General features: G+C 70.6%; 103 protein-coding genes (2 of these 103 only partly in view). 40 read left to right on the top strand and 63 right to left on the bottom strand.

Features of this window, described 5'->3' with window-relative positions; translation table 11 throughout:
• The 14 genes from ACZ3I4_RS03705 to eno form a co-directional block, all read right to left on the bottom strand.
• On the bottom strand, positions 1–890 hold the 5' portion of the coding sequence (locus ACZ3I4_RS03705; RefSeq protein ID WP_465380458.1) for a DUF58 domain-containing protein. 427 nt of this gene lie to the left of the window's left edge; only the first 890 of its 1,317 coding nucleotides appear in the window; the start codon lies at positions 888–890; its stop codon lies off the left edge, out of view.
• A gap of 29 nt (positions 891–919) precedes the next feature.
• Positions 920–1,930 carry an AAA family ATPase gene (locus tag ACZ3I4_RS03700; protein WP_465380266.1) on the bottom strand — a complete coding sequence of 337 codons (1,011 nt, stop codon included), beginning with the start codon at positions 1,928–1,930 and terminating at the stop codon, positions 920–922.
• Positions 1,931–1,943: 13 nt separating this feature from the next.
• On the bottom strand, positions 1,944–2,522 hold the full coding sequence (locus ACZ3I4_RS03695; RefSeq protein ID WP_465380265.1) for a hypothetical protein: 579 nt from the start codon (positions 2,520–2,522) through the stop codon (positions 1,944–1,946).
• Entirely contained in the window at positions 2,519–3,211 is a 693-nt protein-coding gene (locus tag ACZ3I4_RS03690) for a DUF4129 domain-containing protein (protein WP_465380264.1), read from the bottom strand. The genes ACZ3I4_RS03695 and ACZ3I4_RS03690 overlap by 4 nt, the downstream gene beginning before the upstream one ends.
• A 20-nt stretch (positions 3,212–3,231) precedes the next feature.
• A complete protein-coding gene (locus ACZ3I4_RS03685) occupies positions 3,232–3,906 on the bottom strand; it encodes a uracil-DNA glycosylase (RefSeq protein WP_465380457.1) in 675 nt (224 codons plus the stop codon).
• A 73-nt stretch (positions 3,907–3,979) separates the two neighbouring features.
• Positions 3,980–4,393 carry an LppU/SCO3897 family protein gene (locus ACZ3I4_RS03680; protein ID WP_465380263.1) on the bottom strand — a complete coding sequence of 138 codons (414 nt, stop codon included), beginning with the start codon at positions 4,391–4,393 and terminating at the stop codon, positions 3,980–3,982.
• A gap of 94 nt (positions 4,394–4,487) precedes the next feature.
• Positions 4,488–4,955, bottom strand: a complete 468-nt coding sequence (locus tag ACZ3I4_RS03675) for an LppU/SCO3897 family protein (protein ID WP_465380262.1) — start codon at positions 4,953–4,955, stop codon at positions 4,488–4,490.
• Between the two features lie 369 nt (positions 4,956–5,324).
• Positions 5,325–6,356 (bottom strand): HAAS signaling domain-containing protein, encoded by a 1,032-nt coding sequence (locus ACZ3I4_RS03670; protein WP_465380261.1) that lies wholly within the window; start codon positions 6,354–6,356, stop codon positions 5,325–5,327.
• Entirely contained in the window at positions 6,353–6,682 is a 330-nt protein-coding gene (locus tag ACZ3I4_RS03665) for a PadR family transcriptional regulator (RefSeq protein ID WP_465380260.1), read from the bottom strand. Before ACZ3I4_RS03665 ends, ACZ3I4_RS03670 begins: the two co-directional genes overlap by 4 nt.
• A gap of 70 nt (positions 6,683–6,752) precedes the next feature.
• The gene (locus tag ACZ3I4_RS03660) at positions 6,753–7,652 is read right to left on the bottom strand and encodes a Ppx/GppA phosphatase family protein (RefSeq protein ID WP_465380456.1); all 900 of its coding nucleotides are present in this window, start codon (positions 7,650–7,652) and stop codon (positions 6,753–6,755) included.
• Positions 7,653–7,654: 2 nt separating this feature from the next.
• Entirely contained in the window at positions 7,655–8,155 is a 501-nt protein-coding gene (locus ACZ3I4_RS03655; RefSeq protein WP_465380259.1) for an amino-acid N-acetyltransferase, read from the bottom strand.
• Complete coding sequence (locus ACZ3I4_RS03650) at positions 8,152–8,649, bottom strand: DUF501 domain-containing protein (RefSeq protein WP_465380258.1); 498 nt, start codon at positions 8,647–8,649, stop codon at positions 8,152–8,154. The genes ACZ3I4_RS03655 and ACZ3I4_RS03650 overlap by 4 nt, the downstream gene beginning before the upstream one ends.
• Position 8,650: 1 nt before the next feature.
• The gene (locus ACZ3I4_RS03645) at positions 8,651–9,007 is read right to left on the bottom strand and encodes an FtsB family cell division protein (protein ID WP_465380257.1); all 357 of its coding nucleotides are present in this window, start codon (positions 9,005–9,007) and stop codon (positions 8,651–8,653) included.
• Between the two features lie 485 nt (positions 9,008–9,492).
• Positions 9,493–10,776 (bottom strand): phosphopyruvate hydratase, encoded by a 1,284-nt coding sequence (eno, locus tag ACZ3I4_RS03640; protein WP_465380256.1) that lies wholly within the window; start codon positions 10,774–10,776, stop codon positions 9,493–9,495.
• 199 nt (positions 10,777–10,975) lie between these two features.
• On the opposite strand from eno, the gene ACZ3I4_RS03635 reads away from it, so the two are divergent.
• Genes ACZ3I4_RS03635 through ACZ3I4_RS03620 form a run of 4 tightly spaced genes read left to right on the top strand, consistent with a single transcriptional unit; the run spans position 10,976 to position 13,313 of the window.
• A complete protein-coding gene (locus tag ACZ3I4_RS03635; protein ID WP_465380255.1) occupies positions 10,976–11,605 on the top strand; it encodes a hypothetical protein in 630 nt (209 codons plus the stop codon).
• Positions 11,606–11,647: 42 nt separating this feature from the next.
• Complete coding sequence (locus ACZ3I4_RS03630; RefSeq protein ID WP_465380254.1) at positions 11,648–12,316, top strand: hypothetical protein; 669 nt, start codon at positions 11,648–11,650, stop codon at positions 12,314–12,316.
• 47 nt (positions 12,317–12,363) lie between these two features.
• Positions 12,364–12,876 carry an RNA polymerase sigma factor gene (locus ACZ3I4_RS03625; RefSeq protein ID WP_465380253.1) on the top strand — a complete coding sequence of 171 codons (513 nt, stop codon included), beginning with the start codon at positions 12,364–12,366 and terminating at the stop codon, positions 12,874–12,876.
• Entirely contained in the window at positions 12,873–13,313 is a 441-nt protein-coding gene (locus ACZ3I4_RS03620; protein WP_465380252.1) for a hypothetical protein, read from the top strand. Before ACZ3I4_RS03625 ends, ACZ3I4_RS03620 begins: the two co-directional genes overlap by 4 nt.
• Positions 13,314–13,336: 23 nt before the next feature.
• Here the strand turns inward: ACZ3I4_RS03620 and ACZ3I4_RS03615 are convergent, their stop codons facing one another.
• From ACZ3I4_RS03615 to mfd, 4 genes are all read right to left on the bottom strand, one after another.
• Complete coding sequence (locus ACZ3I4_RS03615) at positions 13,337–14,953, bottom strand: DUF885 domain-containing protein (RefSeq protein ID WP_465380251.1); 1,617 nt, start codon at positions 14,951–14,953, stop codon at positions 13,337–13,339.
• Positions 14,954–14,963: 10 nt separating this feature from the next.
• On the bottom strand, positions 14,964–15,956 hold the full coding sequence (locus ACZ3I4_RS03610) for a nucleoside triphosphate pyrophosphohydrolase (protein WP_465380250.1): 993 nt from the start codon (positions 15,954–15,956) through the stop codon (positions 14,964–14,966).
• 556 nt (positions 15,957–16,512) lie between these two features.
• Complete coding sequence (locus ACZ3I4_RS03605) at positions 16,513–17,259, bottom strand: hypothetical protein (protein ID WP_465380249.1); 747 nt, start codon at positions 17,257–17,259, stop codon at positions 16,513–16,515.
• Positions 17,260–17,315: 56 nt separating this feature from the next.
• Entirely contained in the window at positions 17,316–20,933 is a 3,618-nt protein-coding gene (mfd, locus tag ACZ3I4_RS03600) for a transcription-repair coupling factor (protein ID WP_465380248.1), read from the bottom strand.
• A 184-nt stretch (positions 20,934–21,117) separates the two neighbouring features.
• Between mfd and ACZ3I4_RS03595 the strand changes: the two genes are divergently transcribed.
• From ACZ3I4_RS03595 to ACZ3I4_RS03570, 6 genes are all read left to right on the top strand, one after another.
• On the top strand, positions 21,118–22,887 hold the full coding sequence (locus ACZ3I4_RS03595) for an enoyl-CoA hydratase-related protein (RefSeq protein ID WP_465380247.1): 1,770 nt from the start codon (positions 21,118–21,120) through the stop codon (positions 22,885–22,887).
• Positions 22,887–24,641 carry a glycosyltransferase family 2 protein gene (locus ACZ3I4_RS03590; RefSeq protein WP_465380246.1) on the top strand — a complete coding sequence of 585 codons (1,755 nt, stop codon included), beginning with the start codon at positions 22,887–22,889 and terminating at the stop codon, positions 24,639–24,641. The genes ACZ3I4_RS03595 and ACZ3I4_RS03590 overlap by 1 nt, the downstream gene beginning before the upstream one ends.
• Positions 24,638–26,590 carry a radical copper oxidase GlxA gene (gene glxA, locus ACZ3I4_RS03585; protein WP_465380245.1) on the top strand — a complete coding sequence of 651 codons (1,953 nt, stop codon included), beginning with the start codon at positions 24,638–24,640 and terminating at the stop codon, positions 26,588–26,590. The genes ACZ3I4_RS03590 and glxA overlap by 4 nt, the downstream gene beginning before the upstream one ends.
• Positions 26,590–27,594: a glycoside hydrolase family 6 protein gene (locus tag ACZ3I4_RS03580; RefSeq protein ID WP_465380244.1), complete on the top strand. Its 1,005-nt coding sequence runs from the start codon at positions 26,590–26,592 to the stop codon at positions 27,592–27,594. Before glxA ends, ACZ3I4_RS03580 begins: the two co-directional genes overlap by 1 nt.
• A gap of 122 nt (positions 27,595–27,716) precedes the next feature.
• On the top strand, positions 27,717–30,512 hold the full coding sequence (ppc, locus tag ACZ3I4_RS03575) for a phosphoenolpyruvate carboxylase (protein ID WP_465380455.1): 2,796 nt from the start codon (positions 27,717–27,719) through the stop codon (positions 30,510–30,512).
• Positions 30,513–30,646: 134 nt separating this feature from the next.
• Entirely contained in the window at positions 30,647–32,041 is a 1,395-nt protein-coding gene (locus ACZ3I4_RS03570) for a cellulase family glycosylhydrolase (RefSeq protein WP_465380243.1), read from the top strand.
• Between the two features lie 65 nt (positions 32,042–32,106).
• Here ACZ3I4_RS03570 and ACZ3I4_RS03565 read toward each other — a convergent pair whose 3' ends face one another.
• Positions 32,107–33,825: an ATP-binding protein gene (locus tag ACZ3I4_RS03565; protein WP_465380242.1), complete on the bottom strand. Its 1,719-nt coding sequence runs from the start codon at positions 33,823–33,825 to the stop codon at positions 32,107–32,109.
• Positions 33,826–33,917: 92 nt separating this feature from the next.
• A complete protein-coding gene (locus ACZ3I4_RS03560; RefSeq protein ID WP_465380241.1) occupies positions 33,918–34,673 on the bottom strand; it encodes a hypothetical protein in 756 nt (251 codons plus the stop codon).
• Positions 34,674–34,816: 143 nt separating this feature from the next.
• On the opposite strand from ACZ3I4_RS03560, the gene ACZ3I4_RS03555 reads away from it, so the two are divergent.
• The 4 genes from ACZ3I4_RS03555 to ACZ3I4_RS03540 are packed head-to-tail and all read left to right on the top strand — an operon-like array spanning position 34,817 to position 38,205.
• Positions 34,817–35,731 carry an ABC transporter ATP-binding protein gene (locus ACZ3I4_RS03555; protein ID WP_465380240.1) on the top strand — a complete coding sequence of 305 codons (915 nt, stop codon included), beginning with the start codon at positions 34,817–34,819 and terminating at the stop codon, positions 35,729–35,731.
• Positions 35,724–36,587, top strand: a complete 864-nt coding sequence (locus ACZ3I4_RS03550) for an ABC transporter permease (protein ID WP_465380239.1) — start codon at positions 35,724–35,726, stop codon at positions 36,585–36,587. Before ACZ3I4_RS03555 ends, ACZ3I4_RS03550 begins: the two co-directional genes overlap by 8 nt.
• Complete coding sequence (locus ACZ3I4_RS03545; protein ID WP_465380238.1) at positions 36,584–37,495, top strand: ABC transporter ATP-binding protein; 912 nt, start codon at positions 36,584–36,586, stop codon at positions 37,493–37,495. Before ACZ3I4_RS03550 ends, ACZ3I4_RS03545 begins: the two co-directional genes overlap by 4 nt.
• Positions 37,495–38,205, top strand: coding sequence for an ABC transporter permease (locus ACZ3I4_RS03540; RefSeq protein WP_465380237.1), 711 nt, complete (start codon positions 37,495–37,497; stop codon positions 38,203–38,205). Before ACZ3I4_RS03545 ends, ACZ3I4_RS03540 begins: the two co-directional genes overlap by 1 nt.
• Before the next feature lie 57 nt (positions 38,206–38,262).
• Here the strand turns inward: ACZ3I4_RS03540 and ACZ3I4_RS03535 are convergent, their stop codons facing one another.
• The gene (locus tag ACZ3I4_RS03535) at positions 38,263–39,627 is read right to left on the bottom strand and encodes a glycoside hydrolase family 26 protein (protein ID WP_465380236.1); all 1,365 of its coding nucleotides are present in this window, start codon (positions 39,625–39,627) and stop codon (positions 38,263–38,265) included.
• A gap of 141 nt (positions 39,628–39,768) precedes the next feature.
• Here ACZ3I4_RS03535 and cysC point away from each other — a divergent pair, with 141 nt between their 5' ends.
• From cysC to ACZ3I4_RS03495, 8 genes are all read left to right on the top strand, one after another.
• On the top strand, positions 39,769–41,289 hold the full coding sequence (gene cysC / locus ACZ3I4_RS03530; RefSeq protein ID WP_465380235.1) for an adenylyl-sulfate kinase: 1,521 nt from the start codon (positions 39,769–39,771) through the stop codon (positions 41,287–41,289).
• 137 nt (positions 41,290–41,426) lie between these two features.
• On the top strand, positions 41,427–43,157 hold the full coding sequence (locus ACZ3I4_RS03525) for a Wzz/FepE/Etk N-terminal domain-containing protein (RefSeq protein WP_465380234.1): 1,731 nt from the start codon (positions 41,427–41,429) through the stop codon (positions 43,155–43,157).
• Positions 43,158–43,162: 5 nt separating this feature from the next.
• Complete coding sequence (locus ACZ3I4_RS03520) at positions 43,163–44,524, top strand: O-antigen ligase family protein (protein ID WP_465380233.1); 1,362 nt, start codon at positions 43,163–43,165, stop codon at positions 44,522–44,524.
• The gene (locus ACZ3I4_RS03515) at positions 44,521–45,750 is read left to right on the top strand and encodes a hypothetical protein (protein WP_465380232.1); all 1,230 of its coding nucleotides are present in this window, start codon (positions 44,521–44,523) and stop codon (positions 45,748–45,750) included. The genes ACZ3I4_RS03520 and ACZ3I4_RS03515 overlap by 4 nt, the downstream gene beginning before the upstream one ends.
• 11 nt (positions 45,751–45,761) lie before the next feature.
• Positions 45,762–46,637, top strand: a complete 876-nt coding sequence (locus ACZ3I4_RS03510) for a sulfotransferase (protein WP_465380231.1) — start codon at positions 45,762–45,764, stop codon at positions 46,635–46,637.
• Positions 46,625–48,169: an MATE family efflux transporter gene (locus tag ACZ3I4_RS03505; RefSeq protein WP_465380230.1), complete on the top strand. Its 1,545-nt coding sequence runs from the start codon at positions 46,625–46,627 to the stop codon at positions 48,167–48,169. Before ACZ3I4_RS03510 ends, ACZ3I4_RS03505 begins: the two co-directional genes overlap by 13 nt.
• Positions 48,166–48,900, top strand: coding sequence for an SAM-dependent methyltransferase (locus ACZ3I4_RS03500; protein ID WP_465380229.1), 735 nt, complete (start codon positions 48,166–48,168; stop codon positions 48,898–48,900). Before ACZ3I4_RS03505 ends, ACZ3I4_RS03500 begins: the two co-directional genes overlap by 4 nt.
• A complete protein-coding gene (locus tag ACZ3I4_RS03495) occupies positions 48,893–49,891 on the top strand; it encodes a glycosyl hydrolase (protein ID WP_465380228.1) in 999 nt (332 codons plus the stop codon). Before ACZ3I4_RS03500 ends, ACZ3I4_RS03495 begins: the two co-directional genes overlap by 8 nt.
• Here ACZ3I4_RS03495 and ACZ3I4_RS03490 read toward each other — a convergent pair.
• The 4 genes from ACZ3I4_RS03490 to ACZ3I4_RS03475 form a co-directional block, all read right to left on the bottom strand.
• Positions 49,881–50,255 carry a VOC family protein gene (locus tag ACZ3I4_RS03490; protein WP_465380227.1) on the bottom strand — a complete coding sequence of 125 codons (375 nt, stop codon included), beginning with the start codon at positions 50,253–50,255 and terminating at the stop codon, positions 49,881–49,883. The two genes, ACZ3I4_RS03495 and ACZ3I4_RS03490, sit on opposite strands and share 11 nt — an antisense overlap.
• Positions 50,256–50,301: 46 nt before the next feature.
• Positions 50,302–50,634 (bottom strand): type II toxin-antitoxin system VapC family toxin, encoded by a 333-nt coding sequence (locus tag ACZ3I4_RS03485; RefSeq protein WP_465380454.1) that lies wholly within the window; start codon positions 50,632–50,634, stop codon positions 50,302–50,304.
• A gap of 35 nt (positions 50,635–50,669) precedes the next feature.
• Positions 50,670–51,170 carry a hypothetical protein gene (locus tag ACZ3I4_RS03480; RefSeq protein WP_465380226.1) on the bottom strand — a complete coding sequence of 167 codons (501 nt, stop codon included), beginning with the start codon at positions 51,168–51,170 and terminating at the stop codon, positions 50,670–50,672.
• A 79-nt stretch (positions 51,171–51,249) separates the two neighbouring features.
• Entirely contained in the window at positions 51,250–52,047 is a 798-nt protein-coding gene (locus tag ACZ3I4_RS03475; RefSeq protein WP_465380225.1) for a WecB/TagA/CpsF family glycosyltransferase, read from the bottom strand.
• A 62-nt stretch (positions 52,048–52,109) separates the two neighbouring features.
• On the opposite strand from ACZ3I4_RS03475, the gene ACZ3I4_RS03470 reads away from it, so the two are divergent.
• The 5 genes from ACZ3I4_RS03470 (at position 52,110) to ACZ3I4_RS03450 (ending at position 56,252) form a co-directional block, all read left to right on the top strand.
• Entirely contained in the window at positions 52,110–53,048 is a 939-nt protein-coding gene (locus ACZ3I4_RS03470; protein ID WP_465380224.1) for a sulfotransferase, read from the top strand.
• Positions 53,045–53,959, top strand: coding sequence for a glycosyltransferase family A protein (locus ACZ3I4_RS03465; protein ID WP_465380223.1), 915 nt, complete (start codon positions 53,045–53,047; stop codon positions 53,957–53,959). Before ACZ3I4_RS03470 ends, ACZ3I4_RS03465 begins: the two co-directional genes overlap by 4 nt.
• Positions 53,960–54,052: 93 nt before the next feature.
• On the top strand, positions 54,053–54,829 hold the full coding sequence (locus tag ACZ3I4_RS03460) for a DeoR/GlpR family DNA-binding transcription regulator (protein ID WP_465380222.1): 777 nt from the start codon (positions 54,053–54,055) through the stop codon (positions 54,827–54,829).
• Positions 54,826–55,917 carry a galactose-1-phosphate uridylyltransferase gene (gene galT, locus ACZ3I4_RS03455; RefSeq protein WP_465380221.1) on the top strand — a complete coding sequence of 364 codons (1,092 nt, stop codon included), beginning with the start codon at positions 54,826–54,828 and terminating at the stop codon, positions 55,915–55,917. Before ACZ3I4_RS03460 ends, galT begins: the two co-directional genes overlap by 4 nt.
• A complete protein-coding gene (locus tag ACZ3I4_RS03450; protein ID WP_465380220.1) occupies positions 55,914–56,252 on the top strand; it encodes a TraR/DksA family transcriptional regulator in 339 nt (112 codons plus the stop codon). Before galT ends, ACZ3I4_RS03450 begins: the two co-directional genes overlap by 4 nt.
• Here ACZ3I4_RS03450 and ACZ3I4_RS03445 read toward each other — a convergent pair.
• From ACZ3I4_RS03445 to ACZ3I4_RS03425, 5 genes are all read right to left on the bottom strand, one after another.
• Positions 56,249–56,515 carry a Txe/YoeB family addiction module toxin gene (locus tag ACZ3I4_RS03445; protein WP_465380219.1) on the bottom strand — a complete coding sequence of 89 codons (267 nt, stop codon included), beginning with the start codon at positions 56,513–56,515 and terminating at the stop codon, positions 56,249–56,251. The two genes, ACZ3I4_RS03450 and ACZ3I4_RS03445, sit on opposite strands and share 4 nt — an antisense overlap.
• Positions 56,512–56,802 carry a type II toxin-antitoxin system Phd/YefM family antitoxin gene (locus ACZ3I4_RS03440; protein ID WP_465380218.1) on the bottom strand — a complete coding sequence of 97 codons (291 nt, stop codon included), beginning with the start codon at positions 56,800–56,802 and terminating at the stop codon, positions 56,512–56,514. Before ACZ3I4_RS03440 ends, ACZ3I4_RS03445 begins: the two co-directional genes overlap by 4 nt.
• Before the next feature lie 347 nt (positions 56,803–57,149).
• Positions 57,150–57,782: a DJ-1/PfpI family protein gene (locus tag ACZ3I4_RS03435; RefSeq protein WP_465380217.1), complete on the bottom strand. Its 633-nt coding sequence runs from the start codon at positions 57,780–57,782 to the stop codon at positions 57,150–57,152.
• Positions 57,783–57,792: 10 nt separating this feature from the next.
• Positions 57,793–58,710, bottom strand: a complete 918-nt coding sequence (locus ACZ3I4_RS03430) for a GlxA family transcriptional regulator (protein ID WP_465380216.1) — start codon at positions 58,708–58,710, stop codon at positions 57,793–57,795.
• A 107-nt stretch (positions 58,711–58,817) separates the two neighbouring features.
• Positions 58,818–60,035 carry an NADP-dependent isocitrate dehydrogenase gene (locus ACZ3I4_RS03425; protein ID WP_465380215.1) on the bottom strand — a complete coding sequence of 406 codons (1,218 nt, stop codon included), beginning with the start codon at positions 60,033–60,035 and terminating at the stop codon, positions 58,818–58,820.
• Between the two features lie 346 nt (positions 60,036–60,381).
• Between ACZ3I4_RS03425 and ACZ3I4_RS03420 the strand changes: the two genes are divergently transcribed.
• Positions 60,382–61,188, top strand: a complete 807-nt coding sequence (locus tag ACZ3I4_RS03420; protein WP_465380214.1) for an MBL fold metallo-hydrolase — start codon at positions 60,382–60,384, stop codon at positions 61,186–61,188.
• A 137-nt stretch (positions 61,189–61,325) separates the two neighbouring features.
• Here the strand turns inward: ACZ3I4_RS03420 and mdh are convergent, their stop codons facing one another.
• The 4 genes from mdh to purN form a co-directional block, all read right to left on the bottom strand.
• On the bottom strand, positions 61,326–62,276 hold the full coding sequence (gene mdh, locus ACZ3I4_RS03415; RefSeq protein ID WP_465380213.1) for a malate dehydrogenase: 951 nt from the start codon (positions 62,274–62,276) through the stop codon (positions 61,326–61,328).
• A gap of 89 nt (positions 62,277–62,365) precedes the next feature.
• Complete coding sequence (locus ACZ3I4_RS03410) at positions 62,366–62,959, bottom strand: pentapeptide repeat-containing protein (protein WP_465380212.1); 594 nt, start codon at positions 62,957–62,959, stop codon at positions 62,366–62,368.
• 4 nt (positions 62,960–62,963) lie between these two features.
• Entirely contained in the window at positions 62,964–64,532 is a 1,569-nt protein-coding gene (purH, locus tag ACZ3I4_RS03405) for a bifunctional phosphoribosylaminoimidazolecarboxamide formyltransferase/IMP cyclohydrolase (RefSeq protein WP_465380211.1), read from the bottom strand.
• Positions 64,529–65,146, bottom strand: a complete 618-nt coding sequence (gene purN / locus ACZ3I4_RS03400) for a phosphoribosylglycinamide formyltransferase (protein ID WP_465380210.1) — start codon at positions 65,144–65,146, stop codon at positions 64,529–64,531. Before purN ends, purH begins: the two co-directional genes overlap by 4 nt.
• A gap of 141 nt (positions 65,147–65,287) precedes the next feature.
• Here purN and ACZ3I4_RS03395 point away from each other — a divergent pair, with 141 nt between their 5' ends.
• Positions 65,288–65,641 carry a DUF4190 domain-containing protein gene (locus ACZ3I4_RS03395; RefSeq protein ID WP_465380209.1) on the top strand — a complete coding sequence of 118 codons (354 nt, stop codon included), beginning with the start codon at positions 65,288–65,290 and terminating at the stop codon, positions 65,639–65,641.
• 48 nt (positions 65,642–65,689) lie between these two features.
• Here the strand turns inward: ACZ3I4_RS03395 and ACZ3I4_RS03390 are convergent, their stop codons facing one another.
• From ACZ3I4_RS03390 to ACZ3I4_RS03375, 4 genes are all read right to left on the bottom strand, one after another.
• Positions 65,690–67,123: a cell division protein PerM gene (locus ACZ3I4_RS03390; protein WP_465380208.1), complete on the bottom strand. Its 1,434-nt coding sequence runs from the start codon at positions 67,121–67,123 to the stop codon at positions 65,690–65,692.
• A 113-nt stretch (positions 67,124–67,236) separates the two neighbouring features.
• Positions 67,237–68,118, bottom strand: a complete 882-nt coding sequence (gene sucD, locus ACZ3I4_RS03385; protein ID WP_465380207.1) for a succinate--CoA ligase subunit alpha — start codon at positions 68,116–68,118, stop codon at positions 67,237–67,239.
• A gap of 4 nt (positions 68,119–68,122) precedes the next feature.
• Positions 68,123–69,301: an ADP-forming succinate--CoA ligase subunit beta gene (gene sucC / locus ACZ3I4_RS03380; RefSeq protein ID WP_465380206.1), complete on the bottom strand. Its 1,179-nt coding sequence runs from the start codon at positions 69,299–69,301 to the stop codon at positions 68,123–68,125.
• Between the two features lie 452 nt (positions 69,302–69,753).
• Complete coding sequence (locus tag ACZ3I4_RS03375) at positions 69,754–70,158, bottom strand: cobalamin B12-binding domain-containing protein (protein WP_465380205.1); 405 nt, start codon at positions 70,156–70,158, stop codon at positions 69,754–69,756.
• Between the two features lie 388 nt (positions 70,159–70,546).
• Here ACZ3I4_RS03375 and ACZ3I4_RS03370 point away from each other — a divergent pair, with 388 nt between their 5' ends.
• Positions 70,547–71,284 carry a M23 family metallopeptidase gene (locus tag ACZ3I4_RS03370; RefSeq protein WP_465380204.1) on the top strand — a complete coding sequence of 246 codons (738 nt, stop codon included), beginning with the start codon at positions 70,547–70,549 and terminating at the stop codon, positions 71,282–71,284.
• 155 nt (positions 71,285–71,439) lie between these two features.
• Complete coding sequence (locus ACZ3I4_RS03365) at positions 71,440–72,237, top strand: M23 family metallopeptidase (RefSeq protein WP_465380203.1); 798 nt, start codon at positions 71,440–71,442, stop codon at positions 72,235–72,237.
• On the opposite strand, the gene pcrA is transcribed toward ACZ3I4_RS03365, so the two are convergent.
• Positions 72,234–74,606, bottom strand: a complete 2,373-nt coding sequence (gene pcrA, locus ACZ3I4_RS03360; protein ID WP_465380453.1) for a DNA helicase PcrA — start codon at positions 74,604–74,606, stop codon at positions 72,234–72,236. The genes ACZ3I4_RS03365 and pcrA overlap by 4 nt on opposite strands.
• Before the next feature lie 176 nt (positions 74,607–74,782).
• Here pcrA and ACZ3I4_RS03355 point away from each other — a divergent pair, with 176 nt between their 5' ends.
• Positions 74,783–76,639: a bifunctional metallophosphatase/5'-nucleotidase gene (locus ACZ3I4_RS03355; RefSeq protein WP_465380202.1), complete on the top strand. Its 1,857-nt coding sequence runs from the start codon at positions 74,783–74,785 to the stop codon at positions 76,637–76,639.
• Between the two features lie 226 nt (positions 76,640–76,865).
• Positions 76,866–77,156 carry a chorismate mutase gene (locus ACZ3I4_RS03350; protein ID WP_133873139.1) on the top strand — a complete coding sequence of 97 codons (291 nt, stop codon included), beginning with the start codon at positions 76,866–76,868 and terminating at the stop codon, positions 77,154–77,156.
• Here the strand turns inward: ACZ3I4_RS03350 and ACZ3I4_RS03345 are convergent.
• The 8 genes from ACZ3I4_RS03345 to ACZ3I4_RS03310 all read right to left on the bottom strand — a co-directional run bounded on the left by ACZ3I4_RS03345 (position 77,153) and on the right by ACZ3I4_RS03310 (position 88,135).
• Entirely contained in the window at positions 77,153–80,338 is a 3,186-nt protein-coding gene (locus ACZ3I4_RS03345) for an NACHT domain-containing protein (RefSeq protein WP_465380201.1), read from the bottom strand. The genes ACZ3I4_RS03350 and ACZ3I4_RS03345 overlap by 4 nt on opposite strands.
• Before the next feature lie 17 nt (positions 80,339–80,355).
• Positions 80,356–81,348, bottom strand: a complete 993-nt coding sequence (locus ACZ3I4_RS03340) for an ABC transporter ATP-binding protein (protein WP_465380200.1) — start codon at positions 81,346–81,348, stop codon at positions 80,356–80,358.
• Positions 81,341–82,369 (bottom strand): ABC transporter ATP-binding protein, encoded by a 1,029-nt coding sequence (locus ACZ3I4_RS03335; protein WP_465380199.1) that lies wholly within the window; start codon positions 82,367–82,369, stop codon positions 81,341–81,343. The genes ACZ3I4_RS03340 and ACZ3I4_RS03335 overlap by 8 nt, the downstream gene beginning before the upstream one ends.
• 7 nt (positions 82,370–82,376) lie before the next feature.
• The gene (locus ACZ3I4_RS03330) at positions 82,377–83,309 is read right to left on the bottom strand and encodes an ABC transporter permease (RefSeq protein WP_465380198.1); all 933 of its coding nucleotides are present in this window, start codon (positions 83,307–83,309) and stop codon (positions 82,377–82,379) included.
• Positions 83,302–84,228, bottom strand: a complete 927-nt coding sequence (locus ACZ3I4_RS03325; RefSeq protein WP_465380197.1) for an ABC transporter permease — start codon at positions 84,226–84,228, stop codon at positions 83,302–83,304. Before ACZ3I4_RS03325 ends, ACZ3I4_RS03330 begins: the two co-directional genes overlap by 8 nt.
• A 101-nt stretch (positions 84,229–84,329) precedes the next feature.
• Positions 84,330–85,964, bottom strand: a complete 1,635-nt coding sequence (locus ACZ3I4_RS03320) for a peptide ABC transporter substrate-binding protein (RefSeq protein WP_465380196.1) — start codon at positions 85,962–85,964, stop codon at positions 84,330–84,332.
• 216 nt (positions 85,965–86,180) lie between these two features.
• Positions 86,181–86,849 (bottom strand): response regulator, encoded by a 669-nt coding sequence (locus ACZ3I4_RS03315; protein ID WP_465380195.1) that lies wholly within the window; start codon positions 86,847–86,849, stop codon positions 86,181–86,183.
• Positions 86,846–88,135 carry a PspC domain-containing protein gene (locus tag ACZ3I4_RS03310; protein ID WP_465380194.1) on the bottom strand — a complete coding sequence of 430 codons (1,290 nt, stop codon included), beginning with the start codon at positions 88,133–88,135 and terminating at the stop codon, positions 86,846–86,848. The genes ACZ3I4_RS03315 and ACZ3I4_RS03310 overlap by 4 nt, the downstream gene beginning before the upstream one ends.
• Positions 88,136–88,255: 120 nt before the next feature.
• On the opposite strand from ACZ3I4_RS03310, the gene ACZ3I4_RS03305 reads away from it, so the two are divergent.
• The 3 genes from ACZ3I4_RS03305 to ACZ3I4_RS03295 are packed head-to-tail and all read left to right on the top strand — an operon-like array spanning position 88,256 to position 91,503.
• Complete coding sequence (locus tag ACZ3I4_RS03305) at positions 88,256–89,872, top strand: PspC domain-containing protein (RefSeq protein WP_465380193.1); 1,617 nt, start codon at positions 88,256–88,258, stop codon at positions 89,870–89,872.
• Positions 89,869–90,231: a hypothetical protein gene (locus ACZ3I4_RS03300; RefSeq protein WP_465380192.1), complete on the top strand. Its 363-nt coding sequence runs from the start codon at positions 89,869–89,871 to the stop codon at positions 90,229–90,231. The genes ACZ3I4_RS03305 and ACZ3I4_RS03300 overlap by 4 nt, the downstream gene beginning before the upstream one ends.
• Positions 90,232–90,258: 27 nt before the next feature.
• Positions 90,259–91,503 (top strand): phosphatidylserine decarboxylase, encoded by a 1,245-nt coding sequence (locus tag ACZ3I4_RS03295; RefSeq protein WP_465380191.1) that lies wholly within the window; start codon positions 90,259–90,261, stop codon positions 91,501–91,503.
• Between the two features lie 159 nt (positions 91,504–91,662).
• Here the strand turns inward: ACZ3I4_RS03295 and ACZ3I4_RS03290 are convergent, their stop codons facing one another.
• The 3 genes from ACZ3I4_RS03290 to ACZ3I4_RS03280 form a co-directional block, all read right to left on the bottom strand.
• Complete coding sequence (locus tag ACZ3I4_RS03290; protein ID WP_465380190.1) at positions 91,663–92,532, bottom strand: CDP-alcohol phosphatidyltransferase family protein; 870 nt, start codon at positions 92,530–92,532, stop codon at positions 91,663–91,665.
• 265 nt (positions 92,533–92,797) lie between these two features.
• Positions 92,798–93,700, bottom strand: a complete 903-nt coding sequence (locus tag ACZ3I4_RS03285; RefSeq protein ID WP_465380189.1) for an NUDIX hydrolase — start codon at positions 93,698–93,700, stop codon at positions 92,798–92,800.
• Between the two features lie 5 nt (positions 93,701–93,705).
• Positions 93,706–94,656, bottom strand: a complete 951-nt coding sequence (locus tag ACZ3I4_RS03280) for an NUDIX hydrolase (protein ID WP_465380188.1) — start codon at positions 94,654–94,656, stop codon at positions 93,706–93,708.
• A gap of 204 nt (positions 94,657–94,860) precedes the next feature.
• On the opposite strand from ACZ3I4_RS03280, the gene ACZ3I4_RS03275 reads away from it, so the two are divergent.
• Complete coding sequence (locus ACZ3I4_RS03275) at positions 94,861–95,094, top strand: PspC domain-containing protein (protein WP_465380187.1); 234 nt, start codon at positions 94,861–94,863, stop codon at positions 95,092–95,094.
• Between the two features lie 47 nt (positions 95,095–95,141).
• Here ACZ3I4_RS03275 and guaA read toward each other — a convergent pair whose 3' ends face one another.
• From guaA to ACZ3I4_RS03260, 3 genes are all read right to left on the bottom strand, one after another.
• Positions 95,142–96,689, bottom strand: coding sequence for a glutamine-hydrolyzing GMP synthase (gene guaA / locus ACZ3I4_RS03270; RefSeq protein WP_465380186.1), 1,548 nt, complete (start codon positions 96,687–96,689; stop codon positions 95,142–95,144).
• Positions 96,686–98,080, bottom strand: coding sequence for a S8 family serine peptidase (locus ACZ3I4_RS03265; protein WP_465380185.1), 1,395 nt, complete (start codon positions 98,078–98,080; stop codon positions 96,686–96,688). Before ACZ3I4_RS03265 ends, guaA begins: the two co-directional genes overlap by 4 nt.
• A gap of 105 nt (positions 98,081–98,185) precedes the next feature.
• The gene (locus tag ACZ3I4_RS03260) at positions 98,186–99,988 is read right to left on the bottom strand and encodes a S8 family serine peptidase (RefSeq protein ID WP_465380184.1); all 1,803 of its coding nucleotides are present in this window, start codon (positions 99,986–99,988) and stop codon (positions 98,186–98,188) included.
• 131 nt (positions 99,989–100,119) lie between these two features.
• On the opposite strand from ACZ3I4_RS03260, the gene ACZ3I4_RS03255 reads away from it, so the two are divergent.
• Positions 100,120–101,187, top strand: coding sequence for an LCP family protein (locus ACZ3I4_RS03255; RefSeq protein WP_465380183.1), 1,068 nt, complete (start codon positions 100,120–100,122; stop codon positions 101,185–101,187).
• Between the two features lie 7 nt (positions 101,188–101,194).
• Here the strand turns inward: ACZ3I4_RS03255 and ACZ3I4_RS03250 are convergent, their stop codons facing one another.
• Genes ACZ3I4_RS03250 through guaB form a run of 3 tightly spaced genes read right to left on the bottom strand, consistent with a single transcriptional unit; the run spans position 101,195 to position 105,281 of the window.
• Positions 101,195–102,616: a M1 family metallopeptidase gene (locus ACZ3I4_RS03250; protein ID WP_465380182.1), complete on the bottom strand. Its 1,422-nt coding sequence runs from the start codon at positions 102,614–102,616 to the stop codon at positions 101,195–101,197.
• 44 nt (positions 102,617–102,660) lie between these two features.
• Positions 102,661–103,779 carry a GuaB3 family IMP dehydrogenase-related protein gene (locus tag ACZ3I4_RS03245; RefSeq protein WP_465380181.1) on the bottom strand — a complete coding sequence of 373 codons (1,119 nt, stop codon included), beginning with the start codon at positions 103,777–103,779 and terminating at the stop codon, positions 102,661–102,663.
• 14 nt (positions 103,780–103,793) lie between these two features.
• Positions 103,794–105,281 carry an IMP dehydrogenase gene (gene guaB / locus ACZ3I4_RS03240; RefSeq protein WP_465380180.1) on the bottom strand — a complete coding sequence of 496 codons (1,488 nt, stop codon included), beginning with the start codon at positions 105,279–105,281 and terminating at the stop codon, positions 103,794–103,796.
• Between the two features lie 121 nt (positions 105,282–105,402).
• On the opposite strand from guaB, the gene ACZ3I4_RS03235 reads away from it, so the two are divergent.
• On the top strand, positions 105,403–105,804 hold the full coding sequence (locus tag ACZ3I4_RS03235) for a DUF5319 domain-containing protein (RefSeq protein WP_465380179.1): 402 nt from the start codon (positions 105,403–105,405) through the stop codon (positions 105,802–105,804).
• Between the two features lie 43 nt (positions 105,805–105,847).
• On the opposite strand, the gene ACZ3I4_RS03230 is transcribed toward ACZ3I4_RS03235, so the two are convergent.
• A complete protein-coding gene (locus ACZ3I4_RS03230) occupies positions 105,848–106,699 on the bottom strand; it encodes a response regulator transcription factor (RefSeq protein WP_465380178.1) in 852 nt (283 codons plus the stop codon).
• A gap of 231 nt (positions 106,700–106,930) precedes the next feature.
• Here ACZ3I4_RS03230 and ACZ3I4_RS03225 point away from each other — a divergent pair, with 231 nt between their 5' ends.
• The gene (locus tag ACZ3I4_RS03225; RefSeq protein ID WP_203782312.1) at positions 106,931–107,320 is read left to right on the top strand and encodes a WhiB family transcriptional regulator; all 390 of its coding nucleotides are present in this window, start codon (positions 106,931–106,933) and stop codon (positions 107,318–107,320) included.
• A gap of 169 nt (positions 107,321–107,489) precedes the next feature.
• On the opposite strand, the gene ACZ3I4_RS03220 is transcribed toward ACZ3I4_RS03225, so the two are convergent.
• From ACZ3I4_RS03220 to ybaK, 6 genes are all read right to left on the bottom strand, one after another.
• A complete protein-coding gene (locus ACZ3I4_RS03220) occupies positions 107,490–109,028 on the bottom strand; it encodes a molybdopterin-dependent oxidoreductase (RefSeq protein WP_465380452.1) in 1,539 nt (512 codons plus the stop codon).
• A gap of 250 nt (positions 109,029–109,278) precedes the next feature.
• The gene (locus ACZ3I4_RS03215; protein ID WP_465380177.1) at positions 109,279–110,457 is read right to left on the bottom strand and encodes an ROK family transcriptional regulator; all 1,179 of its coding nucleotides are present in this window, start codon (positions 110,455–110,457) and stop codon (positions 109,279–109,281) included.
• A gap of 34 nt (positions 110,458–110,491) precedes the next feature.
• Positions 110,492–111,748 (bottom strand): sugar ABC transporter permease, encoded by a 1,257-nt coding sequence (locus ACZ3I4_RS03210; protein WP_465380176.1) that lies wholly within the window; start codon positions 111,746–111,748, stop codon positions 110,492–110,494.
• Positions 111,745–112,560, bottom strand: coding sequence for an ATP-binding cassette domain-containing protein (locus ACZ3I4_RS03205; protein WP_465380175.1), 816 nt, complete (start codon positions 112,558–112,560; stop codon positions 111,745–111,747). The genes ACZ3I4_RS03210 and ACZ3I4_RS03205 overlap by 4 nt, the downstream gene beginning before the upstream one ends.
• 165 nt (positions 112,561–112,725) lie before the next feature.
• The gene (locus ACZ3I4_RS03200) at positions 112,726–113,832 is read right to left on the bottom strand and encodes a sugar ABC transporter substrate-binding protein (RefSeq protein WP_465380174.1); all 1,107 of its coding nucleotides are present in this window, start codon (positions 113,830–113,832) and stop codon (positions 112,726–112,728) included.
• 385 nt (positions 113,833–114,217) lie between these two features.
• On the bottom strand, positions 114,218–114,529 hold the 3' portion of the coding sequence (ybaK, locus tag ACZ3I4_RS03195) for a Cys-tRNA(Pro) deacylase (RefSeq protein WP_465380173.1). The gene runs 174 nt beyond the window's last position; only the last 312 of its 486 coding nucleotides appear in the window; its start codon lies beyond the right edge, outside the window; it ends in the stop codon at positions 114,218–114,220.

Here is a 114,529-nt window from a genome sequence, read left to right as displayed (position 1 = left end):
GCGCCGTATTCGAGCAGCGAGACCCGGTCGCCGCGCTGCAGATAGTGCTCGGCGATGGCGGCCGAGGCCCGGACCGTGGTGTCGAGCACCGACGCCGCGCGGCCGACCCCGCCCGAGAGGCCGACCTCGCCCAGTACGTCGAGCAGCAGCACCACCTCGGCGTCGCGGTCCGAGAGCGTGGAAGCGACGTGCAGATCCCGGGTGCGCAAGGAGACCCGCCAGTCGATGCGCCGGAGCCGGTCGCCCGGCGCGAACGGGCGGACGCCGGCCAGTTCGCCGCCCTCACCCATGCGCCGTGACCGGTGCGCGCCGACCAGGCCGGCGGCCGCGGGCATCGCCTCGATCGCGTTGAACGGGTCGGTCACCGGATAGACCCGGACGCCGTGCGCCGGGGTGACGACCGGGCGGCAGGCCAGCAGGCCACCGCAGGCGGCGACCCGGGCCGCGGCCGGACCGACGTCCTGCCGGCCCCAGCGCAACGCGTCGCCGGGCAGGTCGACCGCGGCCCACCCGTCGGAGGCCACGGTGAGGGCGAACGGGCGGTCGGCGTGCTCCAGCTTGAGCCAGCGCGACGTGCGGGTGCGCACGACCACCAGGTCGTACGGGATGACATCGGGGTTGGTCACGGTCACCGAGGCCTGCACCTGGCCGCCCTCGACCAGCAGCTCCTCGTCGGCGGTGACCGAGAGCTCGGGCGTCGCGCGGGGCATCCGGCGCAGGTGGATCGCCGCGCCGATCGCGAACGGCGCGGCCAGCAGCACCAGGTCGACGCGGCCGAGGGCGACGCCGAGCACGAGCAGCAGGCCGGTGAGCAGCACGGCCCGGCCGAGCGCGCGGGTCGGCGCCCAGGCGGGCCCGTTACCCGGATCGCCCGGCGCGGCCGACGGCACGGCTCGGCGCAGCAGCGGCTCGGGAACCGTCACGTCGCGGTGTACCCCGTCGCGTAGGTGGGCAGGGCGCCGCTGGCCGGGGCCGGGGTGTTCTGCAGGACCTCGTCGACCACGAAGGCCGGGTCGACCCGGCGCAGCCACATCTCGGGGCGCAGCGTGATGCGGTGGGCCAGGGCGGGCACGGCGACGTCCTTCACGTCCTCCGGCACCACGAAGTCACGCCCGGCCATCGCGGCACGCGCCCGGGCCAGCAGCAGCAGCGCCAGCGAGCCACGCGGGGACGAGCCGACCAGCACCGACGCGTGCTCGCGGGTAGCCGCGGCGAGCGACACGCAGTAACGGCCGATGGAATCCTCGACGGCGATCGTCTCGAGCGCCGCCTGCATCGCCTGGAGCCGGCCGGAGTCGACCACCGGTTGCAGGAACGCCTCCTCCTGGCGGCGGGACATGCGGCGCTGCAGCACTTCCCACTCCTCCTCGGCGGTCGGATAGCCGAACGACACGCGCAGCAGGAACCGGTCGAGCTGGGCCTCGGGCAGCGGGTAGGTGCCCTCGTATTCGATCGGGTTGGCCGTGGCGAGAACGTGGAACGGCGGGTCGAGGCGATACGTCACGCCCTCGACCGACACCTGCTTCTCCTGCATGGCCTCGAGCAGCGCGGCCTGGGTCTTCGGCGGCGTCCGGTTGATCTCGTCGGCCAGCAGCATGTTGGTGAAGACCGGACCGGCCCGGAACGCGAAGTCACCCTTGCGCTGGTCGTAGAGGAACGAGCCGGTCACGTCGGCCGGCAGCAGGTCGGGGGTGAACTGCAGCCGGCGGAAGTCGAGACCGAGCGCCTGCGCGAAACAGCGGGCGGTCAGCGTCTTGCCGAGACCGGGCAGATCTTCCAGCAGCACGTGGCCACCGGCCAGGATCCCGGCCAGCACCAGCTCGAGCGAGTCGCGCTTGCCCACCACGACGCTGCCGACCGAGTCGAGGACGGCACCGGCCAGCCTTCCCACCTCGTACGGGGGGAGGGGCTGCACGCCTGTCTCCGTCACCACGGCACCTTTCTCACAATCGCTCCAACACGTCCACGTAGGACTCGAGATCACGCGCCTTCGGCATGCGCCGGCCGCGGTCGTGCAGCGTCGCCCAGAGCGGGTCGCCGAGCAGCTCACGGGCGCGCCGCGGGTCGGACGCCCGGGTGATTCCGTGACGCAGCCGCAGGCGCTCGTCGGTGAGCTCGGCCAGCACCGGCAGAACGTTACGCGAATACAGATCGTCGTCGGCGGCGGCCCGCTCCAGATTTCGCTCCCAGCGGCGCACGGCGGCCCGCAGCGAATCGGTGCCGCTGCCGCCGTCGGAACCGCCGCGCCGGTCGGAGCGCTTGGGCATCGGCGGCGGCCGCACCTCGGCCACCGCCAGCAGGATCAGCCGGAGCCCGGCCAGCGCGAACACCACGAAGACGATCGAGATGTCGAGATCGGCCGAGCGCATGGCGGCCACCACGACCACGGTGGCCAGACCGACCAGCAGCAGGTTGCCCAGGGTCCAGGCGACCCACGAGCGTTTGCGCTCCGGGGCCGGCTCGTCGGCGACCGGTGGCTCGTCGCGCTGCCCGAAAAGCTCGTCGAGCCCGCCCGTGCTCACGCCGGCACCCCCGAGCCCAGGTCGGCGCGCAGCCGCTCGAGCGCCGAGCGGGCCTGGCGGCGCATCTGGTCGTCGACCGTGTGCGTCGCATAGCGGGCCTGGCGATAGACGTCGAGCAGCGCGGCCAGCACCTGCGCGTCGACCTGCTGCTCGCTGAGGAGGCGGCCGACCAGGTCGGTGGGGCTGTCGCCCGGATGCCTCGGCGTGCCCGCGGCCGCGGCGGCCTGTTCGAGCCGGACCCAGCAGGCGATGACGGCCCGGCGCGGGTCGCGGTCGGTGTCGGAGAGCTCCTCGAGGCCGGCGTCGAGGGCGGCGACCAGTTCCTCGGCCGTACGCGGCTGGTCGCGGGGCCGCTTGCGGTCGCGCTTGTTCTTGCCGGAGCGGCGGCGGCGATCGCGCAGCAGCGAATAGATCAGCAGGCCGAGGACGACCGCGACGATCACCCCGAGCACGACGAGGGCGGCCGTGTTGATCCAGTCGGGCAGGCCGCGGGCCGGCTCGGGCGGCGGCGGGGTGGAGCGCTCGGCCGACGGGACGGTGGTGGGCAGAAGCGGCGCCTCGGCCGTCGGCTCGTCGCGCACGATCTGCTCGAGACGGGGCTCGGACCTGGTCGCGGCCAGGGCGGTGCCGAAGAGCAGCACGAGGACGGCGGCCAGGGGCCACCAGCGTCGCAGAGCCGCGAGGGTCATCGGTCCTTCTCTATGCCCGATCAGATCTGAGCCAGCCGCTTCGCCTCCGTGAAGACGTCGTCGAGCATGGCCGGGGTGAGCTTACCGGTGAAGGTGTTCTGCTGGCTGACGTGGAAGCAGCCGAGGAGATCCGGAACCCCCGGCTGGCTGACCCGCGCGCCGTGACCGAACTTGGGCCGGGGCACCGGCGGCCTCGTCCCGTACACCGAAGTCATCGCCGGCCACCACGCCTGCCAGGCGAAAGCCCCCAGCGCGACCACCACCTTGAGGGTCGGGCGGATCAGCTCCAGCTCGCGGTGCAGCCAGGGGGCACAGGTGTCGCGTTCCTCGGGCAGCGGCTTGTTGTCGGGCGGGGCGCAGCGGACGGCGGCGAAGATCCGCAGGTTCGTCAGCGTCAGGCCGTCGTCGGCGGAGACGCTGGTCGGCTGGTTGACCAGACCGGCCCGGTGCAGCGCGGCGAACAGGACGTCGCCCGAGCGGTCACCGGTGAAGATGCGGCCGGTGCGGTTGCCGCCGTGCGCGGCCGGGGCCAGTCCGAGAATGGCGATCTCGGGGTCGGCGACGCCGTAACCGGGGACCGGGCGGCCCCAGTAGTGCTGGTCGCGGAACGACGCGCGCTTGGTCGCGGCGACCTCCTCACGCCAGGCGACCAGGCGCGGGCAGGCGAAGCAATCCGCGACCTCGGCGTCCAGCATGCTGAGGGAGGCGGCCGCGGCCGCGGTGGCTTTCACTTCTCCGGGCGTACGGGTGGGACTCACGCGGTTCTTTCTACGCCTTCGGTTTCAGGCACAGCAGGTAGCCCTGGTCATCGCCGTTGGCGTAGACGTAGAACTCCTCCTTTTCCCGGAAGAACTTGTTGCAGGAGTCGCTCTGGGTCGAGCTCTCGCCGTCAACCCGGGCCACGACGCTGAACCGGGCGTCGGCCGACGAGCAGTCGACGAGGTCGGCGCCGGTCCGGGTGGTGCCCTCGTCCTCGACCTTCTCGTCGGAGGCGATGCAGTCACCGGCCTTGGCGTCGCGGGCGCCGTCGCCGCCGCCGCTGAGGAACAGGCCGCTGATCGCATAGATGGCGGCCGCCACGACGATCCCGCCGACGATGGCCGCGAGGAGCATGCGCCGCCGGCGGGCGGAGGGCGCCTCAGCCGCGGGCCGATCGGGGGCGGCCTGAGGTGCTGTGCTCACGGGTGATCCTCCGAGGGGTCGTCCGGCCGGTCGCAGCCGCGACTTTAGCGACCGTTCCCCTCGTGTGGCGAGTTGCGCCGTCAGCCGTTCGTGGTCAGCTCCGGGGGCGCAGGCAGAGGACGTAACCGTCGCCCGACGTGCTGCCGTAGACGTAGTAGGGCTCGCCGCCGGAAAAGAACTTGGCGCAGGCGGTGCTGTTCGGGGAGCTCTCCCCCTCGATGCGGGCCACCACCGTGTATTCGGCCTGGATCGACTCGCACTCGACGACCTCGGCCGAGGTCTCGGTGGTGCCCGCATTGGCCACCGCGCCCGTGGCGGCGAGGCAGTCACCGACCTGGGCGCCCTTGGCGGGGTCGGCGGCGGCCGAGACGATCGCGCTCACGCCGAAGACGCCGAGACCGACGATCAGGATCCCGGCCAGGCCGACGGCCAGCAGCACGATCTTGAGGGTGCTGCGCTTCTTCGGCGCCGGGCCACCCAGCGGCGGGTACGCGGGATAGCCGGGCTGGCCCGGCTGCGGATAGCCGGGGTGGGCCGGGCCCGCGGGCGGGTAGCCGGGCATCCCGGGCGGCCGCCCATAAGCGGGCTGAGTGTATGCGGGCTGACCGAAAAGCGGCTGACCAGGCGCCGGCTGACCGAAAGCAGGCTGGCCCGGCTGCGGCTGACCGAACGCAGGCTGGCCCGGCTGCGGCTGACCGAACGCAGGCTGACCGGGCTGCGGCTGACCGAAAGCAGGCTGGCCGTACGGGGGCGGCGCGGACTGCGGCTGGCCATAGGGGGGCGGCGGAAAGGCCGGCTGCGGCGCGAAGGTGGGGTCGGAGGGCGGCGGGGTCGCGTCGCTCAAGGGTGGTTCCTTTCCGCGAGCCGGCCCTGGGGCGACCGGATCAAGCGGAGAGACAGTAGCGACCGGCCCCGATCCCCGCGACCCCGGTCAGCGACCCGGCGGGGTGGGCGTCGTCACGGTGGGGGCCGCGGTCGGACCCTGGGTCGACGGCCGCGCGGAGGGGGACGACGCGGGCGGCCTGTCCGTGGCCGTGGCGGCCGGCTCGATCGGCGAAGCGGTGCGGCCCGCCGGCCCCGTGGGTGCGGGCGAGCCGAACGGCGCCGCCTCGGGGCAGTACGGGTAGCCCATCGAGCGCGAGTGGAACGACTCACCCGTGTTGGGGTTGTCGCACCAGGCGTTGCCCATCTGGATCGGCGCGCCTTCCTGGTCGAACAGGCGGGCGCCGGGCACCAGCTTGCCCGTGCTGTCGTAGACGAAGACGTCGGTGATGTAGTCGTACGGGTTGCCGCTGGAGTAGCCCGCGTCGTTGTAGCCGGGGTCGCGGACCTCGCTGTCGGCGTTGAAGAACCCGCCGATCGCGAACAGCACCAGGAACACCGAGCCGACGTTGATCACGTATCGCGGCCAGCCGTCGCGGCCCAGGCGGCGCTGCCCGACCAGGACCGAGGCGACGACGCAGCCGGCCAGCAGCACCAGCGCCACCACCGTGCTGCCGCCGACGCGGGGCAGCAGGCCGGGCTGGTTGCCGCTGGCGTCGAACAGGTAGGCCAGCGCCATCGCGCCCAGATAGCCGCGCAGCACCCACCACGCGGGACGCAGCAGCGCGAGGAAGTCGCTGGCCTTGGGATATCCGAGCAGCGGCCCGATCTTGGCGTCGGCCGGGCCGAGCACCTTCATGAGCTGCATGCGCATCTCGGCCGGGCTGACCCACTGGCTCTTGTTGGGCGGCTCGGGGAAGCCGCCGACGTAACCCGCCGCGGTGGAACGCAGCTCGGCCGCGTACGCCTCGGGGGTGCCCAGCCGGTCGGTCAGCGTGACCGTGTCCTCGGCCCGGATCTCGGCCAGATGCTCGGGCAGATCCTCGAGGAGCTCGGCGCGGGTGGCCTCGGGCAGGTCGGCCAGCGCCGCGCGGACACGCTCGACGTATTCGGTGATCTCGTCCTGTGCCGTGGAGTTCACGCCGTCTCCCGCTCGCGAAGCAGATCGTCCATGGTGGATGCGAAGCCGTGCCACACTTTGCCCGATCGCTGCAACTCGGCGCGGCCCGCGGCGTTGAGCCCGTAGTACTTGCGGTGGGGCCCCTCGACGCTGGGAACGACATAGCTGTTCAGCAGGCCGCCGGCGAACAGGCGCCGGAGTGTGCCGTAGACCGAGGCGTCGCCGACGTCTTCGAGCCCGGCGGCCCGCAGCCGGCGAAGGATGTCGTAGCCGTAACCGTCCTCGTCGCGCAGGGCGGCGAGCACGGCCAGGTCCAGGACACCCTTGAGCAGCTGGGTCGTATCCACGCGAAGGACAGTACTGCGCAATGCGAAATACCGTCAAGACGACAGTAGCGCCGCGATCGTCACGGAACGCTCAGGCGAGGCTGTAACAGATGCCGTCGAGGATGTCGTGCTCGGAGGCGATCACCGAGTCGTGGCCGGAGCGCTCCATGATCGTGCGGAGGATCAGGGCGCCGGCGCCGATCACGTCGGCCCGGCCGGGATGCATCACGGGCAGTTCGAGGCGCTTGGCGACCGGCATGGCCAGCAGCTCGGCGGTCACCCGGGACACGTCGGCCCGGCTCACCTCGGCGTGGTGGATGCGCGTGGCGTCGTACGAGGGAAGGCTCTTGGCCAGGGCGGTGACGGTGGTGACCGTGCCCGCCAGCCCGACCAGGGTCTTGGCCGCACGACCGGGCACCGCGGTCAGGGCGATGTCGACCGCCGCCGCGATGTCACGCTCCGCATTGTGGATCTCGGCCGCGCTGGGCGGATCGCCGTGGAGATGACGCTCGGTCATCCGGACGCAGCCGATGTCCATCGAGATGGCGTGGTCGACGGCATCCGAGCCGGTGACGAACTCGGTCGAGCCGCCGCCGATGTCGACAACCAGGTAGGGACGCTCGGCGCGCAGACCGGCGATCGCGCCCGTGAAGGAGAGCCGGGCCTCCTCGTCGCCGCTGATCACCTCGGGGTCGATGCCGAGCACGCCCCGGACCATGTCGCGGAACTCCTGGGCGTTCTCGGCGTCGCGCGAGGCCGACGTGGCGCACATCCGGACCCGGTTGACGCCCAGTTCGGCGATCTCGGCGGCATAACCGATCAGAGCTTTCCGCGTACGGGCCAGGGCTCCCTCGGACAGGCGCCCGGTGCGATCGACCCCCTCGCCCAGGCGCACGATCTCCATCCGGCGGGCGACGTCGGTGAGCCCGCCGTCCGCGACGTCGGCGATGAGCAGGCGGATCGAGTTCGTCCCGCAGTCGATCCCGGCCACCCTCATAGGTGCAGCAGCATTCGCTTGTTCCCCAGCGTGTTGGGCTTGACCCGTTCCAGGTCGAGGAATTCGGCCACACCCTCGTCGTACGAGCGCAGAAGTTGCTCGTAGACGGCGTGCGGGACGGGAGCGCCGTCGATCTCGGTGAACCCGAACGAACCGAAGAACCGGGTCTCGAACGTCAGGCAGAACACCCGGGCCACGCCGAGCTCGCGGGCGGCCTCGACCAGGCGCTCGACGATCTTGTGACCGATCTTCTGACCCCGGCGGGCCGGATCGACCGCGACCGTACGGATCTCGGCCAGGTCCTCCCACATCACGTGCAGGGCGCCACAGCCGAACACGCGGTCGTTGTCGTCGACGGCGACCCAGAACTCCTGCACCGACTCGTACAGGGTCACTGTCGCCTTGCTGAGCAGCCGCCGATCGGCCGTGTACTCGTCCACCAGGGCGCGAATCGCCCGGACGTCCTGGGTGCGTGCGCGCCGGATCTCCACCGTCATTCTTCCCGTTTGACGCAGGGGCCCTCGGCCCACCACGGCTCGACGGCGTCGCGGACCTCGTCCCCGAAAGGATTCACGCCCCGGCCCACGGCGAGCGCGTGCCCGAGGTGGACATGCAGACACTTCACCCGATCGGGCATGCCACCCGCGGCGACGTGCGAGATCTCCGGCACGTCCTCGATCTCCTTGCGGCGCGCCAGATAGTCCTCGCCGGCTGCCCGGTATCGCGCGGCCAGCTCGGGGTCGGTCGACAGACGCTCCTGCATGTCCCGCATGACCCCGGCCGACTCGAGACGGCTGCACGCGGCGGTGGCGTGCGGACAGGTCAGGTAGTAGAGGGTCGGGAACGGTGTGCCGTCGTCCAGGCGCGGGGCGGTCTCGACCACGTCCGGGTTTCCGCACGGGCAGCGGTGCGCGATCGCACGGGTGCCGCGGGGAGGGCGCCCGAGCTGGGCTTCGACGATTTCCAGATCGGCTTCGGTTGGCTCAGGCATTTCAGTTGGGGGACTCCGCGTCGGCGGCTCGGACGCTGCTCCACAGCGTGTCGTACCAGCGGTCGGGTGCGGCCGCCGGGGATTTCTGACCGGCCTCGGCTGCGGCGCCGGCCGGGTCGTTCAGCACCAGGAGCGGGGTCTCCCCCGGGCGCACGTAGAACAGCGTCTCGCGGGCCTGGGCCCGGAGGTATTCCGGGTCCTTCCACTTCTGCAGCTCCTGGGACTTCTGCGCGATCAGCTCCCGCTGCGCGGCCTGGTCGGCCTCGAGCTGGGCGATCTGCGACTCCTGGGCCAGATAGACGCGGAGGGGATACGTGTACGCCAGGGCGAGCGCGACGAACATGATGATCAAAACCATCGCGCGGCCGGTCAGTGCACGCGGCCGGGGGGCGACGGTGCGCTTGGTGGCGCCCCGGCCCGCGTTTCCCGTACGCCGGGAGGCCGCGGGACGGTTGAGGGCGGTGCGCTTGACGCTCCTGGTCGGGCGGCCGGGCGTCCCGCCGCGGGCGAAACTCCCCCGGGCCTCGCCGCTCCTGGTGGCGCCGCTTGCCCGGCCCGTTGCGGCGCCGTTCTTGCTGTCGCGACTGACCGGACTTTGTCCGGTTTTGCCGGTTTTGTCGCTCGGGTCGGTGTCGCCACCGTTTCCCTTACGGACATTTCCGGTATTACGGACCGGCCCGGTGGTGCGAGCACGCGACGATCCGGGGCGGCGGGACGGGCCCTGACCGCTCGGTGATCGTCGCTGTGTCGTCACCCCAACCCCTCCGTCACGTGTTGTGGCGCCCGCTGAAACCTATGCCCGTTTCCGGGGGCGCCACAACTCCATGATCTAGCGGGCGCTCGTCACGCCGTGCGGTAACGCGGGAAAGCGCCCGCACCGGCGTACCGGGCCGCGCCCTCCAGCTGCTCCTCGATGCGCAGGAGCTGGTTGTACTTCGCGACGCGGTCGGACCGGGCCGGGGCGCCGGTCTTGATCTGGCCGCTGCCGACCGCGACGGCCAGGTCGGCGATCGTGGTGTCCTCGGTCTCGCCCGACCGGTGGCTCATCATCGTCTTGAAGCCGGCCCGGTGGGCCAGGTCGACGGCGTCGAGCGTCTCGGTCAGCGAGCCGATCTGGTTCACCTTGACCAGCACGGCGTTGGCCGCGTTCTCGGCGATGCCCCGGCCGATGCGGGTCGGGTTGGTGACGAACAGGTCGTCGCCCACGATCTGGATCTTGTTGCCGAGCTGGCCGGTCATCGCGCTCCAGCCCGCCCAGTCCTCCTCGGACAGCGGGTCCTCGATCGAGACGATCGGGTACTCGTCGGCGAGCTTCGCGTAGTAGGCGATCATCTCGTCGGTCGACTTCGGGGCGCCCTCGAAGACGTACGACCCGTCCTTGTAGAACTCGGTCGCGGCGACGTCCATGGCCAGGACGATGTCGGTGCCCAGCGAGAAGCCGGCCGCCTGCACGGCCTCGGCGATCAGGTCGAGGGCCGACGCGTTGGACGGCAGGCTGGGGGCGAAGCCGCCCTCGTCGCCCAGGCCGGTCGAGAGGCCCTTCTTCTTCAGCACCGACTTGAGCGCGTGGTAGACCTCGGCGCCGGTGCGCAGGGCCTCGCGGAAGGTCGGGGCGCCGATCGGCGCGATCATGAATTCCTGCACGTCGACGTTCGAGTCGGCGTGGGCGCCACCGTTGAGGATGTTCATCATCGGCACGGGCAGGACGGCCGCGTTGGGGCCGCCGACGTAGCGGAACAGCGGCAGCTCGGCGGAGAGCGCGGCGGCCTTGGCCACCGCCAGCGAGACGCCGAGGATCGCGTTCGCGCCCAGCTCCGACTTGTCGGCCGTGCCGTCCAGGTCGAGCATCTTCTGGTCGATGAGGCGCTGCTCGCTGGCCTCGTAACCGACGAGCTCGTCGGCGATCTTGTCTTCGACGTTCGAAACCGCGTTCTCGACGCCCTTGCCGAGGTAACGGCCCTTGTCGCCGTCACGCAGCTCGATCGCCTCGAAAGCACCGGTGGAGGCGCCCGAGGGCACCGCGGCGCGGCCTACCGTGCCGTCGTCGAGCCCGACCTCGACCTCGACGGTCGGGTTGCCCCGGGAGTCCAGGATCTCGCGCGCGACGATCGCTTCGATGGTGGCCATGTGTCGTGTCGCTCCCTCTATCAAGGCAGCCGTTCCTTCAGTTGCGGGCTGCCGTTCCCTCTGTTCGAGGCTGCTGTTCACCGACCGCGACCCTGCGGCCGACCACGGCACTGAGCGTATCGAGCCGTCCCCGCGCTCGTACGGTTGCCCTTGGGTTTTATCTAAGGTCCGGCCCGGGTTCACCGATTACCCCGTCACTATGAGCACACCTACGCTTCCGGCCGACGGGTCGTTCATCGAGATGACCTCGTACGGCGAAACCCTGCCCGGTGTCCGCGTCGTGTCGGTGGCCGGCTCGGTCCTCACGCTCTCGCTGGCGCTCACCGACGTGCCCCCGGCCGATTCGACGGTGACGCTGCGCTGGGCGACCGCTCCGCGCGGCCGGTACGCCTCGCTCGCCGAGGTGACCGCGATCGACGGCAACCGGGTCGAGGTGCGGCTGGCCGGGGAGGCCTCGCTCGAACAGACCCGGGACTTCGTACGCGGGGGTGGCGGCGAGCCGATCGTGCTGCTGCGGCCCGAGGGCCCGTCCGAGGGGTTCGTCCGCGATCTGAGCGAGCGGGCCGTACGGGCGCAGTTCACCGACGTCGAGGTGCGGCCGGGCGAGGACCTGACGCTGCGCATCCAGGTCGGCGACGAGGTGGTCGAGTTCGCGGCCCAGGCCGTCAAGGTCAGCTCGATGCGCCAGCAACTCCCGCGGCGCGGCCCGATGATCGTCGAGATGGTCGCCGTCTTCACCGGCTCGGACGAGCACCAGGCCCGCGTGGTCCGGCGCTACATCATGCACGAACAGTTGATGGCCCGGGCACGCAGCGCAGCCTCGGAATAACTGGTTTGCCTGCGGTTGCATGCATGAGCCATGGTGTCAGTCGTGTCCTTCGTTTCGCGCCTTACCGCCGCCGGCCTGACCGCCGGGTGCCTGGTGCTCGGCATGACCGGTTGCGGCGACGTCGACGAGGCGAGCGCGGCCCCCCTGAGCCGCGACGATCTGATCACCGAGACGGCCGGGCAGCTGGCGGCCGGCGCGGGCCTGACCTACTCGGCGAAATACCAGGTGGCCGGGGGCGACATCGCCACGGTGAACCGCGCGCAGCGCCCGCTCCGGGCCTCGTACGTCTATCCCGGCGGCCGCCTGATCGTGACGTCGACGGTGACCATCGCGTGCGCCGCCTCGACCTGCGAATCCAAGACCGCCGACCCGGCCGCGGCGGCCGCGCTCGACGACGGCCCCCTGATCTCGGCCGAGGCCGTGCAGGCCATGCTGGCCAAGGCCGCGCTCGACCCGGTCGTCGAGACCACCCCGCACGACACGACGATCGCCGGCCACCACGCCACCTGCCTGTCGCTCGCCGGCGTCGACGACACCCCGGCCCGCGCGTTCGACCTGTGCGTCACCAACGAGGGCGCCCTGGCCAGCTTCACGGCCACCATCGACGGCGAGCGCATCGACCAGGCCCTGACGTCCTACCGCGAAGACCTCCCCGGCGACGCCTTCCAGGTGCCGGCCAACGCCAAGCTGATCGACAAGTCGGCCAACTAGCGAACCTTTCGCCCTCGTCTCCCGACTGGTCATTCAGGGAGGGATGGATGAGCGACGAACTGTTGGTGGTCCGGTGTCAGCTGGGGGAACGTGACGCCTTCGCCGAACTGGTGCGGGCCTGGCACGGCCCGGTCGAGCGATATGTGGCCCGCATGCTGGGCCGGGGCGACGACGACGTGGTGCAGGAAGTCTGGCTGGCGGTCGTCACCGGGCTCCCCCGGCTGCGGGAACCCGCGAGGTTCGCGCCCTGGCTGTTCACGATCGCCCGGCGGGCCGTGATGAACCGGCTGCGCGAGGCCTACGCGACCCCCGAGCCCGAGGCCGCCGAGAGCGGGCCGGACGAGGCCTCGACCGTGGTCGACCGCGAGCTGGTCGCGGGGGCGCTGACCGCACTGCCGGCCCGGGAGCGCGAAGTGGTGCTGCTCTTCTATCTCGAGGACCTGCCGCTGGACGCGTGCGCGCAGATCTGCGGGGTGCCGGTCGGCACGATCAAGTCGAGGCTCAACCGGGCCCGGCGACTGTTGCGGGAGGAACTGACGGAAGAGGGGTACGAGGCATGACACCGGACGACGTGCTGGCACGGCTGGAGACGCGGCTGTCGCCCGGCCGCCGGATCGCCTACGTGGTGGCCGCCCTGGCCGGTCTGGTCGCAAGCGCGCTGATCGGGCTGTTGTGGGCCACCGAGCCGGACCTTCCCACCCGTACGGGCGTGGCCTTCGCCGTCCTGATGGCAATCGGCCTGAGCTGGACAGCGGTCGGCACGTGGGCGGTCACCCGCCGGACGCCGCTGTTCGCCCGGGACCGGGTGGTCGCGGGCTGGCTCGCTCTGGCCGCGTGGGCGATCTTCACGGCCGGCGCGCTGATCGTCTCGCCCGGCGCGCCCGCATGGCTGATCGTGACGGTGGTCGCGCTGGGCCTCGTGGCCGTGGCCCACCTGGTCACGGCGCTGCGGATCCGGGCCGCCCTGCTGCGCCGCCGAGCCGAACTGGGCGGTTAGCCGTCGCCCCGACCGTTGGCGGGTCAGACGCCCAGCAGGGTGCGCAAGTGGCGCGGGGGTGGGGAGCCGTGGGCCAGCATGGCGTCGTGCCAGGCCCTGGGGGTGGCGCCGAAGGGGCGGGCCGCGGCGATGGCGGCGACCTCGGTGTAGCCGACGAAGTAGGTGGAGAGCTGGGTCGAGGTGAGCAGCGCGCGGCGCCACTTGCCGGCGGCCTCGCCCTCTTCCTGGAAGCCGGCGCCCGTCAGCAGGGCCATAGCGTCGGCCTCCTGTAGGTCTTCGCAGTGCACCAGCTGGTCGAGGGTCGCGTTGAGGCTCATGCGCAGCTGCATCTTGAGCTGCTGCAGACGCACCGGCAGACCGCCGAAGCCGAGGTCGGCCATCGCTTCCTCGGCGTAGACCGCCCAGCCCTCGACGAACGGGCCCGACCAGCCGAGCGCGCGTACGCGGGTGGCGGCCCGGAAACGCCGCGAGTGGGCGATTTGCAGGAAGTGGCCGGGCATCGCCTCGTGGACGGTCAGGTCGCGCAGCATGTGGTCGTTGTATTCGCGGTAGAACGACTCGACGCGCTCGGCCGGCCAGTCGGACGGGGCCGGCGAGATGCAGTAGAACGTCGGCACGTCGGCCGTCTCGAGCGGGCCGGGCGGGTCGCAGTAGGCCACGGCGACGCCACGGGCGAACTCCGGCATCTCCTCGATGACGCACGGGTCGTCGAGCAGCGAGACGATGTCGTGCTTGCGGACGAACTCGGTCGCCTCCTCCATCGTCACCTTGGCCAGCCCGACGATGGTGTTGTCATCCGGGTGCTGCGCTCCGAGCGAGCCGAGGGCGCGGCGGACCGTCTCGTCGGTGGCCGGGCCACCGGTCAACTCGGCCGCCGCCTCACGCAGTCGCTCGCCGACCAGTTCGAGATTGGCCCGGGCGCGCGACAGCACCTCTGCCGCGGGCAACTCGGTGTCGAGGGTGTGCCAGAGGCGCGCCTCCCACAGGGGACGGCCGAGGCGCGGGTCGCGGCCGGGCTCCCCACTGTCGACCAGGCCGCGCAGCCAGCCGTCGAACTCTTCGAGGGCTGTGAGCGCGGCCGCTGACGACGGCTCGAGCGCGCCGCGCATGCCCGGTGCCTGGTCGAGCAGGGCGGGCAGCTCGTCGCGGATGAGCGAGGCCGTGCCGGCGAACTGGCCGATCGCCGTCTCGGCGTGGATGCGCGGCACGTCACGCAGCACGGCCCGGGCCGTGGCCAGCGCGTCGGGAATCGCCGCGAGCCGGCCGCCGAGGCTGGCCAGACGCTCCTCGGCCGGGGCGAACTGGCGTGAGATCAGCGCGTGCAGCAGGGGGCCCGGGTTGTGCTCGAGAGGATTCCACTCGTGCTCCCGGACGTCGCCCAGCTCGAACAGCCCGCGCTCGACCATGGCGCTGAGCACGGCGTGGTCGACCTGATCCTCCGGGTCGAGCGCGTCGGCGTCGATGCCGGAGAGCGCGTCGGTCGCGTCGCGCAGCATGGCGACCTGGGTGTCGACCGCACCCGGGGACAGGTCGGGCAGGCGGTCGTCGAACCGGTGGTCACCCGAGTAGGTGGCCAGCCCAGGGTTGCTTTCGAGCAGGGCGTCGACGATGCGCTCGGCGAGCGGTACGAACTCGGGCATGGCGTGAAACTTACTCGGCGGGTCCGACATTTTTGGGCTCCGCCGCCCGTACGGCCTCCGCGTAGTCCAGGGCCGCACGGCGGAGCGCCTGCTCGGCGTCGCTGCCCTCGGCCCGCGCCTCGGCCACGATCCGCAGCAGCCGGGCCCCGAGGTCGGAACCGTCCGGCAGCGGCACGCCGAGCCCGGCCCGGTCCGTACGCTGAAGGATCTTGGCGGCCAAGGCGAGGGCCGGCTGACTGAGCGCAATGCCGTCGAGCACCGAGTCGCGGGTCTTCTCGGCCTTTTTGATGCTGTCCCAGTTGCGGGTGATCTCCTCGATGTCGGCCACCTCGACCCCCGCGAACACGTGCGGGTTGCGGCGCACCATCTTGTCGACCAGGCCGCCCGCGACGTCGTCGACGTTCCAGGCCTCGTCCTCCGGGAGCTCCTCGGCCAGGCGCGAGTGCAGCACCACCTGCAGCAGCACGTCGCCGAGCTCCTCGCGCAGCGCGTCGGTGTCGTCCGCTTCGATGGCGTCGTACGCCTCGTAGCTCTCCTCGAGCAGGTAGGGCGCGAGCGTGCGGTGCGTCTGGGTCCGCTTCCACGGGTCGCCCCCCGGCGAGACCAGCCGGTCCATCACCGCCACCGCGTCGAGCAGCCGCGCCCCCGGCGGATCCCACGACCCGTAGATCAGCTCCAACTCGGCCAGCCCCGGCTCCCGAGCCAGCCGCAGCCCCAGCCCGCGCGCGAACGACTCGTCCCCCGCCGGCCCGGCCAGCCAGACCACCCCGCCGTCGCCCGCGGCCCCGGGCCGCCCCTGCTCGGCCCCCAGTTCCGCGATCAGCAACTCGGGATCGCTCGCGATCACCGTGACCGGCACGCCGCTCTTACGCAGCGCCTCGGCCTGCTCGCTCTCGGCCCCCGCAAAGACCGGATGGCCCCGCACCACATCCCAGGCGGCCGCCGTAAGCAGCCCCGCAGGCAGCCGCGGCGACGTGACAAGCAGAAAGATCCGTGCGGTCATGCCCGCCACTCTGCCACTCGCTGAGCAGCCACCACCTCCCCCACCCGCCCTTGGGAGATGAGAGGACGTTACCGCCTGTCAAGCCCGCAAACCGGGTTGTCCACAGGCCGCGGAGAACCAGCACAGGAGACGTCCGTCACAGGCCGTGTGGGAGGCGAACGGCGGCAGAAATGGCTGGACGACGGAAAAGCACGGCAGCGACGAGAGCGCCCGGTGAAGAGAGGCCACCCGTTGATGAGCGCGTCCCACAAAGCGGGTCAGCACAAGCACCACGGAACGGCGGGGGGCGAAACGGTCAGCGGGATACGGCGGCTGGAGCAAAGTGCGGGACGGTCTATACGAACGCCGTCTGAATGGCGGGGCAAAGCGGACGGCACGAGCAGCACGGGAAAGACGGCCGGGGCGGCGCACGAAGCGGACGGCACGAGCAGCACGGGAAAGACGGCCGGGGGGCGGCGCACGAAGCGGACGGCACGAGCAGCGCGGGGAAGGACCGTTGAGGGGTGGAGACGAAGCGGGCCCGGCCTTGGAGGCCGGGCCCGCAACGGGAAGGGCGTCAGGGAAGGTCGGTCACCGGGCTGTCGGTGGCCTCGCCCAGCGGGACGTTGACGAGGGGCTTCAGCACGCCCTGCTGGGTCTGGAACTCCAGGACCGGGATGCTGAGGGGCTGGTAGCGCGGGTTCACCGTGATGTTCATCGTGTCGGTGAACTCGGCGACCTCTTTGCGCACGGCGGAGGCGGTCTTGACGAGGGCCAGGTTTTCGGCCGGCAGCTGGGTCTTGAACTGCTCGTACGTCGTGCCGGCGGGGACCTCGCCCGAGGTGAGCAGCACGTTGAAGACCTCGCGCAAGTCGTCCTCGGAGGCGTCGGGCGCGGAGGCCTGGACCTTGGTGCGCAGCGCGCGCAGCAGGCCGTCGGCCTCGGCGTAGAGACGCACGTATTCCGCCGTCTGCGGCAGGCGCAGCTGGCTGGAGTAGTCGGCGAGGGGCAGGTCGGCCGGGAGCGTGACGCCCTCGCGCTTGGCCACGTCGGCCAGGACGTCGTGGCCGACCAGCGTGCGGACGATGTCCGTGCGGGTGATCGGCATGGCCGGGGTGGCGGCGGCGGGGTCGGGCTGGGCGGCCGCCGCGCTGGTCAGCTCGGCGTTCGCGTTGTCCCAGACCTCCTGCACGCGGGCCTCGGTGACCTTGGCGCTGTCACCGACATAGGCGGCCACGGACGGCTCGGACCGGCAGGCCGAGAGCCCACCCACCCCGAGACACGCAACGACGACGATGGATGCCAGTCGGCGAGCACGCTGCATGACGTTGACTCTCTCACGAGGGTTGAGACTCAGGTCACCCGGCCCCGGCAGAACGATCATTTGGCGGCCACCGGAGCGGGAACCTCGCCCAGCACGTCCTTGAGGAGCTGGGCACACCATTCGAGCAGCGCCTGGTCGCGCAGCGGCTCGCCACCGACGCGGCGGGTGCTGGGCCGGGGCACGCTGACCTGGTCGGTCGCGTGCTTGTAGACCGAGTCGGGGTGGTAGCGCTTGAGCCGCAACTGCTTCGAGTCGGGCAGCGGCAGCGGCGAGAAGCGCAGGTGCTTGCCCTGCATCGACACGTCGGTCAGCCCGTACGCCCGGGCCAGCTGACGGAACCGGGCGACCGCGATCAGGTTGGCCACCTGGGCCGGCGGCTCGCCGTAGCGGTCGGTCATCTCGGCCACCACCTCGTCGAGCTTCTGGCCGTCGCGGGCCTCGGCCAGCTTGCGGTACATCTCGAGGCGCAGCCGCTCGACCGAGATGTAGTCCACCGGCAGGTGCGCGTCGACCGGCAGATCGATCTTGACCTCGGGCTCTTCCTCGGGACGCTCGCCCTTGAACGCCGACACGGCCTCGCCGACCATCCGGACGTACAGGTCGAAGCCGACGCCCTCGATGTGGCCGGACTGCTCGCCGCCGAGCAGGTTGCCGGCGCCGCGGATCTCGAGGTCCTTCATCGCGACGTACATGCCCGCGCCCAGCTCGGTGTGCTGGGCGATGGTGGCCAGCCGCTCGTGGGCCTGCTCGGTGAGCGGTTTCTCGCGGGGGTACAGGAAGTACGCGTACGCCCGTTCGCGCCCCCGGCCGACCCGGCCGCGGATCTGGTGCAGCTGGGCCAGGCCGAGCAGGTCGGCCCGCTCGACGATCAGCGTGTTGGCGTTGGGGATGTCGATGCCGGACTCGACGATCGTGGTGCAGACCAGGACGTCGAACTCCTTCTCCCAGAACCCGACCATCACCTTTTCGAGCTGTTCCTCGCTCATCTGGCCGTGCGCCACCGCGACCCGGGCCTCGGGCACCAGCTCGCGCAGCTTGCGGGCCGCCCTGTCGATCGACTCGACCCGGTTGTGTAGATAGAACACCTGGCCGTCGCGCAGCAGCTCGCGGTGGATGGACGCGGCCACCTGCTTGTCGTCCTGCGCGCCGACGAACGTCAGAACCGGGTGCCGTTCCTCGGGCGGGGTGGCGATGGTCGACATCTCGCGGATGCCGGTGATGGCCATTTCCAGCGTACGAGGAATGGGTGTGGCCGACATGGTCAGCACGTCGACCGAGGCCCGCAGCGCCTTGAGCTGTTCCTTGTGCTCGACGCCGAAGCGCTGCTCCTCGTCCACGACGATCAGGCCGAGGTTCTTGAACTTGGTCGAGTTGGCCAGCAGGCGGTGGGTGCCGATCACGATGTCGGCCGTGCCGTTGGCCGCTTCCTCGAGCGTCAGCCGCGCCTCGGCCGGCGTCTGGAACCGGGACAGCTGCTTGATGGTCACCGGGAACTGACTCATCCGCTCGGTGAACGTGTTGAAGTGCTGCTGGGCCAGCAAGGTGGTCGGCACCAGAACGGCGACCTGCTTGCCGTCCTGCACCGCCTTGAACGCCGCCCGTACGGCGATCTCGGTCTTGCCGTAACCGACGTCGCCACAGATCAGCCTGTCCATCGGGACCCGCAGTTCCATGTCGTGCTTGACCTCGATGATGGCCGACATCTGGTCGGGGGTCTCGGTGTAGGGGAAGGCGTCCTCGAGCTCGCGCTGCCACGGCGTGTCGGGGCCGAACGAATGACCCTGGGAGGCCTGGCGGGCCGCGTAGAGCTGGATGAGCTGGGCAGCGATCTCCTTGACCGCTTTCTTGGCCCGCGCCTTGCTCTTCTGCCAGTCGGCGCCGCCCATCTTGTGCAGCGTGGGCGACTCGCCACCGACGTAACGGGAGAGCTGGTCGAGCTGGTCGGTCGGCACGTAGAGCCGGTCGCCGGGCTGGCCGCGCTTGGACGCCGCGTATTCGAGCACGATGTATTCGCGGTCGGCCCCGTTGACCGTGCGCTGCACCAGCTCGACGTAGCGCCCGATGCCGTGCTGCTCGTGCACCACGAAGTCGCCCGGCTTGAGCTCGAGCGGGTCGATCGTGTTGCGCCGCCGCGACGGCAGCTTGCGCATGTCCTTCGTGGACGCTCCGCGGCCGCCGGTGATGTCGTTGCCGGTGATGATCGCGAGCCGCGAGGCCGCGTCGACGAAGCCGTGGTTGAGCCCGCCGCAGGTGACCAGCAGCTGACCGGCCTCGATCGGGGTCTCGATGGAGTCGGCCGGGGTGACGCCGAGCCCGGCGTCGCGCAGCAGCTCGGTGGCCCGCTGGGCGGTGCCGTGGCCCTCGAAGACGAGCGCGATGGCCCACCCGGCGGTGGCCCAGTCGTGCAGGTCGGCCGCGAGCTTGGCGGTGTCGCCGTGATAGAGCGGAACGGGCTGGGCGGCCAGGGCCACCGCGTCGCCGAGGTCGGGTGACACCTCGACCTCGGACTTTTCCAGCCAGGGCTGGTCGTCGGCGGCCGGCGCCTCGGACTCGGCCAGCCCGAACGGCGACACCGTCCACCACGGCTGCTTCAGGGTCGCGGCATGGGCGCGTACGTCGGCCAGCGTCTTGAAAGCGACGGCGCCGACGTCGATCGGGGCCTGACCGCCGACGGCCGCGGCCGCCCACGACGCCTCCAGGAACTCGTCGGACGTGCGGGTCAGGTCGTGGGCCCGGGTGCGGATGCGCTCGGGATCGCAGAGCAGCACGTGGGTGCCGGCCGGCATGGTGTCGATCAGCAGCTCCATGCTGCCGGTGCCGTCGAGCAGCGCGGGCGCCAGCGACTCCATGCCCTCGACCGGAATCCCCTCGGCCAGCTTGTCGAGGATCTCGGCCAGCTCGGGGTGCTCGGCGGCCAGTTCGGCGGCGCGGGCGCGGACGGCCGGGGTCAGCAGCAACTCGCGGCACGGCGGCGCCCACAGGCGGTCGACCGGGTCGATGGTGCGCTGGTCGGCCACCGCGAAGGTGCGGATCTCCTCGACCTCGTCGCCCCAGAACTCGACGCGCGACGGGTGCTCGTCGGTCGGCGGGAAGACGTCGAGGATGCCGCCGCGGACGGCGAACTCGCCGCGCTTGGTGACCAGGTCGACCCGGGCGTAGGCCATGTCGGCCAGCCGGCGGGCCACCTCTTCCAGCTCGGCCGGGCCGCCGGCGGTCAGTTCGACCGGCTCGAGGTCGCCCAGACCTTTGAGCTGGGGCTGCAGCACCGAGCGGACCGGGGCCACGACCACCTGGATCGGGTCGGAGCCGGGGTGGGCCAGACGGCGCAGCACGGCCAGCCGCCGGCCGACCGTGTCGGAGCGGGGGGACAGCCGCTCGTGCGGAAGCGTCTCCCACGACGGGAAGACCGCGACCCGGGACGGGCTGATCAGGCAGCCCAGCGCGTCGGCCAGGTCGTCGGCCTCGCGGGTGGTGGCGGTGACGGCCAGCACCGGGCGCCCCGCGCCGCCGATCTCGGCCGCCCCGGCCACGGTGGCCACGACGAACGGCCGCAGCGAGGCCGGCGCGGTCAGGTCGAGCGCGTCGGAGGAGACAAAGCCCTGGCGTGCCAGGTCGCGGGCGCGCGCGAGACCGCGGTCGCGGAGCGCGGCGGGAATGAGACCGGAGAGCTGCATCTGTGAGGACCCCAAGCACGTCGAGTAACCCCAGCGCCCGGAGAGGGCGGGGGTACGGCGACAAGTTTAGTCCGCCCCACCGACATTCACGGTGGCCCCGACAACAACGCACACCATGTCCGACATAAGTATCGATAACCGGGCAATAGTGGCGGCTGCAGAAAGCATTCCCTGGGGAGGAAACGTGCGAATCCTGCTGCTCGTTACGGCGTTCAACGGTCTCAGTCAGCGGGCCTGGTGCGCGCTGCGTGAGGCCGGGCACGACGTGGGCGTGCAGCTCGCCACCGGCGCGCCGACCATCATCGATGCGGTCCGGGCGGCCGACCCCGACCTGATTCTCTGCCCGTTCCTCAAGGACCGGGTGCCGGCCGAGGTCTGGACGAAGTGGCGAACGGTGATCATCCACCCGGGCCCGGTGGGCGACCGCGGACCGTCCTCACTGGACTGGGCGATCGCCGAGCGGGCCCCCGTGTGGGGCGTCACGGCGCTGCAGGCGGTCGAGGAGATGGACGCCGGGCCGATCTGGGCCACCCGGACGTTCGGCATGCCGGCCACTCCCCCGCGCAAGTCGTCGCTGTACAACGGCCCGGTCGCCGACGCGGCCATGGAGTGCGTGTTCGAGGTGGTGGCCAAGGCCGCCGACCCGGACTTCGAGCCGATGCCCGCCGATCAGGCCCCGGCCGGGGCGCCGGGCGCACGCCCACGGCCGTCGATGAAGCAGGCCGACCGCGCCTTCGACTGGTCGGACCCGACCGAGCGCATCCTGTGCGCCATCCGGGCCGCCGACGGTTCCCCGGGCGTCCGCACGGAACTCGCGGGCCTGCCGGTCTTCGCCTACGACGCCACGCCCGGCCTGGCCCGGCACCCACGGCCCGGCGCGCTGCTCGGCCGCCGGCAGGGCGCCGTCCTGGTCGGCACCGGCGACGGAGCTCTCTGGCTCGGCCATCTGCGCGCCGCCGAGGCCGGTCACGCCCGCGCGGGCATCAAGCTGCCGGCCACCACGCTGCTCGGATCGCGGCTGCGTGGCGTGCCCCAATCGCCGCTGCCGGTCGGCGTCGAACCCGAGTCGCCGAACGCGTACCGCCAGGTGCGCTACCGCCGTACGGGAAAGATCGGCTGGCTCGCGTTCGACTTCTACAACGGCGCGATGTCGGCCGGGCACTGCCGCCGGCTGCTGGCCGGTCTGCGCCACGCGGCCGCCCAGGACACCGAGGTGCTGGTGCTGCGGGGCGGCACCGACGCGTTCAGCAACGGCATCCACCTCAACGTGATCGAGGCCGCGCCCGACCCGGCCGGCGCCGCCTGGGCCAACATCCGGGCGATCAACGACGTGTGCCGCGAGATCGTCACCTGCACCCGGCAGGTCGTCATTTCCGCGTACGCGGGCAGCGCCGGAGCCGGTGGCGTCATGCTCGGCCTCGGCGCCGACATCGTGGCCGCCCGCGAAGGCATCGTGCTCAACCCGTACTACGAGATGGGCCTGTACGGCTCGGAGCTGCACACCTTCACCCTGCCGCGGAGGGTCGGCGCCGACCGGGCCCAGCGGCTGATCGACGACAAGCTGCCGGTCAGCGCGTCCGAGGCGGCCACCCTCGGTCTGGCCGACGAGGTCGGGCCGCGCCACCCCGAGGCGTACACGGAATGGCTGACCGACCTGGCCGAGCGCGAGAGCGACCCGCGGGCCGCCCGCCGCCGCCGTCAGGCCAAGGCGCGCGGGCTGGCCGCCGAACGGGTGCCGCTCGAGGTGTTCGAGGCGCGCGAGCTGGCCGAGATGAGCCGCGACATGTTCGGCGACCGGTCCGGTTTCGCGGCCGCCCGGCACGACTTCGTCACCAAGGCCCGGGCGACCACGACGCCCGAGCGGCTGCGGTTCGCCTCGCACGCGCCGGTGACCCGGATCGCCCCCAAGGAAAGGCAGCCGGTCGTGCGCCCGGCCGTGCCCCTGTCCGCCTGATGCGCGTTCAGGAGAAGGTCCCGGCGCCCCGGCGGCCGACCGGACGGGTCAGCGTCAGCCCGGCGCTGCAGGCGGCCACGATGCTGCTGCCCGCCCGCTACAACTACAGCGCCTACAGCGTGCTGGCCGGCCCGGCCGATCCGGCGCCCGGCGAGAGTCAGGAGCCTTATCGCGTACGCATGCGGAGGCTGGCCCGGCGACGGCCGTTGCTCACCGTTCTGATCACGCTGTTCGCGTTCACCTTCGAGAGCACGTTCTTCGGCTGGCTGATCGCGTCGATCGAGATCCCCGACCGGTCCCTGCACCCGGCGCCCTACGCGGGCGCGCTGGTGATGATCGGCGCGACCGCCACGATCGAACTGTTCCGGCTGGTCAACGTGGTGACTTTGTGCCTGTCGACGCTGTGGGCGCGCGACCCGGTGCCGGTGGTGCCGGACACGACGATGCGGGTGGCCTTCCTGACCACGATCGTGCCCGGCAAGGAGCCGGTGGCGATGGTCGAGCGGACCCTGCGCGCCGCCCGCAACGTGCGCTACGGCGGCACGTACGACGTGTGGCTGCTCGACGAGGGCGACGACCCGGGCGTCAAGGCGATGTGCGAGCGGCTGGGCGTACGCCATTTCAGCCGCAAGGGCCGGGCCGAGTTCAACACCGCGTCGGGCGCGTTCAAGGCGAAGACCAAGCACGGCAACTACAACTCGTGGGTCGAGGTGAACGGCGACGACTACGACGTGTTCGTCTCGGTCGACCCCGACCACGTGCCGCTGCCCAACTTCTGCGAGCGGCTGCTGGGCTACTTCCGCGATCCCGGTGTCGGCTTCGTGGTCGGGCCGCAGATCTACGGCAACTACGACAACCTCGTCACGCGCTGGGCCGAGTCGCAGCAGTATCTGTTCCACTCGCTGCTGCAGCGGGCCGGCAACCGGCGCGGGATCGCCATGCTGGTGGGCACCAACAACGCCGTACGCATCAAGGCCCTGAAATCGATCGGCGGGCTGCAGGACTCGATCACCGAGGACATGGCGACGAGCCTGGCCCTGCACGCGAACAAGTGGCGTTCCGTCTACACCCCGGATGTGCTGGCCGTCGGCGAGGGCCCGTCCTCGTGGACCGACTACTTCACCCAGCAGCACCGCTGGTCGCGCGGCACCGACGAGGTCGTCCTGCGCAAGTTCGCGCGGCTGGCGTTCAAGCTCGGCCCCGGCAAGGCGCTGCACTACGGCCTGCTCATGTCGTACTACCCGCTGACCGCCCTGGCCTGGCTGCTCGGCGCGCTCAACGCGTTCTGCTACCTCGCGCTCGGGGCTCAGGGCGTGCACGTGCCGCAGGAGGTGTGGCTGATGCTCTACATCGACGCCGCGCTGTTCCAGGTCGGGCTGTACGTGTTCAACCGGCGGCACAACACCAGCCCGCACGAGGAGGCGGGCTCGTCCGGGCTGACCGGCATGGTGGCGTCCACGCTGTCCACGCCGATCTACGTGTCGTCGTTCGCCGGGGCGCTGCTGCGCCGGCGGGCCGGGTTCGTGGTCACGCCCAAGGGCGACTCGACCAGCCCGGACCGGCTCGCCACCTTCGCCTCCGGGCTGCGCTGGGCCGCGTTCTTCGTCGTGCTGCTCGTCATCGCCGGGATCACCGGTCACGTCGACAACGCGATGTTCGTCTGGCCCGCGCTCAACCTGCTCATCTGCCTGACCCCACCGGCGCTCTGGTTCCTCCAGCGCCGGCGCCGGAGATCTAAGGAGTCACCTGTATGAAGCCCCGCCCCCGCCCCAGTCTCGCGCGCCGGATGGCCAGCGGAACAGTCGCGGTGGTGGTGCTCGCCGTGGTCGCGTTCGCGAACCGTCCGGTCCTCGCGGCCGGATCCGAGGCGCTGCACAACTACAACATCAACCGGCAGTCCTACAAGGAGAAGTACGGGCACTGGTCCAAGCTGCCCGTGCCATCGGACTTCCGGGTCAACGCCATCCACGCGGCCCTGCTCAGCACGGGCAAGGTGCTGATCGTGGCGGGCAGCGGCAACAACCGCGACCAGTTCGAGGCGGGCACCTTCCGGACGGTCCTGTACGACCCGGGCACCGAGAAGTTCAGCGAGGTGCCCACCCCGACCGACGTGTTCTGCGCCGGGCACAGCTTCCTGCCCAGCGGCAACCTGCTGATCGCGGGCGGCACCAAGTCGTACGAGGTGCTGGAGAAGGACGTCGAGCGGGCCGGCGGCGTGATGAAGGTGAAGAACGAGTCGGCCGACCACGGCGTGCGCCGGTTCGCCAAGGGCACCCGGTTCCGCTCGGCCGCCGGGCACGAATACGTCAGCCGTACGGCGTTCACCGTGCCGCCCGCGCGCAAGGTGGTGCACGGCCCGCACGTCATGATCACCGCCGGCGAGCGGGAGGTCTGGGTCGACGCCGTCCGCACCGGTGACGCCCCGGTCGTCCGCGACGGCGCGCAGTACTCGATCCCGGCGCTGACCGGCTCGGACAGCCGCAACCTGTACGGCGTGGCCGACAAGATCACCCGCGAGAAGCAGGAGTACGGGGGCGACAAGACCTCGTACGAGTTCGACCCGCGCACCGAGCGTTATCAGCGCACCGGCGACCTGACCGACCACCGCTGGTATCCGACCCTGGTCACGATGACCGACGGCGACGTGCTCGCGGTCTCGGGACTGGACCAGTACGGCCGGATCCTCCCGGGCCGCAACGAGGTCTACGACTCCGCCCGGCGAACCTGGTCGGCCGCGCCGCGGTTGCAGCGCTACTTCCCCACCTATCCGAGCCTGCACCAGATGGCCGACGGCCGGCTCTTCTACTCCGGCGCGAACAGCGGCTACGGCTCGGACAAGGAGGGGCGTACGCCGGGAATCTGGGATCTCGACGGCAATCACTTCAAGCCCGTGCCCGGCCTGCGGCAACCCGAACTCAACGAGACCGCCACCTCGCTGCTGCTGCCGCCCGCGCAGGACCAGCAGGTGATGATCTTCGGGGGTGGCGGGGTCGGTGACTCGCCGATCTCGACGGCCCGCACCGACATCGTCGACCTGCGCGGCAAGAAGCCGGCCTACCGTCCCGGGCCCGACCTGCCCAAGCCGGCCCGCTATCTCTCCACGGTCGTGCTGCCCGACGACACCGTGTTCACCAGCGGAGGCTCGTCCGGCTACCGCGGCGGGCCGTACCGGGGCCGGGCGCGCAGCGACCTGTTCAACGCCCAGTTCTACGTGCCGTCGTCGAACTCGTTCCGGACCGCGGCCGAGTCGACGGTCGGCCGCAACTACCACTCCGAGGGGATCCTGCTGCCCGACGGCCGGGTCATCACGATGGGCAGCGACCCGCTGTACGACCGTTCGGGCCGCGCGCCGGGCACGTTCGAGCAGCGCATTGAGGTCTACAGCCCGCCGTACCTGTTCCGCGGTGACCGGCCGGTGATCGCGCAGGCTCCGGGCGAGGTCTCGCGGGGTGGCGCGTTCTCCGTGGCCACGCCGCAGGCCGGGCGGATCACGTCGGCCCGGCTGCTGCGGCCCAGCTCGGTCACCCACGGCACCGACACCGACCAGCGCTCGGTCGCGCTCGGCCTGGCGCGCGCCGCCGACGGCCGCCTCGAGCTGAGCGTGCCCCGGCAGGCCGGGATCGCGCCGTCCGGCTGGTACATGCTGTTCCTCGTCGACGACCGGGGCCGGCCGTCGGTCGCCCGCTGGGTCCGGGTGCGGTGATGGCCCGTCGCGTCCGGCTGTCCCTGCTCCTGGCGGGCTCGCTCGTCGGCCTCGGCGCCGTGGCCGTGGCCGCCGGGGCCCGCGAGCACGATCCGGAGGTCCGGATCCCGTCACCGCCCCGGGCCGCGAGCCCGCATCTCTACGTCGACCCGGCGGGCGCGGCGGTCGCCGCCGTCCGCGCTCTCGACCAGGCCGGCCGCACGAGTGAGGCGACGATCCTCCGCCGGATCGCCGGCCAGCCCACCTCGGTCTGGTTCACCGACGACGCCCCGGGCTACGCCGAGCGGGCGCGCCGGCTGGTCGTCGCGGCCTCGGCCGCCCGGCGCACGCCGGTGCTGACGCTCTACAACATTCCGCACCGGGACTGCTCGGGCCATTCGGCGGGCGGGGCGGCGGACGCCGCCGCCTATCGGAGGTGGGTGACCGCGCTGGCCGGGGCCCTGCGCGGTCACCGCGCCATCGTCGTGCTCGAACCGGACGCGGTGGCCCAGGCCGTGCGCGGCTGCCTGCCGGCCGAGCGGGCGGCCGAGCGGTTCGGGCTGCTGCGGCACGCCGTGGCCGCCCTGCGGACCGCCCCCGGAGTGCGCGTCTATGTCGACGCGGGCAACCCGACGTGGATCCCGGCCGCGCAGATCGGCCCGGCCCTGCGCTCGGCCGGGGTGGGCACGGCGGCCGGGTTCGCGCTCAACGTGGCCAACTTCGAGACGACCGCGGACAACGTCGCGTACGGGAACGCGGTCTCCCGGATCGTCGGGGGCAAGCATTTCGTCGTCGACACCAGCCGCAACGGTAACGGGCCGGCCCAGCGCGGGGCGGGTGACCGCCACTGGTGCAATCCGGCCGGCCGGCGGCTCGGGCCCGCGCCCACGCTGCGGACCGGGCACGCGCTGGTCGATGCGTACCTCTGGGTGAAACGTCCCGGGGAGTCCGACGGCGCCTGCGGACCGGGTCAGCCCCCGGCCGGGCAGTGGTTTCCTGCGTATGCGCTCGCGCTGGCCAAGTGAACCTTATCCCAATTCCCCCCTTCCACCGGTCACGCCGATACGATCGGCGCAGTCGGGACAGCGCTGTCCTGGAGCACCTTTGAGGCGAAGGAGCGCCCCCGATAATGAGCGCGCCACAGCATGTGACCGACCAGCACGGCCACCTCGACCCCGACGGCCCCGATGCCGCGCTGCGCGCGGACATCCGCCGCATCGGCACGCTGCTCGGCCAGACCCTGGCCCGGCAGGAAGGCCGCCCGCTGCTCGACCTGGTCGAAGAGATCCGCGCCCTGGTCCGGCAGGACCCGCAGGCCGCGGCCGACCGGCTCGCGGCCATGGACGTCACGACCGGCACCAAGCTGGCCCGCGCGTTCTCGACGTACTTCCACCTGGCCAACATCACCGAGCAGGTGCACCGGTCGCGTGATCTGCGCCGGCGCCGCGCCCGCGACGGCGGCTGGCTCGACCAGGCGGCCAAGCTGATCGCTGAGAAGGGGGTGCCGTCCGACGAGATCGCCGCGGCCGCCCGCCGCCTCGCCGTACGCCCGGTCTTCACCGCGCACCCGACCGAGGCCGCCCGCCGCTCGATCCTGGGCAAGCTGCGCCAGCTGGCCGACGCGCTCGACGCCGAGGCCGCCGCCGCGGTGCTCTACGGCCAGGCCGACACCACCGCCTCGACCCGCAAGCTGGCCGAGCTGATCGACCTGCTGTGGCAGACCGACGAGCTGCGGCTCGACCGGCCGGACCCGACCGACGAGGCGCGCAACGCGGTCTATTACCTCAAGGACCTCTATGCCGAGGCGGCGCCGCAGGTGCTCGCCGACCTGGCCGAGACGCTGCGCCAGCTGGGCGTCGAGACCGCGCCGACGGCCCGGCCGCTGACTTTCGGCTCGTGGATCGGCGGCGACCGCGACGGCAACCCGTTCGTCACCCCGGCCGTCACCCGCGACGTGCTGCTCATCCAGCACGAGCACGGCATCCAGGCCACCGAGGCGGCGATGGACCAGCTCATCGACGTGCTGTCGGTGTCCCGGCGGCTGCGTGGCGTCTCGCTCGACCTGTCCGCCTCGCTGGCCAAGGATCTCGACAACCTGCCCGAGGTCGCGCCCCGGTTCCGCCGCACCAACGCCGAGGAGCCGTACCGCCTCAAGGTGCGGGCGATCAAGGCCAAGCTCGCGAACACCCGGTCCCGGCTGCGCAACCGCACCGCGCACGTGCCCGGCCGCGACTACCTGGGCAGCGACGAGCTGATCAGCGACCTCGAACTGATCCGGGCCTCGCTGGCCCGCAACTCCGGCCAGCTCACCGCGGTCGGCGTGGTCGCCACCGCGATCCGCACGGCCTCGGCCTTCGGGCTGCAGCTCGCCACCCTCGACGTCCGTGAGCACGCCGAGAAGCACCACGAGGTCCTGCAGCAGATGTACACGCAGGTCGGCGAGGTCGACGACTACGCGGCGCTCGACCGGGCCGACCGCACCAAGCTGCTCGCCACCGAGCTGACCGGGCGGCGCCCGCTGGCCAGCGCCGACACGCCGCTGACCGACTCGGCCCGCAAGACGTTCGACGTGTTCAACACGATCCGCGACGTGCAGGACAAGTTCGGCGCCGACGTCATCGAGACGTACATCATCTCGATGACCCTGGGCGTGGACGACGTGCTGGCGGCGGCCGTGCTGGCGCGCGAGGCCGGCCTGGTCGACATCCACACCGGCCGGGCCCGGGTCAACATCGTGCCGCTGCTGGAGACCCCGGCCGAGCTGGACGCGGGTGGCGACCTGCTCGACGAGATGCTGTCGCTGCCGGCGTACCGGGAGATCGTGCGGGCCCGCGGTGACGTGCAGGAGGTGATGCTCGGCTATTCCGACTCCAACAAGGAGGGCGGCATCACCACCAGCCAGTGGGGCATCCACAAGGCGCAGCGCTCGCTGCGTGACGTGGCGGCCCGGCACGGCGTACGGCTGCGGCTCTTCCACGGCCGCGGCGGCACCGTCGGCCGCGGTGGTGGCCCGACCCACGAGGCGATCCTGGCCCAGCCGTACGGCACGCTGGACGGCGCGATCAAGGTGACCGAGCAGGGTGAGGTCATCTCCGACAAGTACACGCTGCCCGCCCTGGCCCGGGAAAATCTCGAGCTGACCGTGGCCGCCGTGCTGCAGGCGACGCTGCTGCACACCAGCCCGTCGGTCGACCTCGAGCGGCTGGCCCGCTGGGACGCCACGATGGACACGGCCTCGGATGCGGCGTTCGCGCAGTACCGCTCGCTGGTCGAGGACCCGGATCTGCCCGCCTACTTCTGGGCGGCCACCCCGACCGAGCTGCTGGGCGCGCTGAACATCGGCTCCCGTCCGGCCAAGCGGCCCAACACGGACGCCGGACTGGGCGGCCTGCGGGCCATCCCGTGGGTGTTCGGCTGGACGCAGACGCGGCAGATCGTGCCCGGCTGGTTCGGCGTCGGCACCGGCCTCAAGGCGGCCCGCGAGGCCGGCCACACCGAGGTGCTGCAGGAGATGCACGGCAACTGGCAGTTCTTCCAGACGTTCCTGTCCAACGTCGAGATGATGCTGAACAAGACCGACCTGACGATCGCCCGCCGTTACGTCGAGACGCTGGTCCCGGAACACCTCCACCCGATCTTCGACAAGATCAAGGAGGAGTACGACCTGACCGTGCGCGAGGTGCTGGCCATCACCGGCACGTCCGAGCTGCTGGAGAACCAGCCCGAGCTCAAGCGCACGCTGGGCGTCCGCGACACGTACCTCGAGCCGCTGCACCACCTGCAGGTGGCGCTGCTCCGGCAGTACCGCGACGCGGCCGAGTCGGACCGTCAGGCCGTCGTGGCGCCGGGCTCCCGGCGGGCGCCGTCCGACTCGACGGCCCTGGAGAGGGCGTTGCTGACGTCGGTCAACGGCATTGCCGCCGGTATGCGCAACACGGGCTGATTCACACCGTTTTCCGGGCCGGGACAGAACTTGTCCCGGCCCTTTCCGCGTTTGCAGCCATCGACGGTTACGGCTATGGTCCGTGGGAGCGCTCCCAAATCCCCCGTCCCCTCCCCGATGGAGCCCAATCCCCCATGCGCAGATGGAGAATCATCGCCGGCGTCGCCGTCGCGGCTGCCGCCGCGACCGCGGTCACGGTCATCGCCCTGCCCGCCAGCGCCGAGACGGCCGCCTTCACGGTGACCAGCTCGTGGAACACCGGCTATCAGGGCCAGGTCGAGGTCCGGAACAACACCTCGTCCACGATCAGCACCTGGCGGGTGCAGCTCACCCTGCCCGCCGGCACGACCGTCGTCAACTCCTGGAACGCCACGCAGTCGGCCTCCGGCTCGACGTACACGTTCACGCCCGCGGGCTGGAACGGCACGCTCGCCGCCGGCGCGTCGACGTCCTTCGGTTTCGTCGCCAACGGCACCGGCCGCCCCACGTCGTGCCAGGTCAACGGCGCATCCTGTGACGGGTCGTCGACGCCGACCACGCCGCCCGGCACGCCCGGCACCACCCCGGGAACCACGCCCCCGACGACCGCTCCCCCGACCGGCACGACGCCGGTGGCGATCAACGGGCAGCTGCGCGTCTGCGGCACCAAGCTCTGCAACCAGAACGGCAAAGCCATCCAGCTGCGCGGCATGAGCACGCACGGCCTGCAGTGGTTCGCCAAGTGCTACAACAAGAACTCGCTGGACGCGCTGGCCAACGACTGGAAGGCCGACCTGCTGCGCATCTCGATGTACGTGCAGGAGGGCGGCTACGAGACCAACCCGGCCGGCTTCACCTCGCAGGTCAACGGTCTGGTCGACCAGGCCGAGAGCCGCGGGCTGTACGCCATCGTGGACTTCCACACGCTCACCCCGGGCGACCCGAACTTCAACCTGGCCCGGGCCAAGACGTTCTTCAACGAGGTCTCGGCGCGCAACGCCAACAAGAAGAACATCATCTACGAGATCGCAAACGAGCCCAACGGCGTCAGCTGGGCCGGCATCAAGAGCTACGCCGAGCAGGTCATCCCCGTGATCCGGGCCAACGACCCGGACGCCGTGGTCATCGTCGGCTCCCGTGGATGGTCGTCACTGGGCGTCTCCGAGGGCGCCAACTCGAGCGAGATCACCGCGAACCCGGTCAACGCCGCCAACATCATGTACGCGTTCCACTTCTACGCGGCGTCGCACCTGGACAACTACCGCGCCGAGGTGCAGCGGGCGGCCGCCTCGCTCCCGCTGTTCGTCACCGAGTTCGGCTCCGTGACCTACACCGGCGGCGGCCAGGTCGACCTGCAGAGCACCGGCACCTGGCTCGACCTGCTGGACCGCCTGCAGATCAGCTACGCCAACTGGACGTACTCGGACGCCGACGAGAGCAGCGCCGCCTTCCGCTCGGGCACCTGCACCGGCACCGACTACGGCACCGGCGTCCTGAGCCAGTCCGGCACCTACCTGCGCAGCCGAATCAGCACCCCGGACAACTTCTGACCGACAGAATTGTCCGCTAGATCCGCGTGTGCCCCGGGTTCCCACCAACCCGGGGCACACGTGTGTCACGGCGAGCGTGTCCACTTCGTGTTCGGAGAGCGAGCTTTACCCACCATCTGTACATGTCCGCCCTCGCGAAGACTGCGAAGAGCCCGATGCACTTGATCGATTCGCAGGCCGGAGGCAGCCTCGAGCTCGGCCCGGGATCGGGGCCCGTCCGTCAATGCCTCGAGTACCGTACGCTCGGCGTCCGTCAGACGATGCGACTCGGCATGCTCTGCCATCGCTGGTCGATCCGGCGACAACACGCGATACGTGGTCGAGCCTCGGGTGCCGGATTGGTCGACCACGCCAGAGTCGACAAGTTCCCGCAGTTCGCGAGTTGCCGTACGACTGTCTTGCACTCCGGTGAGTGAGCGATAGGTCGCGTTGGACAGGACCGTCCCATCTCGCATCATCGCCAGAGCCATCATCTGGGATCGCGACAGCGGTCCGATCGGCAGCGACGTAAGCCAGTCGATCGAGTCCTGGTCGAGAAGAGTGTGGTTCGGAAACTCGACGGTGAACGATGAGATGCTGTCGACGAAGCGAGGCGCCTCCATTGCTGCCTCGGTCAACCCCATGAGCATTCGGGCAATGCCGGTTCCACGGTTTTCGCAGACCATCCGCCCATCGCCCAGCGGCGTGTCCTCAAGGATCTTGAGGAGTACTTTGTTCCGCGAGGACGTGACCGTCGCAGTGCCTAGGGAGCTCACGTCTACGGGCCCGTACAGACCGCCAGGGTTCCGGATGATCAACCGATCTGGATACAACTCGACCTGGACTTGAGTGCCACGAGCAAACTCCGAGTAGTCCCGGTGTACGAGTGCGTTGACCAATGCCTCCCGCAGCACCTCCTCGGGATACTCCCACTCGTCGATTCGGAAGATGCCCGAGACGATGCTGCGGCGCTTCATGTTGTGCTTCAGCGCCTGGATGCACTCGGCAACCATCAACGGTATAGGGCCGTCGATCGATCGGTTATCGATGAAGCGCTCACCGAAGCGTCCGACAGCACCCGGTTCCGTCGCCGGGTAGGCGACGAAAGTGATGTCAAGCTGAGGTTCGAAGGTCTGAGGGTAGATGCCGAAAACCAGCAGCCCGGCCAGAGTGGGGACGATCCGCCCCTCGTGAGACGTCAAGACGTTCAGCATCTTCAGCGCTCGCTCATCATCCAAGCGGCGGAAGAGGTCCTTGGTGCTGCGAATACGTCTGAGAAACGCGGCCAGTAGGTCGGGGTCGAGATCTTCCCAGGTCGCATTCAATACCGGGGTGACATCGCACCGAGATTCTGATCGATTCGACAGAAGGATCGCGACTTCATAATCGGTCATCTTGCGATCGCCGTCGGCGACCCGCACGCGCGAGCCGGCGTAGGGACCCAGCGCTCGCTTATGACACGGCCGCTGATCCCGCGGTATCGGTGGCACGACACACAGGACGACATTTCGGCCTTCGAGCCGAACAGTGCGAATCTCGGCGCGCACGGGCGGCTCCATCTCTGAGCAGACCGCGCCGACCTGGGATTCCATCGCTGCGGGATCGTCGACTCCCACGACAACGAAGCCGCTCTTCTCGTCTACGCCGAGCAGGATGCAACCACCGCCTACGTTGGAGAAGGCGCTGATCGACTCCCACAGCGTGACCGGAAGACCACCCTTGGCTCTCTTGACCTCACAGTCGAGATGATCGGCCCCGTGTGCACGAAGGCTCTCGAGCAGAGACCTGAGTTCGGCCTCGTCCATGCAGCCTCATTCCAGCTTTGGCAGCTTTTTCAATTAGGGTGCCACAGCTTGCAAAAGAGTGCCAAAGATCGCCAAAGCTGACTCAGGGCCTGCTATCCGCGGCGTGCGGTCAGGCGCTCGGCGATGATCAGGGCGGGGCGGGTCCAGGCGGCGAGCAAGGCGTCGAGGTCGGGGGTCTCCGACAGGAACCAGCCCGAGTGGAACGTGCCGGTCGGCCACTGCAGCGTGTGGGAGAGCCGGTTGACCTGGGCCAGGCGGGGGTTCAGGTCCAGGCGGGCCGAGAGGAAGACGTCGGTGCCGAGCTGGCGGCCCACCGACAGGGCCGCGGGCGTGGGGGTCGAGCCCTCGGAGTGCAGGACGGCGTAGGCCGGGTCGAGGGCGGTGCAGCACGCCTCCAGGTAGTGCAGCACCACCTCCTGCCGGGCCTCGGCCGCCGCGCGCTCGGCGTCGTTCCACAGCGCACGCGGTACGGCGAAGGCGCCGGCCTCGATGGTCACCTCGACCGGGTGCCGTTCGGGCGGGGCGTCCTCGCCCGGTGTCGCCTCGAACGAGATCGCCGCCGGTCCGACGCCGGGCAGGTTCATCGCCACCCGGTAGCCGCCGCCGTCGCGCAGGCAGCGCCGCACCTCGCGGGCCGAGCGGTCGCCGGCGTAGCTGAGCGCCGACGCGCCGGGCACCCGGGAGAACGACAGGCCGGGCGGGCCGTGGAACATCGCCCCGGTGTAGGTGGCGCCGTTCCGCTCCAGGACGTTTCCGACTGCGGCCAGCGCCGGCTCGTCCAGGGGGCGGTCGAACCAGAGGCCGAAAGACAGGAAGACCCCACCCGGCCACATTGACGTCAGTCCCATGTCTGGATGAACTGACTTCGGCGGGACGGGTGACGGGGAGCCGCCGTCAAGCGGCCGAGCTGAGAGGACGCTGAGAGACCCCCGAAGGTCTCTCAGGGTTTAACCGGATCCGATCGGGTGCATGCGCTTCCTAGGCTGAGGCCGTGACCATCATCGCGACACAGTCGCTCACGAAGACGTACGGGGGCGGGGTGACCGCCCTCAGCGAGCTCACCGTCGGCGTCGAGGCGGGCGTGATCGGGCTCGTCGGCGCGAACGGCGCCGGCAAGAGCACGTTTATCAAAATCATGCTCGGGCTCACGGCACCCACCAGCGGCGACGTCCGGGTGTTCGGCCTCGATCCGGTGACCGAGACCGACAAGGTGCGGGCCCGGGTCGGCTACATGCCGGAGAACGACTGCCTGCCCCCGGACGTCTCGGCGTCCGAGTTCGTGACACATCTGGGCCGGCTCAGCGGGCTACCGAGGACGGCCGCGCGGGAACGGGCCTCCGAGGCCCTGCGGCACGTCGGCCTCTACGAGGAGCGGTACCGGCAGATCGGCGGCTACTCGACCGGCATGAAACAGCGGGTCAAGCTGGCCCAGGCCCTGGTTCACGACCCCGACCTGCTGCTGCTCGACGAGCCGACCAACGGTCTCGACCCGGCCGGCCGCGACGCCATGCTCAGCCTGGTGCACCGGATCGGCACCGAGTTCGGCATCTCGGTCGTCGTCTGCTCGCACCTGCTCGGCGAGGTGGAGCGCATCTGTGACTCGCTGATCGCGATCGAGGGTGGCCGCCTGCTGCGGGCCGACCGGATCTCGGCGATGACGGCCGCCTCCGATGTGCTGGCCGTCGAGGTCAGCGAGGGCACCGACGAACTGGCCGAGGCCCTGACCCGCCTCGACCTGCCGGTCACCCGTGAGGGCCGGCTGCTGCTCGTGCCGCTGGCCTCCGAGGCGGCGTACGACTCGATCCTGCGCGCCGTGGCCGAGCTGGACCTGCCGCTGCACCGCCTCGACCAGCGACGCCACCGCGTGGCCGAGCTCTTCACCTCGAAGGAGACCGCCGATGTCTGATGCGGGCGTCATCCACGACATCGGATACCAGCGGTACGAGGGCCCCCGCCTGGGCCGCACCGCGGTGTTCGGAGCGATCTACCAGCACGGCCTGCGCGCCGCGTTCGGTCTGGGCCGCTCGGCCAAGGCCAAGATCTTCCCCTGGCTGGTGGTGGGCATCGTCCTGCTGGTCGCGGTGATCAACGCCGCGGTCCGGGCCCAGGCCAACATCATCCTGTTCGACTACTACACGTTCGACGACTCGCTGAGCTGGCTGGTGATCTTCTTCGTCGCGATCGTGGCGCCGGAGCTGGTCTCGCGGGACATGCGCTCGGGCGTCCTGCCGCTGTACTTCAGCCGGCCGTTGCGCGCCTTCGACTACATCGGGGCGAAGTTCGCCGCGCTGGTGTCGGCCGTCTTCCTGCTGCTCGGCGTGCCGCAGCTGATCATGTTCCTGGGCGCGGCGTTCACCACCGACGACGGCGCGAGCGGGGTGTGGAAGGAATTCACCCTCCTGCTCCCCGGCTGGGCGTACAGCGTGCTCTGGGCCTTGATCTTCGCCTCGATCAGCCTGCTGGTGGCCTCGTTCACCGGCAAGCGCGCGTTCGCCGCGGGCGGCATCGTCGCCGTCTTCCTGATGACCGCGCCGGTCGTCGGCATCCTGAGCATCCTGCCCTCGGCGAACGCGCAGCACCTGGCCGGGCTGGCCAGCCCGATGTCGCTGCTGGTCGGCGTGCAGGCCTGGCTGCGCGGCCGCGACGACCTCGACCTCCAAGTGGGCGATTTCGGCGTCATCTACGGCATCGAGGCGTTCTGCCTGATCACCGCCGCGCTCCTGCTGTTGCTGGCCCGCTACCGGAAGGTGGCCTCCCTGTGAGCACCGTCGAACTGCAGAACGTCTCCCGCTGGTACGGGAACGTGGTGGCCGTCAACGACATCAGCATGAGCCTGCAGCCGGGTGTCACCGGCCTGCTGGGACCGAACGGCGCCGGCAAGACCACGGTGCTGCACATGATGGCCGGTTTCCTCGCCCCGTCGCGCGGCGCCGTGACCATCGACGGCTCGCCGACCTGGCGCAACCCGGGGATCTACCGCTCGCTGGGCCTGGTCGCCGAGCGCGAGGCGGTGCACGGCTTCCTCAGCGCGTACGAGTTCGTGCTGGCCTGCGCCAAGATGCAGAAGCTGCCCGACCCGGCCGCCGCCACCAAGCGGGCGCTGGAGCTGGTGGAGATGACGAGCGCGCAGGACCGGCGGATCGACACCTTCTCCAAGGGCATGCGGCAGCGCACCCGGGTGGCCGCCGCGCTGGTGCACGAGCCGCGGGTGCTGCTGCTCGACGAGCCGTTCAACGGCATGGACCCGCGGCAGCGCATGCACATGATGGAGTTGCTGCACACGCTGGGCGACCAGGGCCACACGATCCTGTTCAGCTCGCACATCCTGGAGGAGGTCGAGCAGCTCTCCGGCCTGGTCCAGGTGATCGTGGCAGGCCGGCTGGCCGCCTCGGGCGACTACCGGCGCATCCGCCGGCTGATGACCAACCGGCCGCACGTCTTCGCGGTGCAGAGCTCCGACGACCGGCGGCTGGCGGTGGCGCTGATCGGCGAGAAGTCGGTGAGCGGCATCGAGGTGGAGGCGACCGGCTTGACCGTACGCGCGTCCGACTACGGCAGCTTCACCCGCGCGCTGCCGCGCATCGCCCTCGGTGAGGGCATCCGGCTGCGCAAACTGCTGCCGTCCGACGAGTCGCTGGAGAGCGTCTTCTCCTACCTGCTGGAGGCATGATGTCCACGGTCGCCTACATCACCGCACGCGGTCTGTTCGGCCGCCGGCGGGTGCTTCTGCTGCTGCCGTTGCCGCTGCTTCTGGTCGGCCTGGCGCTGATCTGCCGGGCCTACGACGTGGACCCCGACCAGTGGGGTCAGGCGGTCGTCGTCGGGCTCGGGCTGGCCGTGGTGCTGCCGGTCATCTCGCTGATCGTCGGCACCGGCGTGCTCGGCTCCGAGGTCGACGACGGCACGATCGTGCACATCCTGACCAAGCCGCTGCCCCGCCGCGACATCATCCTGGCCAAGCTGCTGGTGGCGGCCGGGGTGAGCGCGCTGACCGCGGCCATCCCGCTGTTCGTGGCCGGTCTGCTGGCCGACTCGGCGAGGTTCGGGCTGGCGCTGGTGGTCGGCGCGGTGGCCGGCGCGATCGCCTACTCGGCCCTGTTCCTGCTGCTCAGCCTGGTCAGCCGGCGGCCCGTGCTGTTCGGCCTGGGCTACATCCTGGTGTGGGAGGGGCTGCTCGGGCGGTTCGTCAGCGGCACCCGGGTGCTCTCGATCGAGCAGTACGTCATCTCGATCACCGACCGGATCGCGCCGACCGGGATGCTCGACGGCCGGGTCTCGCTGCCGGTCGCGATCGTGATGAGCGTCGTGTTCGCCGTGGGCGGCACGATCTATGCGATCAACCGGCTGGGATCGTTCAGCGTGGCCGGCGAGACCAGCTAGACCGCGAACGAGCGAGACGCCGGCCCTGGGGGCCGGCGTCTCGCTGTTGTCGCTACTTCAGCGCCGGGGCGTGACGGCCACCTGGAACAGCGGGAGACTGCCGAGTTTCCGGTACGCGTTCAACGCGGCCGGGGTGCTGTCCACCGAAGAGTCCTGGCCCTTCTGGTTGCTCGGCGTCTCGAACTGGACCATCGCCTTGATCCGGGGGAACTGGCGGATCTCGTGGCCCAGCCGGCGATAGAAGTCGGCCTTGTACTGCGGGTTCCGCCGTGACGACCAGACACCCCACTCGGCCAGCATCAGCGGCTTGCCGGGGTGACGCATCCGGGCCCAGTTGTAGAAGCCGGGCCAGGCCTTCTTGCCTTCGAGCCGCCGGTTGAACACCTCGGCGAACTGGCCGTGGCCGTAGCCGGGGTCGCTGTAGGCGTACGTGTCGAGGCCGATCCAGTCGACCACGTCGTCGCCCGGATACATCGAGTTGAACCAGCTCTTCTGTGCGTGCGGCACGTAGGCCATGTGCACCAGCACGCTGACCACGTTGTCGGCGCCCTTGGCCCGCAGCCGCTTGATGACGTGCCGGTACATGGCCGCGTAGTCGCGCGCGGTGTAGCCGGAGCCGGCCTTCTCGCGTACGTCGTTCTCGCCCTCGTGGTGCACGGCGAAGAAGAACTGCTCGGGGAAGTTCTTCTTGATGTGCACCGCGAGCCGGTCGAGGAACGCGTCGGTCCGCCGGTCCCCCTTGGCGATCTTGGCCCAGGACGCGGACTCGGGCTTCCAGTTGAGGAACAGGATGCGCCGCTGGCCGGGCTGGTGCGCGATCGCGATCTCCTGCTCGGTCGGGAACAGCTGCCGGGTCCCGCCGTGGTAGGCGTGGTAGATCGCCTGGTGCCGGCCGGTCTTGCGCTCGAAGCGGGCCAGCGCCGAGGCGCCGCGGCTCTCGGTGTGCGCCCCCGGCGCCACGCCCCACAGCACGCCGCAGGTGGGCACCAGGTTGTGGCCGGTGTAGCAGCGGCCTCCGCGACGCGGCGGGGCGACGCCGACGGTGCCGGGCTGCGCCATGCGGCCCTGCGGGGCGAGCGTCGGGGAGAGGACGTCCGGTCCGGTGGCCGGGGCGAGGCCGCCGCCCGCGGCCGCGGCCGCCGCGGCGGACGAAGCGGCGGACGAAGCGGCCGCCGACGACGCAGCCGCCGACGAGGACGGACGCCGCGCCGGAGCCAGGGCGTCCGGGATCCCCGGCTGCTGTGCCGTGGGCGAGAGGACGGGCACCGAGACGGTCGGATCGCCGAGGTTCCCCACCGGCAGTCCGATCTGGTCGACCCCGCCGGTCCAGGCCCAGGCGAGCGTGGTGGCGACGGAAAGTGCGAAGGCCGTGGGAACGGCGGCTATCTGTACGAGCCGGAAACGGCGCGGGCGACGATTCACGATCAGCCAGTATTGTTACTTTTATCCGATTTGTCTATTACCCGGCCACCGGCAGCGGAAACGCGCGGCGGGATACCCGTCTCGACCACGATCAGCGAGGCTGAGAAACTGTCTCCTAATCGGCCTCAGGGGGATACGGAAGTGAATGGTTCGGTGCTGCCCGAGGACGTGCTGCGCGACGCTCCGTCGTACACCCCGCACCCGCATGAACTGGCGGATCTGGAACTCCTGCTGTCCGGCGCGTACGCGCCGCTCACCGGGTTTCTGGGCCGCGCCGACCTGAACGCGCTGCGCCGGCGCGGACGGCTCGCGGACGGCACGCCGTGGCCGGTGGCGGTCACTTTGGAGGTTCCGCAGGAACTCGCCGAGCGGCTCGTGCTCGACGATCCGCTGCGCCGCACGATCATCCTCACCGACCCGGAGGGCGCGCCTGTCGCCGCTCTCGAGGTGAGCGACGTGTGGGCGACGAGCGAGCGCGGTTATGCCGCGGGCGGCACGGTGCGCCGGATGGGCGACGGCGGGCACGGCCCGTTCCAGCGGCTCAAACGCACGCCGGAAGAAGTGCGCGCCCTGCTGCCACCGGGGCGGGTGCTCGGCGTGATCGCCGATCGGCCGCTGCACCGGCCGCAGCTGGCCCAGATCGCGCACGCCGCCCGCACCCTGGGCGCCCACCTGCTGATCATGATTCCGGTCAACGGTCCCGGCCCCGACGGCCTGCCGCCCGAGGCACTGGTCCGCGCGGTGTTCGCCGCCCGCGACCGGATGCCCCCGGCCACGATCGTGGCCGTCCCGCTGCTCACCCGGGGCGACGAAATGCGCGACGCCCTGCTGCGCGCCCGCGTCCTGGGGTCGTACGGGGTGACCCACGCGCTCTCCACCGGCGACATGCTCTCCGGCGGCAACCTGCGGGTGCTCGTCCCGCGCGAGCTGGCCTACGACAACCGCGACGGGCAGTGGCGCTGGCGCGACGACATCCCGCTGCGCAACCGGCGCCTCGCGATGGCCCCGGCCGAGATCGACGACCTGCTCGACCGCGGCTTCCCGCTGCCCGAGTGGCACACGCCCCCGGCCGTGGCCAAGGAACTGGTCCGGGCCCGCCCGCCGCGCCGGCACCGCGGCCTGGTCGTCTTCTTCACCGGCTTCTCCGGCTCGGGCAAGTCGACGATCGCGCGCGGCCTGGCCGACTCGCTGCGGGAGTCCGGCGAACGCACGATCACGCTGCTGGACGGCGACGTGGTGCGCCGCGAGCTGTCGGCCGGGCTGGGCTTCAGCAAGGCCGACCGCGACCGCAACGTGCGCCGGATCGGCTGGGTGGCGGCCGAGGTGGGCCGGCACCGGGGCATGGCGGTCGCCTGTCCCATCGCGCCCTACGAGAACGCCCGGGCCGCCGTACGCGCGATGGCCGTCGAGGCGGGCGCCGGCTTCGTGCTCGTGCACGTCAACACGCCGCTCGAGGTCTGCGAGCAGCGCGACCGCAAGGGCCTGTACGCCCGCGCCCGGGCCGGGCAGCTGCGCGGCATGACCGGCATCGACGACCCGTACGAGGAGCCGGCCGACGCCGAACTGACCATCGACACGACGACCATCACCGTGCCCGAGGCGATCGAACTCGTGGTGGCATATCTCGTGGACAACGGCTGGGTGGAGCCGAAAATGCAATAAACCCATCACGCAGGCGGGAGTGAGACGTTTACCCCTCCGGGGGCGAAACGCCCGATTGCCACTTCTCACTCCACCCCCGAAAGGGCCGCCAGCCGATGGAAGCCTCACGCCCTGCCGATGTCACGCACTATCTCGGCGTGTTCCGCCGCCACTGGTGGCTCGCGCTGATCGCGACGGGGGCCGGGCTGGGCGCGGGCGCGGCGCTGACCTCGGCGATGCCCAAGGTCTACCAGTCCTCCACCGCCGTGCTCGTCCAGGCCGTCGACCAGGACACCAACGCCCAGGGTGGCCGCACCAAGGGCATGGTCAACCTCGACACCGAGGCCCAGCTGGTCGGCTCGGGCGCGGTCGCGGCCAAGGCCACCGCCCTGCTGCGCAGCCCGCGGACGCCGATCGAGCTCGCTCGCGACGTCTCGGTCGAGGTCCCCGCGAACACCACCGTCCTGATGGTCACCTTCAAGGCCGGCACCCCCGAGGAGGCGCAGGCCGGCTCGCACGCGTTCGCCGAGGCCTATCTGCGCAACCGCGAGGAGACCGCGCAGAACAGCCTGAATCAGCAGATCAAGACGCTCACCGTCAAGATCAGGCAGCTCACCACCACGTTGGCCGGGATCAACGCCCGGCTGTCGCGGGCGGCCCGGGGCAGTTCGGACGAGAGCAACCTGCTGAGCCTGCGGTCGAACTCGCAGAACCAGCTCAACGGCATGACCGGCAAGCTCAACGAGCTCACCACGACCACGATCGGCGCAGGCAGCATCATCAGCGACGCCCGGCTGCCGGACACGCCGACCAGCCCCAACGCGATGGTCAACCTGGCCACCGGCGGCATGATCGGCCTGCTGCTCGGGCTGGGCCTGGCCTTCGTGCGGGAACGGTACGACCGCCGCCTGCGCTCGGCCGCCGACGTGCGCGACCGGGGCCGCCTGCACGTGCTGGCCGCCCTCGACGAGCGCACCACGCCGCACTTCGACGACGTCCTGCAGCCGTACGGCGCCGGGGGCCGGGTCTTCAACCGGCTGCGCAACGAGGTGCTGGCCACCATGCCGCCGGGCGACCAGGTCATCGTGGTCACCGGCGCGAGCCGCGGTTCGGCCAGCACGCTGGTCGCCGCCAACCTGGCCGCGGCCCTGGCCCGTACGGGCAGCGACGTCGTGCTGATCGGCGCGCACCTGCCGGACAGCGTCGTGGACGCCGCCCCGCTCGCCCGCATGCTCGGCGTGTCGGCCGTACCGGGCCTGTCCGACCTGCTGGCCGGTCGGGTCAACCTGTCCCGCGCGCTGCAGCGGACCCCGCGCATCCCGTCGCTGCGGGTCATCACCACCGGCGGCGCCGCCACCGCGGCCGGGCTGATGCAGTCGCAGCGGCTCAAGGACACCCTCGAGACGCTGCGCCGCCAGGGCGGCTACATCGTGATCGAGGCGCCCTCGACGGCCAGCAGCGCCGACGCGCAGAGCCTGGCCAGCCTGGCCGACGCCGCGATCCTGGCCGTCGAGCTCCGCCGGGCCCACCGCCCGGCCCTGCTCGACGCGGCCGAGCAGCTGCAGCGGGTGGGCACCCCGCTGCTGGGCGCGGTCGTGCTGCCGCGCCTGTCCCAGCTGCGCGCGGCCGAGGAGGCCGGCCCGGCGGTCACGCTGACCCCGCCGTCGCCGTCGGCGGGCCCGCGCCCGGACGAGACCGCCGTGCTCGACCGGGACCTGATGCAGCCCCAGCGCTTCCCGACCAACACGATGTCGGCCACCGAGAAGGCCCAGCAGCAGGTGCGGCAGCGCGTCGCGGACAGCGCCGAGGAGATCACCGCGGTGATCGACATGTCCGGCCTGGACCTGAAGGGCACCGACGGGACCGCGCAGGACGGCGACAAGAAGTGACCCAGGTGTCTGCGGCCCCGGCGACCACGGCCGGCGGCCCGGCATCGGGCGTCCGCAACCGGTCCCTGCCGGCCTGGCCGGTGGCGAGCATCCTGGCGTTCTATCCGATCTGGTGGGCGCTCGGCCTGGGCGTGCTGATCTTCGCGCTGATGGCCGTGCCGATGCTGTTCCTGCTCATCCGCCGGCGTACGGCCGGGCGCCCGCTGCGGCTGCCGCCCGGCTTCGCCTGGTGGGCGATCTTCCTGATCGCGGTCGTGGTCAGCATCGGCGCGCTCGGGGCCGACCCGGCGGGCACGGTGGCCGGGCACGCCACCGGCCGCCTGCTGCCGGCCGGTTACAAGGCGCTCATGTACGTCTCCCTGACCGTCCTGCTGGTCTATGCGGGCAACCTGACCGACGCCGAACTGCCCCGCAGGCGCTTGGCCAAGCTGCTCGGCCGGCTGTTCGTGGTGACCGTCCTGGGCGGGCTGCTGGGCATGGTGGCCGGCAACTTCGAGTTCACCTCGCCGGTCGAGTGGCTGCTGCCCCCGGGGATCCGCAACAAGGGCTTCGTGCAGTCGCTCGTGCACCCGTACGCGGCCCAGATCATGGACATCGTCGGCGAGGGTCAACCGAGGCCGGCGGCGCCGTGGGGCTACACGAACACCTGGGGCAACAACTTCTGCCTGCTGGCCGGCTGGCTGGTGGTCGCCGCTTGGCAGAGCCGGAGCGGCAAGGCGAAGTTCTGGGCCGTCGTGTGCCTGGCAGTCTCGGTCGTGCCCGCCGTCGTGTCGCTCAACCGCGGCCTGTGGATCGGCATGGGCGTGCTCGTCGTCTACGTCGCCGCCCGCTACGTGCTGGCCGGCAAGCTCTGGATCATCGGGGCGGTCGCGGTGGCCGGCGCGCTGCTCGGGGTGGCGCTGGTGGCCACCCCGCTCGGCGACGTGGCCGACGCGCGGCTCGACAACGGCAAGTCCAACGGCGTGCGCTCGTTCCTCATCGACCGGGCGCTCGACGGTTTCCGGGAATCGCCGGTGATCGGCTACGGCGGCACGCGCAACACCCTGGGCGGCCGCAACTCGATCACGGTGGGCGAGAGCGCGGGCTGCGAGCGCTGCGGCAACTTCACGGTCGGCGGCAACGGGCAGCTGTGGCAGTTGCTCTACGCGCACGGCGCGGCCGGCACAGCCGGTTATCTCGGCTTCTTCGCGTACGGGCTGTGGCGGTTCCGGCGTGATCGCAGCGCCATCGGGGTGGCCGCCGGGGGTGCGATCGTCACGTCGTTCTCGGCCATGCTCTGGTACAACTCGCTGGTCACCCCCTTGGCCTTCATGGTTCTGGCCTTCGCGCTGCTCTGGCGCAATTCGATCGAGGGGGAAACCACATGAGTCCGGTGAGGACCGCGCCCGCCGAGCTGACCGCGGGGGACGCGGAGCTGCGCACCCGCTATCTGAACGAGGTGCTCGGCCTCCTCTACCCGCCGCCGTGCCGCACCGACGGCTCGCCCGGCACGCCGATCGCCGAATACTTCGTGGTGCCCGACGCCCACCGCCCCAAGCTGCTGGTGCCGGCCGGGTCACGCCGGGTCGCCGCGGCCGCCGTACGCCGCTACGCCGAACCGCAGTCGCGGGTGGCCAAGCTGAAGCGCGAGGCCGTCGTGGCCGCCGTGCGCACCGGCGCGTCGAGCGTGCTGCTGCGCGACCGGATCCGGGTCACCGGGCCGTTCTCGCACAGCATCGACGGGCACCTGAGCGAGGCGCTCGGCCGTGAGCTGTCGGTCAGCGTCCACATCGGTCCGGCCCGGGCCAACCGCAAGCCGGTGCTGCAGCTGATCGGTCCGGACGGTGACACCTTCGGTTTCGGCAAGCTCGGCACCGGCCCGCTCACCCAGACCCTCGTACGCGCCGAGACCGCGGCCCTGACCTCGCTCAACCACAGCGGCCTGACCAAGCTGACCGTGCCCCGGGTGCTGCACGCCGGGCAGTGGCGCGGCCTGGAGGTGCTGGTGCAGTCGGCGCTGCCGGTGTGGCTGCCCCGGGCGCCGCTCAGCCGCCGCCGGCTGGTCGCGGCCATGCTCGACATCGCCGGGTGCTGCGGTTACACGACCGGCGCGCTGTCCGGCAGCGCGTACTGGCACGACCTGCGTTCCCGGCTGGCCGACGTGTCCGACCGGCCCGAGGGCGTCGGGCTGGCCGCCGCGGCCGAACTGCTGGTCCAGCGGGCCGGCGACGTCGTCTTCCGCTACGGCGCGTGGCACGGCGACTGGGCGCCCTGGAACATGGCCAACGTCGCCGACGGGCTGCTGGTCTGGGACTGGGAGCGGTTCGCGTCCGGCGTGCCGCTGGGCTTCGACGCCGTGCACCACGAGCTGCAGAGCCGCATCCAGTCCACCGATGACGCCCGGGACGCCGTCGAGGCGACCGTGCGCCGCTCGGCCGAGTTGCTCGCGCCGTTCGGCGTGCCGGTGGCCGGCCGCGACGTGACCGCGCTGCTCTACCTGGTCGACCTGGCCACCCGTTACCTGACCGATCGCCAGGCCGAGGCCGGCGCCCGCCTGGGGGTGCTCGGCACCTGGCTGCTGCCGGTGCTGATCCGGCGGGTCGAGGAGCTCTGAGGAGACCAACCATGGACGTACGCAAGCTCCCGGCGCCGATGAAACGCGTCGTGCACCTGGGCTCCCGGTCCTACGGCCGGCTGACCGCGCCGGCCCGGATGACACCCACGTTCCTGATCTGCGGCGGGCAGCGCTGCGGCACGACGTCGCTCTACCGCGCGCTGGCCGGGCATCCGGTCGTGCTCAAGGCCGTGCTGCACAAGGGTGTGCACTACTTCGACACCTCGTACGACCGCGGGATGGGCTGGTACAAGGCGCACTTCCCGCTCACTCGCAGCGGCGAGAAGCTGGGCGAGCGCTACGGCGTGCAGCCGCAGACGTTCGAGTCCAGCCCGTACTACATGTACCACCCGCAGGCGGCCGCCCGGATCGCCCGCGACCTGCCCCAGGCCCGGCTGCTCGTGCTCGTCCGCGACCCGGTCGAGCGCGCCTATTCGCAGCACCACCACGAGGTGGCCCGCGGCTTCGAGACCGAACGGGACTTCGGGGCCGCGCTGGCCCTCGAACCGGCCCGCCTGCACAAGCAGGAGGAGCGGCTGGCCGAGGACCCGGAGTTCTACAGCTTCAGCCACCAGCACCACGCCTACCGGGCGCGCGGCGAGTACGCCCGCTACCTGAGCGTGATGGCCCAGCACGTGGGCCGCGAACGCATCCACGTGGTGGAGAGTGAGCGGTTCTTCAGCGAGCCCGAGCCGGTCTACGACGAGGTGTGCGAGTTCCTGGGCCTGCCCAGCTATCTCGAACGGCCCGCCTTCGAGCGGCACAACGCCCGTCCCCGGCAGAGCGACATGGACCCGGCCCTGCGCCGCGAGCTGACCGACTACTACCTGCCGCACGACGAGGCCCTGGCGCGCTGGCTGGGACGCAAGCCGGTATGGCGGTCCTAGACAAACCGGCCGCCGGGGCCCGGGGGGCGGCCCGCGGCGGGCTGGCCAACATGGCCGGCTCGGCGCTGGCCGGCGGCACCGGGGTGGTGGTCACGTGGGTGGTGGCCCGCTCGCTCGGCGCCGAGCAGGCGGGCGCGTTCTTCGCCGCCACCGCGGCCTTCGTGCTGACCGGCGGACTGGCCAAGCTGGGCACCCAGACCGGGCTGGTCTACTGGCCGGCCCGGCTGCGCGCCACCGGCCGGGCCCACCTGCTGGGCGCCTGCCTGCGCACCGGACTGGCCCCGGTCATGGTGCTGTCGGTCGTGCTCGCGGTGGCGATGTGGCTGACCGCGCCCGCGCTCGCCCGGATGACCGCGCACGAGGCCGGGCACGTGATCGACGCGCACACCGCGGGCCTGCGCGTGCTGGCCGTCTTCCTGCCGTTGCAGGCGATGACCGACGCGCTGCTCACCGCCACCCGCGGCTATCGCGCGATGCGCCCGACCGTGATGCTCGACCGGGTGCTGCGCAGCGCCATGCAGCTGGGGCTGGTCGGGGTGGCCGGCGTCGCGGCGATGTGGACGGCCGGGTCGCTGCCCGCGTTCGCGCTGGCCTGGGCCGCGCCCTATCTGCCGGTGACGATCCTTTCCGGGTACGCCCTCCGACGCGTCTATCGCCGGTCGAAGCCGCCCGGCGTGCCCACCCGGCGGGCCGAGCGGGCCGCCCTGCGCCGCGAGTTCTGGCGGTTCACCGGGCCGCGGGCGATCGCCAGCGTGGCCCAGCTGGCCCTGCAACGGATCGACGTGCTGCTCGTGGCCGCGCTCGGTGGCCTGGTCCCGGCGGCGGTCTACGCGGTCGCCGGCCGGTTCGTGGTGCTGATCCAGTTCGCCAACCAGGGCATCTCGCAGTCCGTGCAGCCCCGGCTGGCCGAGGCGCTGGCCGTCGGCGACCGGCGCACCGCCAACGACCTCTACCGGACGGCGACCGGCTGGCTCGTGCTCGTCACCTGGCCGGTCAACCTGCTGGTCATCTTCTTCGCGCCGGTGTGGCTGCGGTTGTTCGGCGACCGGTACGCCGCCGAGGGCACCGCGGTCGTCGCCGTGCTGGCGGCCGCGATGCTGGTCGCCACCGGCTGCGGCATGGTCGACATGGTGCTCGCGATGGCCGGGCGCACGTCGTGGAACCTGGCCAACGTGCTCGTCGCGCTGACCGTGACGATCGTCCTCGACGTGCTGCTCATCCCCCGGTACGGCGCTCTTGGCGCGGCGATCGGGCTGGCCTGCTCGATGGTCGCCAACAACCTGCTGCCGCTGATCCAGGTCGGGCGCTCGGCCGGGCTGCACCCGTTCGGCCCCGGCACCCGGGCCGCCGCGCTGCTCTCCGTCGTCTGCTTCGGCGTGCTGCCCTGGGCCGTCGTCGCGGTGGCCGGCCCCGGCGTCACCGGCCGGACCCTGGCCATGCTGGCCGCCGTGCCCGCGTTCCTGACCGGTTCCTGGCTTCTGCGCGTTCCTCTCGCTCTGGACGCGTTCAAACCCACGAGGAGGACGAGTTGACCACCGACTACACCAAGGTGTTCCAGGACACCGACGCTGTCGAGAAGTACGAGAACATCACGTACGCGCCGGACAGCTACGCCTCGCAGATCAACGAGCGGCAGCAGGACTACCTGCGCACGCTGGTGCGGCGCGAGTTCGGCGAGCTGGCCCCGGTGCAGCACGACTTCGCCTGCGGCACCGGCCGGGCCATCCGTACGCTGCACGGCCTGGTGCGGGAGGCGCACGGCTACGACACCTCGGCCGAGATGATGGCCAAGGCGGCCGAGGTCGGGTCGCGGGCGAGCTGGCATCAAGTGGCCGCCGACGGGCCGGTGCCGCACCCGGTGCCGGCCGGCTTCCCGGCCATCGTGACGATGTTCCGCCTGCTGCTCAACGTGGACGAGGCGGTCCGCGACCGCGCGCTGGCATTCGCGGCCAAGGCCCTGCCCAGCGCCGACGCGGGCATCCTGGTCGTCGAGAACCACGGCAACGCCGACTCCGTACGCCACCTGCGGGCCCATCGCCACAAGGGCCGGCGCTGGTTCGCCGAGCTGTCCCACGAGGAAGTGGCGACGCTGCTCGACCGGCACGGCTTCGTGATCATCGAGCGGCGCGGCTTCTCGATGATCACGCCCTCGCTGCACGGCAACCCGATCGCGCGGGCCGCCGACGCCGCCGTGCGCCGGCTTCCGGGCAGCGACGCGTACGCGGTGAACGTCCTCTACACGGCCCGTCGCGTCCATGCGTAAGTTCCTCTGGCTCATCGCCATTTCCGCCCTGCTGCTCGGCGGCTGCTCGTTCGGCAAGAAGGAAGAAAAACCGCCGCAGCCGCCGGCCCCCGACCTGACGAGCGCGCCGGCTCCGGTGGCCGTGAACAACGGACCGTTCCGGTCGGGGCCGGTCGAGGCGCCCGCCCGGGGAGCGTTGTTCGGGGCCTGGATCAAGCCGGACGCGCTGACCCACGTGGGCCGGCTGGCCGCCGTCGACAGCCTGCAGTCCGACCTCGGGCGCTCGCTGCGCATCGTCAACACATACCGGCGGTTCGAGCAGATGGTCGGCACGCCGTCGGACAAGGAGTTCCTGGCCCGCGGGGCCACGCTGATGGTCAGCTGGGCCACCGGCGACAACCGGTCCATCCTGGACGGTGAGCACGACGACCTGATCCGCAAGCAGGCCAAGGCCGTACGCAAGCTCAAGGTTCCGGTGTTGCTGCGGATGCGCTGGGAGATGGACCGGCCCAACCTGCGCGCGACGATGTGGTCGGGCGCCGACTACATCGAGGCGTGGAAGTACGTTCGGGCGATCTTCAAGGAGGAGCGCGCCACAAATGTCTCGTGGGTGTGGTGCCCGACCGCCGAGGGCTTCATGCGCGGCGACGCGCCCGCCTTCTATCCCGGCGACGACCAGGTCGACTGGACCTGCGTCGACGTCTACGCGGGCGAACGGTTCGAGCCCATCGGCGACCTGATGGCGCCGTTCCTGACCTGGGCCGCGCAGCGCCCCAAGCCCATCGTCATCGGCGAGTTCGGCGTGGCCAAGGCCTGGGGCTCGGCCGGCCGGGCCGCGTGGATCAAGGACGCGCGGCGGACCTTCAAGGCGAACCCGCAGATCAAGGCCATCGCCTATTTCGAGTCGGACCCCGAGGGCAACGGACCCACGAAACAGTTCCAGCTCACCGGCGACCCACCGGCGTTCAAGGCGTTCCACGCGATGGTGCGGGACCCGTACTTCAATCCGTGAGCGGCTGAAGAAACTCGAGCCGGTTGCCGTGGTCGTCCTGCGCATAGAACCGCCGGTGGCCCGGGAAGTGGGGATCCCACTGCACCGGGCGACCGGCGGTTTCCAGCGTCTCGGCCAGCGCGTCGAGATCGTCGACGAGAACACCCGGATGCGCCCGGGTCTGAGGCACGAACCCGGGCGCCGGGCTGACGTGCACCTCCCAGCCCCCACCCCGGAACCAGGCGCCGCCGCGGGCCTTGAGGACGGCCGGTTTCTCCAGCTCAGCCAGCCCGAGAACGCCACCGTAGAAGGCGCGCGCGGCCTCCTCACCCCCGATCGGGCAAAGCACCTGCACATGGTGAAGCCGTTCAAACGCGAATGCCATGCGCCCATTAAACCGTACGTACGTCTTGCTTGGTCGCGACCGAGTGTCAGGCGACCAGGATGTCCACGTCGTACTTCTGCACGTGGACATCCCGAGTCACCAACGTGAGTTCCTCGAGCCGAGCCTGCGCCACCAGCATGCGGTCGAAAGGATCACGGTGGTGCAACGGCAACCGCCCTGCCTCGATCCCGTGCTCCGCGGTGATGTCCGGGAACCGGAAGTCGCTGTTCCGAATCTGTTCCGGGAGATCAGGCGGCCCGAGCTTGCCCATCGCCTGCTTGATGGCGACCTCCCAGACGGTCGCCGAGCTGACGCATACGCCGGCTTCCCGATCGATACGATCCTTGATGTCGACGGCGAGGGTCGGATCATCGGACAGCTACCAGAGCACTATGTGGGTGTCCAGCAAGAGGGTCACGACGTCAGCCCGAAGTCGCCGGCAATGCTCTCGTTCACCTCGGGGGAATCCCAATTATCGGAAGCCACGAGGCGCCCGCGCAAAGAGCCGCGTCCCGACCGGACCGTGCCGGGCCGGATCGACTCCAAGGACTGGCGCGAGCCGGAGTCGTCGTCCAACTGCCAGAACTTCCAGCCGTTGCGGTTGTCATTGACACCGGGGTTGTAATAGCGGACCACGGCTCGGGCCGCGCCGGTCGGAGTCTTGAAGGACTGGCCCGCGAGCGGCCCATCGATGATCTCCACACGAGCCGGCTCGAAGTATCGAGCGCGAACTCGCCGCCCCTCGTAATCGGCGCGGATCGCAACGCCCTCACCCTGGGCCCGAGGTCGCTCCTCAGCCGCGAGGGCGCTGCTCTCGATCAAGCGGCGGATTATTGCGCTTTCTGACAAGTTGGCCATCCGAGCCGCGAACAGCACCGTGCGCTTGGTGTCCTCGTCAACCTCGATCGTTGGCATGCCATACCTCCGAGGCGAAGGTAACGCGTCTAAAGCAAGCAAAGCAAGCAAACGCAGCACTCAGAGCAGGCCGACCAACTTAACGCACCCGGGCTCGCTGGGTGGGGGCCTGGGCCAGCAGCCGCAAGGCGTACGGGGCGTCGTGGCGTAAGTAGCGGCCGGCCAGGCGGCGCGGCTCGGTGCCGAGGCGGTGAGCCCACTCCAGGCCGGTGCGCTGCATCCAGCGGGGCGCGCGCTCGATGTCGCCGGCCACGAAGTTCACCGCGGCGCCGCAGCCGATGAACCAGGTGTGCGGCAGGTCGGGGCGCAGCCGCGTGATGAAGCGCTCCTGCTTGGGGTAGCCGAGCCCGACGAACACCAGATCCGGGCGGGCGTCGACGACCTTCGCGCAGTGGTCCTCGTACGTCAGCGGGTCCTTGTCGAAGCCGAACGGCGGGCACGACGTGCCGGCCAGCCGCAGGCCGGGACATGCGGCCAGGAGCCGGTCGGCGGCCCGGGTCGCGCCGTCGGCGGTGGCGTCGTCCGTGGCCGGGCTGCCGCCCAGCACGAAGATCGAGCGGCCGTCGAGGCCCAGGCCGGCCGACAACGACCAGATCAGGCTGCTGCCCGCGACCCGCTCGGGCAGCGGCGCGCCGCTCAGTCTGCTCGCCCAGATCAGCGGCATCCCGTCGGCCACGATCAGGTCGGCGTCGTTCAGGTGGCGGCGGCACTCGTCGTCGCGTTGCGCCCGGCGCAGGATGTCGATGTTCGGGGTGACGATCCGGCCGCCGCGGCCGTGCGCGAGCGCGTCCCGCACGACGGCCACGACCTCGGCCTCGGTGATCCGATCGATGCCGGTTCCGTCCAGCTCGACCCGGTCGAAAGCCTCGACTGACACGCAACGCCTCCTTCGCGGTTGTTGCCTCGTTATACGAGCGAAACGAGCGAAGGTGGGCCAAAGTGGCACGTGTGCTATTTCTGGGTGGATTAGGACGAAGTGGGACAACCCTCGTCGAGCGCCTGCTAGGCGAACTGCCCGGAGTGTGCGCACTGGGTGAGGTCGTGCACCTCTGGCAGCGCGACATCCGCGACGACGAGCGGTGCGGCTGCGGGGCCCGGTTCTCGGCCTGCACGTTCTGGAAGCGGGTCGGCCAGCAGGCCTTCGGCGGCTGGCACAACGTCGACGTCGACCGGGTGCACGCGCTGCGCGACTCCGTCGAGCGCACCCGGCACATCCCCCGCCTGGCCACCGCCGTCGAGGCGCCCGACGAGGTGCACGAGTACGCGCATTTCTACGCCCGGATCTACAACGCGGCCGCCGAGGTCTCCGGAGCCCGGGTCGTCGTCGACTCGTCGAAGCACTCGGCGCTGGCCCATGTGCTCCGCTGGGCGCCCGAGATCGACCTGCGCGTGGTGCACGTCGTCCGGGACGCGCGCGGGGTCGCGTACTCGTGGACGAAAAAGGTCGCCCGCCCGGAAACGGACGGCGCCGAGGAGATGACCCGCTACTCCCCCGGACGCTCGGCCCTGTTGTGGAACGCTCACAACGCCGCCTTCGGACTCCTGGCCAAGCGAGGAGTGTCGATGCATCGGCTGCGCTACGAGGAGTTCCTCCAGGACCCTCGATCGCGGCTGTCGGCGATCGGCGACTTCGCGGGCCTGCGCCTGATGCCGGAGGACCTCGACTTCGTCCGGGACGGGTTCGCCGACCTGCGGGTCGGGCACAGCGCCGCCGGCAACCCGATGCGCTTCACCGTCGGGCGGCTGCCGCTGCGCCGCGACGACGCCTGGAAACGCTCGCTGCCCAGCAACCACCGGCGCCTGGTCGGCACGGTGTGCGCGCCGATGCTGCGCGCGTACGGATATCCGCTGTCTGTCTCGTCTGAGGAGAACCGATGAACTGGCCGTCCGTCGGGGTCGTCATCCCCACCCGCAACCGGCCCGAGCTGGTGCGCAAGGCGATCGGCTCGGTCCGCGACCAGCGCTATCCGGGCGAGGTCAAGGTGCTCGTCGTCTACGACCAGACCGAGCCCGACTACCTGCTCGCGTCGACCGAGGGCGTACAGGTGCTGGTGCTGACCAACTGGCGGACGTCGGGACTGGCCGGGGCGCGCAACACCGGGATTCTCGCGCTGGACACCGAGTTCGTGGCGTTCTGCGACGACGACGACGTGTGGCAGCCCGACAAGCTGCGGCGCCAGGTCGCGGCCGTGCTGGCCGAGCCCGAGGCCGAGTTCGCCACGTGTGCGATCGAGGTCGAGTACGAGGGGAAGTGCACACCCCGGCTAGCCGGGCGCAGCCGCGTGACGGTCGACGAGCTGGCCCGCTCCCGGATGGCGATGCTGCACTCGTCGTCGTTCCTGATCCGCCGGTCGGCGCTCGCCCCCGAGGCGATCGGGCTGGTCGCCGAGGACGCGCCGGGCAGCCAGAACGAGGACTGGGACCTGCTGCTGCGGGCCGCCCGCCGGGCGCCGATCGTGCATCTCGACGAGCCGCTCGTACGGGTTCTGTGGGGTCGCACCTCGCACTACGCCTACGAATACGCCACCAAGATCAGCTCACTGCGCTGGATGATGCAACGGCACCCGGAGATCAGCGGCTGCCGGCCCGGCGCGGCCCGCGTCTACGGGCAGCTGGCCTGCTGGTCGGCGGCCACCGGCAATCGCAGCCAGGCGTGGCAGTTCAGCAAGGAGGCCGTACGGGCGAACTGGAAGGAACCTCGCACGGCGATCGCTCTGGCCGCGATGACCGGCGCGGTGAAAGTTGAGAACGTTCTCTCCGCCTTGCACAAGCGCGGGCGAGGGATCTAGCACAGCTATAGACTCACCCTTTCGCTCATGCCCATACGCCAGGTAGTGTTCGGGCGTGTTCGATTTAGTGCGGTTCCCGGCGGTGGTCCACTGATGCTGGCTCAGCAGCGACAGGCAGCCATACTCGACCGGGTCCGGGCCGCCGGAGGCGTCCGGGTCAGCGAACTCGCCGCGGAATACGGCGTCTCCGACATGACCATCCGCCGCGACCTCGAGTCGCTGGCCGACCGCGGCCTGCTGGCGAAGGTACACGGTGGAGCGACCACGGTCAGCCCGGGTTCGGCCCACGAACCCGGCTTCGCGGCCAAGAGCGTGCGCCAGCGCACCGAGAAGGCGGCCATGGCCATGCGCGCCGCCGCGCTGGTCTCGCCGGGCGACGCGATCGCGCTCTCCGCCGGCACCACCACCGCCGGTCTGGCCCAGCGCCTGGTCGACGTGCCCTCGCTGACCGTGGTGACCAACTCGATCCCGGTCGCCGACATCTTCTACCGGGCCGGCCGTCCCGATCAGACCGTCGTGCTGACCGGCGGCACCCGTACGCCCTCGGACGCCCTCGTCGGCCCGGTGGCGGTGGCCGCGATCGGCACGCTCCACCTCGACATGCTGTTCCTCGGCGTGCACGGGATGAGCGAGCGGGCCGGTTACACGACGCCCAACCTGATGGAGGCCGACGTCAACCGGGCCCTGGTCGAGGCGGCCGAACGGCTGGTGGTGCTGGCCGACCACACCAAGTGGGGCACGGTGGGCATCTCCTCGATCGTCCCGCTCGAGCGGGCCGACGTGCTGATCACCGACGACGGGTTGGAGGAGTCCGCCCGCAACCTGCTGGCCGAGACGGTTCCCGACCTCGTGGTGGTGAGCGCGCAGTGACCTTCAAGAGCCGCACGGCGATCCGCCTCTCCGACGGTCGCGAGCTGATCTACTTCAACGAGGAGGCGGAGACCGACCGGGCCGGCTATCCGGACACCCGGCCGCTGCCGCCCCCGCCGCCGACCTCGCAGCTGCGGTACGACCCTCTGGTCGACGAGTGGGTGGCCGTCGCCGCGCACCGGCAGACCCGCACGTTCCTGCCGCCCAGCAACGCCTGCCCGCTGTGCCCGACCACGGCGACGTTCGCGAGCGAGATCCCGGCGCCCGACTACGACGTGGCCGTCTTCGAAAATCAGTTCCCGTCGTTCAGCGACCGCGTTTCGGCCAATGAGATCACCGAGGTGACCGGGATGGTTCCGGTGCGTCCCGGCATCGGGCGGTGCGAGGTCGTGTGCTTCACCAGCGACCACAACAGCTCGTTCGGGGCGCTGACCCCTTCCCGCGTACGCATGGTGGTCGACGCCCTGGCCGACCGGACCGCCGAGCTGTCCACCCTGGACGGCGTCGCGCAGGTCTTCCCGTTCGAGAACCGCGGCGTCGAGATCGGCGTGACCCTGCACCACCCGCACGGCCAGATCTACGCCTTCCCGACCGTGCCCGCGCGCACCCGTTCCATGCTGGCCGCCGCCGGGTCCTATCGGGACCGCACCGGCCGCGACCTCTACACCGACGTGCTGGCGGCCGAACGCGCCGACGGCGCCCGGGTGGTCGCGTCGAACGAGCACTGGACCGCGTACGTGCCGGCCGCCGCTCGCTGGCCGTTCGAGGTGCAGCTCGCCCCGCACCGCAAGGTGGCCGACATCCCGGCCCTGTCCGACGCCGAACGGGACGCGTTCGGGCCGCTCTACCTGGACCTGCTGCGCCGCTTCGACGGGCTGTTCGGCCGGCCGATGCCCTACATCTCGGCGTGGCACCAGGCGGTCGTCGGCGAGGGCCGCGACCTCGGCTATCTGCACCTGCAGCTGTTCAGCATCCGCCGGGCCCCCGACAAGCTGAAGTATCTGGCCGGCTCCGAGTCGGCGATGGGCTTCTTCGTCAACGACATCGTGCCCGAGAAGGCCGCCCAGCTGCTGCGCGAGATCCCGTGAGTCACCGCTCCGCCCTGGAACGCCTGCGTGCCCGGGCGGAGCTCGAGATCGCCACCCTCGACGCCGATCTGCACGCCCTGTTCGAGGCTTCCCGCGACGACAACGCCGACGACGAGCACGACCCCGAGGGCACCACCATCGCGTACGAACGGGCGCAGCTCACCGCCGTGCTGGCCGCCGCCCGCGCCCAGCTCGCGGCCGTCGACGAGGCCCTCGCCCGGCTGGACGCCGGCACCTACGGCATCTGCGAAACCTGCGGCCTGGCGATCGCCCCCGAACGCCTGGAGATCCGCCCCTTCGCCACGAAGTGCATCACCTGCGCCGCCCGCCGCTAGTAATGGCCGCGACAGGAGGCGATCTCCAGATCGCCGCCGCGCACCCGGTAGACCAGCCGATGTTCCTCGTTGATGCGACGAGAGCACCAACCGGACAGCGGCCCTCTGAGCAGCTCGGGTTTGCCGATTCCGGCTGCACCTTCCGGATCGCGCTGGATGTCGACAACCAATTTGCTGATGCGGCGCGCCATCCGCATGTCATGACTGAGCCAGGTGTCGTATTCGTGCCAGGCATTCGGCGTGAAGACGATGCGCAGGTTCACGCCGCTTCCCGGCTCCCGGGAGTCGTCGGGGAGTCCGGGTCGGCGAGCGTGTGCTCCTCCAGAAGCCCGGCATCGGCTTGGGCGATGCTCTCGAGCAGTCGTCGGGCATTCGCCGGCGAGCCCAGGACGTGAAGCGTTTCCTTCATCGCGTTCCACTCGTCCAGCGACACGAGGACCACGGCTTTCCCGCCGCCTCGGGGAATGACGCATTCCTCGGCATCGTCAATCACCGCGTCGACCACCGCGGCGAAGTTCTTGCGTACGTCAGAGATCGTGAGGACCTTCACGGCGCCTCCCATGTCGTACAACATTCCGTACCCCGCATCGTACTCGTGGGCGCCGATCGCCCAGGAGAAGCCGATCCTAGGGCCGCCAGACAGGGGAAACGGGAGTTGTCCACAGGCTGTGGACAGAGGGGCGGGGGGCCCGGGACAGGGCCCCCCGCAGGGAAGGGACGGCAGGCGCGCGGGGCGCGCCCACGCCGGTCGCGGTTCGAGGGAACCGGTCGGCGCCCGGGACAAGGCGGCCGGACCGGTGGGCGACCCCTCAGCGTCGCGACCGTCATCCGTTCTGCCATGAAGAACGAGGCACATAACCACTGGTTACGGATCCAAACATGCATCTCCCTGGATGCTCAGTCGGCCATCAGCATGGCCCGGTTGGTCTTCAGGAAAGACACGGCGGCGGCCGGAGCGGTCTCGGGGGAACCGGCGGCGAAGGGCGGTTGCGGGTCGTATTCGAGTGCCAGCTGCACGATCTGCGCGAACTCGGGGCCGGCCAGCCGGGCGGCCAGCGTGAACGCCAGGTCGAGCCCGGCGGAGACGCCCGCGGCGGTGGCGTACTTGCCGTCGATGACGACCCGGGACGACGTCGCGACGGCGCCCAGCGCGGCCAGGCGGTCCATCACGAGCCAGTGCGAGGTCGCGCGGCGGCCGTCGAGCAGGCCGGCCGCGGCCAGCAGCAGGGAGCCGTTGCAGACGCTGGTCGTCCAGGTCGACCGGGCGTCGGTGGCGCGCAGCCAGTCGAGCACAGCAGCGTCGGTGACGGGCGGGGCGTAGCCGCCGGGCACGAGCACCACGTCGGCGGGCGGGGCATCGGCCAGGGAGGAGTCGGCCATCAGGGCCAGCCTGCCCGTGTCGGCGCGGACCGGGCCCGGCGAAGCGGCCACGAACAGGACCGAGGCGCCGGGGATCCGGCTGAGGACCTCGTAGGGGCCGACCGCGTCGAGGGCGGTCATCCGGTCGTACAGGAGGATGTTGATCTGCATGGGAAGCTCCTCAGAAGCGGCGGCGGTATTCGGCCGGACCCACGCCCAGTGCCTGCAGGAAGGCCCGGCGCATGGTCTCGGGGTTGCCGTAACCGGCGGCGCGGGCCACCTCGGCCACACCGTCCGCGGTGTCCTCGAGCAGGCGCCGCGCGGTCTCCAGACGTACGCGATCGACGTAGCGGCCCGGCGAGGTGCCGGTCTCCGCGGCGAACGCGCGGGTGAACTGGCGCGGTGAGAGGTTGGCCTTCGCGGCCAGGGCGGGCACGGAAAGGTCGGCCCCGGGATGTTCGACGATCATGCGCTGCACCTCGCGCAGCGGTTCCCGGTGGGCCAGCTGGGCCGTCAGCGGGGCGCTGAACTGGGCCTGGCCGCCCGGTCGGCGCAGGAACATGACGAGGCCCCGGGCGATGGCCAGGGCGGTGTCACGCCCGTGGTCCTCCTCGACCAGGGCCAGCGCGAGGTCGATGCCCGCGGTCACCCCGGCCGACGTGTAGACGGCGTCATCCCGGACGAAGATCGGGTCGGGTTCGACCTCGATCTCGGGATGCCGCCGGGCCAGGGTCGCGCAGTACTGCCAGTGGGTGGTCGCCCGGCGGCCGTCGAGCAGACCGGCCGAGGCCAGCAGGAAAGCGCCGGTGCAGACCGACATGATCCGGCCGGTCGCCGGACCGTGCTCACGCAGCCACGACACCACGGCGGGCGGCGGCTCGCGGGTTCCGGCGCCGCCGGGCACGACCAGGGTGTCCGGCGCGACGTCGCCCAGCGCCCCATCGGGCACGATCGTGAGGCCGCTGGCCGTACGGATGGGCGCCCCCGACGGCGAGGCCGTGGTGACGCGATAGAGACCGGCCGCGGCGAAGACCTCGAGCGGGCCGGTGACGTCGAGGCTCTGCACGCCGTCGAAGAGCACGATCAGCACGTGATGCACTCGTCGATCGTCGCGGCGGGCAGGCTACGACGGCAACGCCGAATCTCCCACCTTTTACGCCAAAGGCCGCCGGCGCGGAAAGCACCGGCGGCCTGGGAAGGCGAGGATCAGGCGGCGAGCTTGCGCGCCAGGTTCTCGTCGAGCGCGTTCATGAACTCGTCGGTCGACAGCCACGGGGCGTCGCGCGAGATGAGCAGCGCGAGGTCCTTGGTCATCTGACCGCCCTCGACCGTCTCGATGCAGACCTTCTCGAGCGTCTCGGCGAACTCGGTCACCGCCGGGGTGCCGTCGAGGACGCCGCGGTGCTTGAGGCCGCCGGTCCAGGCGAAGATCGACGCGATCGGGTTGGTCGACGTCTTCTCGCCCTTTTGCCACTGGCGGTAGTGCCGGGTGACCGTGCCGTGCGCGGCCTCGGCCTCGACGGTCTTGCCGTCCGGCGTCATCAGCACCGAGGTCATCAGGCCGAGCGAGCCGAAGCCCTGGGCCACGGTGTCGGACTGCACGTCACCGTCGTAGTTCTTGCAGGCCCAGACGTAGCCGCCCTCCCACTTCATCGCGGCGGCGACCATGTCGTCGATCAGCCGGTGCTCGTAGGTGAGGCCGGCCGCCTTGAACTGCTCGGCGAACTCGCTCTCGAACACCTCGGCGAACAGATCCTTGAACCGGCCGTCGTACGCCTTGAGGATCGTGTTCTTCGTCGACAGGTAGACCGGGTAGTTGCGGGCCAGGCCGTACCGGAACGAGGCGCGGGCGAAATCGCGGATCGACTCGTCGTAGTTGTACATCGCCATCGCGACGCCGCCGCCCGGGTAGTCGGCGACGTGGAACTCCATCGGCGCCGAGCCGTCCTCGGGGGTGAACGTGACGGTCAGCTTGCCGGCGCTGGGCACCACGAAGTCGGTGGCCTTGTACTGGTCGCCGTGGGCGTGGCGGCCGATGATGATCGGCTTGGTCCAGCCCGGCACGAGCCGCGGCACGTTCTGCATGATGATCGGCTCGCGGAAGACGACGCCGCCGAGAATGTTGCGGATGGTGCCGTTGGGCGACCGCCACATCTTCTTGAGGCCGAACTCCTCGACGCGGGCCTCGTCCGGCGTGATCGTGGCGCACTTGACGCCGACGCCGTGCTGCTTGATGGCGTTGGCCGCGTCGATCGTCACCTGGTCGTCGGTCTCGTCGCGGTACTGAATCGACAGGTCGTAGTACTCGAGCGGGACGTCCAGGTAGGGCAGGATCAGCTGCTCCCGGATCTGCTTCCAGATGATCCGGGTCATCTCGTCGCCGTCGAGCTCCACGACCGGGTTGTTGACCTTGATTTTCGCCATGCGGCCGGCGCTCCTCTCCCGAAAACCGTGCTTAGCAGTACGAGCGTACTGCAGGACTCTTCGCGTTCGCCGGGCGACCCCGAGCCGGCCCCTGACCACCGGGCCCGGATCACCTCGCCGGATGCTCGGCGTGGACGGCGGGTCGGATCGCCGATTTCCAGTCTGGCCCCTTGTCGGCGCGCTGTGACCGAAACAGCCCCGCATCGAAGGATGTCGGCCCGCTCAGGGTTCCGGCAGCACTTATCCACAGCCCCACCACGCCCCGCTTGACAAGGGCTAGTGTCCTCACCAATCCCCAGGGCGGGTGGGGGCTTGGGATGGCCGTACAGCGCTTGAAAAGAGACAAATGCCGCTTACGCGTGACGTTGGGGCGATCACGGTTGTCGCTGTCGAAGACGCCGCCGGGCCGTTCTTTGCACCGCGCACCGAGGCGTTTCCGACCGCCACGCCCGAGCAGTGGGCGGCGGCCGACGCGCTCGATCCGGCCGCACGCACGCCCAACGGCGAGTGGCTGCTGAGATTCCGGAGCTATGCCGTACGGGTCGGGACCGGGCCGGTGATCCTGGTCGACGCGGGCATCGGGCCGGCCGGGTCGCTCGCCGCCGACTGGGCCCCGGTTCCCGGCCGCCTCCCCGACGCGCTGGCCGAGGCGGGCATCGCCCCGGGCGAGGTGTCGGCCATCGTGCTGACGCACCTGCACAACGACCATATGGGCTGGGCCGTGCCGCGCGACTCGCCGTTCACCGAGGCCCGCGTCGTGGTGCAGCAGGCCGACATCGACGCGTACGCCGCCAACCGCGACCACGCGGGCCAGTACGACCTGCTCGTCGAGCCGCTTCGCGCGGCCGGGCGACTGGAGTCGATCAACGGTGAGCGGGTGCTGGCGCCGGGCGTACGGGTGGTGCCGACGCCGGGGCACACTCCTGGGCACCAGTCGGTGTGGGTCGAGTCGGGTGGGGCCAGTCTGCTCGTCACCGGCGATCTGCTGGTCCACGCGATCCAGCTGCTGGAGCCGGAGCTGCCCTACGCCAGTGACATGGACCCGGAAGAGGCGCGCCGCAGCCGGCTGGCGGCTCTGCGGGAGGCGACGGAACGGCGGGCGACCGTGGCGGTCTCGCACCTGGGCCCGGCCTTCCACAGCGCGGCCGGCTGAGGCTCTTGCGATCTCATGAGCGTGAGCGGACCGGCGCGGGAGGCCCGGAACGGTCCTGGTGCTCTTGAGGGTGGCCACGTCGCGTACGAGAAAAAGGCCGGAACCAAGAGTCCCGGCCTTTCCTCGGTCAGCGAAGATCAGAGGTTGGCGACGTCCGCCTGCTTGGCCCGGACGGCCTCGGCGGCCTCCTTGAGACCGGCGATCTCGGTGTCGGTGAGCTTGTCCTCGACGACCTTCTTGATGCCCTCGGCGCCGATCTGGGCCTCGACGCCCAGGTAGACGCCGGAGATGCCGTACTCGCCGTCGACCCAGGCGCAGACCGGCAGGACGTCGCCGGAGTCCTCGACGACGGCCTTGGCCATGCGGGCGGCCGCGGCCGACGGGGCGTAGTAGGCCGAGCCGGTCTTGAGCAGCGCGACGACCTCGGCGCCACCGTTGCGGGTGCGGACGACGAGCTCCTCGATCTTGTCGGCCGGGAGCAGGTCGGACAGCGGCTTGCCGTCGACCGTGCAGCGCGACGGGACCGGGACCATGGTGTCGCCGTGCGAGCCCAGGGTGAGCGCCTTGACGCTCTTGACCGGCACGCCCAGCGTCTCGGCGATCGAGTTGGTGAAGCGGGCCGTGTCGAGCACACCGGCCTGGCCGAAGACCCGGTTCTTGGGGAACTGGGTGGCCAGCTGGGCCAGCGCGGTCATCTCGTCGACCGGGTTCGACACCACGATGACGACGGCGTTGGGCGCGTACTTGGCGATGTTCTCGGCCACCTGGCGCACGATCTTGGCGTTGACCTCGAGCAGGTCCATGCGGCTCATGCCGGGCTTGCGCGGCAGGCCGGCGGTCACGACGACGACGTCCGAGCCCTCGATGGCCTCGTAACCCTCGCCGTTGGGGCCGGTGGTCGCGCCGACAATCTTGGTCTCGAAGCCCTCGATCGGCCGAGACTGGTTCATGTCGAGCGCCAGGCCGGCGGGCTTGCCTTCGATGATGTCGGTGAGCACAACGGTTTCGAAGATGTCGTACTCGGCCAGACGCTGCGCGGTCGTCGAGCCGTAGAAACCGGCACCTACGACGGTTACCTTCTTGCCCATAGCTCTTCCACTCCCAGTCTCTGCCGACATTTTTTCGGACCGTATCAGTCGGTTAACGGCGTATTACCGGCCGGTCGCCTCAACGCGAGTTAAGCCACTGTCGCACCGTAGGCCGTGGCGAACCGCACCGCTTGACTCAGATCGATCGTCGCGCCGCTGATGTCGACGCCCCGCAGCTCCACGCCGTCGAGGTCGGAGCCGCGCAGATCCGCGCCCTTGAGGATCACGTCGGTGAGCCGGGCGTTGGACAGGTCGGCCCCGCGCAGGTCGGCCCGGGTCAGGTCGGCGCCCGCCAGGTCGGCCTCCCGCAACCGTAGTCCGCTCAGCCCGGCGCCGGTCAGGTTCTGCCCGCTCAGCGAGACGAAGCCCCAGTCACCGCCGGAGATTTTGATCGGCCGCAGCCCGCACTCGGCGAACTGCGAACCGGTCAGCTTGCAGTCGATCAGCTCGGCGTCGAAGAACGAGCAGCGTTGCAGCGTGGACTGCATGATCGCCACCCGTTCCAGCACGGCCGCGTTGAACCGGACGTTGCCGAACGTGCAGTTGGTGAAGACGCAGCCGGTCAGCCGCGCCTCCGACCAGTCGACGTCGTGGAACGCGCAGTCCTCGTACCGGACACCAGCAACCTCTTCCAGCGCCCAGTCGCGGCCGCGGAAGGTGGTGTCCTGCACGAGGTCGGACATCTTTTCAGCCGTGGTAGAAGTGCCGCGTGCCGGTCAGGTAGACGGTGACGCCGGCCTTGGTCGCGGCCTCGATGACCTGGTCGTCCCGGATCGAGCCGCCGGGCTGGACGACGGCCTTGACGCCGGCCGCGATCAGCACCTCGAGCCCGTCGGGGAACGGGAAGAACGCGTCGGACGCGGCCACGCTGCCCTTGGCCCGGTCGGAACCGGCCCGGTTGACCGCGAGGTGCGCCGCGTCGACCCGGTTGACCTGGCCCATGCCGACGCCGACGGTGGCGCCGCCCGAGGCCAGCAGGATCGCGTTGCTCTTCACGCTGCGGATGGCCCGCCAGGCGAAGGCCAGGTCGGCCAGGTCGTCGGCCGAGGCCGCCTCGCCGGTCGCCAGCGTCCAGTTGGCCGGGTTGTCGCCGTGGGCGTCGACCCGGTCGGCCGTCTGCACCAGCACGCCCCCGCCGACCTGCTTGATCTCGGCCGGGGCCGGGTCCCACGCGGGGGCGATGAGCACGCGCAGCTTCTTCTTGGCCCGGAAGATCTCGAGCGCGGCCTCCTCGTAGGCCGGGGCCACGATCACCTCGGTGAAGATGCCGTCGAGCTGCTTGGCCATCGCCTCGGTGACGACGCGGTTGGCCGCGATGACGCCGCCGAACGCCGAGACCGGGTCGCAGTCGTTGGCCTTGCGGTGCGCCTCGGCGATGTCGGCGCCGATCGCGATGCCGCACGGGTTGGCGTGCTTGATGATGGCCACGCAGGGCTCGCGGAAGTCGTTGGCGCTGCGCCAGGCGGCGTCCGCGTCGACGTAGTTGTTGAACGACAGCTCGCCGCCGTGCACCAGCTCGGCCTGGGCCAGCCCGGCCGGCGCGTTCGGGTCGACGTAGAGCGCGGCGTGCTGGTGCGGGTTCTCGCCGTAGCGCAGGGTGCTGTGCTTCTCGAGCGCGATGCCGGTGAACCCGGCGAACCCGGCCTCCTGGACCAGCGTGGTCGCCGTCCAGTTGGCCACGGCCACGTCGTACTCCGCGATGTCGGCGAAGGCCCGGGCCGCGAGCACCTTGCGCTGCCCGAGCGTGAAGCCGCCGTTCTGCAGAGCTTCCGAGATCAGCCCGTACGCCTCCACGGCCGTGACCACGGCGACCGAGGGGTGGTTCTTGGCGGCCGCGCGCACCATGGCCGGGCCGCCGATGTCGATCTGCTCGACGCACTCGTCGACGCTCGCGCCCGACGCCACCGTCTGCGTGAACGGGTAGAGGTTGCTGACGAGCAGGTCGAACGGCGCGATGCCGAGCTCGTCGAGCTGCGCGGCGTGGGTGTCGAGCCGCAGGTCGGCCAGCAGACCGACGTGCACGCGGGGGTGCAGCGTCTTGACCCGGCCGTCGAGGGTCTCGGGGAAGCCGGTGAGCTGCTCGACCCGGGTGACGGGGACACCGGCGGCCTCGACTGTGGAGGCGGTGGAGCCGGTGGAGACGATCTCGACACCGGCCGCGGCGAGCGCCTGGGCCAGCTCGACGAGGCCGGTCTTGTCGTACACGCTCAGCAGTGCCCGCTTGATCGGGCGGCGGCCCTCGTCGGAGGCGCTCATGGAATACGTACCTTCCTGTTCTCGATGGTCCAGCCCTCGCGCACCAGGCGGCCGACGAAGTCGACCAGCTGGGCCCGCTCGGCCACCTTGATCCGCTCGGTGAGCGTGTCCTCCGTGTCGTCGTCGAGCACGGGCACAGCGACCTGGGCGATGATCGGGCCGGTGTCGACGCCGGCGTCGACGAAGAAGAGGGTGGCCCCGGCCAGCTTGACGCCGTAGGCGAGCGCGTCGCGCGGCCCGTGGATGCCGGGGAACGCCGGGAGCAGCGCGTTGTGGGTGTTGATGTAGCGGTCGCCGAACGCGGCCAGAAAGTGCGGCCCGACCAGCTTGAGGAAGCCGGCCGAGACGACCAGGTCGGGTTTGAACTCGGCGACGTGGGCGGCGAGGGCGGCGTCCCAGTCGTCGCGCGTCTCGTAGGCCTTCACCGGGTCGACGAAGGTCGGCACACCCGCGGCGGCGGCACGGTCGAGACCGGCGATGCCGTCACGGTCGGCGCCGACGGCCACGACCTGCGCGCCGTAGGCGGGATCGGCGGAGGCGTCGAGCAGCGCCTGCAGGTTGCTGCCCGAACCGGAGACGAGGACGACCAGGCGGGCGGGCGCGGGGTCGGTCACCCGAGCACCCTATCGCCGGGAACCCGGTCGGCCGACATCGGGTGGGCCGCGGGGCAGGCGAAACCGCTGATCATCGGTTACGCTGCCGGTCCTTCAACATCTGATCGAAGACTCTCCGTACGCCGTAAAGGAAGAAATCCAGTGACTACACCACCGCCCCCTTACTACGGTCCGCCCGGCGGAGACCCGGCCGCCGTTCCTCCGCAGGGCAACCAGAACACGTTCGGCCTCGTCGGCATGATCGTCGGCATCATCTCGATCCCGCTCGGCTGCTGCGCCTGGATCGGCATGATCGTCGGCATCGTCGGCGGCGTCTTCAGCTGGCTCGGCCTGCAGAAGGCGAAGCAGGGTCTGGCCAGCAACGGCAGCCAGGCCAAGGCCGGCCTGATCTGCTCGGCCGTGGGCGTCGCCCTGGGCCTGGTCTTCCTGATCCTGGGGATCGTGGCGCAGAACTTCGACTGGCAGACCTGGATCGACCAGAACAGCACCAACTGATCCTGGAGGATCAGGCTTGTCGCGGGCCGGCGCTTCGGCGCCGGCCCGTCACGCTTTCCGGCCGGGGCGGAACAGCTTGGCGCCGGCCGCGCCGAGCGCCACCGAGACGCCGAGCACCACCGTCGCGACCAGGCCGACCGTCCACGGGTCGGGGCCGATGGTCGCCATCCGGCCGTCGCCGAGCGGCCCGCCGGAGAACTGCGCGAGAAGTCCCAGCACCACCCCCGCCACCGGCCCGGCGAGCACCCCGGCGCCCAGCACCAGGGGCCAGGCCGGGGCGCCGCCCGCTTCGCGCGCCTCGCGGCTCAGGCGGAGCAGGAGCAGCCAGCCGGCGGCCAAGCCGGCCAGCACGGGCAGGACCAGCAGCAGGGTGCCGGCCGCGCCCACCGGCCCGTTGGGCAGCCCGGCCAGCAACGGCACGGTGGGCAGCGGGCCGACGGTCACCTCGGTCAGCCGGATCACCGAGCCGGTGCCGAGGGCGAAGCCGGGGCCGAGCAGGTAGGCCGCGGCCCAGATCACCCCGTTCATCCCGTAGGCCAGGCTGACCAGGGTGATGCCGGCCTGACCGGCCACGCCGGTGCGGTACGCCGAGATCATGTCGCCCGCCTGCCCGCCGCCGATCGCCACCGAGAGCCCGGCGACACCGGCCCCGGCGGCCACCACGAACAGGGCCGCGATGACGCCCGTACGCAGGCCGTGGCGCAGCGACCGGGGCAGCCGCCCGGCCCACACGCTGAGCGCGTCGGTGCCGCGCAGCGCGCCGACGAGCGCCCCGGCCCCGCCGATCACGAAGAAGTTGAGGGCCGCGCGGCCCGCGGTGACCTCGGTGCCGCGGCCGTCGACCAGCAGCGCGCAGATCGAGCCGAGCAGCGAATAGGCCAGGGCGATCGCGAACGCCACGGACAGCGCCCGCCCGGTCGATCCGGAACGGCGGGCGCCGACGGCCCGGGTGACGTGCAGGCCGGCCCGGTTGAGCCGCCAGGCGATCAGCATGCTGAGCAGCAGCGGGGCCAGGCCGAGGGAGCCGATCGAGGTGCCGATGGGCACCCCGTGGCCGAGCAGCCAGCCGGCCAGTCCTGCGTGGGCGGCGCCGAGCAGGCCGCCGCTGCCCTCGAGGGTCCGGGCCAGGCCGATGACCGCGGCGACCGGAAGATAGGACAGCAGGGCGGCCCACAGCGTGGCGAAGGCGGCCGCCACGGGGAGCGGGGCCCGGCGCTGCGGGCGTTGCGGCGGGCGGCGCCGGCCGGGCAGCTTGACCGTCTCGCGGCCGCCCAGCACCTTTTCGTCGACCAGAACGGTGCGTTGTTCCCGGGCCGCGCCGGCGTCCATGGCCTCGGTCGGATAGCCGGCGTCCTGGGTCAGGTCGATGCCCTCGGTCGGGCGCTGGACGTCGACCGGCACGGTGTCGTGGGCGACCTTCGTCGCCTCGGCGACCGCGTACGGGTCGTCCGAGTCGTCGGGACGGTCGGGTGTGGTCGGCATCGCCGACTACTTTTCCACGCCGGAGGCCAGTGAGCGACGCAGATACAGCGGCGCGCCGCCATTCGGATCAACCGGACCCGGACGACGACGCGCCGAACGCATGGCGTGCAGCGTCAGCTCATGATCTCGCGCATGAGCCGGGCGGTCTCGCTCGGCGTCTTGCCGACCTTGACGCCCGCGGCCTCGAGGGCCTCCTTCTTGGCGTCCGCGGTGCCCGCGGAGCCCGAGATGATGGCGCCGGCGTGGCCCATGGTCTTGCCGGGCGGGGCGGTGAAGCCGGCGATGTAACCGACCACCGGCTTGGTGACGTTCGCCTTGATGAACTCGGCCGCCCGCTCCTCGGCGTCGCCGCCGATCTCACCGATCATGACGATGGCGTCGGTGTCCGGGTCGTCCTGGAACGCCTTCAGCGCGTCGATGTGGGTGGTGCCGATGACCGGGTCGCCACCGATGCCGACGGCCGTCGAGAAGCCGAAGTCACGCAGCTCGTACATGAGCTGGTAGGTCAGCGTGCCGCTCTTGCTGACCAGGCCGATGCGGCCACCCGGGGTGATGTCGGCCGGGATGATGCCGGCGTTGCTGGCGCCCGGCGAGGCGATGCCGGGGCAGTTCGGGCCGATGATCCGGGTCTTCTGACCACGGTCCAGGTTGTAGGCCCAGGCGGCCGCGCTGTCCTGCACGGGCACGCCCTCGGTGATCACCACGGCCAGCGGGATCTCGGCGTCGATCGCCTCGACGATCGCGGCCTTGGTGAACGCCGGCGGCACGAAGATGACCGACACGTCGGCGCCGGTCTCCTTCATGGCCTCGGCCACCGACGCGAAGACCGGAAGCTCGGTGCCGTCGAAGTCGACGGTCGTGCCGGCCTTGCGCGGGTTCACGCCGCCGACCACGTTGGTGCCCGCGGCCAGCATGCGCCGGGTGTGCTTCGAGCCTTCGGAGCCGGTCATGCCCTGGACGATGACCTTGGAGTCCTTGGTGAGCCAGATTGCCATGTCGTCACTTCCCCGCAGCCGCGAGCTCGGCGGCCCGCGCGGCCGCTCCATCCATCGTGTCTACTCGCTCGACCAGCGGGTTGTTCGCGCCGTCGAGGATCGCCCGGCCGGCCTCGGCGTTGTTGCCGTCGAGACGCACCACGAGCGGCTTGGTGACCTGCTCGCCGCGCTCGCCGAGCAGGGCGAGGGCCTGGATGATGCCGTTGGCGACCTCGTCGCAGGCGGTGATGCCGCCGAAGACGTTGACGAAGACCGACTTCACGGCGGGGTCGCCGAGCACGATCTCGAGGCCGTTGGCCATAACCTGGGCGCTGGCGCCGCCGCCGATGTCGAGAAAGTTGGCCGGCTTGACGTTGCCGTGCTGCTCCCCCGCGTACGCCACCACGTCGAGGGTGGACATGACCAGGCCGGCGCCGTTGCCGATGATGCCGACCTCGCCGTCCAGCTTCACGTAGTTGAGGTTCTTGGCCTTGGCCGCCTGCTCCAGCGGGTCGACCGCGGACTGGTCGACCAGTGCCTCGTGGTCGGGGTGCCGGAACGACGCGTTCTCGTCCAGCGTGATCTTGGCGTCCAGCAGGAGCACCCGGCCGTCGCCCACCTTGGCCAGCGGGTTGACCTCGACCAGCGTCGCGTCCTCGGCCACGAAGGCCTGCCACAGCTTGACCGCGATGTCGACGATCTGGTCGGCGACCTCGGCCGGGTACTGCGCCGCGGCGACGATCTCGCGGGCCTTGGCCTCGTCCACGCCCTTGCTGGCGTCGATGGCGATCTTGGCGACCCGGTCCGGCTGCTCCTCGGCGACCGTCTCGATCTCCATGCCGCCGGCGACGCTGGCGATGCAGAGGAAGGTGCGGTTGGCCCGGTCGAGCAGGTAGGAGAAGTAGTACTCCTCCTTGATGTCGGCCGTCTCGGCCAGCATCACCTTGTGCACCGTGTGGCCCTTGATGTCCATGCCCAGGATGTCGGTGGCCCGAGCCTCGGCCTCGTCGGCGCCGTCGGCCAGCTTGACGCCGCCCGCCTTGCCCCGGCCGCCCACCTTGACCTGCGCCTTGACGACGACCTGGCCACCGAGCCGCTCGGCGATCTCCCGGGCCTCCTGCGGGGTCTCGGCGACGCCACCGCCCAGCACGGGCAGCCCGTGCCGTTCGAAGAGGTCGCGCCCCTGATACTCGAACAGGTCCACGTGTCTCCTTTCGCTCGCGACGCCAAGCGCCGGCAAGCCGCCCCATTGCGTCCCGACCTGTGTGCGCGGCGGCCTCTGAACGGCGTCGCCGGCGTGAAGAATGTCCGGCCCTGCGGGCCTTCATTCGCAGACTAGCGACCTGGGCACCCGTCCCGGAGGCGCGGGTGCGCGGTGTGCAAGACCGCACACCGGGTGCGGGTGGGACCGCTGGGTCGCGGGTCGTCTTGAGGGACGGCGAAAACTTCCTTGAATCGGTGCGTAACCCGGCCCTCAGGGCCTCGTTGAGTCAGGTGTCGGAGCGCTACGGCGGACCGGCACGAAGACGGCCGATGCCCTGTCGGTCGAGGGGTGGCGGCGGGGCATCGTGCATAGAGAGGCCGGACGTGTGAGGGGTGCGTCCGGCCTCTCCCCCTGCCTGCGGCTATCCTGCTCGGCGAGTAGGGAACGGCTGGTCAGGCCACCGGTGAACTCACATTGGCGCGCACCCATTCGATGATGGACGCGGTAGTGGCGCCGGGAGTGAAAATGCGGGAGACCCCGAGCCTTTCCAATTCGGCGATGTCGTCGGCCGGAATGATGCCTCCGCCGAATACCACGATGTCGGCCGCGTCACGTTCCGCCAAGAGCTCGATTACCCGGCGGAACAATGTCATGTGCGCGCCGGACAAGACGGACAAACCGATCGCGTCGGCGTCCTCCTGAATTGCCGTCTCGACAATCTGCTCGGGCGTCTGATGCAGGCCGGTGTAGACAACTTCCATGCCGGCGTCACGCAACGCCCTGGCCACTACTTTTGCCCCGCGGTCGTGCCCGTCCAGCCCCGGCTTCGCGACGACGACCCTGATCCGTGCCTGCATGCTGACCCTCCGTGCGCTGACCGCGTTGTCACCTGAACCAACGTTAACCTGCGCGCCGCCCCGGGGGTAGCAGTCGTGGCGAAGACGTGATCACCTGGGGTGACGGGAAATGTATTCTGCGTCACCTCACTATCTGTTTTTGACTCCATTACTCCGCGTACGCGAACAACTGCACGTGGAAAGCTGACCAATTCGGACATTCGCTGCACAATGCGGACTCGGAAGTGTCAGCGATTTGGCGCTTCGACTTGTGGCCCCACGGCCCTTTGGCTACCGTGGCTCCCGGCTGTCAACCAGTTAACGCTGATCTGACAGCTCGGATGGATGCGGTTCACCGGCCATTTCCGGCCCGCGGTCGCCGCCGATTGCCACTGACGGAGGGTTGTTCGTGCGCCAGCGCTTGTCGTCTGAGCCCGATCGCTATCGGGGTCGTCGCCGCGTACCCACCCCTCCCCGCAGCCGCTACGCCGTCGCCGTCACCGCGGCGTTCGCAGGCGCCGGTGTTGTCGCCATCGGAGCGGCGTCCAACTTCCCCGACCAGAAGAACGTCGACCCGCAGGCGCTTCAGGCCCACGGGGCCGTCCAGTCCGTCGACGACGCCATCGCCGACCGCGCCGACGAATCGGCCGCGTCCCGCAGCAACAACCGCGACTCGGCCGCCAAGAACAAGGTCAGCGCCGACGAGGCCGCGGCCGACGTCTGGCTGCTGCCGATGGACGACTACCACTTCACTTCGGCCTACGGGGTCCGCTGGGGCAAGCTGCACGCCGGCATCGACCTGGCCGGCCCCGAGGGCCTGCCCTACAAGGCGATCCACGCGGGCAAGGTCACCAAGGCCGGTTACTACGGCGGCTACGGCTACTCGATCACGATCGAGGACAACGACGGCAACGAGGTCATCTACGCCCACTCCCGCCGCCTGCTGGTCAAGGCGGGCGACGTGGTCAAGGCCGGTCAGGTGATCGGCCTGGTCGGCAACACGGGCGCCTCGTACGGCACCCACCTGCACCTCGAGATCCACGTCAACGGCACCCCGACCGACCCGATCCCGTTCCTGCGCGATCGCGGCGTCGACATCAAGCTTCAGGTCGAGTCGGTGTTCGCCGGCGTGGCCGCCGCTTCCTGAAATTGCTGATACCCGCCCACAGGCGGTCAAACCTCTCCGGGTGACACTGCCCCGGTTGCAACTTGGGTGAACCGGGCCGCACTCTTCTCACATACCGCTCAGGCAGGCCGACAGGCAGATGTCGGTGATCAGTTCTGCCTGGGAGGTCGTGCCGCGTGGCGCATCGAGACGAGACCCGTTCCGCCGGTCGTCACCGCCGGGGCCAGGTCCGCCGTCACCGCGCGCCGAGCGTCGTCTCCAGCGCCCTGTCCGGTGCCGTCTCTGGCGTCGTCTCCGGCGCTTTCTCCAGCGATCGGGGCCGGGCGGTGCTGCTGACCGCAACGCTGGGCAGCGCGCTCGCCTCGGGAGTGGCCGGGGGAACGGCCGCGGCCGCCGCCCACGAGCCGACCGTGCCTGTGGCCGGAGTGGCTCCCGTCGAGACGATCGCGGCGCCCGACCCGATCGTGGACGCCGGCCCCTGGAAGCCACCGGCCGAGGGCGAGGCGTCCGCCGCGCGCCGCAAGCTCAAGCCCCGCGTCGTCGTCGCCAAGGTCAAGGCGCCGGTCGGCTGGGTCAACCCGAACCCGTCGGGCCGGGTCACGTCGTGCTTCGGGCAGCGCTGGGGACGGCTGCACGCCGGGGTCGACATCGCCGGCCCGGACGGCTCGCCGATCCTGGCCGCGGGGGCGGGCGTCGTCGTGCGCGCCGGTGCGGCCCAGGGCTACGGCAACGCCGTGCTGATCGACCACGGCAACGGCTACCTCACCCACTACGGGCACATGTCGGCCATCGCCGTCCACGAGGGGCAACGGGTCGAGGCCGGCGAGCAGATCGGCGACGAGGGTTCGACCGGTCACTCCACCGGGCCGCACCTGCACTTCGAGGTGCACCTGGGCTTCTACAAGAACCCGATCGAGCCGGTGCGCTGGCTGCACGACCGCGGCGTCACCCTGGACGGTTGCGCGGTCGCCTAGATCTTCTCGATCGGGGCGTGCCGCAGGATCAGCCACATCACCTGGTCACCGAAGTCGATCTGGGCCCGCGCGCCGGGACCCTGGCCCTCGACGGTGACCACCCGGCCCAGGCCGTAGCGCTGATGGTTGACCCGGTCGCCCGCCGACACCTTGGGCGCCTGGCGCAGCTCGCTGGCCGTCGACAACTTGCTGGCGTCGATGCCGAGCCGGCTCGCCAGCTGCTGCGCTTTCGGGGTGCCGCCGGAGAAGCCGCCGCCGCGGAACCGGTCTCCCCCACCGCGACCGCCCACGCCGCCACCGGTGCCCGACCACGACGTGTACGACCCGGCGGTGCGCTCCCAGCGGACCAGCTCGGGCGGCAGCTCATCGGTGAAGCGCGACGGCGGGTTGTATTGCGGCTGCCCCCACGCGCCCCGGGTGACCGCGCGGGACAGATAGAGCCGCTGACGGGCGCGGGTGATCCCCACGTAGGCCAGGCGGCGCTCCTCCTCGAGCTCGTTGTTGTCGCCCAGGGCCCGGGTGTGCGGGAAGACGCCGTCCTCCAGGCCGGTGAGGAAGACGACCGGGAACTCCAGGCCCTTGGCCGTGTGCAGCGTCATCAGCGTGACCACACCCTGGTGGTCGGGGTCGTCGTCGGGCAGCTGGTCGGCGTCGGCCACCAGCGCGACCTGCTCGAGGAAGCCGGCCAGCGTGGCCACCGGGGCCTCTTCCTCCTCGTCGGCCTGGGCCTCGACGCGCTCGGTGTATTCGCGGGCGACGCTGACGAGCTCCTGCAGGTTTTCCACGCGGCCCTGATCCTGCGGGTCGAGGCTGTCCTCCAGTTCGGAGAGCAGACCCGAGCGCTGCAGCACGACCTCGAGCACCTCTTCGGGCGGGGCGGTGGCCGCCATCTCGCGCAGGTCGTCGAGCAGCTGCATGAAATCGGCGATGCTGTTGGCCGAGCGGGCGGCGATGCCGGGCGCGTCCTTGGCGTGACGCAGCGCCTGCCCGAACGAGATGCGGTCGCGCGAGGAGAGCGCCTCGACGCAGGCCTCGGCCCGGTCGCCGATGCCGCGCTTGGGGGTATTGAGCACCCGGCGGATGCTGACCGTGTCGTCGTCGTTGACCACGGCGCGCAGATAGGCCAGCGCGTCGCGGACCTCTTTACGCTCGTAGAACCGGACGCCGCCGACCACCTTGTAGGGCAGGCCGACGCGGATGAACACCTCTTCGAAGACACGCGACTGCGCGTTGGTGCGATAGAAGACAGCCACGTCACCGGGGCGCACACCCTCGCGGTCGCCGAGGCGGTCGATCTCGCGGGCCACCCAGTCGGCCTCGGCGTGCTCGGTGTCGGCGACGTAGCCCACGATCTGCTCGCCGGCGCCCTGATCGCTCCAGAGCCGCTTGGGCTTGCGCGAGGTGTTGCGGTCGATCACCGCGTTGGCCGCCGACAGGATCGTCTGGGTCGAGCGGTAGTTCTGCTCGAGCAGGATCGTGCGGGCGTCGGGATAGTCGCGCTCGAACTCGAGGATGTTGCGGATGGTGGCGCCGCGGAACGCGTAGATCGACTGGTCGGCGTCGCCCACCACGCACAACTCGGCCGGAGGCACCTCGCCCTCGCGGCCGCCGACCAACTCCTTGACCAGCATGTACTGCGCGTGGTTGGTGTCCTGGTATTCGTCGACCATCACGTGGCGGAACCGGCGACGATAGGCCTCGGCGACGTGGGGATGCGACTGGAACAGGTGGACCGTGGACATGATGATGTCGTCGAAGTCGAGCGCGTGCGCCTCCCGGAGGCGGCGCTGATACAACTCGTACGCCTCGGCGACCGCCCGTTCCTGCGGGCCCTTGGCCTTTTCCTTGAACTCCTCGGGCTCGACGAGCTCGTTCTTCAGGTTCGACACCTGGGCCGCCAGGCCGCGCGCCGAATACCGCTTGGGGTCCAGATCGAGCTCGCGGATCACCAGCGTCATGAGGCGGCGCGAGTCGTCGGCGTCGTAGATCGAGAACGTGCTCTTGAGGCCGGCGTGCTCGTGCTCGGCCCGCAGGATGCGCACGCAGGCCGAGTGGAACGTCGACACCCACATCAGCCGGGCCCGCGGGCCGACGAGCTGGGCCACCCGCTCCTTCATCTCGCCGGCGGCCTTGTTGGTGAACGTGATTGCGATGATCTGGCCGGGGTGGACGTCGCGCTCGGCGAGCAGATAGGCGATGCGATGCGTGAGCACACGGGTCTTGCCGGAACCGGCGCCGGCCACGATGAGCAGCGGCGAACCGGCGTGGGTCACGGCGTCACGCTGAGGCCCGTTGAGCCCCGTGAGCAGGGACTCCGGGTCGAGCCCGCGCTTGGGCCGGGGCTCGGCGGGAGGGCGCGTGGCGGGCATGGCGAACAGGGCGCCGTCGGGGGTCTCAGAAGAAGGTCGCATCGCGGGGGCAAGTCTATGCCGACCCCCCGACAAGAATTCCGCCCGTTGTTGCTCCCCGGCGGTAGCGCTCACGAGGATCGATACACCAGGCTGTCGTTGTTGAACTCCGACCCCGTACCGGGAGACCGAACACCATGGACCGTCCCCGTTCCCGCGGCTGGGCCGCGCTGCGTCACCTCGCGGCGCCCGCCCTCGCGCTCGCCGTCGTCGCGGCCCTTCCTCTGGCCCGTTCCACCAGCACCCCGGCGGCCGCCGCGCCGCCCGAGTTCCAGCCCGTCAGCGTCAGCTACGGGCTGCCGTCGGGTGCGGCCGTCAAGGGCCAGTTCCTCAGCTACAACGACTTCCACGGCGCGATCGACCCGCCCGGCGGCAGCGGCGCGGTGGTCAACGCGGCCGGCACGTCGACGCCCGCCGGCGGTGTCGAATACCTGGCCACATATCTGAAGAAGCTGCGGGCCGAGGCCAAGACCGAGGGCCGGTCCACGGTCACGGTCGGCGCGGGCGACCTGATCGGCGCGACCCCGCTGGTCAGCGCCGCGTTCCACGACGAGCCGACGATCGAGCTCATGAACCAGATCGGCCTGCAGGTCAGCTCGGTCGGCAACCACGAGTTCGACGAGGGCGTCGACGAGCTGATCCGTATGCAGCGCGGCGGGTGCCACCCGGTCGACGGCTGCCAGGACGGCGACGGCTTCGGCGGCGCCAAGTTCACCTATCTCGCGGCGAACACGATCGACAAGCGGACCCAGCTGCCGATCCTGCCGCCCATCGACATCAAGCTGATCAACGGCGTACCGGTCGGCTTCGTCGGCCTGACGCTCGAGGGCACGGCCGGCATCGTCAACCCGGCCGGCATCAAGAACGTGCGCTTCGCCGACGAGGTCCAGACGGCCAACAAGTGGGGCAGCCTGCTCAAGCTGTTCGGCGTGAAGGCCCAGGTGCTACTCGTGCACGAGGGTGGCTCGCAGGCCACGGCCACGCCGACCCCCGGCGTCTCCGACTGCAACGGCTTCAGCGGTCCGATCGTGCCGATCGTGGCCGGGCTCAACCCCGAGTTCGGGCTGGTCGTCTCCGGTCACACGCACCGGTTCTACTCGTGCAAGCTGCCCAACAAGAGCGGCACGTCGGTGGTCACCAGCGCGGGCACCAACGGCCAGCTGATCACCGACATCGACTGGTCGGTCGACCGGCGTACGGGACGCTTCGCCGAGATCACCGCGAAGAACGTCATCGTCGAGAACGGCGTCTCCGACGGCAAGGGCGGCTGGCTGAAGGACGCGAACGGGGTCTACCTCAAGAACCCGGCCACGGTCGACGCGGACGCCAAGAAGATCGCCGACAAATACCGTACGGCGGTCGCGCCGATCGCCAACCGGGTCGTGGGCCGCATCACGGCCGACATCACGCGCACCGCGACACCGGCCGGCGAGAGCCCGCTCGGCGACGTGATCGCCGACGCGCAGCTGGCCCGCACCACCGGCAGCGGCGCCCAGATCGCGCTGATGAACCCGGGCGGCATCCGGGCCGACTTCGACGCCGAGGCGTCCACCGGCGGCGAGGTCAACGGCGAGGTCACGTACGGCGAGGCGTTCACGGTGCAGCCGTTCAACAACCTGGTGGTCACCCAGACCTTCACCGGCGCGCAGCTCAAGGAGGTGCTGGAGCAGCAGTTCGCCGGCTACAACGGCCAGTCGACGACCAAGATCCTACAGGTGTCGAACGGCTTCACCTACACGTGGAGCGCCTCGGCCCCGCTCGGCTCCAAGATCTCCGCGCTGGCGCTGAACGGGACACCGATCGATCCGGCCGCCTCGTACCAGGTGACGACGAACGACTTCCTGGCCAACGGCGGCGACGGCTTCTCGGCGCTGACCGCCGGAACGGGCCGGACCACCGCGCCCGGCTTCGACGTCGACGCGCTGGTGGCGTACCTCGGGGCGGGCGCGCCGGTCGCTCCCGGCCCGGCCAACCGCATCAGCACTGTCAGTTGATTCTCCTCGTCCCACGGATCGGGCGGTTTCCTTGCGAAGCCGCTCGTGGCGGGGGCATACTCAGCCACGTGATCCAGCAGACGCGATTTTTCTATGGCACCGGATGTCCGGCTGCCGTAGCTAGCGTCTGAACGACAGACCTACATCGAGCCCCGGGCCTCACCGCCCGGGGCTTGATGCTGCCCGGGCCGGGTCGACCGGGGCGCAAGCACCCGAGGAGCACGACATGACCGCCGACGTGATGGACCAGAACACCGGCGCGGGCGAGCCGCTGGCCGCCGACGAGATCCGCGCCATGCGCGAGCGGATCGACGAGATCGACCAGGCCATCATCGACCTGTGGCTGGAACGGGCCCGCTTGTCCCAGACGGTCGGCAAGACCCGCATGGCCAGCGGCGGCACCCGCCTGGTGCTGTCCCGCGAGCGCGAGATCGTCGAGCGCTTCCGCCAGGCCCTGGGCGCCGACGGAGCCCAGGTCGCCCTGATGATCCTGCGCGCCGGCCGCGGGCCCCTCTAGGCGAAAAGCTCCTCGGGAAACGGCACACCAAGAATCTCGAACTCCTGCCGAAGCAGCTCGCGAAAGCGCTGCTCGCCGGGGTTGACGCGGGTGTGCCCGCCGATGCGGTCATAGACGGCGCGGATCAGCTCGCGGTCACCGTTGCGCTGGTGACAGATAGCCAGAATCCGCGCCGGCCCGTCGGCGTGCTCGTTCAAATACTGCCGGGTAGCGACGTGCTGCTGTTGCGCCGCCTCGAGCAGCAGGTTGAGGACTGTCCGGCTGTCGATGCGACGCGCGTCGTCCTCGAGCATCCGCAGAACCATCGCCTGTCCGGCTTCGCTCGATCGGAAGACGTGCAACGCGGCTCGGTACGCCATGTACAGGTGTCGGCTCTCGTTGTCTTCACGCGACGACAGCAGTACTTCGAGCAGGACCTGGAGGTTCGAGCCCATGGCGGCCGCATCGTTGATCACTCCGACAGGTCGGTCGATGGACCGCCAGAACGGTGCCGCGCTGTGCGCGAGTACGAGGGTCATGCGATCGTCACCACGGAACGACGCCTCGCGGAGCCATTCGCCACCCCGGTTTGCCGCGGGCAGGACAAGATCCCGAAAGAGGTGGTGTTCACCCCAAGGCTCGGAGTCCGGTTCCACCGCCGGCCACGGCATGGAATGCCGCAAGCTCACCTCCGAACCGTCCTCGATCGTGATGGTCCCTTGGTAGCTCTCGGGATCGCGGGTCATCCGCACCGCCGACCAGAGGCTTTCCCAAGCATCGTCCGACAACCGGCTCTGCCACAGACGAGCCTGCGCCCGCCAATCGACCCCCAGGGAATCAACCTCGACGGGGCCGAGCATCACCAGCAGCACAACGAGATTGGCGCTGAAGGCAGCCTCCCGCTGGGATGCCGACCGCCGAACCGGCTGATAGGCCGCCAGCGACCAGGTAGGCGGCGGGAAGGCCGCTGCTCGAAGCAGATCACGTAGCAGCGCATCGCACTCGGCCCGCAGTTCGCCGGGTAACCGTCCGAGCATCGTTCGGCAGAAGTCGACAATCGGCCCGCGCCTGGTAAGTACCGCGAAGGACAACCAGGCATACAAGTGCCCGGCGTCGACCGCACTCGGATACGGCCGTTTTGCCTGGTGGGTCCGCTCCTCGGCCAGGTCGGTCAGCGTATCGACCACGAGCCGGGCGACGAGGAATTCGCCGAAGGTCGCGTGCAGGAATTCGAAGCTTCGCTCCGGCTGGTCGACACCTTCGCGTGCGCGGGATTCGTGGAGGAAAAAGAAGCGGCCCACCAGGAGCTGCGCCGCATTCAGGGGACGGTCACGATCGGGGCGGTCCACCCGGTCGTCTCGCAATAGCTCGCGCAGATCGCTGTCCAGTTCGTGATCGGTGACGACCTGCGCGTTGCGGACGAACAGAGCGATCGCCACGAACTCCAATCGGCGGATCTCGCGCGTGATGGCGGCGTCGTCGATCGGGGCCGCCGGCTCGCGCTTGACCAATTCCCGGCGAGCAAAGTCGGCGAACAAGCGCTCGTAGAGGTCGGCGCGTTCCAGATCGTCACGACCTTCGCGCAGCGCGTTCTCCCAGGCGTCGTAGATGGCGAGCATCAGCAGCAGCAAGGGCTGCTCGGCCAGTTCCCGGTAGCGCAGCGCCACCTCGGCCGACAGCGGCACCAGCGATCTGGTACTCAGTCCCGCTGCGTTGGCGTCCTCCCAGGCAGCCAGCCACGTGCCGATCTGCTTGTCGTCGAAAGGATCCAGCCGCAGCACCACACTGCCGTCCGGCACACGCGCGCGGTCGGCCACGACGATCCGTGAAGTGACCAGCACGGCAACCGGCCGGCCGCGGTCGCCCTCGCGGCGCTGGAAGTCGCGAACAAGTTCCAGATAGTCGGCCCGATTGGCGCCCGAAGCCTGCAACAGTTCGTCGAACCCGTCCAGCAGCACCACCGGCAGCGCACCCCCGGCCGATCGGACCAGTTCCGGCCACGACACACGCTCGCCGATCGTGTCGTGGACAGCCGTCTCGATCTGGTCCTGGATCGGGGCGTCCGCGGCGACCGAGCGCAGCTCCACCCGAACCGCAAAGAACTCCTCCGGCGGCAGGGTCGCGGCCAGCACACGCGTCAGCATCGACTTGCCCGAGCCCGGCTGACCCAGCACGACCAGCGGTGCGACGGGCGCGTCCGGGCCGGTCAGATAACCGGCCAGGAACGACTGGATCTCCGGGACATCTCCCGCCTCCTCCCACCAGGACTCGGCCGCGACGGGCGATCCCGGCTCGGCTCGACGGGCCCGGGCCCGCGGGTTGACGTAGAGATCGGCGGTGGTCGGCAAAGTCACCCCGTCGGGGAGATCACCGGCGTCGACGATCGGGCGGCCGAGTTCCCGCCGATACTGATCGGCCAGATCGGCCCGGCAGGTCTCGGCGGCACCCGTCAGGCCGGCCAGCATCGTCCGGATGTCGGCGAGACCAGTAGCCAGACCCGAGGCAAGGCCGGCCACGATCTCGCCGCCCACCCGCTCGGTCGTCGCCCGGCCGGCCGCCGCATCGGTCATCGCGGCCCAGATCGCGAATTCGGGCACGTCCGCCGCCAAGGCCCGATAGCCGATCTCGTACTGCCGAATCGCCGCTCCCACCACTTCGGACTTTTCCGGAATATTCGGCAGTTCGACCGACAGCCCCTCCAGGAACCGAACCGACGCCTCAGCCAGCGCCGAGTAGTAGGTCTCAAGCTCCTCGCGCAACGCCTCGGGAGGAACGGCGGCCGACGGCATCGGCACGGTCGCCTTGGCCAGGACCTCGGCGACGCCACCAACTGTGGATTCCGATGTGGAGCCGGCACCGAGCGCGGCCTGTTCCCCGAGCGTGATGTCGCCGGAAAGGTCCCAGGATTCGAAGAATGCGCTGACCACCAGCACGGTATGGGCGGCCGTCAGCCGTTCCGTGCGGTCGAACCGGCTCAAGCCGGCGCGGCTCTCCCGCGCCTTGCGGACGGCCGACTGTCCCCATTCGACGATCTCGTTGCGAGCCGCCAGCAGGTCGACCGAGCTGAGGGTGGCCAGAGCCGCCGCGCTCGCGGGAATTCCGGCCAGGCGTCCCACGTACGAGAGGAACTGGCTCTCCCCCGCCCCGAGAAAATGGACGGCGTCTGCGTAAGTGAGACCCCGGCGGGAAGACGGTCGCAGCATCCAGCGAGTCTGACAGGTCAGAAGCGGCGCATCACGTTGCGGACCTCGGCGAAATGGCAGGCGCTCGGGTGGGGTGAGCGCTGGCGGATCTCCAGCAGCGGCTCGTGTTCGGCGCAGCCGGGCTGGGCCTTCCAGCAGCGTGTGCGGAAGCGGCAGCCGGACGGTGGATCGGCCGGTGAGGGCACGTCGCCCTCGAGCATGATGTGGTCGCGGCGGCCGCGCAGGCGGGGGTCGGGGACCGGGACGGCCGAGAGCAGCGCCTGCGTGTACGGGTGGGTCGGCTGGTCGTAGATCGCCAGGTGGTCGCCGGTCTCGACGATCTTTCCGAGGTACATGACGGCGACCCGGTCGGAGATGTGCCGCACCACCGACAGGTCGTGCGCGATGAAGATGTAGGACAGGCCGAGCTGCCGCTGCAGGCCCTCGAGCAGGTTGATCACCTGGGCCTGGATCGACACGTCGAGGGCCGACACCGGCTCGTCGCAGACGATGATCTCGGGGCGCAGGGCCAGGGCCCGGGCGATGCCGATGCGCTGGCGCTGGCCCCCGGAGAACTGGTGGGGGTAGCGGTTGAGGTGGTCGGGATTGAGCCCGACCAGGTCGAGCAGTTCCTGGACGGCTCGTTCCTTGCCGGTGTGCGGCACCGCGTCGGGGTGGATGTCGTACGGCTCGCCGATGATGTCGCCGACGGTCATCCGCGGGTTGAGCGACGTGTACGGATCCTGCATCACCATCTGGATGTTGCGGCGGGCCCGTCGCAGGCCGCCGCCGCCGAGCCGGGTCAGGTCTTCGCCGCGCACCCGGATCTCGCCGCTGGTCGGCTTCTCCAGCCCGACCAGCAGTTTGGCCAGCGTCGACTTGCCGCAGCCGGACTCGCCGACGACGCCGAGGGTTTCGCCGCGGCGCAGCTGCAGGTCGATCCCGTCGACCGCCCGGACCGCGCCCGCCTTCCTGCGCCCGGTGTGGAAATGCTTGACCAGCCCCCGGGTCTCGAGCACGACATCAGACACCGAGGACCTCCCGTACGAAGTGACAGCTGGCGACTCGCTGCGGCGCGATCTGATAGGCCGGCGGCGGTTCCAGGCGGCAGATCTCCCTCGCGTACGCGCATCGGGGGTGGAAGGCGCAGCCCTGCGGGATGTCCGTGAGCGCCGGCGGCAGTCCCCGGATCACGTTGAGCGCGCGCCCCTTGTGGTCGAGTCGCGGGATCGATTCGAGCAGGGCCTTGGTGTACGCGTGGGCCGGCCGGGCGTAGATGTCGTAGACCGGCGCCTCCTCGACGACCTTCCCGGCGTACATGACCGCGATCCGGTCGGCGACGTCGGCGACCACGCCCATGTCGTGCGTGATCAGCATCAGGCCCATGTTGCGCTGACGCTGGAGCTCGGCCAGCAGGTTCATGATCTGGGCCTGCACGGTGACGTCCAGGGCCGTGGTGGGCTCGTCGGCGATCAGCACCTCGGGGTCGAGGGCGAGCGCCATCGCGATCATGACGCGCTGCCGCATGCCGCCGGAGAACTGGTGCGGGTAGTCGTTGACGCGGCGCTTGGCGTCGGGAATGCGTACCTGGTCGAGCAGGTCGACGGCGCGCCGCTTGGCCTCGCCGCGGGACGTGCCGCGGTGCACCCGGAACAGCTCGGCCAGCTGGAATCCGACCGTGTAGACCGGGTTCAGCGCGCTCAGGGCGTCCTGGAAGATCATCGCGATGCGGTTGGCGCGCACCTTGCGGCGTTCGCTCTCGGGCAGCCGCAGCAGGTCGACGCCGCGGTAGAGCACCCGGCCGCCGGTCACGTACGCGGGCGGGGTGTCCAAAATGCCCATGATCGCCAGAGCGGTGACCGATTTGCCGCAGCCGGACTCGCCCAGCACGGCGAGCGTCTCCCCCGGGTGCAGCCGCAGGTCGACGCCGTTGACCGCGCGGGCGACGCCGTCCCGGGTGCGGAACTCGACGTGCAGGTCCCGCACGTCGAGCAGCGGCGCGTTGGGGTCGACGCCCGCGACGGCGCCCATCTGTGCCGTGATGTCGGTCATCGGCGCCTCACCGCAGTTTCGGGTCGAAGGCGTCGCGGATGGCGTCGCCGAGCAGGATGAAGGCGAGCACGGTGGCCGCCAGGAACACCGACGGCCACACCAGCGGGGCCGCCGCCGTACGGGCGTAGGGACCGTTCTCGGCGATCGCGATGCCCCAGCTCACCGCGTCGGCCTTGAGGCCCACGCCGAGGTAGGACAGGGTGGCCTCGCCGGCGATGTTGATGCCGAGCAGGACGGTCAGCACGACGATGAACGGGCTGATCGAGTTGGGCAGGATGTGCCGGAACATCAGCCGTCCGGGGCCGGCGCCGAGCATCCGGGCCGCGGCCACGTAGTCCTGGTTCTTCGCGGTCAGCACGGCCGAGCGCATCACCCGGGCGGCTGTGGTCCAGCCGAGCACCCCGAGCGTGATCGTCACCGCGAGCACACCGTTGCTCTCCGGATCCGACGACAGCCGCTTGGCCAGCACGATCGCGCCGAGCAGGAACGGAATGCCGAGCATCACGTCGATGAAGCGGGACAGCAGGGCGTCGAGCCAGCCCCCGAAGTAGCCGGCCGTGAGCCCGACGGACAGGCCGATCACGCCGGCGATCAGGGTGGCGCAGACCGCGACGAGAACGGAGTCGCGGGCGCCGTACACGGTCTTGGCGTAGACGTCGCAGCCCTGGAAGTCGAAGCCGAAGACCGCGCCGCCGCTCGCCCCGGCGTTCTTGCGCGCGAGCAGGCAGTCGCGCGGGTCGGCCGAGGTGAACAGCGAGGGCCAGATCGCCATCGTCAGCACGACGACGACCAGCACCGCGGCGATCCAGAAGACCTTGTTCGTACGCAGGTCGAGCCAGGCGTCACCGGTCAGGCTGCGCGGGCCGGTGGTGGCCCGGCGCGGACGGTCGGGTGACGGCCCCGGCGCTTCGGCCGTGGTCACGGCGTTGGGGTCACTCATAGCGGATCCTGGGGTCGAGGGCGGCGTACAGCAGATCCACGATCAGGTTGAGCACCAGGAAGACGATCACGAGGACGCTCACGAAGCCGACGACGAGCGGGCCGTCCTCCGTACGGATGGCCCGGAAGAGGTTGAAGCCGACGCCGGGAATGTTGAACACGCCCTCGGTCACGATCGCGCCCGACATCAGAACGCCGATGTCCACGCCGATCAGGGTGATCACCGGGATCAGCGAGTTGCGCAGAACGTGCACGCCGATCACCCGCCGGGGCGCGAGGCCCTTGGCCCGGGCCGTCCGCACGTAGTCGGCGCGCAGGTTCTCGGCCACCGACGTCCGGGTCACGCGCAGCTCGGTCGCGACGACCAGGCTGCCCAGCACGATCGCCGGCAGCAGCAACTCGTAGAGGTTGGCGTCGCGTCCGGCGGTCGCCGGGAACCAGCCGAGCTGGATGCCGAAGACGAGCTGAGCCAGCGGGGCCAGCACGACGATCGGCATGGCCAGCACGATCAGGGTCAGCACCAGGGCGACCGTGTCGAACGCGCCGCCGCGCCGGATGCCGGAGAGCACCCCGGCCCCGACGGCGACCACGGCCGCGATGACGATCGAGAGCAGCGCCAGCCGGGCCGTGACCGGCCAGGCCTGAGCCAGGATGTCGCCGATCGAACGGCCGGTCAATGACACGCCGAAGTCGCCGGTGAGCAGGCCCTTCATGTAGTGCCAGTACTGCTGGAAGAAGCCGTCGTCGAGGTGGTAGCGGGCGTTGAGCGACGCCCGCTGGGTGTCGGTGAGGGGACGGTCACCGACCAGCGCCTGGTAGGGGTCGTCGACGTACGCGAACATCAGCGCGTGGACGACGAACGTCGCCCCGAAGAAGGTGAGGACCATCTGGAGCAGGCGCCGCACGATATAGCGGAACATGTGGTGAAGCCTTTTGGGCGAAGGGCACGAGGACGAACACGAAGCGGTGGCGCCACGGTTTCATCTTCACCGTGGCGCCACCACTGTTCGAGCGGTCAGAATCAGCCGGCGATGTCGACCGAGTAGATGTCGACCTTCTGGAACAGGTCCATCGTCACGTCGGTGACCCGCTCGGACCAGCCGAAGACGTTCTGGCCGAACCGCAGCGGCAGCACGGGCATGTCCCGTACGAGCTGGTTCTCCGCCTCGTTCCAGAGGATCTCGGCCTGCTTGGTGCTGGTGGCGGCCGAGCCCTGGCGCACCAGGCTGTCGAACGTGCTGTTCTTGTAGCCGTAGTAGTTCGACGAGCCGTCGCTCGTGTAGAGCGGGCCGAGGTAGCTCTCCATCAGCGGGTAGTCCATCGTCCAGCCCAGACGGATCAGGCCGACGTCCTCCCCGGCCTTGACCCGGTCGAGGATGTCCTTGAGCTTGGGGAACCCGGCGCCGGTGCAGTTGATGGCCAGCGACGCCTTGATCTGGTTGCACATGGCGTCGACCCAGGCCTTGTGCCCGCCGTCCGTGTTGTAGGCGATCTTGATGTCCCGGGGGCCGTTGGCCGCGGTGTAGAGCTGCTTGGCCTTGGTCGGGTTGTATTCGCACCACTGGCCGCAGCTGTTGGACCGGGCGCCGTCGATGGCCGGCGAGACGAACGAGCTGGCCGGCTTCTCCGAGCCGAGGAAGACCTGGTCGGTCATCTCCTCGCGGTTGATCGCCATGGAGAGGGCCCGGCGGACGTCCGCGTTCTTGTACTTGTCGAGATACATCGGGAAGCCGACGAACGAGAACGCCGAGCTGTCCGTACGGCCGAGGCGTTCGCCGAGGTCACCGGAGGCGGAGGCCAGGTTCTCGATCGGGATCTTCGTCTCGATGTCGAGGTTGCCGGCGGTCAGGTCGGCGTACTGGGCGCCGAGCTCCTGATAGATCTTCCAGGTGATGCCGTTGACCTTGGGGATCGTGCCCTTGAAGTCGGCGACCTTCTCGACGGTGATCTTCTCGTCGTGCTGCCAGGTGCCCTTCATCCGGAACGGGCCGTTGCCGATCGGGGCCTCGCCGAACTCCTTGTTGAGCACCCCGTCGCCGGAGAACGCGGCCTTGGGCAGCGGGTAGAAGGCGTCGTAGCCCATCACGGACTGCCAGCCCGCGAACGGCTCGGTCAGCGTCACCGTGAAGGTCAGGTTGTTGACCTTCTTGAGCCCGCGCAGCTTGGTGGCCTTGGGCTCGGACGCCTTCTCGGGCCCGTCGTCGTCGGGGTCCTTGGCCTGCATGTCGGCGTAACCGTCGATGCGGCTGTAGAAGTACGAGGCGACCTGCGCGTTGGGCCCGTAGGCGCCGTAGTTCCAGGCGTCGAGGTAGTTGTCGGCGATGACCGGTTCGCCGTTGCTGAAGGTGAACCCCGGCTTGAGCCGTACGGTCCAGACGCGGTTCGTCTTGTCATGCGTGATCGACTGGGCGGCGACCAGGAACGGCTTGTTGGTCGGATCGAACCGCACGAGCGGGTAGAACAGCGACGCGAGCACCTGCGAACCGTTCGACTCGACCGAGTTGGACGGGATCAGGCTCGAGGGCTCGGTGATGCCGATGCTGATGCTGTTGGGCAGAACTTCGGTGTCTTCCGAGCTACTGCCGCTGCAACCGGCCGCCAGCAGGATGATGGCGGTCGCTGTGGCTGCCACCGTCCACGGGCTTTTCCCAGGCATGTGGGGGGTGCCTCCTTCAGGCGCGCTCACGGGGGTCGTGTGAGACGCCAGCAACTGTGACACAGAGCCAGCGACAGCCAAGCCCCCGTTATCAAGCCGATATTAGCGAGCCCTCCCGTACGGGCCTTTTCCTCGGCTTGATTTAAGCCCCTGAGCTGCGACGATGCCGGTGGGTGCACGCGCGGCGACCCACCGCAGCGCTCGGATTCCGGCCGTTCAGACGAGCCGTCGATCAGCCGCCCATCGTGACAATTCGTAACGGTTGCTCATTTGGAGCTTCCGCAGGACGTTCGAGACATGCGTCTCGACCGTCTTGATCGAGATGAACAGCTCCTTGGCGATTTCCTTGTACGCGTAGCCGCGCGCGAGCAGGCGCAGCACCTCGCGTTCGCGGTTGGTGAGCTGGTCGAGCTCGGGGTCGGCGACCGGCACGTCGGGACGCGAGGCGAACGCGTCGAGCACGAAGCCCGCCAGTCGCGGGCTGAACACCGCATCGCCGTCGGCTACCCGGCGGATCGCCGCGGCCAGTTCCTCGGGCGAGATCGTCTTGGTCACGTAACCCCGGGCGCCCGCCCGGATCAGGCCGATCACGTCTTCGGCGGCGTCGGAGACCGACAGCGCGAGGAACTTGACGTGCGGGTGGCTGCGGCGCATGGCGTCGAGCACCGCGCGGCCGCCGCCGTCGGGCATGTGCACGTCGAGCAGGACCACGTCGGGCTCGATCGAAGCGATCTTGCTGACCGCCTCGGCCACGGAACTCGCCTCGCCCACCACCTCGACGTGCGCGCCGAGTTCGGCGCGGACGCCGGCCCGGAACATCGCGTGGTCGTCGACCAGGAAGACGGTGAGCCGCCGGTCGGTCTCGGTGCCCTGAGCCTCGGTCATCGTGCTGCCTCCTTAGCGGCCGACACGCTCTCCCGGGACGCGGGGAGGGTCAGCCGGACTTCTGTGCCGTCGCCCGGGGCGCTGCGGATCACCGCTTTGCCTCCGTGACGCTGCATACGCCCGATGATGGAGCCTCGCACGCCGTGCCGCGACTCCTGTACCCCGCCCATGTCGAAGCCGCCGCCACGGTCGCGGACGAAGACGCTGAGTTCGCTTTCCTCGACTTCGGCGTAGAGCGACACGGTTGACACCCCGGCGTGGCGGGCCGCGTTGACCAGCGCCTCGCGGGCGGCGGCGACCAGGGCCGCGACCCGGTCGTCGCATTCGGTGTCGCCCACCACCACCGTCTCGACGCTGATCGCGTACGTGTCCTCGACCTCGGCCGCCGCCTGTTCGAGGGCGGCCGCGAAGCGCTCGGTCGGGGACGCCGACGGCTTGTAGAGCCAGTTGCGCAGGCTGCGCTCCTGACCCCGGGCCAGCCGCTGCACCTCTTTGATGTCGGCCGAGTTGCGCTGAATGAGGGCCAGCGTGTGCAGCACCTGATCGTGGATCATGGCGGCCAGCTCGGCCCGTTCCTGCTCGCGGATGCGGCCCTCGCGCTCGGCGCGCAACTGGTTGAACATGCGCCACAGCAGCGGCGCGGCCACCACGCCGACCCCCAGCAGGCCGACCAGCGCAAAGATCACGCCGTTGACCACGGCGGTCAGGCTGCCGGCCGGGGCGTAGACGGCGACCACGCCGATGACGCCGGTGGCGACCAGCACGCCGCCGCCGATGAAGCGGAACAGGAAGAAGCGGCGGTCGCTCTCGGCCACCACGGCGGCCAGCCACGGCTGCTGGGGAACCGCGCCGCCCAGGTGCCGGCGGGTCGGGTCGGACTGGTGCCAGATGATGCCGGCGCCGACCGCGACGACCGCGATGAGCCATCCGGCCGTGCCGGCGACGCTGTCGTCGAAGACCAGTGCCTGCAGCAGCACGACACCGAGGCCGATGGCGCCGAACGGCAGCAGCATGGCCAGGTCGCGGCGCTGCGGCGGGTCGGCCGTGACCACCTGCTGCGGGAGCACGGCCCAGAACGCGGCGTACAGCAGGAGGCCGAGGCCGTTGAAGCCGAGCAGCACCACCAGCGCGATGCGCACGACCAGCACGGGAACGCCCAGGTGCTGAGCCAGGCCCGACGCGACACCCGCGATGATGCGGTGGTCGCGCGGCCGGTACAGCCGGCGTGACGGCGGGTTGACGGCGGTGGTGATGGCTCCTCCTATGTCGTGTCCTCCGATCGTCACACGTTCGGGCGGCCCGGACCACGGGGAACATCCCCCGGTATCCGGGTGTCAGGATCTCAGGGTGGTCTCAGGGTCGCCGCCCGAAGCGACTCGGGTGTCCACGAGGCGAGGATCGGTGTCATGAACGACGAAGCTGCCGAATCGCGGGGCCCGTCCCGTCCGACACCGGACGTGCCGGCGTCCGCCGCCGACGCACCCACCCCGCCGGTGACTTCAGCGCCGGCCACCGAGGAGCCCCCGACCGCCGACCTGCGGACCGAGGCCGTCCCCGACGACGTGAAGCCCGAGCCCGGCCCAGCAACCGAGCCCGGCCCGGCAACTGAGCCTGGTCCGGCAACTGAGCCTGGTCCCGGCACTGAGCCCGGCCCCGGCAATCCGCCGCCATGGTTCCCGCCGGCCGGTGGTCCCGGCGCGGGTCCCTCCTTCTCGCGTGACTCCTTCTCCCGCGACAAGCTGGTGCGCCCCCGCCAGGGCCGCTACATCGCGGGTGTCTGCAGCGCCCTGGCCCGGGCCACGAACACCGACCCGGTGCTGTGGCGCGTGCTGCTTGCCGTGCTGGGCGTGCTCAGCGGGGTCGGCGTGCTGCTCTATCTGATCGGCTGGCTGGTCATGCCCGGCGAGGGCGACGCCGCCTCACCGATCGAGTCGCTGCTCGGCAAGGGCCGCTCGGCCATGTCGCCCGCCTCGGTCGTCCTGCTCGGCGGCGCGGCCGTCCTCACGTTCGCCTTCATCGTCCAGGACGGGATGCGGGCGAGTCTGCTGGCCTGCGCGGTCATCGTGGGCGCGATCCTGCTGATCAAGCGCAGCGGCCCCGGTCAGCCGTCCGCCACGTTTCCGCCCACGCAGTTCGCGGCCACGCCACCGCCTCCTCCGCCGCCGCCCGGGCCGTTCGAGCCGACCGCGTTCGACAAGACAGCCGAGTTCGGGGCGGTTCCTCCCGCGGCCGGTCCGGCGCCCACGACCGCACCGCCCACGGAGCCGGTAGCACCGCCGCCCCCGCCCTATACGCCGCCCACCGGCGGTTACCGGCCGCCGTTCGCGCCGCACGGCCCGTACGTCCGGCCCACGCCGGTCACCTATCCGCCCGCTCCCCCGGCGCCGGCCGCCGGGCCGCGCCCGCCCAAGCCGCCGAAGCGTCCGCGTGAGCGCTCCAAGCTGGGCCGGCTCACCTTCTTCGCCGCGCTCATGGTGATCGGCGTGATCGCCGCGATCGACACGGCCGGTGCGAGCATCGCCGTCTCGGTGTATTTCGCCGCCGCCCTGATCACCGTCGCGCTCGGCCTGGTCGTGGGCGCCTGGCTGGGTCGGGCCCGTGGGCTGATCGCGCTGGGCATCCTGCTCTCGATCGGCCTGCTGATCTCGACCGGCACCGAGCGCTGGGGCGGCGAGGTCGGCAACAGCGTCTACCGCCCGGCCACCCTGGCCGGAGTGGCCGACCGCTACGACTTCACCGCGGGCAGCGCCACGCTCGACCTCCGCCAGGTGACCTTCACCGGCGAGCAGAACGTGATGGTGACCATGAAGTTCGGGCAGATCCGCGTGCTGCTGCCCGAGAACGTCGACACCACCGCGCTGCTGCAGGTCCAGAACGGCCGGGCCGTGATCTTCGACAAGAAGTTCGAGGACGGCCAGATCGACGGCCAGACCCTGACCGACCTCGGGCCGGACGGCGCCGGCGGTGGCACCCTGAAACTGGACCTGCAGATGGACACGGGCAACGTGGAGGTCATCCGATGAAGCCGCACCGCATGGACGGCGTCTCCCTCAGCTTCGGCGTCGTGTTCCTGCTGGTCGCCGTCTGGTGGGCGGTGTCCCGGGTGATGACCCTGCACCTGCCCGCGGTGGGCTGGCTGGTGGCCGGCGGCCTGATCGTGTTCGGCGTGATCGGGCTGCTGGGCGCTCTGCGCTCGGCCCGCACCCCGGCCGACCCGGCGCCCGCCCCGGTGGCCGCCGAGCGCCCGGCCGAGCCGGAACTGCCCGGCGACCTGACGGCCGAGGTGCACGCCTCGATCGTCCGGGAGCTGATGGACGACACGGTGGACCGGATCACCAAGGAGCATCCGAACCTGGCATCGGAGCAGCCCCGCCGAGATTGAGGCGGGCGGCGCAATAAACTCGTCGTCATGACTCCGTTCCCCGCCGTGTCCCATGCACCGATCGTCGGAGTCGGCGCTACGGCCGCCCGCGCCCTCACCGCCGAGTTCGCCCGCCACAACGCGGCCACCACCGCGATCGTGGCGGGCGCCGACCACTCCTCGCCCGTGGTGGCGAGCGCGGTCGAGGCCCTGCTCCCCGGCGACCGGCTCACCCTGGTCGCCGGCGAGCGCAGCACCGCCGACCTGCTGCGCGACCACATCGACGGGCTGGGCAGCTGGATCGCCGACCGGGTGCACGTGGTCGAGACGCTCGACGAGGCCGGCCAGGCCGACGTGCTGATCGTCGGCGAGCCGGTCACCGGCACCGCCTCCGACGTACGTGACCTGCTCGACCGGCTGGGCAAGCACCTGGCCGACGGCGGCGTGGTCACGCTGGCCGTCCCGGCCACCCCGGGCCGCACGGGCGGGGCCGCGGCCGAGATGTTCCGGCAGAGCGCGCTGTTCGGTGTCGGCTCCGACCTGGTCGTCCGCAACCAGCCGCCGCTGCGCGTGCACAAGCTGCGGTTCACCCAGGCCGACCCGGCGGTCGCGGCCACGATCGCCCCGGCCTACCGCCCGTCCAGCGTCCCGGTCACCCGGGGCATGCACATCGACTCCAACGGCGTGGCCGCCGCGGGCATCGCCCTGGGCCTGGCCGCCGCGGCCCGCATCGCCCGGCCCAAGTCGAAGCTCTGGCTGCTGCCGGCGCTGGCCGCCGCCCCGGTCGCGGCGTTCTTCCGCGACCCCGAGCGTGAGCTGCCGGACGACCCGGCGGCGGTCGTCGCCGCGGCCGACGGGCGGGTGCTGTCCGTCGAACGGATGACCGACGACCGCTTCGGCCCCGGCGAGTTCCTGCGCATCGCGGTGTTCCTGTCGGTTCTCGACGTGCACGTCAACCGTGTGCCGGTGGCCGGGCGGGTGTCCGACTACTTCGTCGAGGACGGCGGCTACGCGAACGCCATGACCGCCGCGGCCGAGCACAACGTGGCGGCGTACACGGTGCTCGACACCGAGCACGGCACCGTGGTGGTGGCCCAGCGGACCGGCCTGATCGCCCGGCGCATCGTGCAGCGCACCCCGGTCGGCACCCTGGTCGCCCGGGGCGAGCGGATGGGCCTGATCCGCTTCGGCTCGCGCACCGACGTCTACCTGCCCGCCGACCGGGCCGAGGCCCTGGTCAGCATCAACGACAAGGTCGTCGGCGGCGCCTCCGTGATCGCCCGCTGGATCTAGTAGGTGCTAGGGGCCGCGGTGTAGCGCGACCCCAGTCGGATTTCGCCCGTCGATGACTTGGGCGCCGGAAACGGCTAGCGAAGCGAAGTCGTTTCCGGTGTCCAAGTCATCGGCCTCCAGGGGCGAAATCCCGGAGTGGCGGAGCCGCGACCAGCAAGCTCAGACGCGCTTGGCCCGCACCCACATGATCGGGCCACTGACCAGGTAGGCCGCGACCATCATGACGAAGGTCAGACGGGCGTCGACCAGGGCGCCGACCACCGGCAGCAGCCAGAACCAGGCCGGCAGCCTGAGAAGGCGGGCAAGTTTCGCGTACGGGAAGCTGGAAACCATCGCGAAGGCCAGCAACGCCACCCCGCCCAGGATGACCACGCCCGGCAGCGGCAGGTCGATCAGCACGGTGAGGGCGAGCACGGCCGCGACCAGGGTCGTCGGGACGCCGCTGAAGAACTTGCCGTCCTTGGGTGAGACGTTGAAGCGGGCCAGCCGGATGGCGGCGCAAGCGGCCACCAGCATGCAGGCCACCGCGGCGGCCGGGGTCGGCACCGAGTGGGCCAGCGAGGCGTAGACCACGACCGGCGCGGCCAGGCCGAACGAGCACATGTCGGCCAGCGAGTCCATCTGCGCGCCGAACGGGCTCGAGACGCCCAGCTTGCGGGCCAGCGCGCCGTCGAGGCCGTCGAAGGCCACGCAGGCGACCAGGAAGGCGGCGGCCAGGCGGACCTCGCCGTGCATGGCGAAGAGGATGGCCATCATGCCCAGGCCCAGGCTGGCCAGGGTGCATCCCTGCACGATGGCGAAGCGGAGGCGGCGGGCCGCGGTCTGCTCGCCGGGGAGAAGCGAGGTGCTCTCGGCGGCCGGCTCGACCGGGGCCGGGATGGCCAGGTGCGGAGCTACCGGCGCGGAGGGCCGGCCGGGGTCGGTGCCGGTGTAGATCACCTCGGCCCGCGTGGCGGTGGCGGCGCGGCCGGCATTGCGACCACCCACCCGCACCAGGGCCTGTCGCGCGATGGTTCCGCTGCGACGCAACCGTCCTGCCCAACGACGACCGGCGGGACGGGGGCTATCCGTCGTACGACGCCGGCGCCAAGGGGTTCTCGGCACGTGCTTCCTCCATGGGGTAGGTGGGCCACCGTCTGTCGCGGTGGGTCGTGGCCCGGTAGCCCGCCGCACATGCGGAGCCGGGAAAATTGCGGCTTACACCTTCGCATACCCGAACGATGTTGGCGAGCTGTCAATTCCGTCGGCTCACCCCGCGGGACAGGTCACCCGTTCACCTCTCCCCGGCCCGATATTAACGCGCCCGTTCCGCTTCGACCCGGTCTACGGCCCCGGCGGCCAACTCCGTGAGGCCGAGCCGCCTCGTCTCGGCCGGGGTGAACCAGCGCGCCTCGGCGGTGGATCCGCCCGCTTCCTCGGTCACCACAGGTTCTGTCGGCACATCGACGCCGACCCTGAACAGGACCCGGACGACGTGCCAGTCGATGGGTACCCCTTCGGGGCCGAGAGCTGCGGGATCATGGCGATGCGAGATCCCCAGCAGGCCGGTCACCCGGCCCTGTTGCGAGGTCTCCTCGATCAGTTCGCGGGCCAGCGCGGCCTCGGGCGTCTCGCCGTGGTCGGTGCCGCCGCCGGGCAGGTGCCAGCGGCCGGCGCCGGGGTAACCCTCGGCGATCCGGGTGAGAAGAATCCGCCCGTTCGGGTCGGTTGCAACAGCGTACGCCCCGAAACGTTGCACTCGTGAAGGACGCGCAAGTTTCTCATCTTCGTCCGCTTTATCGGACTCGACGGCGGGGCCGCCCAGCATCTCGGCGGTGAAAGGCATCAGCGGGAGTTCGGCGATTTGCGCCGGGGTCACCCATTCGACCGACTCGGTGGTGCCGGTCACCTCCGGTCGCAGCGATCCGCCGGCCACTTCGACGTCGTAGACGATCCGGTCGGTGTGCTCGAGGTCGCCGCCGCGCAGCCGGAACACGTCCGCGGTGACGGCGTGCAGCCCGGAGATGCGTACAGACAGACCGGTCTCCTCACCGAACTCGCGCACCACCGCGGCATCCGGGTGCTCCCCCTGCTCGACGCCGCCGCCGGGCAGGGTCCAGAGGCCGGGGAAGTTGCTGAGGGACGAGTTCCGGGCGAGCAGCACCCGCCCGGATTCGTCGCGGCATATCCCGTACGCCCCGACCCTTCTGATCTTCACTCGCCCTAGATTAGACCCGCTTTGCGAAGAGCCTCGGCCGTCACCTCGGTCAGCTCGTCCTCCGGCAGGTCGGCGACCTGCTTGACCGGCACCCAGCAGGCCTCGGAGGTGGAGCCGCCGACGTCCTTGACCGCGACCTCGGTCGGCCGGTCCACGATCACCCGGTAGAAGGCGCGGACGCCGTGCCAGTCGATCGGATAGCCCTCGGGACCGAGCGAGGCCGCGTCGCGGTGGCTGGCCACGCCCAGCAGCTCGACGAGCCGGCCCTCCTGACCCGTCTCCTCGACCAGCTCGCGGATCAGGGCCGTGCCGGGCTGCTCGCCGTAGTCGGTGCCGCCGCCGGGCAGGTGCCAGCGGCCCTCTCCGGGATAACCCGGAGCGATCCGGGTCAGCAGGAGGCTGGCGTCGTGCGGGTCGGTGGCGATGGCGTACGCGGCGAAGCGCTGGGCCCGATGCAACCCGTCGGGCCCGGGATAGGCGTAGAACGACGGGAAGGTGGGCGCCGGCTCGGGGCGCAGGTCGGCCGAGGCGCCGCCCAGGCCGAGCGCGTCCGCGGTGAACTGCCGGAGCTTGAGGCGCCCGGCCTCTTCGAGGGTGTGCCAGCGGGCCAGGTCGGTGGGGTGGCCGACGCGGTCGACGATGGTGCCCCCTCGCAGGGAGACCTCGTAGATGAGGCGGTCGGTGTGGATGGTGACGCCACGGTGCGGCAGCGAGCGCATGTCGGCCAGCACGTCGCGCAGCCCGGTGACGGCGACCGAGAGCCCGGTCTCGGCGGCCGTCTCGCGGACGACGGTGTGATTGGGGTCTTCGCCGTGATCCACGGCGCCGCCGGGCAGCGACCAGACGCCCGGCGTGCCGGACTTGCTGGAGGCGCGGACGAGCAGCACGCGGCCGTCGTCGTCGGTGGCGACGGCGTAGGCGGCGATCCGGCGGAGCGGTTCGAGTGCGGGGGTCACGGGCGGCATTCTGCCCGGAATATGTTAACTCCAGAAAACGTCTGTCGGATTCCTGACAGGTGGTTTGCGCTGCGTAATCGCTGATCAGAGCACCATTAGGCACATTGGGCCCACGATCCACTACGCTGCGTAAGGACTATTTCAGGGTCCGTATCGGGGTGCTCACCGAGGTTGCCGGGGCCTTCCCGAGGTCACCATGGGGACATGACACAGCTTCCCGACGGCGGCCTTCAGACCCCGTACAAGCAACTCCGCCGGCCCCTCGACGACCGCCTCGCGGCGGGTGTCTGCAGTGGTGTCGGGCGCTACTTCGGCGTCGACCCGGTGCTCGTGCGGGTGGCCTTCGTGCTGCTCGCCGTGATCACCGCGGGCGCGGCGCTGCTGGCCTACCCGATCATGTGGTTCCTGATGCCCGAGGAGCCCGCCCCGGGCATCTGAGACCACTGACTCCCGCTTAAACGGCGCCCGGGGCTCGCTCGGGACGCCTACTCCCACTCGATGGTGCCCGGAGGCTTGCTCGTGACGTCGAGGACGACGCGATTGACCTCACGCACCTCGTTGGTGATGCGGGTCGAGATCTTCGCGATCACGTCGTAGGGCAGGCGCGACCAGTCGGCGGTCATCGCGTCCTCGCTGGAGACCGGCCGCAGCACGACCGGGTGACCGTACGTCCGGCCGTCGCCCTGCACGCCCACGCTGCGCACGTCGGCCAGCAGCACCACCGGGAACTGCCAGACGTCACGGTCGAGGCCGGCGGCCGTCAGTTCCTCGCGGGCGATCAGGTCGGCCGCGCGCAGCAGGTCGAGGCGCTCCCGGTCGACCGCGCCGATGATGCGGATGGCCAGGCCGGGGCCGGGGAACGGGTGCCGGTGGACCATCTCGTCGGGCAGGCCCAGCTCGGCGCCGAGGGCGCGAACCTCGTCCTTGAACAGGGTGCGCAGCGGCTCGATCAGCGCGAACTGCAGGTCGTCGGGCAGGCCGCCCACGTTGTGGTGCGACTTGATGTTGGCCGTGCCGGTGCCGCCGCCGGACTCGACGACGTCGGGATAGAGGGTGCCCTGCACCAGGAACTCGATGTGCCGCTCGGCGTCGAGCTCGCGGGCCGCGGCCTCGAACGTACGGATGAACTCACGCCCGATGATCTTGCGCTTCTGCTCGGGGTCGGTGACCCCGGCCAGGTGACCCAGGAAGACGTCGGCCGCGTCGACCACCTTGAGCCGGATGCCGGTGGCGGCCACGTAGTCCTTCTCGACCTGCTCGGCCTCGCCCGCCCGCAGCAGGCCGTGGTCGACGAAGACGCAGGTCAGCTGGTCGCCGATGGCCTTGTGCACGAGCGCGGCGGCGACCGCCGAGTCGACCCCGCCGGAGAGCCCGCAGATGACCTGCTTGTCGCCGACCTGCTCGCGGATCGCGGCCACCTGGTCGTCGATGATGTTGCCCGGGGTCCAGGTCGGCTCGATGCCGGCGATGTCGTAGAGGAAGCGCTTGAGCATTTCCTGGCCCTGCTCGGTGTGCGCCACCTCGGGGTGGAACTGCACGCCGGCCCGGCGGGCGGTGAGATCTTCGAACGCGGCCACGGGCGCGCCCGGCGTCGAAGCGGTGACCGCGAAGCCCTGCGGCGCCACGGCCACGCTGTCGCCGTGGCTCATCCAGACCGGCAGGTCGTCGGGCAGCTCGCGCAGCAGGGTGCCGCCCTGCGCGGTCAGGTGGGTGCGGCCGTACTCACGGGCGCCGGTGTGCGCGACCGTGCCGCCGAGCGCCTGGGCCATCGCCTGGAAGCCGTAACAGATGCCGAAGACCGGCACCTCGTTGTCGAACAGCTTCGCGTCGAGGCCGGGGGCGCCGGGCTCGTAGACGCTGGACGGGCCGCCGGACAGGATGATCGCGGCCGGATTCTTGGCCAGCATGTCGGCCACCGGCATCGAGTGCGGGACGATCTCGGAATAGACCCGCGCCTCACGGACACGGCGGGCGATCAGCTGGGCGTACTGGGCGCCGAAGTCGACGACGAGAACCGGGCGGGGAGTACTCACCCGCCGAGTTTACCGTTGGCGACCCGCACGTTTCCGGCCCGGTCGACCGCCCGGACCACTACGGTGCGTGCCCGGGCGGGCACGGCGAACCGGCGCGACGCGGCCGTGGAACGCGCGGTGACCTTGCCGTTCACCACCAGCTCGAGACGAGCCAGGCCGGACGGGTCGGTGGCCCGCGCGATCACCGTACGACCCGACTTGACGAGCCGCAGGACGGGCGCGGTGTTGTCGGCCCGCACGGCGCGGCGCACCACGGTCAGGTTGCCCCGGCGGTCGTACGCCCGGAGCTCCAGCGGGACAGAGCCGGTGCGCGGGGCCGACTGCCACGTGAACGAGTACGGCGCGGTGGTGTCGGTGGCAACCAGGCGGCCCCCGGCGTACAGCTGGACCCTCGAGACGCCGTGCTGATCGGACGCGGTGGCCGTGATGGTGACCCGGCCCCGCACGACCGGGCGGACGGCGCCGAAGGCGGCCGACGGACGGATGACGTCGCCGTCGATCGGCAGCGCCCGCAGCGCGGCCACAGCGTCGACCCGGCCGGACGGGCGGGACCGGGAGGCGATCAGCGCGGTCCGGATCCGAGTGGCCGTGGGCGCCGGCTCGGTCGAGGCCAGCAGCGCCGCCACACCCGCCACGAACGGCGTCGCCGACGAGGTGCCGCAGTACTGCCCGATCGCGCCCGACGGGCCCTGAGCCGGGTTGCAGCCGGGCGCGGTGACGCCGACCCAGCCGCCGAAGTTGGACCAGCCGTAGCGGGCGCCGGTCGGGGTGACCCCGCCGACCGCGAGCACGGACGGGATCGCCGCCGGGTAGTGCGCGGTCGAGACGCCGCGGTTGCCGGCCGCGGCCACCACCAGCGCGCCCTTGCTCTCGGCGTAGTCGACGGCGTCGCGCAGCAGCGGGCTGTCCTCCGCCCCGCCCAGCGACAGGCTGATCACGGCCGCGCCGCGGTCGGCGGCGTAACGGATGCCCAGGGCGATGCCGGTGTAGCTGCCGCCGCCCTTCGCGTCGAGCACCTTGACCGGCAGGATCCGGCATGACCAGCAGATCCCGGCGATGCCGGTGCGGTTGTTGCCGGCCGCGGCGATCACGGTGGCGGCCATCGTGCCGTGCCCGTTGTCGTCGGACGCGTCGGCGTCGTGGTTGACGAAGTCGCGGCCGGGAAGCAGGCGGCCGGCCAGGTCGGGCAGCGGGCTGACACCGGTGTCGACCACCGCGACGATCACCCGGGACGAGCCGCGGGTGGACGACCAGGCGTCGGTCACCCGGGTCTGCGCGAGACCCCACTGGCCGGCGAAACCGGGGTCGGCCGGGCGGACGGGGGCGGCCTCGGCGGGCGCCGGCGCCAGCATCGAGCCGACGACGATCAGACCGGCGAGCAGCTTCCGCATGCTTCGGACCTCGCAGACGTAAAAGAGCCGGCCACCATGGCCGGCTCTCTCACGTTCGGTCCGTTCCCCTGTTCGCCGGGTCTTTCCCCGGAGCGATCAGGGTGTCTAGCGGGTGTAGCTGTACTTGGTGGACAGGGCCGAGTTGCCGGCCTTGTCGTATGCGCGCACCTGGACGGTGAAGCTCTTCGGCACCGCGGTGGTGCCGAACGCGAACGCCGCGGTCGAGGTGTGCGTCTGGGCCACCTTGCCGTTGAGCAGCAGCTCGTAGCGGGCGATGCCGTACCCGTCGGAGCCGGTGTAGCCGATCGTCACCTTGCCGGAGAGCTTGGAGCCGCTCTTCGGGGCCGAGGTGATCCGCACGGCCGGGGCCGTGTTGTCGATCGTGATGTTGTTCGTGACGATCTTGTTGTTGCCGGCCCGGTCGAACATGCGCAGCTCGATCTTGGTCGGACCCTTGTACGAGCTGAAGTTGAAGCTCACGCCGAACGGCGCGTTGCGGCTGTAGCCGACGAACTTGTCGTTCACCCAGAGCGTGGTGTTCCGGATGCCCGAGCGGTCGTCCTTGAGCCCGACCGGGCTCACCGCGAAGGTGCCGCGCTTGATCGAGCCGCTGGCCGGGGTGATGCCCGTGGCGGTCGGCGCCGTGGTGTCGGTCGGCACGTTCAGCGAGGCCGGGATGTCGAGCAGGCCGTAGTTGACGCCACCGTTGGCCAGCGGCCGCTTGGCGGCGCCGGTGTAGATCGCGTTGGCCAGCGACCAGCCGCTGTAGCTGGGGTTCTCCGACTTGATCAGGGCGGCCGCGCCGGCCACGATCGGCGACGAGAACGAGGTGCCCTGGATGCCGGTGCTGTAGTTGCCGAACCGGTCCATGCTCAGCACGGTGCCGGGAGCGGCCACGTCGACCCAGACGTCGCCCGACTTGTTGAAGGACGAGAAGTCCGAGCGCGTCGTGGTGCCGGCGGTGCAGTCCGGGTCGGTGGCGAACTGCGGGCAGCGGTTCGTCGCGGCCACGGTCAGCACGTCGCCGTAGGCGCCCGGGTACTGCTTCACGGTGTTGCCGGCGTTGCCCGCGGCGGCCACCACGAGGGCGCCGTTCATGTTCGCGTACGCCACCGCGTCGGCCAGCACCTTGGTCGACTGCGGCGAGCCGAGCGACAGGTTGAGGACGCGGGCGCCGTGCTGGACGGCCCAGATGATGCCCTGTGCGACATCGCTGTCCCAGCCGCTGCCCTCGGAGTCGAGCACCTTGACCGGCATGATCTTGCAGGTCCAGCAGATGCCGGCCATGCCCTCGCCGTTGTTGCCACGCGCGGCGATCAGGGCGGAGACGGCGGTGCCGTGGCCCTCGTCGTCGGCCGCGCTGGCGTCGTTGTTGACGAAGTCGTAACCGGCCACAGTGGCGCCGGCCAGGTCTTCGATGGCCGCGACGCCGGTGTCGATGACGGCCACGGTGACCGCGTTGCCGTGGGTCGTGTCCCACGCCGCCGGAGCCTTGACCGTGTACATCTCGTTCTGAAGCTTGAAGGACGGGTCGTTCGGGACCTCGAACGCCTTGGTCTGAACGTCCTGCTCCACGTAGGCCACGTTCGGGTCGTTGCGCAGCGCGGAGATCATCGCAGAGCTCCGGCCGGACGACACCGACACGCGGGACGCGTTGATGGCGGACAGGGCCGAGGTGGCCGCGCCGGTCGTGTTGACGCGCGCGCCGGCCGCGGACAGCGTCCGGGTGGCGGCGGTGCGGTCGGCGCCGGCCTTGTAACCGACGACGAGACGGACGGGCGCCGAGGAGCCGGCGGCCGGGATCTTTTCGTTGTCGGCAGCCAGTGCCCAGGTGGTCACGCTCGTCATCGAAACGACGACCGCGGTGGAGATGAGACCGACGGTGACCCGTCGCTTGGTGAGCTTCATTGAAGCGTTTGCCTCCCCCGTTGATTCGCGGCGGTCAGCGTACGGGCGAATCCACGGAAAGCAATGAGCAGTTTCACATTGCGAGATCGGCAGACATTGAGCTGCGGATCATGCTCGCTTACTGTTCCGGCATGCGGAACAACAGGCTGGTTCTCTGGATCGCCGGAGCGGTGGCCGTCGCGCTGCTGGTCGGCGGCGGTATCGCGTGGGCCGTCCGCTCGGGGTCGGACAAACCCGCGGCCGCGCCCGCCGGCTCGGCCCCGCCCCCGGCGTCCGTCGCGCCCACCAGCCCGGCCCCCTCGCCCGGCGCCGACATCAGCGGACCGCTCGACCTCGTGCTCGTCGGCGTCGACACCCGGGTTTCGATCCCCGGCTGGGAACCGCACGCCGACGCCATCATGCTGCTGCACGTGGAGCCCGGCCTCGATTCCGCCTATCTCTACTCGATTCCCCGCGACACCCGCGTCAAGGTGCCCGGGCACGGCACCCGCAAGGTCACCGAGGCGATGAGCGTCGGCTCGCGGGTCGCCGGCCGCAAGGAGCCCGATGTCCGCAAGGGCTACGAGCTGCTGACCCGGACGCTCAGCGGCTATACCGGCATCAAGGAGTTCCAGGCCGGGGCGATCCTCAACTTCGGCGGGCTGGCCCGGCTGACCGACCAGCTGGGCGGGGTCGACCTGGTGATCGACCAGAAGGTGAAGTCGCGGCACCGCAAGCCCGACGGCTCGCTGCGGCCGCTCTCCGGCAGCGACTACACCGGGCCGCAGGCCGTCTATCAGCCCGGCCGGCGGCACCTGGTCGGGTGGCAGGCGATCGACTACGCCCGGCAGCGCTACGGCCTGCCCGACGGCGACTACGACCGCCAGCGGCACCAACGGCAGCTCGTCACGGCCGTGCTGGCCAAGGCGCTCGGCCAGGGGCTCGGCACCGACCCCGGCAAATTGGACCAGATCGTCGCGGCGCTCGGGGACACCTTCGTCTACCTGGGCGGGCGCCGGCCGGTCGAGTACGCGTACGCGCTGCGGGACCTTTCGCCCACGAAGATCACCCGCGTCAGCCTGCCCGGCGAGGGTGTCGGCCGGGGCGGCGGCTATCTCGGCGAGCAGCTCACCGCCGAAGGTCGCGGATTCCTGCGGGCCGTCGCTCAGGACAAGGCCGCCGCTTATCTGGCGAGCCACCCCAAACTCGTGGACAAATAGGTGACCTTCAGGGCTTGGCCGGCTTGGCGTCAGTGAACAACCAGGCCTGGAACAGGTCGTCGAGCTGCTTGCCGGAGATCTCCTCGGCCATCGCCTTCAGGTCGTCGGTGTTGGCGTTGCCGTCCTTGTGCTCGCTGGTCCACCGCTTGAGCAGCTGGTCGAACGCGGGATCGCCCATCGCCTTGCGCAGCGCGAAGACGGTCATGCCGCCACGCTGATAGACGGCCTGGCCGAAGATGCGGTTCGCCCCCGGGTTGCCGGCCTGACCGGGCTGGTTCCACGCGTACGAGTTGTAGACGTTGTCGAAGTTCGCCTGCACGCTGCTGCCGCCCGAGTGCTCGTCCCACAGCCATTCCGCGTACGTGGCGAAGCCCTCGTTGAGCCAGATGTCCTGCCACTTCTCGAGGGCCACGCTGTCGCCGAACCACTGGTGGGCCAGCTCGTGGGCGACCACACGCTCGTTGGCGCCGCCGGTGAAGAAGGCCGGGCCGTAGACCGGGCGGCTCTGCGTCTCGAGCGCGTAGCCGATCCGCTGGTCGTCCACCGCGACCCCGCCGTTCGCGTCGAACGGGTAGGGCCCGAACTTCGTGGCCAGAAAATCGGTGATCTCGCCCGTCCGGGCCAGCGACCGGGCGGCCGGGCCGTTGGCGGGCAGTGACTCGGAGACCGCGATGACCATCGGCTTGCCGTTGTGGGTGCTGGTGGTCACGCGGTACTGCCCGATCACGACCATCGCCAGATAGCTGGCCATCGGCGCGCTCTGCGACCAGGTCCACGTCGTCCAGCCGCCGGTGGTGCGCCGCGGGCCGGGCACCCCGTTGCTGATCGCCTCGACGCCCTCGGGGACGGTCATCTCCAGCTTGAAGGTGGCCTTGTCGAGCGGGTGATCGTTGACCGGGAACCACGTGCTGGCCGACTCGGGCTGACCCAGCGCGACCGCGCCCTGCGGGTTCTCGAGCCAGCCGCCGTCGCCCAGCACCGAGTTCTGGAACTGGCCGGGCTCGCCGCCGTACTCGATCACCGCGGTGAACGCGCGGCCGCGGACGATGCCGGTGGCCGGGGCGATGGTCAGCTCGGTGCCGGCGGCCGACGAGGTGGCCCGTACGCCGTCGACCGTCACGTTCCGGGCGGTCAGCTTGGACAGGTCGAGGTTGAACCGGGACAGGTCCTGCGTCGCCGTGGCGGTGATCGTCGCCTTGCCGGTCAGCTGGTCGGTGCGCGGGTCGTAGCGCACGTCGAGGTCGTAGCCGGCCACGTCGTACCCGCCGTTGCCGTACTTCGGGAAATACGGGTCGCCGATGCCCTCCGCGCCGGGGGCGAAGGCCGGCGCGGAGGACTGGGTCGGTGCCGGCGACGGCTCGTCATCGGCGGAACAGCCGGCCACCGCCAACACGACACACAGAACTCCAGCAACACCCGTACGCCTCATAGGCGCGAGGTTAGCGCTGTCGTCCGAAAGGACCGGGAAAGGCCTCAGCGGTCGAGGACCAGCGCGACCTTCTGGAACTCCTTGACGTCGCGGTAGCCGCACTTGGCCATCGCGCGCCGGAGTCCCCCGAACAGGTTGAGCTGGCCGTCGGGCCGGTTGGCCGGGCCGTAGAGCAGCTCCTCGAGCGTGCCGTCGGGCTCGCCCGCGATGCAGAAGCCGCCACGCGGAAGCTGCGGGTGGCTCGCCGACGAGTGCCACCACGCGCCACCGGCCGGGGCGCCCTCGGCCAGCGACAGCGGCTCGCCGAGCATCACCGCGTCGGCGCCGCAGCCGATCGCCTTGGCGATGTCGCCCGAGGTCGAGATGCCACCGTCGGCGATCAGATGAACGTACCGGCCACCGGTCTCGTCAAGGTAGTCACGGCGGGCGGCCGCGGCGTCGGCGATCGCGGTCGCCATCGGCACCCGGATGCCGAGCACGGTGTCGGTGGTGGACCACTCGTCCGCCCCGACCCCGACGATCACACCGGCCGCCCCCGTACGCATGAGGTGCAGCGCGGTCTTGTAATCGGTGCAGCCGCCGACGATGACCGGCAGGTCGAGGTCGGCGATGAACTCCTTGAGGTTGAGCGGCTCGTCCGTCGTGGACACGTGCTCGGCGCTGACCAGGGTGCCCTGGATGACCAGCAGGTCGACACCGGCGTCGAGCACGACCGGCGCCAGCGCGAGGGTGTGCTGGGGCGACACCCGGACGGCGACGGTGACGCCGCCCTCGCGCATGGCCCGCACCCGCTCGGCGATCAGCTCCGGCTTGATCGGCTCGGAGTAGACCTCCTGCAGGCGCCGGGTGGCGTCGGCGTCCTCGTCGAGCGAGGCCAGCTCCTCCAGGATCTTGGTCGGGTCCTCGTAGCGCGTCCACAGGCCCTCGGCGTTGAGCACCCCCAGGCCGCCGAGGCGGCCCAGGGCGATCGCGGACTCCGGGCTCATGGTCGCGTCGGACGGGTGCGCGACGCACGGGATCTTGAAGGGGTAGGCGTCGACGCGCCACTCGGTGGACACGTCGTCCACGTCGCGGGTGCGGCGGCTCGGGACGATGGCGATGTCGTCCAGGTGGTATCCGCGCTGAGCGGTCTTGCCCAGACCGATCTCCACGACGTCACGCATGTCGGTTCCTCTGGTTAGCGGGAGTGGTAGTTCGGGGCCTCGACGGTCATCTGGATGTCGTGCGGGTGGCTTTCCTTGAGACCGGCAGCGGTAATCCTGATGAGCTGCCCACGCTGCTGCAAGTCGGGAATGGTCTCGGCCCCGGCGTAACCCATCGCGAGCCGCACGCCGCCGACGAGCTGGGCCACCACCCGGGAGAGCGGGCCGCGGTAGGGAACCTGGCCCTCGACACCCTCGGGAACCAGCTTCTCCTCCGGCACATCATGCTGGAAGTAGCGGTCCTTCGAGTACGACTTCGCCTGACCACGTGACTGCATGGCGCCGAGCGAACCCATCCCCCGGTACGACTTGTACTGCTTGCCGTTCACGAAGATGAGATCGCCGGGGCTCTCTTCGGAGCCGGCCAGCAGGCCACCCAGCATGACGGTCTCGGCGCCGGCCACGATCGCCTTGGCGATGTCGCCGCTGTATTGAATGCCGCCGTCGGCGATCACCGGGACGCCGAACGGCGCGCACGCGCGCTGGGCCTCCATCACGGCGGTGATCTGCGGGACGCCGACACCGGCCACGATGCGGGTCGTGCAGATGGCGCCGGGCCCGACACCGACCTTGACCGCGTCCGCGCCGGCCTCGGCCATCGCCTTGGCCCCGGCGTAGGTCGCGACGTTGCCGCCCACGATGTCGGTGGTGGTGTCGCGCTTGAGCCGGGCGATCATGTCGAGCACCTGGCGCTGGTGACCGTGCGAGGTGTCCACGATGATCACGTCGACGCCGGCGTCGATGAGGCCACGGGCCCGCTTGTAGGAGTCGTCGCCGACGCCCACCGCGGCCGCGACCCGAAGGCGGCCCTGCGGGTCCTTCGTCGCGTTGGGGAACTGCTCGCTCTTGGTGAAGTCCTTGACCGTGATCAGGCCGCGGAGCCGGCCACTGTCGTCGATCAGCGGCAGCTTCTCGATCTTGTGCTGCTGGAGGAGGCCGAGCGCGTCGTCCTTGCTCACGCCGACCGGCGCCGTGATCAGCGGCATCTTGGTCATGACGTCGCGGACCTTGGACTCGGAGTCGGTGACGAAGCGCATGTCGCGGTTGGTCACGATGCCGACCAGGGTGCCGTCGGCGTCGGTGACCGGCACACCCGAGATGCGGTAACGGCCGCAGAGCGCGTCGACCTGGCGCAGCGTGTCGTCGGGGCTGCACGTCACCGGGTTGGTGATCATGCCGGACTCGGAGCGCTTCACGAGGTCGACCTGGGCCGCCTGGTCCTCGGGGGACAGGTTGCGGTGGAGCACGCCGATGCCGCCCTCGCGGGCCATGGCGATGGCCATGCGGGCCTCGGTGACGGTGTCCATCGCGGCCGACAGCAGCGGGATCGTCAGGTCGATATTGCGGGTGAGCCGTGTGTTGGTGTTGACCCGGCTCGGCACGATGTCCGATTCGCCGGGCTGGAGGAGCACGTCGTCGAAGGTCAGACCGAGCGGAACCGTACGGGCCGAGTCAGTTTCCACGGAGCATCCCTAAAGCCGGAAGACGGATGGTTCATCGTACCCATCCGCCTTCGGCGCCCCCGCGGGACGGACAGGACGTGCGGGCCAGCACACATCCGCCCGGGGTGAGTACGGTAAGGGGGTGCAAGAAGAGCCGATCGACCCGTTCAACGGCGACCCCACAGACCCGGCCGCCGGACTCGACGACCTCAGCGACGACGCCGAGGCCGAGCCGCTGACCGACGCCGAACGGCAAGACGTCCTCGAGGATCTCTCGGACCTGGAGATCTATCAGGCGCTTCTGAGCCCGACCGGCATCCGTGGCCTGGTCATCGAGTGTGAGGACTGCCACGAGCCCCACTATTTCGACTGGGATCTGCTCCGCGGCAACCTGCGGCATCTGCTCAGCAGCGGACGCCCGCGGGTGCACGAGCCGGCGTACGACCCGGATCCCGATCACTACGTCACGTGGGAGTACGCGCGCGGCTACGCCGACGGCGTGCACGACACGCTGACCGAGGGCAACGAGGAAGAGAAGGAATAGAACAACCAAACAGAAAGGGGGCCCGCGGGCCCCCTTTCTGTCGTTACGCCACCAGGCCGGCCCGGAAGCCGGCTGCTACCGCGTGTGCTCGGTCACGGGCGCCCAGCTTCCGGAAGAGCCGCCGGGCATGGGTCTTGACCGTGTCCTCCGAGACGAAGAGCTCCCGGCCGATCTCGGCGTTGCTCTTGCCGTCGGCCATCCCCCGCAGCACCTGCAGCTCGCGCTCGGTGAGCGTGAGCCGCCGGCCCGCGGGCGCCGGGTCAGCCACCCCGACCTGGGTCTCGTTGCCCGGCCAGGCCACCATCGGCCGGCCGGTGGCCGGGTCGATCGGGGCGTCGCCACGCTGCGAGGGAACCATCGGCGCGTTGGGACCGAGCACGGCCGGCACGGCCGCGGCGTTCGGCGACCCCATGGCCAGGCCGTTCTGATAGGCCGCGCGGGCCGCGGTCGAGTTGTTGTTCCGGGCCCCGCCGGCGACAGCGGCGGGCTGGGCATTCGCCCCGTTGATCGGCATGCCCTGCGGGCGCACCGGGAGGAGCAGCAGGAGCAGCGCCTTGGCCACGACGCTGACCAGGTCGTGCTCGACGCCGCGGATGACACCACGGGCACCGGCGGCGACGGCCGCCGCGGCCACCCGCGGGTCTTCGGCGCCGAAGAGCACCACCTGCGCCTGCGGCGCACGGGCAAGGACGCGCCGAGTGAAACCGACGCTGTCGGGACGAGTCACGGCGGTGTCAGCCAGGACCACTTCAGCCGGCCGTTCAGCCAGGCGGATCATGGCCTCGGTCTCGCTGACCGCGGTCCGGACGACGCCGGTCATGCCGAGCCGGGCCGCGGTGGACGCGACGGTCTGGGCCGCCAGCGGGGTACGGACGCACACGAGGACGGTACGCACAGTGATCCTCCTTCTCTCTCAGAGGAGATCACGCGAGGGCCGCAGCATTACGCGCTTTAGATGGAAAAAATGGGAAAGATCGGTATCAGTAGCTAGCCCGGTGTCATGCGGCTTCAGAAGACATCGACATGTTGCGTGTGAGTCGGGGATCACCGGGGTACCACCGCGGCAGGCCTGAGCAAGGGCCCTCATGACGACACTCCGCGGTGCCGCGCGGGAGGAGGGTTTTTCATGTCGAACGTTCGCAGACTGCCCGGGCCCATCGCCGACCTGTGGGACTGGCAGCGACTCGGCCTGTGCCGTGGACGGGACAGTGCCCAGTTCTTCCACCCGGACGGTGAGCGCGGTTCGTCCCGCAACCGCCGGGAAGCCAAAGCCAAGAGCATGTGCGGCGCGTGCCCCGTTCGGGCCGAGTGCGCCGCCCACGCCCTCGCGGTGCGAGAGCCGTACGGGGTCTGGGGAGGCTTCAGCGAAGCGGAGCGGCTGCGGCTGCTCGCCGTCGGCTGGGAGGACCTCGCCGACCGTCATCACGGACGTGTCGACCTTGCTCGCCTGGAGGCCCGGCTGGGCCGGCCCCACAAGTCGGCCGTTCCCGCGCAGCGACAGGCGCCCGCGGCCTGACGACGCCGGTCGCCCGGCATCACCATGACGATCCGGTCCCCCGTCGGGGGCCGGGTCGCGTTGTTCGACGGCTCTTCATCAACCGCATCGGTGGACATGCAACCCACCGTATGAGCGACTTGCGTAATCACAACGGACGGCAAGTGCGGCCTTCAAGTAACCGGCACACTCACTCGACGGTGACCCCGATCTGATGCCACCCCGAAGCCCCGTCGGGCGCGGGCGAAGCCGGAGTGCTGGTCTGCGTGACCCCCTGGCCGTCGGTGGCCCGGACCCGGAGTGAGTGCTTCCCCGCGGTGGCCGGCCATGACCAGCTCCACTGGCGCCAGGTGTCGCTCGACACAGTGGCGGCGAGCGTCGCCTCTTCCCAGGCTCCGTCGTCCACCTGCACCTCGACCTTCTTGATCCCCCGGTGCTGCGCCCAGGCCACCCCGCCGACCACCACCGTGCCGGCCGTCGGCTTGCCCCCGTCGCGAGGCGTGTCGATCCGCGACTCGGTCTTGATCGGGCCCTGCGCCGACCAGCCCCGCGGCACCCAGTAGGCGTCGAAGTCGGCGAACCGGCTGAGCTCGATCTCGGTGATCCACTTGCAGGCGCTCACGTAGCCGTACAGGCCCGGCACCACCATGCGTACGGGAAAACCGTGCTTGACCGGCAGCGGCTCCCCGTTCATGCCGACCGCGAGCAGCGCATCACGACCGTCCATCAGCACCGAGGTCGGGCTGCCGCAGGTCCAGCCGTCCGCCGACCGCTGGATCACCTGATCGGCGCCCGGCAGCGGTCCCGCCTCGTCGAGCAGCTCGCGGATCGGCGTGCCCAGCCACAGCGCGTTGCCGATCAGATCGCCGCCCACCTCGTTGGAGACGCAGGCCAGCGTCACGTACCGCTCGATCATCGGCCGCTGCAGCAGCTGCTCCCAGGTGATCGTGATCGGGTTGCGCACCATCCCGTGGATGCGAAGCTGCCACGTCGCCGGGTCGACCTGCGGCGGGATGAGAGCCGTGTCGATCCGATAGAAGTCCTTGTTGGGCGACACGTACGGCGTCACCCCGGCCACCTGCACACCGGCGGGCACCGGCGGCGGGGTCTGCCGCGCCACCGGCAGCACGACCTCGCTGCGCGCCGCGGTCACCGCCTGCCGGGAAGTCAGCCAGCGCCCGGCCAGCCCCGACACGACCGCCACGCCCGCCGCGATCCCCAGACCTTGCAGGAAACCCCGACGACCTTTCCCGTACGAGTCGTGACCAGCCCCCGGCCCGTCGGTTGCAGCACCGTCGTGGTCCGGGCCGTCCGCCCGCTGCGGGATGTTCCCGGTGGTCGCGCCGCGGCCCGTTCGCACGCCGCGCTCAGCCCCCACCCCGACCGCCGCAGCGACCGGCTCACCACTCCGCGCCGCCGTGGCCGGCACTCCCGCCCGTTCCAGCAGCAGCCGCAGGGTCAGGACGGCCAGCCCCGCTCCCGCCACGGTGGGCAGCCAGGCGAACACCCCGGCGTCGTGCCGGGTCATGGCGGCCGTGACACCGACCACCGCGAACAACCCGATCCCGGCCACCGCGAGCCGCCAGGACCGCAGAGCGACCACACCGAGGCCGTAGGCATAGACCGCCAACAGCACCGAGGTCCCCACGATCAGGGCCGTCTTGTCGTGCACGCCGAAGACTCGGATGCCGAAGTCCTTGACCGGCGCGGGCACGTTGTCGACAACCACCCCGCCGACCGCCGGCAAAGGCGCCGAGAGCGGCCCGGTCAGCACGGCCACCACTTCGGCCGCCCCCACCGCCACCGCGGCCGCCGCGACCCCGGCCAGACCGGCCCCCACCGAAAGCTTCACGCCCCAATCCTGCTCCGCCGCGGCCCGAACGACGATGCCTCGGGCCCCGACGTCACAAATTCCTAAGATGCGGCGGCCCGGGGGGCAAAAGGTAAGCCGTCCCGCGCGGCGGAACGGCTTACCAGAATCAGGTGATCAAAGGGTCTTCGAGGAGGTGTTCGAAGGCCAGTTCGGCCGCGCCGATCAGGGCCGCGTCGTTGCCGAGCTCGGGGGTGCGCAACCGGATGTTCTCCCGGCACGCGGGCAGGGCTATCGCGTTCAGACGGCTGCGGATCTGGGCCGCCGCCACCAGGTACACGTCGCGCAGGGTGCCGCCGAAGATCACGGCCTCGGGGTTGAAGATGTTCACCAGGTTGCCGACGCCGAAGCCGATCCACTCGCCGACCTGACGGACGGCGAACTGGGCCTGGCTGTCGCCGCGCATGGCCGCGTCGACCACGCCCAGCACCGCCTCGCGTCCGCTGTCGGGCGTGCGCCCGGCGTGCTTGAGCAGCGCGTACTCGCCGATCTCGGTCTCCCAGCAACCGCGGGAGCCGCAACTGCACTCACGTCCGTACGGGTTGACCACCATGTGGCCGACCTCGCCGCCGTAACCGCCGTGACCGGCCACGCGCCGGCCACCGACGATGATCCCGGCGCCCACCCCGACGTCGCCGTACAGGTAGATGACGTTGTCGCAGCCCGCCGCCGCGCCCCGGCTGTGTTCGACCAGGGCCGACACGTCGGCGTGGTTGCCCAGTGTCAGCTGGCCCAGCTCGCCGAGCTCGGTGCGCAGCGCGGCGCCGACCGGCTCCTCGACCCAGCCGATGGTGGGGGCCAGCCGGACCATGCCGTCGGCCCGTCGCACCAGCCCCGCGACCGCCACGCCGGTGCCGACGCAGCGGGTGTCGTCGGGCACGCCGGCACGCATCTCGTCGACGAACTCCGTCAGCGGCTGCACCGCGTCGAGCACCTGCATGCCGCGTGGCCGGCCGGTCTCGCGGCGGTCCAGGATGCGCCCGCCCAGCCCGACGCGGGCCGCCCGCAGGCGGTCCACCTCGATGCTCAGGGCGTACGCGTACACCCGGGACGACTCGGGCCGGACGACCAGCGACGGTCGCCCGGCCCGGCCGGTCTCTCGTGGTGCCGCCTCGCTGACCAGCCCTGCGGTGGTCAGATCGGCGGTCAGGGCCCCGATGGTGCTTCGGTTCAGGCCGAGCCGGTTGGTGAGTTCGGCCCGGGACGTCGCCCCGTGTACGTGTACGTACCGGAGCAACGTTCCGAGATTGTGCCGGCGCACCTCCTCCTGGCTGGGGCCGGCCCGCATCAGCGTGCCGTCCCCGGTTCCAGGCGGATCTCTTTCATCGGTTGCCGGTTGCGGCCGCTCTGCGCCGGGCCAGGGCGTCGACGCTCGCGGCGACCAGCAGGATCAGACCGGTCACGATGAACTTGGTGCCGGAGCTGAAGCCCATCAGGCCCATGCCGTTGTCGATGACGGCGATAACCGCGCCACCGATGACGGCGTTGATGATCTTGCCCTTACCGCCGAAGAGGCTGGTGCCACCGATGACGGCCGCGCCCACCGAGTACAGCAGGATGTTGCTGCCACCGGTGTTCGGGTCGACCGAGCTGGCCCGGCTGACGGCCATGATGCCGCCGATCGCGGCCATGAACGAGCCGATCACGAAGACCGAGATGCGGATCCGGTCGACGGGGATGCCGGCGCGGCGGGCGGCCTCGGTGTTGCCACCGACGGCGTAGACGTGCCGGCCGTAGCTGGTGCGGCCGAGCACGAAGGTCCACAGCACCAGGAAGAAGCCGATGATCGGGACGACGATCGGGACGCCCTTGAGCGAGTTGATCGCCGGGTTGATCGCGCGCTCCTGGGTCAGGATCGCGGTCGCCACCAGCAGCAGCACGGCGAGACCGCCGACGCGCATCAGCACGATGCCCATCGGGTCGGTGACCAGGCCACGCTTGGCCCGGCTGCGCACCTGGTTGAACTGCACGGCGGCGTAGCCGACGACCGCGCCGATGGCCAGGATCCAGCTCCACGTCACCGACAGGTTGTCGTTGTTCAGCGAGTTGAAGAACTCGTTGCGGGTGGAGATGTTGGTGCCGCCGCCGAGGAGCACGAGCAGCAGGCCCTGGAAGCCCAGGAACGCGGCCAGCGTGACGACGAACGACGGGATGCCGATCTTCGCGACCAGGAAGCCGAGGACGAAACCGATCACCAGGCCGGTGACCAGGGCGGCGGGGATGGCGGTGTACCACTCCCAGCCGTGGTTGGTCAGCAGGATCGCGACGACCGCGCCGCACACGCCACTGGCGAAGCCGGCGGAGAGGTCGATCTCGCCCAGCAGCAGGACGAAGACCAGGCCCATCGCGATGAACACGACCTGGGCGCCCTGGTTGAACAGGTTCGCGAAGTTGAGGCCGCTGACGAACGTGTCCCGGGCGATCGAGAAGATCAGGCTCAGGACGATGAGGCCGAGGATGGCCGGCAGGGCACCGAGGTCGCCGCCGCGCACCCGGCCCCAGTAATCGTTGATGTAGCTGCCGACGGTCGGCTTGATGACCTTGACGCCGCCGGCCGTGGTGGTCGTGGTGGTGCTCACTTGTCGCCTCCCGGCGTGATGTCGACGACGTCCCCGCCGAAGTCAGCCGGCTTCTCGGGAGGCAGGCCGATGTTGCCGCTGCGGCCGCCGGTGATGAGCTCCACCACCTGGGAGTGGGTCACATCGGTGGTCTTGACCTGGGCCGCCATCCGGCCGAGGTAGAGCGCCGCGATCCGGTCGGAGACCGCGAACACGTCGTTCATGTTGTGCGAGATCAGCACGACGCCGAGACCGTTGTCGGCCAGACGGCGGACGAGCTCGAGCACCTGGGCGGTCTGCGCGACGCCGAGGGCGGCGGTCGGCTCGTCCAGGATCACGATCTTCGAGTTCCACAGCACGGCCTTGGCGATCGCCACGGTCTGTCGCTGCCCACCGGAAAGGCTGGCGACGAGCTGTCGCAGCGACTTCAAGGTGCGCACCGAGAGGCTGGCGAGGGCGTCGCCGGCCATCTGTTCCATGGTCGGCTCGTCGAGCACGATGCCGCGCTTCTTCTCGCGTCCGAGGAACATGTTCTGGACTACGTCCAGGTTGTCGCACAGTGCCAGGTCCTGATAGACGACCTCGATGCCCAGCGCCGCCGCATCCGCCGGGCTGTGGATCGCGACCTGGTTACCTTCGAAGGTCACCGTGCCGGAGTCGATCTGATAGATGCCACTGATGCACTTGACGAGCGTCGACTTGCCGGCGCCGTTGTCGCCGACGAGCGCGGTGACCTCGCCGGGGTAGACGCTCAGGCCGACGTCGTGCAGGACTTGAACAGGACCGAAGCCTTTGTTGATCCCGCTGAGTTCCAGGAGGGGTGTCGCGGCCACAGTGGTTCTCCTTCGCTGAGTGACCGGGTTTGCCGCCCGCGGCGCACGGCCAGGGGCGGCAGGATGGGGGGTAACCCAATTCCGGCGCCGCCCACGCCCCCGTTGACCAGGGGATGAGCGGCGCCGTCGTCAATTCGGGTCTAGCCCGTCATCAGTTGAGGATTCTCAGCTGATTCCCGCTTCGGTGCAGAACTTCGCGAAGTCGGCGGTGCAGACCGCGTCCTTGGTGACGAAGCCGTCCGCGATGACGTCCTTGACGTTCTCCTTGGTGATCGACTGCGGGTCGAGCAGCACCGACGGAACCTCGTCGCCCGACTCCGGGTCCTTGGTGGTGCCGGTGGCCGTGGTCGGCTTCTGCTGCTTGGCCAGCGCGATCGCCAGCTCGGAGGCCGCGCTGGCCTCCTTCTTGATCGCCTTGTAGACCGTCATGCACTGGTCGCCGGCGAGGATGTTCTGCAGGCCCTGAACGGTGGCGTCCTGGCCGGTGACCGGGACCTGGCCGTTGAGCTTGTTCTTCTTCAGCACCGAGATGGCCGCGTTGCCGAGACCGTCGTTCGCCGCGAGAACGCCCTTGATGTTCTTGTTCGAGGTCAGCATCTGCTCGAAGATCGTGCCGGCCTGAGCGTTGTCCCAGTCCGGAACGTCCTGGTTCGGGCCCTTGAGGAAGGTGCCGTCGGCGTACTTCGGGTTCAGGACGCCGTCGTAGCCCTCAGCGAACAGGGTGGCGTTGTTGTCGGTCGGGGAGCCGTTGAGCTCGGCGACGACCGGCTTGGTGACCTTCTTGTCCTCGAGGCACTTGACCAGGCCCTCGCCCTGGAGCTTGCCGACCTTCACGTTGTCGAACGACACGTAGTAGTCGGCGCCGCCGCTCAGGGTCAGGCGGTCGTAGTCGATCGTCGCGATACCGGCCTTCTTGGCCTTCTCGAGGACGGCCTTACCGGTGCCGGAGTCGAGGTTGACGATCATGAGGACCTTGACGCCGCTCGAGATCATGCCGTCGGCGATGGTCTGGAACGCCGCCTTGTCGCCCTGCGCGTTCTGGATGTCAACCTGAACGCCGGCCGCGTCGAACGCTTCCTTCAAGAACTTCGGGTCGTCGGTGCCCCACCGCTGCGAGCTCTTGGTGTCAGGCAGGATGACGCCGACCTTGCCCGCAGCGGCCGAGTCGCCGCTGCCGCTGCCGGTGTCCGAGCCGCTGTCGTCGCCGCAAGCGGCAAGGCTGCCGGTGGCCAGCAGGCCGACCGCGGCAAGGGCGAACAGTCCCTTACGCATTCCTTGTTTCCTTTCGGGTAAATCCGGGTCTTCATCGGATTCGATGGTGTGCGCTGCGGGAGTGTCGCTCCCCGAGACGCCGAGAGATCAAAGTGATCAGGAGCTAGTTTGTTGTGTCCGGCAACGTATTCCTGTTGCGACCGGATACACAAGCGGTGCCGCCCGCCGATCTCGTAACCCGCCATAACAATCCGGCAACACGGCAGTGATAGAGGGCGTACGAACCTGGCGGGGGCGTGCCGATGGCCTCTGGTCGATCGCTGACGTGACTCACGATGTGACGCTAAGTCAGGTCAGCGCCCGGTCTGCACCATTCTCGGGAGAAAGATCCCCGCGGCGCGTAACGTTGTCGTAACGGCTTGCAGCCACTCGGACGAATCCGACCTTATGTCCGAATTGTCGCCGTAACCGCTTCCGTGAGGCGGATGAGATCGGCCGGCGCGAGGCCGGCCTGGAGCCCCCGACGCCCCGCCGAGACGTACATCCGGTCGAGTTCGAGGGCCGAGTCGTCGACCACGGTCGGCAGTTTCTTGCGCTGCCCGAGCGGGCTGATGCCCCCGCGCACGTATCCACTGCTGCGTTCGGCAGCCGCGCGATCGGCAAGGTTTGCCCGTTTGCCCCTGGCCGCCTGCGCGAGCGCCTTCAGATCGAGGTCACCGGTCACCGGCACCACGCCGACCACGAGGTCGCCGTCGAC

The sequence above is a fragment of the Actinoplanes sp. NPDC021490 genome (genome assembly GCF_055562135.1).
This window is presented reverse-complemented; position numbering and strand designations above follow the sequence as displayed.

Bases quoted from the DNA above. Each gene is read 5' to 3' on its own strand.
- ACZ3I4_RS03305 (WP_465380193.1), top strand. From the start codon at position 88,256: ATGAACGACGAAGCTGCCGAATCGCGGGGCCCGTCCCGTCCGACACCG.
- ACZ3I4_RS03515 (WP_465380232.1), top strand. From the start codon at position 44,521: ATGAGTCCGGTGAGGACCGCGCCCGCCGAGCTGACCGCGGGGGACGCG.
- ACZ3I4_RS03295 (WP_465380191.1), top strand. From the start codon at position 90,259: ATGACTCCGTTCCCCGCCGTGTCCCATGCACCGATCGTCGGAGTCGGC.
- ACZ3I4_RS03330 (WP_465380198.1), bottom strand. From the start codon at position 83,309: ATGAGTGACCCCAACGCCGTGACCACGGCCGAAGCGCCGGGGCCGTCA.
- ACZ3I4_RS03615 (WP_465380251.1), bottom strand. From the start codon at position 14,953: ATGCCCGAGTTCGTACCGCTCGCCGAGCGCATCGTCGACGCCCTGCTC.
- mfd (WP_465380248.1), bottom strand. From the start codon at position 20,933: ATGCAGCTCTCCGGTCTCATTCCCGCCGCGCTCCGCGACCGCGGTCTC.
- ACZ3I4_RS03650 (WP_465380258.1), bottom strand. From the start codon at position 8,649: ATGCCTGAGCCAACCGAAGCCGATCTGGAAATCGTCGAAGCCCAGCTC.
- ACZ3I4_RS03480 (WP_465380226.1), bottom strand. From the start codon at position 51,170: ATGCCAACGATCGAGGTTGACGAGGACACCAAGCGCACGGTGCTGTTC.
- ACZ3I4_RS03655 (WP_465380259.1), bottom strand. From the start codon at position 8,155: ATGACGGTGGAGATCCGGCGCGCACGCACCCAGGACGTCCGGGCGATT.
- ACZ3I4_RS03300 (WP_465380192.1), top strand. From the start codon at position 89,869: ATGAAGCCGCACCGCATGGACGGCGTCTCCCTCAGCTTCGGCGTCGTG.
- ACZ3I4_RS03315 (WP_465380195.1), bottom strand. From the start codon at position 86,849: ATGACCGAGGCTCAGGGCACCGAGACCGACCGGCGGCTCACCGTCTTC.
- ACZ3I4_RS03570 (WP_465380243.1), top strand. From the start codon at position 30,647: ATGCGCAGATGGAGAATCATCGCCGGCGTCGCCGTCGCGGCTGCCGCC.
- ACZ3I4_RS03390 (WP_465380208.1), bottom strand. From the start codon at position 67,123: ATGCCGACCACACCCGACCGTCCCGACGACTCGGACGACCCGTACGCG.
- mdh (WP_465380213.1), bottom strand. From the start codon at position 62,276: ATGGGCAAGAAGGTAACCGTCGTAGGTGCCGGTTTCTACGGCTCGACG.
- ACZ3I4_RS03425 (WP_465380215.1), bottom strand. From the start codon at position 60,035: ATGGCGAAAATCAAGGTCAACAACCCGGTCGTGGAGCTCGACGGCGAC.
- pcrA (WP_465380453.1), bottom strand. From the start codon at position 74,606: ATGCCCGCCACGCGCCCTCCCGCCGAGCCCCGGCCCAAGCGCGGGCTC.
- ACZ3I4_RS03255 (WP_465380183.1), top strand. From the start codon at position 100,120: ATGCGGAACAACAGGCTGGTTCTCTGGATCGCCGGAGCGGTGGCCGTC.
- ACZ3I4_RS03460 (WP_465380222.1), top strand. From the start codon at position 54,053: ATGCTGGCTCAGCAGCGACAGGCAGCCATACTCGACCGGGTCCGGGCC.
- ACZ3I4_RS03200 (WP_465380174.1), bottom strand. From the start codon at position 113,832: ATGCGTAAGGGACTGTTCGCCCTTGCCGCGGTCGGCCTGCTGGCCACC.
- ACZ3I4_RS03325 (WP_465380197.1), bottom strand. From the start codon at position 84,228: ATGTTCCGCTATATCGTGCGGCGCCTGCTCCAGATGGTCCTCACCTTC.
- sucD (WP_465380207.1), bottom strand. From the start codon at position 68,118: ATGGCAATCTGGCTCACCAAGGACTCCAAGGTCATCGTCCAGGGCATG.
- ACZ3I4_RS03435 (WP_465380217.1), bottom strand. From the start codon at position 57,782: ATGCAGATCAACATCCTCCTGTACGACCGGATGACCGCCCTCGACGCG.
- ACZ3I4_RS03505 (WP_465380230.1), top strand. From the start codon at position 46,625: ATGGCGGTCCTAGACAAACCGGCCGCCGGGGCCCGGGGGGCGGCCCGC.
- ACZ3I4_RS03410 (WP_465380212.1), bottom strand. From the start codon at position 62,959: ATGTCCGACCTCGTGCAGGACACCACCTTCCGCGGCCGCGACTGGGCG.
- ACZ3I4_RS03245 (WP_465380181.1), bottom strand. From the start codon at position 103,779: ATGCGTGACGTCGTGGAGATCGGTCTGGGCAAGACCGCTCAGCGCGGA.
- ACZ3I4_RS03580 (WP_465380244.1), top strand. From the start codon at position 26,590: ATGGCCCGTCGCGTCCGGCTGTCCCTGCTCCTGGCGGGCTCGCTCGTC.
- ACZ3I4_RS03620 (WP_465380252.1), top strand. From the start codon at position 12,873: ATGACACCGGACGACGTGCTGGCACGGCTGGAGACGCGGCTGTCGCCC.
- ACZ3I4_RS03495 (WP_465380228.1), top strand. From the start codon at position 48,893: ATGCGTAAGTTCCTCTGGCTCATCGCCATTTCCGCCCTGCTGCTCGGC.
- ACZ3I4_RS03490 (WP_465380227.1), bottom strand. From the start codon at position 50,255: ATGGCATTCGCGTTTGAACGGCTTCACCATGTGCAGGTGCTTTGCCCG.
- eno (WP_465380256.1), bottom strand. From the start codon at position 10,776: ATGGCCACCATCGAAGCGATCGTCGCGCGCGAGATCCTGGACTCCCGG.
- ACZ3I4_RS03675 (WP_465380262.1), bottom strand. From the start codon at position 4,955: ATGCCCGGCTACCCGCCCGCGGGCCCGGCCCACCCCGGCTATCCGCAG.
- ACZ3I4_RS03685 (WP_465380457.1), bottom strand. From the start codon at position 3,906: ATGCTGGACGCCGAGGTCGCGGATTGCTTCGCCTGCCCGCGCCTGGTC.
- ACZ3I4_RS03375 (WP_465380205.1), bottom strand. From the start codon at position 70,158: ATGCAGGCACGGATCAGGGTCGTCGTCGCGAAGCCGGGGCTGGACGGG.
- ACZ3I4_RS03540 (WP_465380237.1), top strand. From the start codon at position 37,495: ATGTCCACGGTCGCCTACATCACCGCACGCGGTCTGTTCGGCCGCCGG.
- ACZ3I4_RS03560 (WP_465380241.1), bottom strand. From the start codon at position 34,673: ATGGGACTGACGTCAATGTGGCCGGGTGGGGTCTTCCTGTCTTTCGGC.
- ACZ3I4_RS03275 (WP_465380187.1), top strand. From the start codon at position 94,861: ATGACACAGCTTCCCGACGGCGGCCTTCAGACCCCGTACAAGCAACTC.
- ACZ3I4_RS03635 (WP_465380255.1), top strand. From the start codon at position 10,976: ATGAGCACACCTACGCTTCCGGCCGACGGGTCGTTCATCGAGATGACC.
- ACZ3I4_RS03690 (WP_465380264.1), bottom strand. From the start codon at position 3,211: ATGACCCTCGCGGCTCTGCGACGCTGGTGGCCCCTGGCCGCCGTCCTC.
- ACZ3I4_RS03550 (WP_465380239.1), top strand. From the start codon at position 35,724: ATGTCTGATGCGGGCGTCATCCACGACATCGGATACCAGCGGTACGAG.
- ACZ3I4_RS03420 (WP_465380214.1), top strand. From the start codon at position 60,382: ATGCCGCTTACGCGTGACGTTGGGGCGATCACGGTTGTCGCTGTCGAA.
- ACZ3I4_RS03215 (WP_465380177.1), bottom strand. From the start codon at position 110,457: ATGCGGGCCGGCCCCAGCCAGGAGGAGGTGCGCCGGCACAATCTCGGA.
- ACZ3I4_RS03335 (WP_465380199.1), bottom strand. From the start codon at position 82,369: ATGACCGACATCACGGCACAGATGGGCGCCGTCGCGGGCGTCGACCCC.
- ACZ3I4_RS03565 (WP_465380242.1), bottom strand. From the start codon at position 33,825: ATGGACGAGGCCGAACTCAGGTCTCTGCTCGAGAGCCTTCGTGCACAC.
- ACZ3I4_RS03225 (WP_203782312.1), top strand. From the start codon at position 106,931: ATGTCGAACGTTCGCAGACTGCCCGGGCCCATCGCCGACCTGTGGGAC.
- ACZ3I4_RS03645 (WP_465380257.1), bottom strand. From the start codon at position 9,007: ATGGTTTTGATCATCATGTTCGTCGCGCTCGCCCTGGCGTACACGTAT.
- ACZ3I4_RS03320 (WP_465380196.1), bottom strand. From the start codon at position 85,964: ATGCCTGGGAAAAGCCCGTGGACGGTGGCAGCCACAGCGACCGCCATC.
- ACZ3I4_RS03260 (WP_465380184.1), bottom strand. From the start codon at position 99,988: ATGAAGCTCACCAAGCGACGGGTCACCGTCGGTCTCATCTCCACCGCG.
- ACZ3I4_RS03465 (WP_465380223.1), top strand. From the start codon at position 53,045: ATGAACTGGCCGTCCGTCGGGGTCGTCATCCCCACCCGCAACCGGCCC.
- purH (WP_465380211.1), bottom strand. From the start codon at position 64,532: ATGAGCGCCTCCGACGAGGGCCGCCGCCCGATCAAGCGGGCACTGCTG.
- ACZ3I4_RS03625 (WP_465380253.1), top strand. From the start codon at position 12,364: ATGAGCGACGAACTGTTGGTGGTCCGGTGTCAGCTGGGGGAACGTGAC.
- ACZ3I4_RS03605 (WP_465380249.1), bottom strand. From the start codon at position 17,259: ATGCAGCGTGCTCGCCGACTGGCATCCATCGTCGTCGTTGCGTGTCTC.
- ACZ3I4_RS03510 (WP_465380231.1), top strand. From the start codon at position 45,762: ATGGACGTACGCAAGCTCCCGGCGCCGATGAAACGCGTCGTGCACCTG.
- ACZ3I4_RS03265 (WP_465380185.1), bottom strand. From the start codon at position 98,080: ATGCGGAAGCTGCTCGCCGGTCTGATCGTCGTCGGCTCGATGCTGGCG.
- ACZ3I4_RS03250 (WP_465380182.1), bottom strand. From the start codon at position 102,616: ATGAGGCGTACGGGTGTTGCTGGAGTTCTGTGTGTCGTGTTGGCGGTG.
- ACZ3I4_RS03610 (WP_465380250.1), bottom strand. From the start codon at position 15,956: ATGACCGCACGGATCTTTCTGCTTGTCACGTCGCCGCGGCTGCCTGCG.
- ACZ3I4_RS03350 (WP_133873139.1), top strand. From the start codon at position 76,866: ATGACCGCCGACGTGATGGACCAGAACACCGGCGCGGGCGAGCCGCTG.
- ACZ3I4_RS03345 (WP_465380201.1), bottom strand. From the start codon at position 80,338: ATGCTGCGACCGTCTTCCCGCCGGGGTCTCACTTACGCAGACGCCGTC.
- glxA (WP_465380245.1), top strand. From the start codon at position 24,638: ATGAAGCCCCGCCCCCGCCCCAGTCTCGCGCGCCGGATGGCCAGCGGA.
- ACZ3I4_RS03355 (WP_465380202.1), top strand. From the start codon at position 74,783: ATGGACCGTCCCCGTTCCCGCGGCTGGGCCGCGCTGCGTCACCTCGCG.
- ACZ3I4_RS03590 (WP_465380246.1), top strand. From the start codon at position 22,887: ATGCGCGTTCAGGAGAAGGTCCCGGCGCCCCGGCGGCCGACCGGACGG.